Origin of the sequence: Thiorhodovibrio litoralis (assembly GCF_033954455.1) — a bacterium.
GTDB classification, from domain to species: domain Bacteria; phylum Pseudomonadota; class Gammaproteobacteria; order Chromatiales; family Chromatiaceae; genus Thiorhodovibrio; species Thiorhodovibrio litoralis.
Map to the genome: position 1 here is coordinate 2,212,114 of NZ_CP121473.1, position 111,945 is coordinate 2,324,058.

Annotated in this window: 109 protein-coding genes and 1 pseudogene (2 of these 110 cut by a window edge); 63 read left to right on the plus strand and 47 right to left on the minus strand. The window is 62.1% G+C overall.

Features of this window, described 5'->3' with window-relative positions; translation table 11 throughout:
• From Thiosp_RS09825 to Thiosp_RS09895, 15 genes are all read left to right on the plus strand, one after another.
• A protein-coding gene (locus Thiosp_RS09825; RefSeq protein ID WP_323697016.1) for a DDE-type integrase/transposase/recombinase crosses the window boundary here: on the plus strand, window positions 1-764 show its 3' portion. Its footprint begins 694 nt before the window's first position; only the last 764 of its 1,458 coding nucleotides appear in the window; its start codon lies off the left edge, out of view; its stop codon occupies window positions 762-764.
• Window positions 761-1,612 (plus strand): ExeA family protein, encoded by an 852-nt coding sequence (locus Thiosp_RS09830; protein ID WP_323696456.1) that lies wholly within the window; start codon window positions 761-763, stop codon window positions 1,610-1,612. Before Thiosp_RS09825 ends, Thiosp_RS09830 begins: the two co-directional genes overlap by 4 nt.
• Complete coding sequence (locus tag Thiosp_RS09835) at window positions 1,612-2,421, plus strand: DNA-primase RepB domain-containing protein (RefSeq protein ID WP_323696455.1); 810 nt, start codon at window positions 1,612-1,614, stop codon at window positions 2,419-2,421. Before Thiosp_RS09830 ends, Thiosp_RS09835 begins: the two co-directional genes overlap by 1 nt.
• Window positions 2,422-2,606: 185 nt before the next feature.
• Complete coding sequence (locus Thiosp_RS09840) at window positions 2,607-3,803, plus strand: Y-family DNA polymerase (RefSeq protein WP_323697019.1); 1,197 nt, start codon at window positions 2,607-2,609, stop codon at window positions 3,801-3,803.
• A 228-nt stretch (window positions 3,804-4,031) separates the two neighbouring features.
• Window positions 4,032-5,285: a site-specific integrase gene (locus Thiosp_RS09845; protein WP_201067799.1), complete on the plus strand. Its 1,254-nt coding sequence runs from the start codon at window positions 4,032-4,034 to the stop codon at window positions 5,283-5,285.
• On the plus strand, window positions 5,282-6,250 hold the full coding sequence (locus Thiosp_RS09850) for a tyrosine-type recombinase/integrase (RefSeq protein ID WP_201067798.1): 969 nt from the start codon (window positions 5,282-5,284) through the stop codon (window positions 6,248-6,250). The genes Thiosp_RS09845 and Thiosp_RS09850 overlap by 4 nt, the downstream gene beginning before the upstream one ends.
• On the plus strand, window positions 6,243-7,256 hold the full coding sequence (locus Thiosp_RS09855; protein ID WP_201067797.1) for a tyrosine-type recombinase/integrase: 1,014 nt from the start codon (window positions 6,243-6,245) through the stop codon (window positions 7,254-7,256). The genes Thiosp_RS09850 and Thiosp_RS09855 overlap by 8 nt, the downstream gene beginning before the upstream one ends.
• Before the next feature lie 680 nt (window positions 7,257-7,936).
• Window positions 7,937-8,374 carry a hypothetical protein gene (locus Thiosp_RS09860; RefSeq protein WP_201067796.1) on the plus strand — a complete coding sequence of 146 codons (438 nt, stop codon included), beginning with the start codon at window positions 7,937-7,939 and terminating at the stop codon, window positions 8,372-8,374.
• A gap of 285 nt (window positions 8,375-8,659) precedes the next feature.
• Window positions 8,660-9,229 (plus strand): hypothetical protein, encoded by a 570-nt coding sequence (locus Thiosp_RS09865; RefSeq protein WP_323696484.1) that lies wholly within the window; start codon window positions 8,660-8,662, stop codon window positions 9,227-9,229.
• 93 nt (window positions 9,230-9,322) lie between these two features.
• Complete coding sequence (locus Thiosp_RS09870) at window positions 9,323-10,780, plus strand: DDE-type integrase/transposase/recombinase (RefSeq protein WP_323697016.1); 1,458 nt, start codon at window positions 9,323-9,325, stop codon at window positions 10,778-10,780.
• Window positions 10,777-11,628, plus strand: coding sequence for an ExeA family protein (locus tag Thiosp_RS09875; protein ID WP_323696456.1), 852 nt, complete (start codon window positions 10,777-10,779; stop codon window positions 11,626-11,628). Before Thiosp_RS09870 ends, Thiosp_RS09875 begins: the two co-directional genes overlap by 4 nt.
• Window positions 11,628-12,437 (plus strand): DNA-primase RepB domain-containing protein, encoded by an 810-nt coding sequence (locus tag Thiosp_RS09880; protein WP_323696455.1) that lies wholly within the window; start codon window positions 11,628-11,630, stop codon window positions 12,435-12,437. Before Thiosp_RS09875 ends, Thiosp_RS09880 begins: the two co-directional genes overlap by 1 nt.
• Window positions 12,438-12,744: 307 nt before the next feature.
• Window positions 12,745-13,971: an MliC family protein gene (locus Thiosp_RS09885; RefSeq protein WP_201064036.1), complete on the plus strand. Its 1,227-nt coding sequence runs from the start codon at window positions 12,745-12,747 to the stop codon at window positions 13,969-13,971.
• A gap of 148 nt (window positions 13,972-14,119) precedes the next feature.
• Window positions 14,120-14,515, plus strand: coding sequence for a transposase zinc-binding domain-containing protein (locus tag Thiosp_RS09890; protein WP_201064038.1), 396 nt, complete (start codon window positions 14,120-14,122; stop codon window positions 14,513-14,515).
• 82 nt (window positions 14,516-14,597) lie between these two features.
• The gene (locus Thiosp_RS09895; RefSeq protein WP_201064041.1) at window positions 14,598-15,059 is read left to right on the plus strand and encodes a transposase; all 462 of its coding nucleotides are present in this window, start codon (window positions 14,598-14,600) and stop codon (window positions 15,057-15,059) included.
• A gap of 179 nt (window positions 15,060-15,238) precedes the next feature.
• Here the strand turns inward: Thiosp_RS09895 and Thiosp_RS09900 are convergent, their stop codons facing one another.
• From Thiosp_RS09900 to Thiosp_RS09910, 3 genes are all read right to left on the minus strand, one after another.
• Window positions 15,239-15,718, minus strand: a complete 480-nt coding sequence (locus tag Thiosp_RS09900) for a DUF3368 domain-containing protein (protein ID WP_201064043.1) — start codon at window positions 15,716-15,718, stop codon at window positions 15,239-15,241.
• Window positions 15,702-16,109, minus strand: coding sequence for a UPF0175 family protein (locus Thiosp_RS09905; RefSeq protein ID WP_201064045.1), 408 nt, complete (start codon window positions 16,107-16,109; stop codon window positions 15,702-15,704). The genes Thiosp_RS09900 and Thiosp_RS09905 overlap by 17 nt, the downstream gene beginning before the upstream one ends.
• A gap of 149 nt (window positions 16,110-16,258) precedes the next feature.
• Window positions 16,259-16,894, minus strand: coding sequence for a tyrosine-type recombinase/integrase (locus Thiosp_RS09910; RefSeq protein WP_201064047.1), 636 nt, complete (start codon window positions 16,892-16,894; stop codon window positions 16,259-16,261).
• Window positions 16,895-17,525: 631 nt separating this feature from the next.
• Here Thiosp_RS09910 and Thiosp_RS09915 point away from each other — a divergent pair.
• Window positions 17,526-18,407, plus strand: coding sequence for a DUF4338 domain-containing protein (locus Thiosp_RS09915; protein ID WP_323696489.1), 882 nt, complete (start codon window positions 17,526-17,528; stop codon window positions 18,405-18,407).
• A complete protein-coding gene (locus tag Thiosp_RS09920) occupies window positions 18,404-19,774 on the plus strand; it encodes an IS4 family transposase (RefSeq protein WP_323696488.1) in 1,371 nt (456 codons plus the stop codon). Before Thiosp_RS09915 ends, Thiosp_RS09920 begins: the two co-directional genes overlap by 4 nt.
• A gap of 718 nt (window positions 19,775-20,492) precedes the next feature.
• On the opposite strand, the gene Thiosp_RS09925 is transcribed toward Thiosp_RS09920, so the two are convergent.
• A complete protein-coding gene (locus Thiosp_RS09925; RefSeq protein WP_323697020.1) occupies window positions 20,493-20,762 on the minus strand; it encodes a hypothetical protein in 270 nt (89 codons plus the stop codon).
• Between the two features lie 643 nt (window positions 20,763-21,405).
• Between Thiosp_RS09925 and Thiosp_RS09930 the strand changes: the two genes are divergently transcribed.
• From Thiosp_RS09930 to traF, 4 genes are all read left to right on the plus strand, one after another.
• Window positions 21,406-22,950: an HDOD domain-containing protein gene (locus Thiosp_RS09930; protein ID WP_323697021.1), complete on the plus strand. Its 1,545-nt coding sequence runs from the start codon at window positions 21,406-21,408 to the stop codon at window positions 22,948-22,950.
• A gap of 713 nt (window positions 22,951-23,663) precedes the next feature.
• A complete protein-coding gene (locus Thiosp_RS09935; protein ID WP_201067548.1) occupies window positions 23,664-24,095 on the plus strand; it encodes a lipocalin family protein in 432 nt (143 codons plus the stop codon).
• Between the two features lie 144 nt (window positions 24,096-24,239).
• Window positions 24,240-25,169, plus strand: a complete 930-nt coding sequence (locus tag Thiosp_RS09940; protein ID WP_323697022.1) for an alpha/beta fold hydrolase — start codon at window positions 24,240-24,242, stop codon at window positions 25,167-25,169.
• A gap of 383 nt (window positions 25,170-25,552) precedes the next feature.
• Complete coding sequence (traF, locus tag Thiosp_RS09945) at window positions 25,553-26,611, plus strand: conjugal transfer protein TraF (protein WP_201067544.1); 1,059 nt, start codon at window positions 25,553-25,555, stop codon at window positions 26,609-26,611.
• A gap of 235 nt (window positions 26,612-26,846) precedes the next feature.
• Here traF and Thiosp_RS09950 read toward each other — a convergent pair whose 3' ends face one another.
• From Thiosp_RS09950 to Thiosp_RS09965, 4 genes are all read right to left on the minus strand, one after another.
• Complete coding sequence (locus Thiosp_RS09950; protein WP_323696455.1) at window positions 26,847-27,656, minus strand: DNA-primase RepB domain-containing protein; 810 nt, start codon at window positions 27,654-27,656, stop codon at window positions 26,847-26,849.
• Window positions 27,656-28,507 (minus strand): ExeA family protein, encoded by an 852-nt coding sequence (locus Thiosp_RS09955; protein ID WP_323696456.1) that lies wholly within the window; start codon window positions 28,505-28,507, stop codon window positions 27,656-27,658. Before Thiosp_RS09955 ends, Thiosp_RS09950 begins: the two co-directional genes overlap by 1 nt.
• The gene (locus tag Thiosp_RS09960) at window positions 28,504-29,961 is read right to left on the minus strand and encodes a DDE-type integrase/transposase/recombinase (RefSeq protein ID WP_323696457.1); all 1,458 of its coding nucleotides are present in this window, start codon (window positions 29,959-29,961) and stop codon (window positions 28,504-28,506) included. Before Thiosp_RS09960 ends, Thiosp_RS09955 begins: the two co-directional genes overlap by 4 nt.
• Before the next feature lie 93 nt (window positions 29,962-30,054).
• A complete protein-coding gene (locus Thiosp_RS09965; protein WP_323697023.1) occupies window positions 30,055-30,621 on the minus strand; it encodes a hypothetical protein in 567 nt (188 codons plus the stop codon).
• A gap of 160 nt (window positions 30,622-30,781) precedes the next feature.
• Between Thiosp_RS09965 and Thiosp_RS09970 the strand changes: the two genes are divergently transcribed.
• On the plus strand, window positions 30,782-32,107 hold the full coding sequence (locus tag Thiosp_RS09970; protein WP_242518612.1) for a conjugal transfer protein TraH: 1,326 nt from the start codon (window positions 30,782-30,784) through the stop codon (window positions 32,105-32,107).
• Between the two features lie 4 nt (window positions 32,108-32,111).
• On the plus strand, window positions 32,112-35,909 hold the full coding sequence (locus tag Thiosp_RS09975) for a conjugal transfer protein TraG N-terminal domain-containing protein (RefSeq protein WP_242518616.1): 3,798 nt from the start codon (window positions 32,112-32,114) through the stop codon (window positions 35,907-35,909).
• Window positions 35,910-35,912: 3 nt separating this feature from the next.
• On the opposite strand, the gene Thiosp_RS09980 is transcribed toward Thiosp_RS09975, so the two are convergent.
• Together Thiosp_RS09980 and rsgA are read right to left on the minus strand one after the other, a co-directional pair.
• A complete protein-coding gene (locus Thiosp_RS09980) occupies window positions 35,913-36,161 on the minus strand; it encodes a UPF0175 family protein (RefSeq protein WP_201067070.1) in 249 nt (82 codons plus the stop codon).
• Window positions 36,162-36,533: 372 nt separating this feature from the next.
• On the minus strand, window positions 36,534-37,580 hold the full coding sequence (rsgA, locus tag Thiosp_RS09985) for a ribosome small subunit-dependent GTPase A (RefSeq protein WP_201067071.1): 1,047 nt from the start codon (window positions 37,578-37,580) through the stop codon (window positions 36,534-36,536).
• Between the two features lie 276 nt (window positions 37,581-37,856).
• On the opposite strand from rsgA, the gene Thiosp_RS24935 reads away from it, so the two are divergent.
• The 3 genes from Thiosp_RS24935 (at window position 37,857) to Thiosp_RS10000 (ending at window position 41,095) form a co-directional block, all read left to right on the plus strand.
• Window positions 37,857-38,261 carry a hypothetical protein gene (locus tag Thiosp_RS24935; RefSeq protein ID WP_242518618.1) on the plus strand — a complete coding sequence of 135 codons (405 nt, stop codon included), beginning with the start codon at window positions 37,857-37,859 and terminating at the stop codon, window positions 38,259-38,261.
• A 453-nt stretch (window positions 38,262-38,714) separates the two neighbouring features.
• A complete protein-coding gene (locus Thiosp_RS09995) occupies window positions 38,715-40,559 on the plus strand; it encodes a PocR ligand-binding domain-containing protein (RefSeq protein WP_201067072.1) in 1,845 nt (614 codons plus the stop codon).
• A 137-nt stretch (window positions 40,560-40,696) separates the two neighbouring features.
• On the plus strand, window positions 40,697-41,095 hold the full coding sequence (locus Thiosp_RS10000; RefSeq protein ID WP_242518619.1) for a hypothetical protein: 399 nt from the start codon (window positions 40,697-40,699) through the stop codon (window positions 41,093-41,095).
• 74 nt (window positions 41,096-41,169) lie between these two features.
• Here the strand turns inward: Thiosp_RS10000 and Thiosp_RS10005 are convergent, their stop codons facing one another.
• From Thiosp_RS10005 to Thiosp_RS10020, 4 genes are all read right to left on the minus strand, one after another.
• Window positions 41,170-41,802, minus strand: coding sequence for a FlhC family transcriptional regulator (locus Thiosp_RS10005; RefSeq protein ID WP_201067073.1), 633 nt, complete (start codon window positions 41,800-41,802; stop codon window positions 41,170-41,172).
• Window positions 41,799-42,149: a flagellar transcriptional regulator FlhD gene (locus Thiosp_RS10010; RefSeq protein ID WP_201067074.1), complete on the minus strand. Its 351-nt coding sequence runs from the start codon at window positions 42,147-42,149 to the stop codon at window positions 41,799-41,801. The genes Thiosp_RS10005 and Thiosp_RS10010 overlap by 4 nt, the downstream gene beginning before the upstream one ends.
• 158 nt (window positions 42,150-42,307) lie before the next feature.
• Entirely contained in the window at window positions 42,308-42,568 is a 261-nt protein-coding gene (locus tag Thiosp_RS10015; RefSeq protein WP_201067076.1) for a hypothetical protein, read from the minus strand.
• Window positions 42,555-43,541, minus strand: coding sequence for a ParM/StbA family protein (locus Thiosp_RS10020; protein WP_201067079.1), 987 nt, complete (start codon window positions 43,539-43,541; stop codon window positions 42,555-42,557). Before Thiosp_RS10020 ends, Thiosp_RS10015 begins: the two co-directional genes overlap by 14 nt.
• A gap of 738 nt (window positions 43,542-44,279) precedes the next feature.
• Here Thiosp_RS10020 and mobI point away from each other — a divergent pair.
• From mobI to Thiosp_RS10035, 3 genes are read left to right on the plus strand one after another with little or no spacing between them, the layout of a single operon-like run.
• Window positions 44,280-44,720, plus strand: a complete 441-nt coding sequence (mobI, locus tag Thiosp_RS10025) for a conjugative transfer protein MobI(A/C) (protein ID WP_242518620.1) — start codon at window positions 44,280-44,282, stop codon at window positions 44,718-44,720.
• On the plus strand, window positions 44,717-46,801 hold the full coding sequence (mobH, locus tag Thiosp_RS10030; protein ID WP_201067082.1) for a MobH family relaxase: 2,085 nt from the start codon (window positions 44,717-44,719) through the stop codon (window positions 46,799-46,801). Before mobI ends, mobH begins: the two co-directional genes overlap by 4 nt.
• 2 nt (window positions 46,802-46,803) lie before the next feature.
• Window positions 46,804-48,306 carry a helicase HerA domain-containing protein gene (locus Thiosp_RS10035; protein WP_323697024.1) on the plus strand — a complete coding sequence of 501 codons (1,503 nt, stop codon included), beginning with the start codon at window positions 46,804-46,806 and terminating at the stop codon, window positions 48,304-48,306.
• Window positions 48,307-48,494: 188 nt separating this feature from the next.
• On the opposite strand, the gene Thiosp_RS10040 is transcribed toward Thiosp_RS10035, so the two are convergent.
• A complete protein-coding gene (locus Thiosp_RS10040) occupies window positions 48,495-49,706 on the minus strand; it encodes an IS110 family RNA-guided transposase (RefSeq protein WP_323696718.1) in 1,212 nt (403 codons plus the stop codon).
• 102 nt (window positions 49,707-49,808) lie between these two features.
• On the opposite strand from Thiosp_RS10040, the gene Thiosp_RS10045 reads away from it, so the two are divergent.
• Genes Thiosp_RS10045 through Thiosp_RS10060 form a run of 4 tightly spaced genes read left to right on the plus strand, consistent with a single transcriptional unit; the run spans window position 49,809 to window position 52,057 of the window.
• The gene (locus Thiosp_RS10045) at window positions 49,809-50,387 is read left to right on the plus strand and encodes a TraM recognition domain-containing protein (protein ID WP_430738951.1); all 579 of its coding nucleotides are present in this window, start codon (window positions 49,809-49,811) and stop codon (window positions 50,385-50,387) included.
• Window positions 50,377-51,039 carry a DUF4400 domain-containing protein gene (locus Thiosp_RS10050; RefSeq protein ID WP_201067656.1) on the plus strand — a complete coding sequence of 221 codons (663 nt, stop codon included), beginning with the start codon at window positions 50,377-50,379 and terminating at the stop codon, window positions 51,037-51,039. Before Thiosp_RS10045 ends, Thiosp_RS10050 begins: the two co-directional genes overlap by 11 nt.
• Window positions 51,040-51,078: 39 nt before the next feature.
• On the plus strand, window positions 51,079-51,660 hold the full coding sequence (gene thpR / locus Thiosp_RS10055) for an RNA 2',3'-cyclic phosphodiesterase (protein WP_201067655.1): 582 nt from the start codon (window positions 51,079-51,081) through the stop codon (window positions 51,658-51,660).
• Between the two features lie 4 nt (window positions 51,661-51,664).
• Entirely contained in the window at window positions 51,665-52,057 is a 393-nt protein-coding gene (locus Thiosp_RS10060; RefSeq protein WP_201067654.1) for a lysozyme inhibitor LprI family protein, read from the plus strand.
• Window positions 52,058-52,138: 81 nt separating this feature from the next.
• Here Thiosp_RS10060 and Thiosp_RS10065 read toward each other — a convergent pair whose 3' ends face one another.
• From Thiosp_RS10065 to Thiosp_RS10100, 8 genes are all read right to left on the minus strand, one after another.
• Window positions 52,139-52,540 carry a thiol-disulfide oxidoreductase DCC family protein gene (locus Thiosp_RS10065; RefSeq protein ID WP_201067653.1) on the minus strand — a complete coding sequence of 134 codons (402 nt, stop codon included), beginning with the start codon at window positions 52,538-52,540 and terminating at the stop codon, window positions 52,139-52,141.
• 84 nt (window positions 52,541-52,624) lie between these two features.
• Window positions 52,625-53,239 (minus strand): SAM-dependent methyltransferase, encoded by a 615-nt coding sequence (locus Thiosp_RS10070; protein ID WP_201069260.1) that lies wholly within the window; start codon window positions 53,237-53,239, stop codon window positions 52,625-52,627.
• Window positions 53,240-53,327: 88 nt separating this feature from the next.
• Entirely contained in the window at window positions 53,328-53,570 is a 243-nt protein-coding gene (locus Thiosp_RS10075) for a DUF6868 family protein (RefSeq protein WP_201069261.1), read from the minus strand.
• 59 nt (window positions 53,571-53,629) lie between these two features.
• Complete coding sequence (locus Thiosp_RS10080; protein WP_201069262.1) at window positions 53,630-54,343, minus strand: DUF3592 domain-containing protein; 714 nt, start codon at window positions 54,341-54,343, stop codon at window positions 53,630-53,632.
• Entirely contained in the window at window positions 54,340-54,951 is a 612-nt protein-coding gene (locus Thiosp_RS10085) for a hypothetical protein (RefSeq protein ID WP_242519044.1), read from the minus strand. The genes Thiosp_RS10080 and Thiosp_RS10085 overlap by 4 nt, the downstream gene beginning before the upstream one ends.
• A gap of 76 nt (window positions 54,952-55,027) precedes the next feature.
• Window positions 55,028-55,501 (minus strand): hypothetical protein, encoded by a 474-nt coding sequence (locus Thiosp_RS10090; protein ID WP_201069264.1) that lies wholly within the window; start codon window positions 55,499-55,501, stop codon window positions 55,028-55,030.
• A complete protein-coding gene (locus Thiosp_RS10095; RefSeq protein WP_201069265.1) occupies window positions 55,501-56,043 on the minus strand; it encodes an HD domain-containing protein in 543 nt (180 codons plus the stop codon). Before Thiosp_RS10095 ends, Thiosp_RS10090 begins: the two co-directional genes overlap by 1 nt.
• 175 nt (window positions 56,044-56,218) lie before the next feature.
• On the minus strand, window positions 56,219-57,418 hold the full coding sequence (locus Thiosp_RS10100) for a hypothetical protein (RefSeq protein ID WP_201069266.1): 1,200 nt from the start codon (window positions 57,416-57,418) through the stop codon (window positions 56,219-56,221).
• A 186-nt stretch (window positions 57,419-57,604) separates the two neighbouring features.
• Between Thiosp_RS10100 and Thiosp_RS10105 the strand changes: the two genes are divergently transcribed.
• The gene (locus Thiosp_RS10105; protein ID WP_201069267.1) at window positions 57,605-58,003 is read left to right on the plus strand and encodes a hypothetical protein; all 399 of its coding nucleotides are present in this window, start codon (window positions 57,605-57,607) and stop codon (window positions 58,001-58,003) included.
• Window positions 58,004-58,037: 34 nt separating this feature from the next.
• Here the strand turns inward: Thiosp_RS10105 and Thiosp_RS10110 are convergent, their stop codons facing one another.
• From Thiosp_RS10110 to Thiosp_RS10130, 5 genes and pseudogenes are all read right to left on the minus strand, one after another.
• Window positions 58,038-58,523: a hypothetical protein gene (locus Thiosp_RS10110; RefSeq protein WP_242519049.1), complete on the minus strand. Its 486-nt coding sequence runs from the start codon at window positions 58,521-58,523 to the stop codon at window positions 58,038-58,040.
• Window positions 58,524-58,578: 55 nt separating this feature from the next.
• Window positions 58,579-59,124: pseudogene (locus Thiosp_RS10115) on the minus strand (MFS transporter); the annotation flags it as partial.
• A gap of 309 nt (window positions 59,125-59,433) precedes the next feature.
• Window positions 59,434-60,609, minus strand: a complete 1,176-nt coding sequence (locus Thiosp_RS10120; protein WP_323697025.1) for an alpha/beta hydrolase — start codon at window positions 60,607-60,609, stop codon at window positions 59,434-59,436.
• A 70-nt stretch (window positions 60,610-60,679) separates the two neighbouring features.
• A complete protein-coding gene (locus Thiosp_RS10125) occupies window positions 60,680-60,994 on the minus strand; it encodes an antibiotic biosynthesis monooxygenase family protein (protein WP_201069268.1) in 315 nt (104 codons plus the stop codon).
• A 3-nt stretch (window positions 60,995-60,997) separates the two neighbouring features.
• The gene (locus Thiosp_RS10130) at window positions 60,998-62,656 is read right to left on the minus strand and encodes a SagB/ThcOx family dehydrogenase (RefSeq protein ID WP_201069269.1); all 1,659 of its coding nucleotides are present in this window, start codon (window positions 62,654-62,656) and stop codon (window positions 60,998-61,000) included.
• A gap of 619 nt (window positions 62,657-63,275) precedes the next feature.
• Here Thiosp_RS10130 and Thiosp_RS10135 point away from each other — a divergent pair.
• Window positions 63,276-63,689: a GDSL-type esterase/lipase family protein gene (locus tag Thiosp_RS10135; RefSeq protein WP_323697026.1), complete on the plus strand. Its 414-nt coding sequence runs from the start codon at window positions 63,276-63,278 to the stop codon at window positions 63,687-63,689.
• Window positions 63,690-63,926: 237 nt separating this feature from the next.
• Here the strand turns inward: Thiosp_RS10135 and Thiosp_RS10140 are convergent, their stop codons facing one another.
• Genes Thiosp_RS10140 through Thiosp_RS10160 form a run of 5 tightly spaced genes read right to left on the minus strand, consistent with a single transcriptional unit; the run spans window position 63,927 to window position 70,315 of the window.
• Complete coding sequence (locus tag Thiosp_RS10140; RefSeq protein ID WP_201069270.1) at window positions 63,927-65,333, minus strand: AMP-binding protein; 1,407 nt, start codon at window positions 65,331-65,333, stop codon at window positions 63,927-63,929.
• 2 nt (window positions 65,334-65,335) lie between these two features.
• The gene (locus tag Thiosp_RS10145) at window positions 65,336-65,923 is read right to left on the minus strand and encodes a hypothetical protein (RefSeq protein WP_323697027.1); all 588 of its coding nucleotides are present in this window, start codon (window positions 65,921-65,923) and stop codon (window positions 65,336-65,338) included.
• Between the two features lie 11 nt (window positions 65,924-65,934).
• Window positions 65,935-67,698, minus strand: coding sequence for a hypothetical protein (locus Thiosp_RS10150; protein ID WP_201069272.1), 1,764 nt, complete (start codon window positions 67,696-67,698; stop codon window positions 65,935-65,937).
• Window positions 67,698-68,738 carry a hypothetical protein gene (locus tag Thiosp_RS10155; RefSeq protein ID WP_201069273.1) on the minus strand — a complete coding sequence of 347 codons (1,041 nt, stop codon included), beginning with the start codon at window positions 68,736-68,738 and terminating at the stop codon, window positions 67,698-67,700. The genes Thiosp_RS10150 and Thiosp_RS10155 overlap by 1 nt, the downstream gene beginning before the upstream one ends.
• Window positions 68,726-70,315 carry an AAA family ATPase gene (locus Thiosp_RS10160; protein WP_201069274.1) on the minus strand — a complete coding sequence of 530 codons (1,590 nt, stop codon included), beginning with the start codon at window positions 70,313-70,315 and terminating at the stop codon, window positions 68,726-68,728. The genes Thiosp_RS10155 and Thiosp_RS10160 overlap by 13 nt, the downstream gene beginning before the upstream one ends.
• Before the next feature lie 106 nt (window positions 70,316-70,421).
• On the opposite strand from Thiosp_RS10160, the gene pnuC reads away from it, so the two are divergent.
• The 6 genes from pnuC to creD all read left to right on the plus strand — a co-directional run bounded on the left by pnuC (window position 70,422) and on the right by creD (window position 76,461).
• Window positions 70,422-71,003, plus strand: coding sequence for a nicotinamide riboside transporter PnuC (pnuC, locus tag Thiosp_RS10165; RefSeq protein WP_201069275.1), 582 nt, complete (start codon window positions 70,422-70,424; stop codon window positions 71,001-71,003).
• Window positions 71,000-71,986: an AAA family ATPase gene (locus Thiosp_RS10170; RefSeq protein ID WP_201069276.1), complete on the plus strand. Its 987-nt coding sequence runs from the start codon at window positions 71,000-71,002 to the stop codon at window positions 71,984-71,986. Before pnuC ends, Thiosp_RS10170 begins: the two co-directional genes overlap by 4 nt.
• A gap of 87 nt (window positions 71,987-72,073) precedes the next feature.
• Window positions 72,074-72,673, plus strand: coding sequence for a TlpA family protein disulfide reductase (locus Thiosp_RS10175; protein ID WP_201069277.1), 600 nt, complete (start codon window positions 72,074-72,076; stop codon window positions 72,671-72,673).
• Window positions 72,670-73,392 (plus strand): two-component system response regulator CreB, encoded by a 723-nt coding sequence (gene creB, locus Thiosp_RS10180; protein WP_201069278.1) that lies wholly within the window; start codon window positions 72,670-72,672, stop codon window positions 73,390-73,392. The genes Thiosp_RS10175 and creB overlap by 4 nt, the downstream gene beginning before the upstream one ends.
• Complete coding sequence (creC, locus tag Thiosp_RS10185) at window positions 73,389-74,852, plus strand: two-component system sensor histidine kinase CreC (RefSeq protein ID WP_201069279.1); 1,464 nt, start codon at window positions 73,389-73,391, stop codon at window positions 74,850-74,852. The genes creB and creC overlap by 4 nt, the downstream gene beginning before the upstream one ends.
• Window positions 74,853-75,018: 166 nt before the next feature.
• Window positions 75,019-76,461: a cell envelope integrity protein CreD gene (creD, locus tag Thiosp_RS10190; protein WP_201069280.1), complete on the plus strand. Its 1,443-nt coding sequence runs from the start codon at window positions 75,019-75,021 to the stop codon at window positions 76,459-76,461.
• 7 nt (window positions 76,462-76,468) lie between these two features.
• On the opposite strand, the gene Thiosp_RS10195 is transcribed toward creD, so the two are convergent.
• On the minus strand, window positions 76,469-76,606 hold the full coding sequence (locus tag Thiosp_RS10195) for a hypothetical protein (RefSeq protein WP_201069281.1): 138 nt from the start codon (window positions 76,604-76,606) through the stop codon (window positions 76,469-76,471).
• Window positions 76,607-77,040: 434 nt separating this feature from the next.
• On the opposite strand from Thiosp_RS10195, the gene Thiosp_RS10200 reads away from it, so the two are divergent.
• The gene (locus Thiosp_RS10200; protein ID WP_201069282.1) at window positions 77,041-78,126 is read left to right on the plus strand and encodes a TMEM43 family protein; all 1,086 of its coding nucleotides are present in this window, start codon (window positions 77,041-77,043) and stop codon (window positions 78,124-78,126) included.
• 405 nt (window positions 78,127-78,531) lie between these two features.
• Here Thiosp_RS10200 and Thiosp_RS10205 read toward each other — a convergent pair whose 3' ends face one another.
• Window positions 78,532-78,963, minus strand: a complete 432-nt coding sequence (locus tag Thiosp_RS10205; protein WP_201069283.1) for a YybH family protein — start codon at window positions 78,961-78,963, stop codon at window positions 78,532-78,534.
• Between Thiosp_RS10205 and Thiosp_RS10210 the strand changes: the two genes are divergently transcribed.
• Entirely contained in the window at window positions 78,962-80,620 is a 1,659-nt protein-coding gene (locus Thiosp_RS10210; RefSeq protein WP_323697028.1) for a PAS domain-containing protein, read from the plus strand. The genes Thiosp_RS10205 and Thiosp_RS10210 overlap by 2 nt on opposite strands.
• Window positions 80,557-81,348 (plus strand): hybrid sensor histidine kinase/response regulator, encoded by a 792-nt coding sequence (locus tag Thiosp_RS10215; RefSeq protein ID WP_201069285.1) that lies wholly within the window; start codon window positions 80,557-80,559, stop codon window positions 81,346-81,348. The genes Thiosp_RS10210 and Thiosp_RS10215 overlap by 64 nt, the downstream gene beginning before the upstream one ends.
• Before the next feature lie 35 nt (window positions 81,349-81,383).
• Here the strand turns inward: Thiosp_RS10215 and Thiosp_RS10220 are convergent, their stop codons facing one another.
• Window positions 81,384-81,794, minus strand: a complete 411-nt coding sequence (locus Thiosp_RS10220) for a response regulator transcription factor (RefSeq protein WP_201069286.1) — start codon at window positions 81,792-81,794, stop codon at window positions 81,384-81,386.
• A 270-nt stretch (window positions 81,795-82,064) separates the two neighbouring features.
• Here Thiosp_RS10220 and Thiosp_RS10225 point away from each other — a divergent pair, with 270 nt between their 5' ends.
• A complete protein-coding gene (locus Thiosp_RS10225) occupies window positions 82,065-83,402 on the plus strand; it encodes an IS4 family transposase (RefSeq protein WP_201069287.1) in 1,338 nt (445 codons plus the stop codon).
• Here Thiosp_RS10225 and Thiosp_RS10230 read toward each other — a convergent pair.
• A complete protein-coding gene (locus Thiosp_RS10230; protein WP_201069288.1) occupies window positions 83,399-83,653 on the minus strand; it encodes a response regulator transcription factor in 255 nt (84 codons plus the stop codon). The genes Thiosp_RS10225 and Thiosp_RS10230 overlap by 4 nt on opposite strands.
• A gap of 744 nt (window positions 83,654-84,397) precedes the next feature.
• Window positions 84,398-85,894, minus strand: a complete 1,497-nt coding sequence (locus Thiosp_RS10235) for an ISNCY family transposase (protein WP_323696482.1) — start codon at window positions 85,892-85,894, stop codon at window positions 84,398-84,400.
• A 450-nt stretch (window positions 85,895-86,344) separates the two neighbouring features.
• On the opposite strand from Thiosp_RS10235, the gene Thiosp_RS10240 reads away from it, so the two are divergent.
• The 11 genes from Thiosp_RS10240 (at window position 86,345) to Thiosp_RS10290 (ending at window position 96,161) form a co-directional block, all read left to right on the plus strand.
• Window positions 86,345-86,800, plus strand: a complete 456-nt coding sequence (locus Thiosp_RS10240; RefSeq protein WP_242518454.1) for a hypothetical protein — start codon at window positions 86,345-86,347, stop codon at window positions 86,798-86,800.
• 196 nt (window positions 86,801-86,996) lie between these two features.
• Window positions 86,997-87,881 (plus strand): DUF429 domain-containing protein, encoded by an 885-nt coding sequence (locus Thiosp_RS10245; RefSeq protein ID WP_201065802.1) that lies wholly within the window; start codon window positions 86,997-86,999, stop codon window positions 87,879-87,881.
• A gap of 32 nt (window positions 87,882-87,913) precedes the next feature.
• Window positions 87,914-88,882, plus strand: coding sequence for an ADP-ribosylglycohydrolase family protein (locus Thiosp_RS10250; RefSeq protein ID WP_201065803.1), 969 nt, complete (start codon window positions 87,914-87,916; stop codon window positions 88,880-88,882).
• Between the two features lie 33 nt (window positions 88,883-88,915).
• Window positions 88,916-90,109, plus strand: a complete 1,194-nt coding sequence (gene dinB / locus Thiosp_RS10255) for a DNA polymerase IV (protein ID WP_201065805.1) — start codon at window positions 88,916-88,918, stop codon at window positions 90,107-90,109.
• A 26-nt stretch (window positions 90,110-90,135) separates the two neighbouring features.
• Window positions 90,136-90,612 (plus strand): YaiI/YqxD family protein, encoded by a 477-nt coding sequence (locus Thiosp_RS10260; protein WP_201065807.1) that lies wholly within the window; start codon window positions 90,136-90,138, stop codon window positions 90,610-90,612.
• 1,083 nt (window positions 90,613-91,695) lie between these two features.
• Entirely contained in the window at window positions 91,696-91,977 is a 282-nt protein-coding gene (gene traL / locus Thiosp_RS10265) for a type IV conjugative transfer system protein TraL (protein WP_201067373.1), read from the plus strand.
• Window positions 91,978-91,985: 8 nt separating this feature from the next.
• Window positions 91,986-92,561, plus strand: coding sequence for a TraE/TraK family type IV conjugative transfer system protein (locus tag Thiosp_RS10270; protein ID WP_201067371.1), 576 nt, complete (start codon window positions 91,986-91,988; stop codon window positions 92,559-92,561).
• A gap of 11 nt (window positions 92,562-92,572) precedes the next feature.
• Window positions 92,573-93,484 carry a TraK domain-containing protein gene (locus Thiosp_RS10275; RefSeq protein WP_201067369.1) on the plus strand — a complete coding sequence of 304 codons (912 nt, stop codon included), beginning with the start codon at window positions 92,573-92,575 and terminating at the stop codon, window positions 93,482-93,484.
• Complete coding sequence (locus Thiosp_RS10280) at window positions 93,484-94,791, plus strand: TraB/VirB10 family protein (protein ID WP_201067367.1); 1,308 nt, start codon at window positions 93,484-93,486, stop codon at window positions 94,789-94,791. The genes Thiosp_RS10275 and Thiosp_RS10280 overlap by 1 nt, the downstream gene beginning before the upstream one ends.
• 149 nt (window positions 94,792-94,940) lie before the next feature.
• Window positions 94,941-95,594, plus strand: coding sequence for a Rha family transcriptional regulator (locus Thiosp_RS10285; protein WP_201067365.1), 654 nt, complete (start codon window positions 94,941-94,943; stop codon window positions 95,592-95,594).
• A gap of 369 nt (window positions 95,595-95,963) precedes the next feature.
• Complete coding sequence (locus tag Thiosp_RS10290; protein WP_323697029.1) at window positions 95,964-96,161, plus strand: hypothetical protein; 198 nt, start codon at window positions 95,964-95,966, stop codon at window positions 96,159-96,161.
• A gap of 691 nt (window positions 96,162-96,852) precedes the next feature.
• Here the strand turns inward: Thiosp_RS10290 and Thiosp_RS10295 are convergent.
• Entirely contained in the window at window positions 96,853-98,406 is a 1,554-nt protein-coding gene (locus tag Thiosp_RS10295; protein WP_201065147.1) for a peptide MFS transporter, read from the minus strand.
• A 120-nt stretch (window positions 98,407-98,526) separates the two neighbouring features.
• On the opposite strand from Thiosp_RS10295, the gene Thiosp_RS10300 reads away from it, so the two are divergent.
• From Thiosp_RS10300 to Thiosp_RS10310, 3 genes are all read left to right on the plus strand, one after another.
• Complete coding sequence (locus Thiosp_RS10300; RefSeq protein ID WP_323697030.1) at window positions 98,527-99,270, plus strand: DUF3593 domain-containing protein; 744 nt, start codon at window positions 98,527-98,529, stop codon at window positions 99,268-99,270.
• Window positions 99,267-100,772 carry a bifunctional metallophosphatase/5'-nucleotidase gene (locus tag Thiosp_RS10305; protein ID WP_201066346.1) on the plus strand — a complete coding sequence of 502 codons (1,506 nt, stop codon included), beginning with the start codon at window positions 99,267-99,269 and terminating at the stop codon, window positions 100,770-100,772. The genes Thiosp_RS10300 and Thiosp_RS10305 overlap by 4 nt, the downstream gene beginning before the upstream one ends.
• A gap of 547 nt (window positions 100,773-101,319) precedes the next feature.
• A complete protein-coding gene (locus Thiosp_RS10310) occupies window positions 101,320-102,516 on the plus strand; it encodes an RtcB family protein (protein ID WP_201066349.1) in 1,197 nt (398 codons plus the stop codon).
• Window positions 102,517-102,545: 29 nt separating this feature from the next.
• On the opposite strand, the gene Thiosp_RS10315 is transcribed toward Thiosp_RS10310, so the two are convergent.
• The gene (locus Thiosp_RS10315) at window positions 102,546-102,779 is read right to left on the minus strand and encodes a hypothetical protein (protein WP_201066351.1); all 234 of its coding nucleotides are present in this window, start codon (window positions 102,777-102,779) and stop codon (window positions 102,546-102,548) included.
• 71 nt (window positions 102,780-102,850) lie between these two features.
• On the opposite strand from Thiosp_RS10315, the gene Thiosp_RS10320 reads away from it, so the two are divergent.
• Window positions 102,851-103,336: a P-loop NTPase family protein gene (locus Thiosp_RS10320; protein ID WP_201066352.1), complete on the plus strand. Its 486-nt coding sequence runs from the start codon at window positions 102,851-102,853 to the stop codon at window positions 103,334-103,336.
• A gap of 616 nt (window positions 103,337-103,952) precedes the next feature.
• Here the strand turns inward: Thiosp_RS10320 and Thiosp_RS10325 are convergent.
• Entirely contained in the window at window positions 103,953-104,972 is a 1,020-nt protein-coding gene (locus Thiosp_RS10325) for an AraC family transcriptional regulator (RefSeq protein ID WP_201066354.1), read from the minus strand.
• Window positions 104,973-105,144: 172 nt separating this feature from the next.
• On the opposite strand from Thiosp_RS10325, the gene Thiosp_RS10330 reads away from it, so the two are divergent.
• Both Thiosp_RS10330 and Thiosp_RS10335 read left to right on the plus strand, forming a co-directional pair.
• Complete coding sequence (locus tag Thiosp_RS10330) at window positions 105,145-105,999, plus strand: NmrA family NAD(P)-binding protein (RefSeq protein WP_201066356.1); 855 nt, start codon at window positions 105,145-105,147, stop codon at window positions 105,997-105,999.
• A gap of 91 nt (window positions 106,000-106,090) precedes the next feature.
• On the plus strand, window positions 106,091-106,585 hold the full coding sequence (locus Thiosp_RS10335; RefSeq protein ID WP_201066358.1) for an anthrone oxygenase family protein: 495 nt from the start codon (window positions 106,091-106,093) through the stop codon (window positions 106,583-106,585).
• A gap of 65 nt (window positions 106,586-106,650) precedes the next feature.
• Here Thiosp_RS10335 and Thiosp_RS10340 read toward each other — a convergent pair whose 3' ends face one another.
• Together Thiosp_RS10340 and Thiosp_RS10345 are read right to left on the minus strand one after the other, a co-directional pair.
• Entirely contained in the window at window positions 106,651-107,250 is a 600-nt protein-coding gene (locus Thiosp_RS10340) for a P-loop NTPase family protein (protein WP_201066360.1), read from the minus strand.
• A gap of 45 nt (window positions 107,251-107,295) precedes the next feature.
• On the minus strand, window positions 107,296-108,045 hold the full coding sequence (locus Thiosp_RS10345) for an NAD(P)-dependent oxidoreductase (RefSeq protein WP_201066363.1): 750 nt from the start codon (window positions 108,043-108,045) through the stop codon (window positions 107,296-107,298).
• A gap of 69 nt (window positions 108,046-108,114) precedes the next feature.
• Between Thiosp_RS10345 and Thiosp_RS10350 the strand changes: the two genes are divergently transcribed.
• Window positions 108,115-108,303: a hypothetical protein gene (locus Thiosp_RS10350; protein ID WP_323696985.1), complete on the plus strand. Its 189-nt coding sequence runs from the start codon at window positions 108,115-108,117 to the stop codon at window positions 108,301-108,303.
• Between the two features lie 176 nt (window positions 108,304-108,479).
• Here Thiosp_RS10350 and Thiosp_RS10355 read toward each other — a convergent pair whose 3' ends face one another.
• The 4 genes from Thiosp_RS10355 to Thiosp_RS10370 form a co-directional block, all read right to left on the minus strand.
• Window positions 108,480-109,316, minus strand: a complete 837-nt coding sequence (locus Thiosp_RS10355) for a hypothetical protein (RefSeq protein WP_201066365.1) — start codon at window positions 109,314-109,316, stop codon at window positions 108,480-108,482.
• 218 nt (window positions 109,317-109,534) lie between these two features.
• The gene (locus Thiosp_RS10360) at window positions 109,535-110,344 is read right to left on the minus strand and encodes a DNA-primase RepB domain-containing protein (RefSeq protein ID WP_323696455.1); all 810 of its coding nucleotides are present in this window, start codon (window positions 110,342-110,344) and stop codon (window positions 109,535-109,537) included.
• On the minus strand, window positions 110,344-111,195 hold the full coding sequence (locus tag Thiosp_RS10365) for an ExeA family protein (RefSeq protein ID WP_323696456.1): 852 nt from the start codon (window positions 111,193-111,195) through the stop codon (window positions 110,344-110,346). The genes Thiosp_RS10360 and Thiosp_RS10365 overlap by 1 nt, the downstream gene beginning before the upstream one ends.
• Window positions 111,192-111,945: the 3' portion of a DDE-type integrase/transposase/recombinase gene (locus Thiosp_RS10370; RefSeq protein WP_323696457.1), read on the minus strand. Its footprint extends 704 nt past the window's final position; only the last 754 of its 1,458 coding nucleotides appear in the window; its start codon lies beyond the right edge, outside the window; the stop codon is at window positions 111,192-111,194. Before Thiosp_RS10370 ends, Thiosp_RS10365 begins: the two co-directional genes overlap by 4 nt.

Genomic DNA, 111,945 nt, shown 5'->3' on the forward strand with positions numbered 1-111,945 from the left:
CCTTGGTCCATGGCCTGGGGCAGGCGTTGCACAAGCGCGGGCTGCCGCGCGCCTTGATGAGCGATAACGGCGCGGCAATGCAGGCCGAGGAGTTCACCGCCGGATTGCACGCCCTGGGCATCCTCCATGAGCCGACCCTGCCGTACAGCCCGTATCAGAACGCCAAGCAGGAGCGCTTCTGGGCCACGCTGGAAGGCCGCCTGATGGCGATGCTTAAGGGGCTGGAGGAGCTGAGCCTGCAGCGGCTCAACACCCTCACTCAGGCGTGGGTGGAGCAGGAGTACCACCGCAAGGTCCACAGTGAGACCGCCGCCACGCCGCTTGCGCGTCTTCTCGATGCGCCCAACGTGGGGCGCCCCTGTCCGGACAGCGAGCAGGTCCGCGCCGCTTTTCGTTGTCGCGTCCAACGCCGTCAGCGCCGCAGCGATGGGACGCTCAGCCTGGCGGGCAAGCGCTTCGAGGTGCCGGCGCGCTTGCGTCACCTTGAGCAACTGCATATCGCTTATGCCCGCTGGGATCTGAGTGCTGTGGACGTGGTTGATCCCCACTCGGGCGCCATCCTCTGCCGCCTCTATCCCCTCGATAAAGCCGCCAATGCCTCCGGGCAGCGTCGGCGCCTTGAGCCCGCCGGCGCACCGCCACCGCCATCACAACGCGCCACGACGCTGCCACCGTTGCTGCGCGACTTGCTCGCCGAGTATGCCGCCACCGGTCTGCCGCCGGCCTATCTGCCAAAACACGATGACCTGGAATCCAGTCGATGAACAAGACCCTGCTGGCCCTCTATGGACTGAAGTTCAATCCGTTCTCCCCGGAGCTGCCGACGGCGGCACTGCATCGCAGCGCGCCGGTGGAGCAGTTTTGCTGGCGCATCGAGCAGAGCCTGATCCGCGAAGGCGGTTTTGCGCTCATTCAAGGTGATCCGGGTACCGGCAAGAGTGCGGTACTGCGCCTGCTCGATGAGCGTCTGCGCCAGCTGCCCGATATCAGCGTTGGGGCGCTCACGCATCCCAGCTCGAAGGTGGCGGACTTCTACCGCGAGATGGGCGATCTGTTCGCCGTTGACCTCAAGCCCCATAACCGCTGGGGTGGCTTCAAGATCCTGCGCGAGCGCTGGCTGGCGCATCTGGAGACGACGCTGTTGCGCCCGGTGTTGCTCATCGACGAGGCGCAGGAGATGCATCCGACGGTGCTCAATGAGCTGCGTCTGCTGACCTCCATGCAGTTCGATTCGCGCACGTTGTTGAGCGTGATCCTGGCCGGCGATGGCCGCCTGGCGACCAAGCTGCGCCGTGAGGAGTTGCTGCCGCTGGGCAGTCGTATCCGTACGCGCCTGAGTATGGAGTATGCCAGTCGCGAGGCGCTGGTCGCCTGCCTGGAGCATTTACAACACAGTGCCGGCAATGCGAGTCTGATGAGCGCAGGGCTGATGAAGACGCTCGCTGAGCATGCGTTGGGCAATTATCGCGTGCTTACGACCATGGCGGCAGAATTGCTGGCGCAGGCTGCTCGGCTCGAACGCGCGCAGCTCGATGAACAACTCTACCTTGAGGTGTTTGGTTCAGCGGCGGGCAACGCCCGCCAACGCCCGAGTGCCAGGGCGGGCGCCTGATGAGCCGCTTGAGCGCTGAGCGCCCGCACCAGGCCATGACAGCGGCAAGACACACCGCCGTGATGCTTGAGGCATGGCACGACGCTGGCATCGTGCGTGCCGATTTGGCGGTGCGCACCGCCAAGGCGACGATGCTGTGGTTCCATGATCGCTCTTTGGATCAGCTTCCGTTGGGGCTGGCCAGAGCGCGCAATGTCCAACAGGCCGATATTTATATCCGTCCAGCCCGCGGCTATCCCTGGCCAATGGTGTTTCTCGATGATGTCGCACGGCCGATGGCGCAGCGCATCGCTCGGCACTATGCGGCCCTGGTGGTGCAGACTTCGACGCTCGGGGGCTGCCACCTGTGGCTACGGCTGACCCGCGCGCTCGATGAGGCGCAGCGCTGTGATGTGCAGCGTTGGCTGATCCCGCGCGTTGGCGCCGATCCGGGCTCGGTCTCCGGTGAGCACCTCGGTCGGCTCGCCGGGATGAAGAATGCCAAGCGTGGCGGGGAGTGGGTCAATGTCCTTCGGCGACCAAGCCCGCAGGAGCGCGTCTGGGATCCAACTCCGGCCTTGCCAACGATGGCTCCGGCTCCGCCGCCAGTCGTCAACTGCGCTCCACGGGCGCGCTTATCCACCGGGGATCCGTCCGAATCCGCCCGCGAATGGGGCTGGGTCTGCGGCGCTCTTGAGGCGGGCCTTGCACCGACCACGGTCTACCAGCGCTTGCTCGAGCGCGCGTCCCCGCGTCGCGGAGCCGATGCCGAGCGCTATGCCCGCTACACCCTCGCTCGCGCCATTCGCCAGAGCGCTAGAGGCAACTGAACCCGCTGCGTCTCTCCCCCCTCAGGGGGGAAGCGTGGTTCACGATTCCGGCTTCCCGCTGTCGGCCAGTAACGGCCCCCGTGATCCCACACGCATTCCATGTCCTTCAAATGGCTTGGAAATGGGTCCCGCAATTATCGTGATTACGCTCATTCCAGCCGCGGCTGCGGGATCGCGCTGTCGTGGTGCTCTCCAACAACGATGGCTGCGTGGTGGCGCGCTCCAAAGCGGCCAAGGCGCTTGGCATTCGCATGGGCGAACCCTGGTTCCAGGCCCAGCGCCGGCTAAAGGCCGAGGGAAAGCTGGCTGCGGTGACGGCCTTGTCGAGTAACTATGCGCTCTATGCCGATATGAGCAATCGGGTCATGCGCATCCTCGCCCGCTTTGCGCCGCGCCAGGAGGTCTACTCGATCGATGAATGCTTCCTTGATCTGGGCGGACAAGCGCAGCCTCCAGCAGTGATTGGGCAGAGAATTTGCGCCACTGTGCTGGGCTGGACTGGGCTGCCGGTCTGCGTTGGTATCGGACCGACCAAGACCCTGGCCAAGCTGGCCAATCATCTGGCCAAGCACGACCCCGTTTGGTGTGGTGTCTGCGATTTGGACGTGCTGCCAGGTTCAGAGGTCGACCGGCTCCTCGCGGCGATTCCGGTGGCCGAGGTCTGGGGCGTGGGGGCACGCCTGTCCAAGCGCCTGGTTGCGCTTGGCATCACAACAGCCCTCGACCTGCGCCGGGCGCCAACCCGACGGGTTCGCCAGCAGTTCTCTGTGGTGCTTGAGCGCACCGCGCTGGAACTGGGCGGCGTGGCCTGTCTGGAACTGGAGGAGGTCATGCCGGACAAGCAGCAGATTCGCTGTTCGCGCACCTTCGGCGCGACGGTCACCTCGCTTGCGGAATTGACCCAGGCCATCACCACCTTCAACAGTCGCGCGGCGGAGAAGCTGCGGGCGCAGCAGGGTGTGGCAGCCGCGGTAGGGGTGGAGATCCGCACCAGTGTCTTTCGAACAGAAACGACACCTTTTGTCGGCAGCCTTGTCGTGCCCCTGGTTGCACCGAGCGCGGATACCCGCGTGTTGGTGGCTGCGGCGCGCCGCGGACTTCAGCGCATCTATCAACCCGGCCTGGTCTATACCAAAGCCGGGGTGGTGCTGCTTGGGCTTGGCTGCGCCGGGCAGGGCCAGGTGGATTTGTTCTCGGATGGGGCGGCCGACCAGCGCAGTGAGGCGCTCATGGCGACGCTGGATGCAATTAACAGCCGCTTTGGCCGCGGCAGCCTGGTGTTGGCCAACGCCCATCCGGCTCCACGCTGGCGAAGGCGCGAGCAATATCGCTCACCGCGCTATACCACGCGGTTGGAGGAGTTGCCGGTGGCGTATTGTTGATGAGAGGGGGTGTCCGTTGGCAGTCGAGGAAGCTTCGCGCCAACGGGAGTTCGAGCGAGTTTGTGGCTTCTGCTTCCGACCCCTATGTGAAGATGCGAACTATGTGAAGTTCTGGTTCTTCTTCTCGCAAGACTTTGCAACAGCAAAGATAGCGCAGGGCGATTGACGAGGGAACTTCACATAGTTTTCGGTTTTTCTGAAGATTGCCCGTCACTTCAGGAGACCGAAATGAACTCTTCACGCCCACTTCGCGACCGAGCTATTCGTCAGCTGGTTCTCGGCCCATTGGCACCTTACGTCGATACCTTCGAGCGGCATCTGGTTGAGCGCAACTATGCTGCAAAAACCACTGCGACCTATCTTGGTTGCCTAGAACATTTTGGACGATGGATGGAGCATCGCTGCTTCCAGGCCAAGCATCTTGATGAAGACACGGTCGCGGCGTTTCTTGATGGTCATCTGCCCCACTGCGATTGCACTTGTCCGGTCGTTCGCGCGCGTGAAGATCTCAGGGCCGCCCTCGGACATCTGTTGGTCATGCTACGCGCTGCTGCAGCGATACCTGAGCGGGTCGTGCGAAAGACTCCGGTGGACGAGGAGCTATGTCGTTTCGATGAACGGATGGAACGTGCGCAAGGGCTTGCTGCAAAGACGCGTACCCAGTATCTGCGCACAGTCCGACGTCTGCTTGTTGGGCAATTTGGGGTAGAGACGGTTGACTTCACTGCAATCACCCCTGAGCACGTACGACAGTTCATTGACGAGCAGAGCACGCTGTATAGCACTCCGAGCAGTGGTGCCACATTGATTTCGGCGTTGCGCAGCTATTTCCGTTTCCGCGCAAGCGGTGGTGATCGGGTCCATGCGCTGACCGGGGTACTGTGCTATCCGGCCAACTGGGGATTAGCGTCGTTGCCGAAGGGCTTGAGCGATGCCGAGGTTCGGCGCCTCGTCGACTCGCTTGTTTGGGAGGGTCCGTCGGCGCGTCGCGCCGCCGCCATGGTGCGTTGTGCTCTGGATCTCGGCCTGCGCAGCGGGGAGGTCGCCACGCTCGGCTTGGACGATATCGATTGGAAGACCGGCACGATCACCTTGCGCCGGACCAAGAGTCGCCGCGAAGACACCTTGCCGTTACCTCAGACCACTGGATGCGCCATCGTTGATTACCTCCTCCATGAGCGCCCGCCAAGCGCCAGTCGGGCGGTCTTCGTTCGCCGCGTCGCGCCTTGCGACCGTCCACTCGGTGCCGACTGCGTGCGCAAGACCATTCGTCAAGCTTATGCCCGAGCCGGCTTGCCCTATACCCGCGCGCACCTGCTGCGCCACACCATGGCCAGTCGTCTGCTAGCGAGCGGCAGTTCGCTCAAGGAGGTCGCCGATGTCCTGCGTCATCGCTCGCTCAACACCACGTTGATCTACGCCAAGCTCGATAGTCGGAATCTAACCGAAGTCGCTTTGCCATGGCCAGGAGGTGTGGCATGAAGACCGCGACCGCTATGCAAACGTACGTCACGCAATTTCTTGCCGAACGTCGTCGGCTTGGGTTTGCCTCGCGTTCGATGGGATATGCCCTGGGAAACTTTGCCCGCTACATTGATGGTCTAGAAACAGCCGGGCCGCTCACCGTCGAGGTCATGAGTGCGTGGGCGCAATGCCCGAAGAATGGCAGTAACAACCCGCTGACATGGGCGCGACGCTTAAAGATTTTGCGCCCCTTTGCCCGATGGATGCAGCAGTTCCAGCCGAATACCGAGGTACCAGACAACAGCATCTTCGGCAGCGTCGACCGGCGGTTGACGCCTCATATCTACACCGAGCAAGAGATTGCCGACCTGCTGGTCGCCGCAGGGCGTCTGCAACCGTCGTTGCGCGGTGCTACATACGAGACGCTGTTCGGCTTGCTGGCTGTAACTGGGCTGCGTGTGTCCGAGGCACTGCATCTGCTTGAGGCAGATGTCGACCTGCGCTCTGGCGTTCTGACAGTCCGCCAGACCAAATTTGCCAAGTCCCGCCAGGTGCCGTTGCATCCGAGTACGGTGGATGCGCTCAGAGCCTACCATCAGCTGCGCGACCGACAGGTCGCGAGCACCAAGGAGACGCCGTTCTTTGTCGGCACGCACGGCCGGCACCAAGGGTGCGAGTTGAGCCTGCGCCAAGTCAATCGCGTGTTCCGCAGGTTATGCGACCAATTAAAGTGGGCCAACCGTGGCAACCATCACGCACCCCGCATCCACGATCTTCGGCACACGTTTGTCGTGCACCGTATACTGCTCTGGCAGGCACAAGGAATTGATGTCGAACAGCGGATGCTGGCCTTATCGACCTATGTCGGCCATGCAATGATCACCAACACCTATTGGTACATCACGGCGGTGCCTGCGCTCATGGCGCGAGCCGCCGAGCAGTTCGAGCCGCTGCGACCAAGCGCGGAGGCCCGCCATGTCTAACATCAACGCGCCACTCGCACCTTCCTTTTCGGCGCTGGTCCAACACTTCTTCGCCGACTATCTGCTCGCCCAACGCGCGATGAGTTCCAATACTGTCGCTTCCTACCGGGATGCGATGCTGCTGTTTCTGGACTTCGCGCACGAACGCCTGGGTAAGATGCCAACTGAGTTGTGCCTGGCAGACCTCGACCCGGACTTGATTTTGGCCTTCCTCGACCACTTGGAGCAAAAGCGCAGCAACTCGGTCCGCAGCCGTAATCTGCGTCTGACTGCTCTGCGCGCGTTCCTGAAGTTCGCCGGACGGCGCGATGTTGCCTCTTTGTTGACTGTTGAACGGGCGCTCGGCGTGCCGATGAAACGGTTTGATCGTCCGATGTTGGGATTTCTTTCACGCGAGGAGATGCTCGCGGTGATTGGCCAGCCAGGGCCAACCTGGACGTCCCAACGTGACTATCTCTTGCTAACGATGCTTTACAACACCGGGGCACGCGTCTCGGAGATCGTTGCGGTGCAGATCTCTGATGTTGTACTGAACACGTCTACATGTGTTCACCTGCACGGAAAAGGCCGAAAGCAGCGTAGCGTACCCTTGTGGAAATCAACGGTCCAGGATATCCGCACTTGGCAGCGACGCAATCCGCAACTCTTAGCGAATTCGCCGTTGTTACCGAACCGAGATGGCCGAGCCATGACACGCAACAACGTCAACCAACGACTCGCTATCGCCGTGGCCAGTGCCGCTCAAACTTATCCCTCGCTCGCGAAACGGTCTGTTTCGCCGCATACGATACGCCACTCAACAGCGATGCACATGTTGCAATCCGGCGTCACCTTCAGCGTGATTGCACTTTGGATGGGCCACGAGAGCACCACAACAACACATCGATATGTCGAAGCAGACCTGACCATGAAAGAAAAGGAACTCGCGCGGTTGGATGAGCCCGAAGCGGGGGTCCCGCACTATCGCCCGCCCGATAAGCTCAGAGCCTTCCTTGAAGCCCTCTAAACTATGTTAAGACGGCGCTGGCTCCAGCACCTTTTGGTGGCGGAGCCAGACCAACAAACTTCACATAGTTCGCATGTTCACATAGGGGTCGCTATGTGAAGCTTCACATAGCGACCCACAGCTGCCATCGGGCCTTCGAGCAACGACGACGGCAATGCCACCCAGAGCGGACATTGCGAGAAGCCTCATTTTCATCAGTGACGCCGCCGATTTCGCCCGCCCGCGGACCGCCTGCCTGGCATTCTGCGCGGGAGCCGATTCCGGACTGGGACCTCCTCCAGCAGCCCGAGCCCGACTTCGAGTTCGATCAGCGCATCTCCTGGTAGCCGCCGTCTCTGTCACGCAGGAAACGGTGCGGCCCCGCTCGTCTCCCGCCGGCGCGTTGCGGCGCAGGTGCTCACTCCAGCACCCGGAAACGCACGTGCCCGCACGGAGCGCGACGTCCGTCAGCACCGCAGTCGGGCGTTGACGGCGCATCCCACCCCCGCTACGGTTCGTCGTCCGGCCAACCTGGATGCTCAGGGTGGCTTGGATCTCCTATCCGTAACACCGAGCTATGATTCAGATTCGTCTGTCGTGGTATCACCGAGCCTTGAGAGGGTTCTTAGTGCGACTGTGACACAGCCTAACCTGAGCATGAAAAATTGCCTTCAATTAAATCGTTTACTAGAGATGAGGCTATGATAAAAAAAACCGCTGTTATCGCAATGTCTGTAGCCGTCTTATCAGCGACTGCTCTGATGCCTGGCAACGTCGTTGCGTCTATGGAGCCCAAGGGCTGCGCCCGCAATAAGACCAAGCTGCGCCACGCCTTCAATACCGACAGCAAAAGGGAGGGCGGCGGTGTTTGGGTCTATATCGCGCTGCCCGAGGCGGAGTCTGGGGAAACCATCAGAATTGCGTCCGGGTGTAAAGCGCACAGTCACGGAGATGGTTGGCTCGATGCAAAACTCGAGTGTAATCGGGTCTGTTGGAGTGACTTCGTCTATATGTGTCAGAACGGTACCTGGAAAAGGGTTGGAGAAGGGAATATCTTCTCCAACGACATGCTGTGCCACAGCACAGGCAATCACTCCCAGAGATACCTGTATGTCGGCGAAGGTAATGCGCCTTGGTGAGTTGCTCGCCGACGATGAGACGCATGGCAATGATTGTCCGTCCGAATATCCTTCGTGACTGAACTTGGGAGCCTGCTGATGAACGCGAACATGGGATGGAGGGCCTTCCGAGCTTGGCTGAGCGGTGTCGTCGCTGTAGTGAGCCTGAGCAGACTATTTGCGGGAATCGGCCGCGATTCTGAGCAAATTCAGTGAGGGAAAACAAAAAACCCCCTCAAACAACTTGACGCAAGTTGCCCGAGAGGGCTGTCTCCGAATTTCGCCAAAAACCAGGAGACAGTCCCAGTGTGTCACGCCTTTCTTGCCGACACGAACTTTTACCACCTGCTCACCCGGATCGACGAGTCGATTGCCGAGGAAGTCCGCGCGGGCGGCTGTGACTGCGGTGGTGCGTTGCACAGCGCCCGTTATCCGCGTAAGCCCCGAGGTGTTGTGCGTGGCGTCTTGGATGAGAGCTACCAGAGCCGTCTGAGTTTCTGCTGTGCCGCGGACGGGTGCCGGCGGCGCAGCACCCCGCCTTCCGTTCGGTTTCTGGGCCGCAAGGTCTATCTCGGGGTCATCGTCGTGCTGATTTCCGCCCTGCATTGCGGGCTGAGCGCATCGCGTCGCCAGCGCTTGATCAAGACGCTCGGTGTCACCGTCCAAACCCTGCGGCGGTGGCAGCACTGGTGGCGTGAGCAGTTTGTGCAAACCCGCTGCTTTCGATCCTTGGCTGGTCTGTTGATGCCGCCGATCGCCACCGAGCACCTGCCAGGATCCCTGCTGGAAAAATTGAGCGCAAAAGCGTTGTCCGAGCGCGTCGTGCAACTGCTGATATTGATCGCCCCGAGCACGACAGCGACAGGCTCGCTGTAGGGCAACGCCAACCCGCAGAAGACCTCATCGCGCCGCTGGGCGGCGCCTTCTAGACTCCCGGTGATGTGTGAAACAACTGGGAGGTGAAGACGAATGTCCGATGACAACGGCCTCGGTGATCCCGATGGTTGGGCGCGGTTGCGCTTTGCCATTATTGGTCCTTTATTGGCTGATCCTGCGCCGGCGAACGCGCTGGGCGCGCGGCTGAAGGCGCTAGCGGCCAAGTCATGGCGCCATCCGGTGACTGGGCGGGCGGTCAGTTTTAGCTTTGGCACCTTGGAGCGTTGGTATTACCTCGCACGCGATGCCCAAGACCCGGTGGCGGCACTGCGCCCGCGCCGGCGCAGCGATGCCGGGGAGCAGCGCGCGCTGAGTCCGCGCCTGATGGATGCGGTGCAAGCCCAGTACCGCGACTACCCCGGTTGGACGGTGCAGCTGCATTACGACAACCTCGCCGCCTTGTGCGCGGGCGATCAGACCCTGGGGCCGCTGCCCTCCTATGCCACCGTGCGCCGCTTCATGAAGCGCGCGGGCTTGCACCGCCGGCGTGTCCCGGCGCGCAAGACGCCGGGCGCTGAACAGGCCGCGCGGCGCCTGGAGGCCTGCGAGGTGCGCAGCTATGAAGCCCAGTATGTCCATGCCTTGTGGCATCTGGACTTTCATCATGGCTCGCGCAAAGTCCTCACCCGGGGTGGCGTCTGGGTCAAGCCCCTGCTGCTGGCGGTCATTGACGATCACTCCCGCCTGATCTGCCATCTGCAGTGGTACCTCGATGAGACCACCGAGACCTTGGTCCATGGCCTGGGGCAGGCGTTGCACAAGCGCGGGCTGCCGCGCGCCTTGATGAGCGATAACGGCGCGGCAATGCAGGCCGAGGAGTTCACCGCCGGATTGCACGCCCTGGGCATCCTCCATGAGCCGACCCTGCCGTACAGCCCGTATCAGAACGCCAAGCAGGAGCGCTTCTGGGCCACGCTGGAAGGCCGCCTGATGGCGATGCTTAAGGGGCTGGAGGAGCTGAGCCTGCAGCGGCTCAACACCCTCACTCAGGCGTGGGTGGAGCAGGAGTACCACCGCAAGGTCCACAGTGAGACCGCCGCCACGCCGCTTGCGCGTCTTCTCGATGCGCCCAACGTGGGGCGCCCCTGTCCGGACAGCGAGCAGGTCCGCGCCGCTTTTCGTTGTCGCGTCCAACGCCGTCAGCGCCGCAGCGATGGGACGCTCAGCCTGGCGGGCAAGCGCTTCGAGGTGCCGGCGCGCTTGCGTCACCTTGAGCAACTGCATATCGCTTATGCCCGCTGGGATCTGAGTGCTGTGGACGTGGTTGATCCCCACTCGGGCGCCATCCTCTGCCGCCTCTATCCCCTCGATAAAGCCGCCAATGCCTCCGGGCAGCGTCGGCGCCTTGAGCCCGCCGGCGCACCGCCACCGCCATCACAACGCGCCACGACGCTGCCACCGTTGCTGCGCGACTTGCTCGCCGAGTATGCCGCCACCGGTCTGCCGCCGGCCTATCTGCCAAAACACGATGACCTGGAATCCAGTCGATGAACAAGACCCTGCTGGCCCTCTATGGACTGAAGTTCAATCCGTTCTCCCCGGAGCTGCCGACGGCGGCACTGCATCGCAGCGCGCCGGTGGAGCAGTTTTGCTGGCGCATCGAGCAGAGCCTGATCCGCGAAGGCGGTTTTGCGCTCATTCAAGGTGATCCGGGTACCGGCAAGAGTGCGGTACTGCGCCTGCTCGATGAGCGTCTGCGCCAGCTGCCCGATATCAGCGTTGGGGCGCTCACGCATCCCAGCTCGAAGGTGGCGGACTTCTACCGCGAGATGGGCGATCTGTTCGCCGTTGACCTCAAGCCCCATAACCGCTGGGGTGGCTTCAAGATCCTGCGCGAGCGCTGGCTGGCGCATCTGGAGACGACGCTGTTGCGCCCGGTGTTGCTCATCGACGAGGCGCAGGAGATGCATCCGACGGTGCTCAATGAGCTGCGTCTGCTGACCTCCATGCAGTTCGATTCGCGCACGTTGTTGAGCGTGATCCTGGCCGGCGATGGCCGCCTGGCGACCAAGCTGCGCCGTGAGGAGTTGCTGCCGCTGGGCAGTCGTATCCGTACGCGCCTGAGTATGGAGTATGCCAGTCGCGAGGCGCTGGTCGCCTGCCTGGAGCATTTACAACACAGTGCCGGCAATGCGAGTCTGATGAGCGCAGGGCTGATGAAGACGCTCGCTGAGCATGCGTTGGGCAATTATCGCGTGCTTACGACCATGGCGGCAGAATTGCTGGCGCAGGCTGCTCGGCTCGAACGCGCGCAGCTCGATGAACAACTCTACCTTGAGGTGTTTGGTTCAGCGGCGGGCAACGCCCGCCAACGCCCGAGTGCCAGGGCGGGCGCCTGATGAGCCGCTTGAGCGCTGAGCGCCCGCACCAGGCCATGACAGCGGCAAGACACACCGCCGTGATGCTTGAGGCATGGCACGACGCTGGCATCGTGCGTGCCGATTTGGCGGTGCGCACCGCCAAGGCGACGATGCTGTGGTTCCATGATCGCTCTTTGGATCAGCTTCCGTTGGGGCTGGCCAGAGCGCGCAATGTCCAACAGGCCGATATTTATATCCGTCCAGCCCGCGGCTATCCCTGGCCAATGGTGTTTCTCGATGATGTCGCACGGCCGATGGCGCAGCGCATCGCTCGGCACTATGCGGCCCTGGTGGTGCAGACTTCGACGCTCGGGGGCTGCCACCTGTGGCTACGGCTGACCCGCGCGCTCGATGAGGCGCAGCGCTGTGATGTGCAGCGTTGGCTGATCCCGCGCGTTGGCGCCGATCCGGGCTCGGTCTCCGGTGAGCACCTCGGTCGGCTCGCCGGGATGAAGAATGCCAAGCGTGGCGGGGAGTGGGTCAATGTCCTTCGGCGACCAAGCCCGCAGGAGCGCGTCTGGGATCCAACTCCGGCCTTGCCAACGATGGCTCCGGCTCCGCCGCCAGTCGTCAACTGCGCTCCACGGGCGCGCTTATCCACCGGGGATCCGTCCGAATCCGCCCGCGAATGGGGCTGGGTCTGCGGCGCTCTTGAGGCGGGCCTTGCACCGACCACGGTCTACCAGCGCTTGCTCGAGCGCGCGTCCCCGCGTCGCGGAGCCGATGCCGAGCGCTATGCCCGCTACACCCTCGCTCGCGCCATTCGCCAGAGCGCTAGAGGCAACTGAACCCGCTGCGTCTCTCCCCCCTCAGGGGGGGAGCGTGGTTCACGATTCCGGCTTCCCGCTGTCGGCCAGTAACGGCCCCCGTGATCCCACACGCATTCCATGTCCTTCAAATGGCTTGGAAATGGGTCCCGCAATTATCGTGATTACGCTCACTGTAGTAGCTGTCAGCTCGTCGTTCATTGCTGCATCGACAGATCAAGATACGGCTGAGACAGCGAGATCCAGTGGCGTTGCCGAAGCCGGTCAAACCTCTGGGGAGCGCAGCCGAGAGTCGGAATCAGCCGCTGTCGAAACGACTCAACCGGACTTGCAGGACGGCACTTACGATTGGCCGACCAGTCTCGACCAGTATCAGTATGTCTGCGACAGTGGTCTCGTGCTTATCAGCGCCTATGACCCTGAAGAAGACAGCATGTGGGTGGAGTATCGTGGCCAAACGTTCGCGCTCAGGCGGTTGCGGTCTGGCAGCGGCGCCAAGTTCGGAGGCACTGACGTGCCCTGGGGCTGGTGGAACAAGGGCAACGAGGGTCTCGTTTTCGGCTACGCCGACGATGGCAGTGATAGCGAGATCCTGGACAGGTGCAGCGCTGCTGAAGCGAATGATGCGGCGGTGGAGCGCGACCCTGGCCGGCGTTGGTCGCTCGAACTGCATAGTGACTTCATTGCATTGCTCGACTGCATGGATTGCGGGGACGACGTTGGCGCGGTGCTTGAGTGCCGCGGCCAGGGCAAGCCTGCGCGCCTGAGTATTCTTTGGGCGGCCGTTGATACAGACGGTGCGTTAGATGCTGCGTTGGCACTCGAGGTTGGTAATCAGGTTTTCGAGCATACGGCCGAGACGACTTATGCGGGACAGGTCGGCCAATTCCCGCAAATCCGCATTGGCCCAGATGATCCGATGATTGCCGCGCTCAATGCCGGTTCCACCTTGCACGTCAGTTTTGCGGGTGCCGAGACGTCCATTGGCCTCAACGGGTTTGAGGCTGCATTCGCGGAGTTCGATCGGGCTTGTCCCTGGCGTCGTGATCAGTCCGCAGGCGAAACGGAAGGAGACCCAATCCCTGACGGCAGTCCTGTTGGCACTGGCGAAGCAGCTTCCGACCAGCCGCGCTGGATGCTCAACGAACATCGTAAAACCAAATCCGGGGTTGCCGTGACTAGTCTGAGCTTCGGGGTTCCCGAGACTGACGCGTTGGCCTTTCAGGCGACCTGCGCGCCAGGTGGGCCAGAGGCACTGATCGACGCCATCGCGTTGCTGGACGTGGACGTGGATGAGAAAGCCGAAGGGCAGGCCGCTGAGCTGGTGATCGCGACCGCTGACCTCGAGATACGCCTCAAGGGGCAGGTCTCGAAAGGACGCGCGACCTATCCTGGGATTCTGGTCTCCGTTGGACCTCGGCATCCGCTGTGGTCGGTCCTCGAGAGTGGCGATCTCGTCTCGTTGAGCAGCGGTCAAGGGCCCGGAATCAGCTTGCCAGTTACGACCTCCAGCGACCGGATTGCGGAGTTCTTACGGTCGTGTTCCGGATCGTGATGAGCTGCTAAGGCGTGATCGCCGGCATTGCCTGCAACCGCTGCCCGGCTCTCGCGAGCCTCCTGTCTCAGGCATTAACGCACGCTTCATGACCGGCTATGCTGTGTATAAAAACAGCCAATGATCTCGCTGCCACTCGGATACTGACATGGCCGTCGCGTCACCGGGATGCGGACCTGTCCCATACTGCCGCCGCCATCCCGAGCAAACCGCCCTCTACCGAGTCGTCCAGCAGCACCTGGAGACCTATCTCGCACTCGCGGGTGAAGACGACTGGGACGCGCTGCGCCTGCCGGCCTACGTGGAACGGGAGTTCCGCCGTTATCTGGAATGCGGCATCCTCGCCTACGGTTTCGCCCGTGCCAGATGTCCGGACTGCAGGCACGACTTCCTAGTTGACTTCTCGTGTAAGGGTCGCGCGATGTGTCCGTCGTGCAACGCCCGGCGCATGGCGGAGACCGCGGCGCATCTGGTCGATCATGTCTTCCCGCCGCTGCCGGTGCGCCAGTGGGTCCTCTCGGTGCCCAAACGGCTGCGCTGGTAACTGGAGCGCGAGCCGCGGGCGATCAGCGCGGTGCTGCATATCCTGCTGCGCGTTATCGAGGCCCATCTGCGCCGGAGCAGCGATGCCAGCTCACAGGCCCCGCTTTGGGGCGGTGAGCTTCATCCACCGCTTCGGTGCCTCCCTCAACCGCCACGTCCATTACCACTGCTGCGTCATCGACGGGGTCTTCGAGCCGGTCGAGGAGGCCGGAGATATCCCGCAATCCGTGCGCTTTCTCCCCGCCGCTGAGCTGACACCGGAGGCCCTCGCCGCCATCGCCGAGCAGGTGCGCATCCGGGTACTGCGCTGGTTTGCCCGCAGCGGGCTGATCAAGCGTGATGACGTCCGCGAAATGCTCGCCTGGGAGAACAGCGGCTTCTCGCTGGATGCGGCGGTTCGAGTCGGTGCGCACGATCGCGCCGGTCTGAAGCGGGTCCTGCCGCAGTGTGCTCGGCCTCTCAATGTCCGGTGTGCCGACTATTGCTGCCGTTGGCAGCCGAAGGCGCGAAGTCTCTTCCTGGCCGGAAAGCGCCCTGCCAAGTAGGCGCTCCTAATCCGGAAGAATCGCGAGCGCCGCATCTTGCCTCAAGGTACGGTTGCCGACCCATTGCGGTCAGCTGCATTGGAGACGTGCACGTCCGCTGTCGAGGCATCACCAGACAATACTGTCTGGTGTTTCCTTCTGCCACACGTGCAACGAAGTAAGGACCGCGACACGCTGGGTCACTCCCCAGCCAGGACCAGTACGCGCTCGACGACGTCGTTGGCGAGCCAACCTCCATGACGGCGGATACGCTCGACACCCTGGGCCACCGAGTCCAGCTTGCCGCGCCGTTTAGCGTGGAGAAGCACGCCGAGGGAACCCGTCATCGGGATGGAGCTACGGCGGGCAACCCGCCTCGCCTTGAGATCGTCCAGCACCACGGTGGCGCCCGGAAGATCCAGGGCGAGTTGAATCACCGCCGCCTCGCCGAGATCCAACTCGCCAACGAGAAGCGGCGAAATCCCGTTCGCCAGAGCGTACACCTCGATATCGGGTACCATTTGAAGCCGCCGGGCGGTGTCGTCCAGCTGGGCGCCGGCCTCCAACTCCCGGAGCACAGGCTCCGGCACCAAGACCCGGCCGTAGAGCGCCGGTAGGGCATCGAGCCCGCCCAAGGCAACGGTCAGGTGAATGACCGGACTGCTATTGAGGATAATCACTGGCGGCCTCGGCAGCAGCGAGGTCCCCCTCCAACTCGTCAGCGCCCACCTGGATGGTGGATACCCCGAGGCGGCCAAGCTCAGCGAGAAACGCCACCCGCCCCATTCCGACTAGGCCGGCGGCCTGCCCTGAGCTGAGCCGGCCGATCTCGAACAACTTGGCGGCCATGGCCAGGCTTGCCTCACGCTCAAACTCCGCTCGGGACATATGCAGCGCATCGGGGAAGGTTTCTGGGTAATCGACGGACAAGGTGTTGCTCATGGCCCAGTGCTCTTGGGTGCGCAGGTGGGGTGCGCAGGCGTATCCCTCATTTTCGCCGAATTGACCGGGCGAAGCCAGAGGCGCAAGCACCTCCTGGAACAGTTGATGTAATCGCTGGTTCTGGCGCATGTCTGCTGTCCCCGAAGCGATAGACCCCGGGCAGTAATACCCCAATATCCGGTTCTGGCCGGAAAGCGCCCGAGAAAAGGGCGACACCAGACCGGTAACTCCGCCCACCTGCTCGGCCGGAGAGCGGTCAATGCCCCCGGCCGAGACGCTCAGGCTTCGATATGCTCAGCGATCTCCAGAGCATCGTCGACCTCAATGCCAAGATAGCGAACCGTGCTTTCCAACTTCGTGTGCCCAAGCAAGAGCTGAACGGCGCGGAGGTTCTTAGTGCGGCGATAGATCAGCGTCGCCTTGGTTCGGCGCAAGGAATGGGTGCCGTAGTAGGCGGGTTCGAGTCCGATGAGCGCAACCCAGCGTTGCACAATCCGAGCATACTGGCGTGTCGAGAGATGTTGGGATTTACGGCTTCGACTCGGGAACAAGAAGCTCCCGGCAGCAAGGTGCTTCGCGTCGATCCAGGCGCGCACTGCCTCGCGAGTCTGCTCGGTCAACTCGAACCGCACTGGCCGGCAGGTCTTTTGTTGGATAACACTGGCGCGCGGCAGGATTTGGTTTCCATGCGCGATATCTTGAACGCGCAGGCTGACTAGGTCGCACCCGCGCAGCTTGCTGTCAATGGCCAAGTCGAATAAGCCAAGGTCGCGCAACCGCTTGGCCAACTGCAGGCGAATGCGGATCGCCCAGATTTCCTGAAGCTTCAGTGGCGGTTTTTGACCGATCAGTTTGCCTTTGTTCCAAGGCACGTGGCCAGTAGGATGCGTGCTTTCATTATTCGTTGTCGACATCGTCTGTTCCCTCCTGGGAGTTGAGGAAACAGCAGTATCGTCACTTTCCTGGCTGAGTGCGCTTATCGACCCACAGCGGACTAACGCCGCAAATCACCGGCAGCAAAAAGCAGAGCGACGAAGGAGCGGCGCTTTTTGACGTCCGAGTGCATTTGCCTTGTTATGCAATAATTGCACGATACAAGTCACTTGATGGGGGTGTAGGATAGTTCCACATTCTTTAGCCATATTTTGCCGGAGCCCTCCACTGTAAGATTGAGCTTGACGAGATCAGGTGTTTGCCCGGATTTCAGATAGAACGGAACCTCATATGACGCCCAATCGTTCGTCCCCTTCAAGGCATTCTGAAATCCTTTAGAAAAGAACTCTCCACGCCCAGGTATTCGGCACCACATCTCAAGGAAACTTCGACCCTGAACATTTTCTGATTTCAAATTCGCTCGATAAGTTAAAATGCATTCATCAATATTTGCGATCTCTATTTCAAACAATCTAATAGTTTGATTTTCCTCAACATCGATTAGCCCATACCATTACCCATATCTCCCCGCCCCAGCGTCGTCCGGGGCTGGACACAGCTCCCGAGTTCTGCTGAGATGCCCTTTCATCTTCAGCAAGGGGACGGGAGACCATGGACCAAGCGATTCCAAGCCGTTTATGTGGGCGCCCTTTCAACGAGACCGACTTAGCGCGCATTCGCCAGGAGATCGCGCTGGCGCAGCCGCCGCTGCGCGCGGAGATCGCTCGGCGGGTGTGCCGCGCGCTGGAGTGGACCGATATCCAAGGCCGCCCCAAGCTCATGAGTGCCCGGGTGGGACTGCTGCGGTTGCATCGTGCCGGGCTCATTGTGCTGCCGCCACCGACCTGCGGCAATGGCAATGGGCGGCGCTTCGTCCCGCGCCCCGAGTCCCGGCCCGAACCGATCCCAGTGTCCGTCCCGCTGCGCGCGCTCAGCGGCTTGCGCCTGGCGCGCGTTGATGATCGAAGGGCCTCGCAATTATGGAACGGCCTGATCGAGCGCTACCACTACCTCGGCTACAGTCCCCTGCCTGGTGCGCAGCTGCGCTACCTGATCCAGTGGGATGGCGGTCTGCTCGGCGCCATCGGCTTTGGCGCGGCGGCCTGGAAAGTCGCTGCCCGCGACCGCTGGATTGGCTGGACGCCCGCGCAGCGCCAAGCACACCTGGGACGGGTGCTCAACAACGCCCGCTTCCTCATCCTGCCCTGGGTGCAGGTCAAACACCTCGCCTCCAAGGTGCTGTCCTTGGCCGCGCGGCAAGTCAGTGTCGACTTTCCCGCCCGCTATGGCGAGCGTCTGGTGCTGCTGGAGACCTTTGTCGAGACCCCACGCTTTGCCGGGACCTGTTACCGTGCCGCCAACTGGCACGACTTGGGCGAAACCACCGGGCGCGGCAAGTGCGACCGCACCCATCGGGCCGCGCTGCCGCGCAAGGCGATCTATGTCTACCCGCTGGCGGCGGACTTCCGCGCCGCCCTGGGGGTGGTGGCATGATCGCGCTGGCCTCTGAACTGCAGGACATCTCTCTGGGCGACAAGCGCCTGAATCATCGCGCCCAACAGGTGCTTGAAACCCTCGGCGCCAAGCCGACACAAAGTATTCCCGGGGCTTGCAACGGTTGGTATGAGACCCGGGCCGCCTATCGCTTTTTCGATCATCCCACGGTCACCGCCGAGCAGATCCTCGCACCCCATTTTGCTTGTACCGAAGAACGTCTGCGCGAGCATCCGCGGGTGCTGTGTATCCAAGATACCAGCGAGCTGGACTATACAACCAAAAAAGGCATTGTCGGTCTTGGGCCACTGAACTTTGAGAGCCGCTATGGGATGTACATCCATCCCACCTTGGCGGTCACGCCCGAGCGCCTCGCGCTGGGGCTGCTGGATTTGCACACTTTTGTGCGCGAGCCCGGTAGCCTGGGCCAGGACAAAGACTCGCGCCGCCCACTGGAGGAGAAAGAAAGCGTGCGCTGGGTCGATGGCTACGCGCGCGTCAATGCGCTGGCCGAGGAACTGAGCGACACGCGCTTGACCTATGTTGCCGATCGCGAGGGCGACATCTACGACCTGTTTGTTGAAGCGCCCATCCCCGAGAACAGCGCCGATTGGCTGGTACGGGTGCAGCATCGCGACCGCTGCTTGGCCGATGGCAGAAAGCTCAATGAGGCCCTGGACGCCGCCCCGGTGCTCACCGAGATCACCTTCGAGCGTCCCGCCACCAAGGGGGCCAAAGCACGCCAGGTCACGCAGGAGATCAAGGTGGTGCGCGTGACCCTGAAGGCACCCTGGCGCCCGGATCGCACCTTGCCCGATGTCACGGTCACGGCTTTGCTGGCCACCGAGGTCAATCCGCCCGCCGGCGAGGAGCCACTCAACTGGCTGTTGCTGACCAATCTGGCGGTGCAGAGCGCCCAAGAGGCCATCGAGACGCTCTCCTGGTATCTTTGCAGGTGGCAAGTGGAAATTTTTTTCCGGATCTTAAAAAGTGGCTGCCGCATCGAGGAGCTGCAGCTCGAGACGCGCGAGCGCCTGGAGCCGGCGCTCGCTTTGTACATGATCATCGCGTGGCGGGTGCTGTACCTGACCATGCTCGGGCGCGAGTGCCCGGAGTTGCCTTGCGATGCGGTCTTTGCCGAGGAGGAATGGAAGGCGGTCTATCTGGTCACCCAGAAACAAGCGCCACCCGAGCAGCCGCCCTCGCTCGATACCATGGTGCGCATGGTCGCCTCCCTGGGCGGCTTTCTCAACCGCAAATCCGATGGGTTCCCGGGACCGAAGACGCTCTGGATTGGGTTGCAGCGCATCCCCGATTTTGTCATGGCGCTGGAGGCTTACCGCAGCGTCAGGGATAGTTATGGGTAATGGTATGCGATTAGCCACCCCCCTTCACTTGAAGCAACCGCTTCCTGTGAAATTGTATTTTCCGATCCATCAAAAGTCTGAATGACCTTCGGTGGCCCAACAGGTTTCGGTGGTTTAAATAGGCTTTTCATCCACTGCAACATGATGTTTGGCTCCTACTTTCTTTTGCGCATAAACAAGTGATTCTACGGTTTTCTGATAACACCACGGAAGGCGTGTTATCCCGCGAAACGCGAGGTATCTGCCGAGCGACAAGGATCAGTTGGACCCTTGCCTGGGTTCGGCAACAAACGGCGGCCACAAAGGTTGCTCTGCCTCGGGCGTCAGGTCGAATCCTGGCACCGGCGCTCTTCCTGGTCAATGTCCTGTGCTGGCCGGTAAGCGCCCTGCGTAGTAGGCGCCGGTAATCTGGAAAAATCCAGAGCGCTGTCTCTTGCCTCAAGGGACGGTTGCCGACCCAGAGCTGACATCAGCTCCGCAGACGACTGCAGCGGCAATGAAACCCGTGGCCGACGCTGCGAAAGTCGTAACTCTGGTTGCCGAGGCCACCAAGGCCTATTGCACCCGCGTGCGAACCAGCCACTCGGGACCATGCGCAGTTTGTCTTTGAGGGTTTGCAGGCTGTAGCGATGATCATTGGCCCAGTCGCTGTGACGGCGCATCTGGAGCACCAGGCGGTGCTGGTTGGCCAGCGCTTGCACCCGGTCGCAGTCGGCATTCAGACCCAGGCGCAAGGTCCCAAGGACCAGAATGCGCCATTGCGACATGCCCGGAGCCCGGTCAGGTCGCTGACGCACTCCTCGCCGTCGGCGCGCACCGGCAGCACATCGGCGAGGATGGCGAAGACCTCATTGCGCAGAGCGTCGTTGGTGTAGATGTGCTGCAAGCCCCGGAGCAAGCGCGGGATATCGTCGCGGGAGAAGCAGTCGAACTCAATCGCGGCGATGTCACATTCGCCAAGCTGCATCTGGGCACGTGAGGATGTCACGCATGGGAGAAGCTGCTATGAACGAAGTTTGGTGGAAGAAAACCGGTGGTGAGGCTTGACTGATTCAAAGTCAGGTCAGATTTTCTTAATCGATCAATAGCTTACCTCTCTGCGCTTGGGTCTTGCCAGGACCTTTCCTAGTGGGAGGAGCAGGAAAACCATCAAACTTCACCAATGAGCGCGTATTCTAACGCATTGTCTTTCCTTGTGAAAATCACTCTTCGGTCAGGCACTACTTAGAGACCTCTATCCGGACAGCACAAAGCATTTTCCAACCTTTTGTTTATCCATTTTTCGCAGTATTATTGCGGATTGATGCACTCGTCAGACACTCTTACTTGGCAGCAAGACCTGCTGGAGTTGGTCAAGGCCTCCCAGGCGCTTCCCATACCATTCCCTATAAGTCCTGCGGCCATGGTTGCGACGCGGTCCAAGTGGCTGTTTCAGCACGGCCCACCATGATTTCACGCCCAGCGCAGCAGCTTGGTAACCCTCTGAGCGGTCGGACACGAAGGACTTATGGGGAATGACATGGGTGCTTCCTGATCGAGACAGGAGGGCTTTCGGGATCATACATCCAGCTCAGTCGCGGCAAGAAACAGCCAAAACAATAGGCCCGCATCGAGAAAATCGCTTTTTGAGCATGGCACCATTAGATCGCTCGAGCAGTTCCGGGCGCGCACTTCCGGCAACGCTTAACGCCTGGACGAATTTCCTCACCGACACCGAGCTGCCGGCGTTCGCGCGCACGGTCAGTGAAGTCACGCGGATAGCCGGCGACCCGGAAGCCAGCGCCTACAAGCTGGCCAGCGCCATCACCAAGGATGCCGCCATGGCTGCCCGGCTTGTCAAGCTGGCCAACAGTCCGCTGTTTCCGAGCAGCCACGGCAATATACAGACCGTCGACCGCGGTGTTGTGCTGCTCGGCTTCGATGCGGTGCGGGATCTTGCAGTATCACTCAGCGTCATCGAGCAGGTGATTCGTGGACAGAGCCGCGATGCCCTGCTTGAGGAAATGGCGCTGGCGTTTCATACCGCCACACAATCCCAGACCCTTGCCCGTTTGGCGCAGGACAAGGAATCCGCGGAGATCTTCGTGGCCGGTCTTCTCTACAGGATCGGCGTTCTCGCGGTGCTTTCCAGCCCGGACCCGAGAGTCGAGGACTACCTGGCTGAAAAAGCCGATTTTGATCCCAACGAAGCGGTTCAAATCGCGCGCATGGAGAAGCGCGTCTTTGGCTGTGATATGACCCAACTCTCGCGCCGCCTGGCTAAGCACTGGTCGCTCGGTCAGGTTCTGCAAGAAGCACTGGCGCCCGACCCAAGCCAGGCCGGCGAGCGCATAGCCGCGGGTCGGCGCATCGCCGAAGTAGCCATGCGCCGCGGCTGGGAGTCGAAGGAAGCCAATGAGTTGCTGTCGCGAGTCGCGCGCAAAATCGGACTCAAGCTCAGCGACATTCGCGAGAAAGTACACGAGAGTTCCGAGGTCGCACGCGAAATGGCAGCCCAGTTCGGCGCAACCAAAGTCGCCCCACTAATTCCGCAAACCGCGCAGGGGATAGCCAAGAGCAAACAGGCTGAGTCCGCTGCCCGCGATGGCAGGGGAACCGCAGGTAGTGCTAACACCGATGCTGCGGAGACGGAAGGGACTGACGGCCGATTCCTGCGCCCTGACCCGTTGCTGCAACTGCAGATGCTCGGGCGTATGGCGGAGCTCCTTAACGGAAAGCCGGATCTGAACCGCCTAGTCCATACCGCAGTCGAGGGCGTTCATCGCGGCATTGGCATGGACCGGACCGTCTTTGCCCTCCTAACCGGAAAGCAGGATGCGGTTGCCGCCAAGTTTGTACTCACGGAAATTGAGGAGCGTCTGCAGGCAAGCTTTTGCTTCAGTCTGCGACCCGAGGTCAACCCCTTGCTGGCCGCTGTGATCGGGCAGCGCAAGGCGTTCTGGGTGCGCAAGGACTCGCCGCCCGATGAGCGCAAACTGGTTCGCGGCCCTTTTGCTCAATTCGTCGCCAAAGAAGATTTTGTGATCCATCCCGTCTTGTTCGGCGACAAATGCATTGGCTTTCTGTATGCCGATCGTGCTAACTCGCATCGCCCCATCGAATCATCGGACGAAGCCAGCTTTCGGCAGTTCATCCAGCAACTGACTCTCGGTCTGCGCTTGCTTGGAGTGCGTTGAGGCTTCCCGTATCGCGAAGGCACTGCAGGACGAAACTTTTCAAAGACTCCTAATGTGTTCCGGCTGATTGGCGCAGAACAGAGCCAACGCGATGGCATCCTGTTCGTGCGCGAGTGCATGTCACTCCGCGCTTGAACAGCGGATGACCCGAGCGTAATAGACCCGAGTTGATCCTGTTCTCTGAGGTAACGATGGTCGGTGCGACGTCATGTCGAAGTCTGTCAGTGCAATCTGAAGGTGATGTCCTTTTAGACCCGATTGGAGGTCGCAACACCGAACACACTAAGGATTGACCTGCCGGTCGCGGGCTTCCCAAACGCTGCCGAGTTGTCGGCCAATTTTGATAAGGAGGTGCGTTTCCTGCTTATCATCGAACTGTGTTAGTAGTAGTGCCGCATTTCTGCGGATAGTGGGTGATTAGGCTTTCATCGCTGCCGGTGGGAGCCGAAGGGGCAAGGTCTGTTCATGGCCGGATTACGTCACTGATCTTGTCTAGTCAGCATGACTCTGATGGGTCAAGCGGACGCCACCAGAGGTCAAACGAGTTCAATGACTGGCGAACCAGATCGCCAGTTTTTTGGGACTCATCAGACCCCACTTACCAGGGTATGATGAACAAAGCTCGTCGCGCCTTGTACAACTTGCTTCCGACACGTTCCGTTAAGCGTCGTGAGTTGCCGGATACCGTTGCGAAGATTGACCTTGATGGGCTGATGGGGACCTGGTTTGAAGTGGCCAGGTTGCCCAATCTCGAAGCCGACGGTCCAGGACAGTGTAGCGTCAATGTGACTGCAACCTATGCCAAACGCCCCGATGGGCGCATCGCCGTCCAAACAGTCGCCTACAACGCGAAAGCGCGAATGCGCCGCAATGAGGTGCATGGCCTGGTTTATCCTGCCGACGCGAGCGGGGCAAAGCTCATCCTGCGGTTCTTTAAGCTGATTCGGGGCGATCTGTGGGTCATTGGCCTCGACCCGCAATACCGATGGCTGCTCATGGGTACCCCAAGCCGAAGGCGGCTTTGGCTCATTGCCCGTGCGCCTTGCATTTCCCCTGAGGATTATGATCGAGCCATCGCGATTGCCGCGGAGCAAGGCTATGACGCCGCGCGCGTCAGAAGGACCCAGCAACAGATGCTGGAATAAAACAGCAATGGCTGGCTTGTGATCGGTTGTCCTCGTCTTGCCGGTCTGAGGCAAAGTCTCGCTAGGATGTGCCAAATTTCCACTCCTGGGCCGACGCGCTAAACTTGGCCTACAGTTCGAAGCTCGGCATCTTTGGAGGTCCACTTGTCAGACTTCACGCTATCCACCCCAGAACAAGTCACGGCCTGTCTATCAGCACCTGCAAGTACTGCTGAGTTGCCCATGGGACCGATGCAGTTCGCCGACGTCGGTGACGGACCGCCGCTCCTGTGCGTCCACGGTGGCCCTGGCGGTTATGACCAAGGCTTGATTCTGGGTGAAACCTTTCGGGTGAATGGCTTTCGGGTCATTGGTCCGTCCCGACCGGGTTATCTGGAAACGCCGCTGAAAACGGGCACGACATTGACTGAGCAGGCTGACGCCCTCGCGGCACTGCTTGATTATCTCGGCATTGAGCGCTGCGCCGTGGTTGGTGTCTCCGCGGCTGGTGGGGCCATTTATGAACTTGCCGCGCGCCACCCGCGGAAAGTGTCGGCCTTGGTTGCCGTCGACTGCGTGGCGAGCAAATATGAGCCGCCGGTGAGTGACCTGGAGATGAAGCTCTTCGTTTCCACCTTCGGTTTTAAGCTGACCGCGATCATGGCCGACTATCTGACCGGGGCTACCATCAAGGGCCTCATCGCCCAGGAAGGCAAGCTAGACCGGGCTCAGGTCGCCGAGCGTGTGGCGCACATTGAGGCCGATCCCCTCAAGCAAGCGTACTTCATGGCCATGGTGCATTCATTTGGAGATCACGCTGCCAAGCGAGTCCCTGGGGCGCGGAATGACAATGCGCAATTAGGAGCAATCGCCGCGCTGCCTCTGGAGCGGATAATCGCCCCGACCTTGATTATTCATGGCACGGCGGACAATGACGTTTTTCCCTCTCACGCGGAACATGCCCACCGCCACATCGCCGGCTCCGAGCTGCGATGGATCCAGGATGGCACCCACTTCTGCTTCTGGCTGTCCGACACAGCCGAGGCAGACCGCCGATACGCCGTCGACTGGCTTAGGCATAAGGCAAATAGCTGAAACAAGACACGAAGTAGCAGTCTAAGACCGAAGCCGCTTCCCAAACCTCTTGCGGTACCTCAATCGTAGCACCGATCGAGCGTGTCCATGCCTTCAAGAAAGTTGACGGCAAGTTCCTCACCTCCGAAGCTGAGGCCATGCGGCACATCGCCTGGCACCAGTTATCGCAGTCCGGTCACTGTTTCCGCGTTCGCGCTGCGGGCCTGATTCAAGTCGGTGACCGCGTTCAGATCTTATCGCCTGTGAGCAGATCGCAACGCTGAGAACGCGCAAGCGCCCTGTCCAACCATTCTTCACGCGCCCTGTCCTGGCAGCGCGAAAGACGCCCATCCGCCTGAGGTTTCCGGGTCGCTCTGACAACTCGCAGCGATCAGGATGGTGGCATGAACACCATCCCGATCCCCCTGCTCATGCTGTCAGGCGCCCTCGTCCTTGGCAGCACCGTCCATGCCCAGACTGAGCCCACCTCGCCGCGCTTCTACGAGCGTGGCGCCGAGGGCTGGTTCTGGTATGCCGAACAACCGCCCGAACCCGAGCCTGAACCCGAGGAGGAACTCGAACCGCCACCTGATCCGCCCCCACCAACAGAAACCGACAAGGTCGCCGAGCAACCGCTCACGCCCCAGACGCCAACCAACCCCGCCGGCCCCGCGCCCCTCTCCGCCGCCTGGCTGCGCGCGAACCTGGAGCGCTATCGCGATGTTGCCATCGACGACCCCTCGCAGCAGAACGTCTCCCTCTATCTCTACCTGCAACGCCTGGCTATCGACAAAGCCGAGCGCTTCGCCGAGGCAAGCCAGCGCGCGGTCTGGTCCGATCCTTTCCTCGACGAGACCACCCGTCGGCCACTCGCGACCTTCGCCGCCAACCTGGTCAACCGCGAAGCCGCGAACCAACGCGACCAAGCACTGACCAAGACCGCCCAGGTCGCCGGCCTTTGGTTCCTGTACCGCTCCGATTGTCCATACTGCGAAGCCCAGGCCCCGCTGCTTGAGCTGCTGACCAACCGCTACGGCTTCGACGTGCAGGCCATCGCCCTCGATGGCCGACCCTTGCCAAGCGGGTTCTTCCCCAACTTCCGCACCGATAGTGGTCAAGCCCGCGCGCTTGGCGTGGTCTCCACCCCGGCGCTGTTCCTGGTCCGTCCGCCGGACGGGATCAAGCCTTTGTCCCAGGGCGTGCTATCGCTGGCCGAATTGCAGCAGCGCATCGTCCAGACCGCCGCCGATGCCGGCTGGATCGATCCGCAGTGGCTTGAACGCAGCCGCGCGCGGGTGACCGCGCTGCGTTTGGACGCGGGTGCGTTAAGCAATCCCGCCCTGGCCGAAGACCCCGAACGGCTGCTTGATCACCTGCGCGGCCAGCGCCCCACGGCTCCCAACCCCCCGGTCACTGAACCCCTGCTTCCATCCCCCACGACTCATCGCCTCGGAGGTCACTAATGCGCGTTGCGCCCGTCCTTGGTTTATCCCTCACCCTCTGCACCGGGTTGCCCGGCATGGCGCAGGCCGATCTATCGGCCGAGTGAGCGTAATCACGATAATTGCGGGACCCATTTCCAAGCCATTTGAAGGACATGGAATGCGTGTGGGATCACGGGGGCCGTTACTGGCCGACAGCGGGAAGCCGGAATCGTGAACCACGCTCCCCCCCTGAGGGGGGAGAGACGCAGCGGGTTCAGTTGCCTCTAGCGCTCTGGCGAATGGCGCGAGCGAGGGTGTAGCGGGCATAGCGCTCGGCATCGGCTCCGCGACGCGGGGACGCGCGCTCGAGCAAGCGCTGGTAGACCGTGGTCGGTGCAAGGCCCGCCTCAAGAGCGCCGCAGACCCAGCCCCATTCGCGGGCGGATTCGGACGGATCCCCGGTGGATAAGCGCGCCCGTGGAGCGCAGTTGACGACTGGCGGCGGAGCCGGAGCCATCGTTGGCAAGGCCGGAGTTGGATCCCAGACGCGCTCCTGCGGGCTTGGTCGCCGAAGGACATTGACCCACTCCCCGCCACGCTTGGCATTCTTCATCCCGGCGAGCCGACCGAGGTGCTCACCGGAGACCGAGCCCGGATCGGCGCCAACGCGCGGGATCAGCCAACGCTGCACATCACAGCGCTGCGCCTCATCGAGCGCGCGGGTCAGCCGTAGCCACAGGTGGCAGCCCCCGAGCGTCGAAGTCTGCACCACCAGGGCCGCATAGTGCCGAGCGATGCGCTGCGCCATCGGCCGTGCGACATCATCGAGAAACACCATTGGCCAGGGATAGCCGCGGGCTGGACGGATATAAATATCGGCCTGTTGGACATTGCGCGCTCTGGCCAGCCCCAACGGAAGCTGATCCAAAGAGCGATCATGGAACCACAGCATCGTCGCCTTGGCGGTGCGCACCGCCAAATCGGCACGCACGATGCCAGCGTCGTGCCATGCCTCAAGCATCACGGCGGTGTGTCTTGCCGCTGTCATGGCCTGGTGCGGGCGCTCAGCGCTCAAGCGGCTCATCAGGCGCCCGCCCTGGCACTCGGGCGTTGGCGGGCGTTGCCCGCCGCTGAACCAAACACCTCAAGGTAGAGTTGTTCATCGAGCTGCGCGCGTTCGAGCCGAGCAGCCTGCGCCAGCAATTCTGCCGCCATGGTCGTGAGCACGCGATAATTGCCCAACGCATGCTCAGCGAGCGTCTTCATCAGCCCTGCGCTCATCAGACTCGCATTGCCGGCACTGTGTTGTAAATGCTCCAGGCAGGCGACCAGCGCCTCGCGACTGGCATACTCCATACTCAGGCGCGTACGGATACGACTGCCCAGCGGCAGCAACTCCTCACGGCGCAGCTTGGTCGCCAGGCGGCCATCGCCGGCCAGGATCACGCTCAACAACGTGCGCGAATCGAACTGCATGGAGGTCAGCAGACGCAGCTCATTGAGCACCGTCGGATGCATCTCCTGCGCCTCGTCGATGAGCAACACCGGGCGCAACAGCGTCGTCTCCAGATGCGCCAGCCAGCGCTCGCGCAGGATCTTGAAGCCACCCCAGCGGTTATGGGGCTTGAGGTCAACGGCGAACAGATCGCCCATCTCGCGGTAGAAGTCCGCCACCTTCGAGCTGGGATGCGTGAGCGCCCCAACGCTGATATCGGGCAGCTGGCGCAGACGCTCATCGAGCAGGCGCAGTACCGCACTCTTGCCGGTACCCGGATCACCTTGAATGAGCGCAAAACCGCCTTCGCGGATCAGGCTCTGCTCGATGCGCCAGCAAAACTGCTCCACCGGCGCGCTGCGATGCAGTGCCGCCGTCGGCAGCTCCGGGGAGAACGGATTGAACTTCAGTCCATAGAGGGCCAGCAGGGTCTTGTTCATCGACTGGATTCCAGGTCATCGTGTTTTGGCAGATAGGCCGGCGGCAGACCGGTGGCGGCATACTCGGCGAGCAAGTCGCGCAGCAACGGTGGCAGCGTCGTGGCGCGTTGTGATGGCGGTGGCGGTGCGCCGGCGGGCTCAAGGCGCCGACGCTGCCCGGAGGCATTGGCGGCTTTATCGAGGGGATAGAGGCGGCAGAGGATGGCGCCCGAGTGGGGATCAACCACGTCCACAGCACTCAGATCCCAGCGGGCATAAGCGATATGCAGTTGCTCAAGGTGACGCAAGCGCGCCGGCACCTCGAAGCGCTTGCCCGCCAGGCTGAGCGTCCCATCGCTGCGGCGCTGACGGCGTTGGACGCGACAACGAAAAGCGGCGCGGACCTGCTCGCTGTCCGGACAGGGGCGCCCCACGTTGGGCGCATCGAGAAGACGCGCAAGCGGCGTGGCGGCGGTCTCACTGTGGACCTTGCGGTGGTACTCCTGCTCCACCCACGCCTGAGTGAGGGTGTTGAGCCGCTGCAGGCTCAGCTCCTCCAGCCCCTTAAGCATCGCCATCAGGCGGCCTTCCAGCGTGGCCCAGAAGCGCTCCTGCTTGGCGTTCTGATACGGGCTGTACGGCAGGGTCGGCTCGTGGAGGATGCCCAGCGCATGCAATCCGGCGGTGAATTCCTCGGCCTGCATTGCCGCGCCGTTATCGCTCATCAGGGCGCGCGGCAGCCCGCGCTTGTGCAACGCCTGTCCCAGACCATGCACCAAGGTCTCGGTGGTCTCATCGAGGTACCACTGCAGATGGCAGATCAGGCGCGAGTGATCGTCGATGACCGCCAGCAGCAGGGGCTTGACCCAGACGCCACCCCGGGTGAGGACGTTGCGCGAGCCATGATGAAAGTCCAGATGCCACAAGGCATGGACATACTGGGCTTCATAGCTGCGCACCTCGCAGGCCTCCAGGCGCCGCGCGGCCTGCTCGGCCCCGGGTGTCTTGCGCGCCGGGACACGCCGGCGGTGCAGGCCCGCGCGCTTCATGAAGCGGCGCACGGTGGCATAGGAGGGCAGCGGCCCCAGGGTTTCATCGCCCGCGCACAAGGCGGCGAGGTTGTCGTAATGCAGCTGCACCGTCCAACCGGGGTAGTCGCGGTATTGCGCCTGTACGGCCTCCATCAGGCGCGGGCTCAGCGCGCGCTGCTCCCCGGCATCGCTGCGCCGGCGCGGGCGCAGTGCGGTCACCGGGTCTTGGGCATCGCGTGCGAGGTAATACCAACGCTCCAAGGTGCCAAAGCTAAAACTGACCGCCCGCCCAGTCACCGGATGGCGCCATGACTTGGCCGCTAGCGCCTTCAGCCGCGCGCCCAGCGCGTTCGCCGGCGCAGGATCAGCCAATAAAGGACCAATAATGGCAAAGCGCAACCGCGCCCAACCATCGGGATCACCGAGGCCGTTGTCATCGGACATTCGTCTTCACCTCCCAGTTGTTTCACACATCACCGGGAGTCTAGAAGGCGCCGCCCAGCGGCGCGATGAGGTCTTCTGCGGGTTGGCGTTGCCCTACAGCGAGCCTGTCGCTGTCGTGCTCGGGGCGATCAATATCAGCAGTTGCACGACGCGCTCGGACAACGCTTTTGCGCTCAATTTTTCCAGCAGGGATCCTGGCAGGTGCTCGGTGGCGATCGGCGGCATCAACAGACCAGCCAAGGATCGAAAGCAGCGGGTTTGCACAAACTGCTCACGCCACCAGTGCTGCCACCGCCGCAGGGTTTGGACGGTGACACCGAGCGTCTTGATCAAGCGCTGGCGACGCGATGCGCTCAGCCCGCAATGCAGGGCGGAAATCAGCACGACGATGACCCCGAGATAGACCTTGCGGCCCAGAAACCGAACGGAAGGCGGGGTGCTGCGCCGCCGGCACCCGTCCGCGGCGCAGCAGAAACTCAGACGGCTCTGGTAGCTCTCATCCAAGACGCCACGCACACCTCGGGGCTTACGCGGATAACGGGCGCTGTGCAACGCACCACCGCAGTCACAGCCGCCCGCGCGGACTTCCTCGGCAATCGACTCGTCGATCCGGGTGAGCAGGTGGTAAAAGTTCGTGTCGGCAAGAAAGGCGTGACACACTGGGACTGTCTCCTGGTTTTTGGCGAAATTCGGAGACAGCCCTCTCGGGCAACTTGCGTCAAGTTGTTTGAGGGGGTTTTTTGTTTTCCCTCACTGAATTTGCTCAGAATCGCGGCCGATTCCCGCAAATAGTCTGCTCAGGCTCACCGAGCTGGATGCCATGTTTGACAGCCTGGTCAACGTGACTGATCCCACCGCCCACATGGGCCAGCGCCGGGGCGTGCTCTCCGGCGGCTCGGTCTATGCCCGCAACCGGGTGATGACGGTCAATCCCGTGCATATCATCCCGCCGAGCTTCGAGGCCGGCTGCGGCGGTATCGATCTGGTCGCCGGTGGCTTCAGCTATATCTCCCGCGAGCAGCTGACCGAGCTGTTTCGCGCCATTGCCGCCAATGCCGGCAGCTATGCCTTCAAGCTGGCGTTGGACTCTATGTGCCAGAACTGCGGGCAGGTCATGGACTCGTTGCAGAAGAAGATCCAGGCGCTCAATAGCCTGTTTGCCAATTCCTGTCAGCTGGGGCAGGGCGTGGTCAACGATGTGGTCGATGCCTTCGACACCAAACAGAAGATCAAGCACTCCGAAGCCTCGTTGGTTAGAGGATTGGGCGATGTCTTCGAGACCTGGTCCACGGTGACTGGCGAGGACCCCATCACCCAGGTGCAGAACAGCGACCCGGATTATGCCCGCGAGGAACTCCAGGGCAACCTGGTCTGGCGGGCCTTGAAAGACGGCGCCGTCAGCGGCTGGTTCGATGCCGGGGATGACAGCCTGCTCGAAAGCCTGATGTCGGTCACCGGCAGCGTCATCGTCGGACCACCGGAACCGAGTCCGGACGGGCAGGGCAGTAACAACCGCGTCACCCCGCTGCCAGCCGTCTTGTCGCTGCGCGATCTGCTGCACGGCACCACGGACAACCGCGAAGTCCAGGTCTATCGCTGCGCCCCCAGTCGCGATGCCGATGACTGTCTCTCACCCACCGTCCAAGCGCTGACCCTCACCGGCATGATCGAACGGGTCCGCACCCTGCTGATCGGGGATGCGAGTTCACCCGGACTCATCGCCAAGTTCCGCTTCGGCACCAGCGACTTCACCGCCGACGAGAAAGCCTTCATGCAGGTCGCCCCCAATGGCCTGGGCGGTGCCGTGGCCAATCTGGCGCGCATCGATGAAGGCACGGCAGTGCTCTTCGCCGAGCGGGCCGCGCCGGTGATCGCCATCGAGTTGGTGCAGGAGCTGCTGCATGACATGGCCCGCGCGGTCAGCTTGGCGACGGTGGTCGCGGACAACGCCTATGCCGGTCTGCTCAGAGAACAGATCACCGAGTCTCGAGCGGACCTCAGAGCCGAATACGAGGTGGTCAGCGCCCAATACGGCACCGCGCAGGAACAACTCGCCTACTACATGGACCTGCTGCAAGCGGCCAAATCGACACCCTACTGGAGTGTTGAACAAGCCGGCGGCGGCCGCCTGACCCCGGAGGGCTGAGTCGATGTTCGAGATCTACTCCATTGGCGATGCCGCCTTTCTGACCCAAATCCTCAATGCCGTCGCCGCCATGACCGGAACAGGCGATTTTCGCCAACTGGTCGCGGTCGGTTTGGTGGTCGGCATCATCCTCGGCATGTTCCAGGGGCTGGTGAACAATACCCTCTATTTCGGACGTCTGTTCATCGCCATGCTGATCTATCTGCTGGCCTTTGGCACATCCGTATCCGTCACAGTGGAAGATGCCTACACCGGCTCGGTCCGGGTGGTTGATAATGTCCCCATTGGACCCGCTGCTGTCGGCGCGGCCATGTCCAATGTCGGCTATGGCGTGACCCGGCTGATGGAGCAGGCGTTCTCCACGCCGTCCATGACCGGTCAGGGCTTTGCCGATGCGTTGCAGACGCTGGCTGGCGTCCGCAAGGCCACGCTGTCCCGCGCTTCCCTGGGCGCGGCCAATGCCCCGGTGTCCGGCACCGATGTCGAAGGCTCACTGGTCAACTATGTCGCCGACTGCGTGCTGGCGGATGTCGATACCCAGCGCCGCACCCTGGATGACATTCTGACCGCGCCGGATGTGACCACCGCGCTGGCGAGCAGCAACGTCGCCTTCACCACCCTGTATTACGAGGGCGGTGTGCCTCAGACGCTGCGCTGCGATCAGGCCTGGTCGAGAATCAGCAGTTTTCTGCCAGCGTCTTTCCTGCCTGCCGTAAAAGACACCCTGCAAGCGCGCTTCGGCGTCGCGAGCACCGCCGATGTCGAGGCCAAACTGCAAAACGCCGTCGATGCTCTGGCTGGTGCTGGTCGCGATGCGCAGGATTATGTGCTGATGTCCGCGGCCTTGGGCTGGCTGGAGAAAGGCATTGTGCTGACGCACGAGAACCGCCTGCAATGGGCGGCGGCCACCTCGGTGCAGCAGGCCATCGCACAACGCAATGCCCAGTGGGCGGCGGAGCAGGCGCTGTTCATGAACATCGTGCGCCCGATGATGACCTTCTTCGAGGGCTTCATCTACGCGGTCGCGCCCTTGATGGGCTTTGCCGTTGCGCTCGGTCCGATGGGCATTAGCCTGACCGGCAAATGGCTGCTGTTCGCGCTCTGGACCCAACTCTGGCTGCCGGTCCTGGCGGTGACCAATCTCTACCTGATGATGGCCGCCGGACGGGATCTGGATGCGTTGTCGAACGTGGCCCAGTTGGAGCCCTTTTCCTTCTATGGGCTGATGCAGCTCGATTTGATTCTGCAGGACTGGCTGGCCACCGGCGGGATGCTGGCGGCGGCGACGCCAGCCATTGCGCTCATGCTGATCTATGGCAGCGCCATCACAGCCACCCATCTGGCCGGGCGGCTCCGGGGAAGTGACCATATCGATGAAAAAGGGCTCTCGCCCAGTGTCAGCTCAACAGCACCGGCGCTGGCGATCAGCTCGGGGTATCAAAACACCCCCTATGCCGGAACGCTCGCGACCGGGGCCGAGTCCATTTTGCCGCGTTTCGATCTGGGCACCCAGGCCAGCCGCGAGTCAGCCATCACCGAACAAGCGTTGCAGCAATCCTCTCGGCAGTTCCTGTCCAGCCTGGGGCAAACAGCCTCAATGTCAGCGGCGCACAATCGCGAGTCCTTCTCGCAGCGCGCCTTGGGCTTTGACTATGCGGCCAGTGCCAGCGAGACCGACAAGACGCTCCATAGCACCGGCAGCAGTTTGTCGCAGCAGTATGCCCAGACCGGCCTGTCGTCTAACCAGATGACGGGGCTGCTGGCCAGTGGTGTTGGACTGGGCGGCGGTGGGCGCTCAGGCTCCGCCATTGCCGGGGAGTTGTCAGGGCAATTGCGCGATCAATACCAGGTCAGCGACCAACTGGCCGAGCGGGTCGCCGATGACATTGCCACGCGCGTGACCAGCGACACCGGCTTCCAATCCAGCCTGGCCTCGTCCGTCAGCGCCGATGCCCAGCAGGGTCTGCGCAGCGTCTTCACGCAGGGACTCAGTACCCAGGACAGCGCCCAGTTGCAGCAGAGCGCGGCCGATGTGGTGCAGGACAGCCGTTCGCATCAGCGGGCCGAGCGGTTGTCGCAATCCGCGGCGGCCTCGGGCAGTTATGGCGCGGCCGAAGTCGGGCAACGCCTGGCCGGCAACCCGGCGCTCGCCGGTCAAGCGTACAGCGCTATCGACCGCCTGGGTCTGACCGGCGATCACCAGCGGGTCAGCGACTGGTATAGCGCCATGGGCGTCTTCGCCAATCCCGAGCAAGCGCGCGCGGCGGCGGCCATGCACTTGCTGGCCGGCTATGCCAAACCAGACCGGGCGTTGAGCGGCGAGGAGCGCTTGCAGGCACGCGAGACGGCTTTCTCGATTCTGGGCGATGCCTTCCAAGGTCCGGGTGGTACCGGGGCGAATCCAGCCATGGGCGCCAGACTGCATGGGGCGGCCGGCGGCTTTGGCGGTACCCATGATCAGGTGCTCGGCGCGGGACTGCATGACCCGCGTGCGCAGGTGGCCGGACTCGACGGGCGACTGGCCGAGAACTTCCTCGGCAATGCGGCGCTTGGCGGCGGGGAGGCCGTCAATCGCTTTCATCAGAACGCCCAGGGACAGCTGAGCCAGTCACAGGCCCGGCGCGAGGCCATGTTGGCCGAGCAGCGCTCCGATTACTGGGAACGCCAGATTCTCACCGAGGCCAACAGCCATCGTTCCCCGGCGGAAGCCACCACGGATCAGCTCGCCGGCGGCATTGGTCATCTGCTCCAGCGCGGCATCATTCAGGGCGACCGGGCGGTGGCGGCCTTCAATGGGTTGCTCGGCGGCCTGCAAAACGGCGAAGGCTGGTCCGGTGCTGTCGCACAAGCGCGCGAGCAGTATGGCAACGCCATTGATGGGCTGGCGTCCTATCAGCTGCAAAGCTTGCCCGACAATGCCCTGACCGCCACCCAGGAGGCGTTTTACCGCGACCAGGTGGACAACGGGTTGCTGGGCAACTCAGCTTTGGGGCAAGCGCTGCGCTTTGATGGACCAGAACAGCAGGTCCTGCGCGAGCGGCTGGTGGAAGAGCATGGTCCGGATCTGGGACCGGCCATTGCAAATCAGTTGAGCCAGGCCGCCAATAGTCTCGACAACAGCAAGCTAACCGAGGTGATGGCCTACAACCGCGCGGAAGCCGATGCCGCCGAGGCTCAAAAAAAAACTGAGTCGCTAGCGCCCCGCTTGCTGCCAGGGACTGCGCCGGCTGGTCTGATCAATCCAAGCGTCTCCGGCGGTTCCGCTGGCGCGGTGCTGGATCTGATCGCCGAGCCGGAATCGCGTGGCAACTACAACGCGCTCTTCGGCGATGCTGGCCAGCAGCAACTGCGCCTCACGGATATGACCTTGGAACAGGTCCAGCAGGTGCAGCAGCAGTTGGTCGCCGAGCGCGGCGGCTCGCCGGTTGGGCGCTATCAGATGCTCGATGACACCCTGGGCGGCCTGATCGAGCGGATGGGCCTGAGCGGTCAGGAACGCTTCAGCCCGGCCCTGCAGGATCGCATGGCGCTGGTCCTGGCCGGCGATGCGGGCCTGTCCGCCTGGCAGTCCGGCCAGTTGTCGGATGACGCCTTTGCCAGTCGCTTGGCGACCATCTGGGCCGGGTTACCTAAAGACGCGACCAATCTTAGCCATTACGAGGGACAGGCGGGGAATCGGGCGCAGGTGGGCTGGACGTCGGTCCTACAGAACTTGGGAGCGGCGCGTCGCCCCCATGACTCACATGGGGCTTCTGTGGACACGGGCGACCGATCAAGCATGAGTGCAGCGCGCGGTCGGTGAGCATCAGGAGAACTCGTCGGCCAGCTCATCGTCGCGCAGATCGACCACCGGCACGCCGGAGCGACTGGCGGCGAGCAGGAATTCAACCCGCCCGATGCCGCAGAGGCGGCCGGCCTTTCCCGAGGAAATCCGGCCCTGTGCAAACAGTTTGGTGGCGAGCGGGAAACGCGCTTCCTCGGCAAAATTGGCCGGTAACTCGGCAGCGGTTGGCAGGCCCGCGACTGGCAGTTCAATCGTGAGTGTGTTGTGCATGGCGACCTCCAATCGGTTCGATAAGGGTATCACCTTGACATCCAAGGCCGCGCGATCCACGCCTGTTTGACCACCAGAGACAATTTTGTGCAACATCGCCATGACACAGGGGGACTCAGAGAAACCCAAACAGCCGACCGATGGCGTGCGCAACCATCGGTGCCAAGGATACGGGGAAGGAAAGATCCGATGAAAAGCAATCGCCAGCGCCGTGCCGAAATCAAGGCCAAACGCGCCCAACGGGCGATAAAGCGGCAGAAACGCTCGTCGCCGAAGGCTTGGTGGCATGAGCTTGGTGGCATGAGAGAGCGCCCGGCGCGGTCGCTGCGGCTGCGTTTTCCCTCGGCAGCATCGGCGGATGCTCGATGCTGATCAGGATCGCCGCCATGCCTTCCTGTCCTTCATGGTTTGTTTCACCATCTTGCCGAAGGCGCGGTCCTGTGACCGGCGCTCGGCGAGACTGGCGGAGTTGAAGCGGTCCTCCGCGATCAGCTTGCGCCAGCGCCGCAGGCGCGCAGGGTCGAGGTCGCCCCCGTCGATGGCCTCGCGCACGGCGCAGCCGGGCTCGGCCTCATGCTCGCAGTCGGCAAAGCGGCAGTGCGCGGCCAGGGCTTCGATATCCTCGAAGGTCTCGGCGATGCCGCAGGCGGCGTCGGTCAGCTGCAATTCGCGCATGCCCGGCGTGTCGAGCACCAGGCAGCCACCGGGAATGCGATAGAGCGCGCGCCCCGTGGTGGTATGGCGCCCCTTGGCATCGTCCTCGCGGATGGCCTGGGTCGCGATGGACTCAGTGCCGGCCAGGGCGTTGGTCAGGGTGGACTTGCCGACCCCCGAGGAGCCCAGAAAGGCGACCGTCCGCCCGGGTTGGCACCAGGGCGATAGCACCTGGCGCGGTTCATCCCCCCGCGCGTCCAGCGCCACGACCGGCACGCGCGCGGAGACAGCGCCGGCGGCGGCCATCCAAGAATCGGCATCCACCGCCAGATCAGCCTTGGTCAGCACGATGACCGGGGTGATGCCAGCCTCGAAGACCAGCGCGACATAGCGCTCCAGGCGCGCCAGGTTGAAATCCTGATTGCAGGAGCTGACGATGAACACCGTGTCGATGTTCGCCGCGATCAGCTGTTCTTGCCGGTTGGTTCCCGGCGCGCGGCGTTTGATCAGGCTCTTGCGCGACAGGAGCTGGCTGGCGTGCGCTCGGGCGCGATCCAGCAGCAGCCAGTCGCCCACGGTGGCGTCGGCGCGCGGTGGGATGAGCGCATCGATGTCGGGACCAACCACCTCCAGACCGCTGCGATGCACGGCCACGACACGCACCGGCGGAGTGTTGGATAGCGCCTCCAGGCTGAGCTGCTGCGCGAAAAAGGGCTCCCAGCCGAGGGCTGCGAGTGCGTGAAGCGGGGAATTGGCTGTTGTCATCGCAGGCAGGCGATTAGCCCGTGCTCAGGCGGGTGGTAAAGTCCCATGCGCTCGATGGAGTCTGACATCTCGACCGTTGCGGGAACATTGGGCGGTGGTGTTGTCATGGTCGGTGTGCCTGATCGCGTGTCGCGTGAAGAACCATCCCGATATCCGCTTCCGCCTGTCGTCCAAAAACGACCTCAGCTTCGCCGGCAGCAGCTGCCGGGTCAAGCGAGGTTGATGCAAGGACTCAACGCGCCCCTACACCCATCCACTCATTCGCAGGAGCCACCGATGCCCAATGCCCTCATGGTCATTCACCCCTACCGCGACAACGGCGCCTGGGTCTTCGACGATCCGGAGGCTGATCTTGTCAAGGAGCCCTTTGTTTCCGGCATGGATGACATGATCGACCGGATGGTGGCCGATCTACCCGATGCCGAGCTAGGGTTCCATTTGTATTTCTCGGCCGCGCCCTTTTCCGGGCTATCAGCTCGAGCTGATCTGGCAGCGCAAGGAATACGACGGCAACTGGTACCGCAGCGACACCCTCGACATGGAAGGCTGGCTCTGTCCGGCCTTGTTCAAGTATTTCGACAAGGCACCGAAACGGATTTTCGTCCAAGTCAAAGCGCTGTGATTCCAACCGAGATTTCAGCGAGCCGGAATCCCAGGCCGGTCGCGCCATACGCCAAGTAAGGAGGCCAACCAAACGGAGGCAGCCTCCGCTCCATCGCCGAAACCTCGGCACCAGCGGACATCAGAAAAACCGCGCGACGGCAGGCTTGGCGGTCCTTTCGCCGTTCACCCGTCATCATCGGAGCAATATTGTCATTCTAGCGTGTGAGGTCAGGATATGGCTCGAATCGCCCCAATCCATTTGACCGGCGCGAGGCCAAGTATCCTAGTGCGTCCTGGCTAGCCCTGGGTGGGAATGTTCCACGTGTAACATTCGACTATAAGTGTGGTATATACTGTTAGGCCATGAGGTCATCCCTCGCCAGTTTTAAGCCCCAAGTGGCATCATTAACGGATGATGGCTGACTTGCCCGTGCGCGCCCTTGGCACCCAGCCCCGCGATATCGACGCCCTCGGCGCGCCCGTCATGACCCAAAGCCGCCCGCTGGAGTCGGCGGGTCGGATGCTGGCATCATGGCCTTCCAGTCAGGGGACATCCGCATGACCTTCAGCGATCTTGTCGACATCGATGCCGTGCGCGAGCTCTGTCAGAGCTTCACCGCGCTGACCGGCGCCGTCACGGCCATTCTGGATCTCGATGGCACCATCCTGGTGGCCACCGGCTGGCAGCGCGTTTGCACCCAATTCCACCGCGTCAGCCCTCAGACCGCTGCTCGCTGTCGTCAGAGTGATACGGTGCTCGCCGGGCGGCTCAAGAGTGGCGAGTGCTACAACGTCTATCGTTGCCAAAATGGGCTGGTCGATGTCGCCGTCCCCATCCACGTCAGCGGTGAGCATGTCGCCAACTTCTTCACCGGCCAATTTTTCTTCGAGCCACCGGATCTCGACTACTTTCGCCGCCAGGCGCGCGAATTCGGCTTCGATGAAACGGCTTATCTGAAGGCGCTGGCGGAGGCGCCCATTTTCACCGAGACGCAAGTCCATGCGATGATGGACTTCCTCACCCGCCTGGCCCGGCTCATTGGTGAGATGGGCTTGGCGCGGACCCGCTTGGTCGAGGTCAACCGCGAGCTGCAGCAGCATCAAGCGCATCTGGCCGAGCTGGTGCAGGCGCGCACTGCCGAACTCTCCCGGGCCAAGGACGAGGCCGAGTCGGCCGATCGTGCCAAGAGTGCCTTTCTCGCGGTGATGAGCCATGAGTTCAAGACGCCGCTCGAGACCATCACCGAGACGTCCGCGCAGTTGCGCCATACGGATGGAAACGCGCCAGATCGCGCGAACTGGCTTGATGCCATCGACGCGGCCAGCGGTCGCTTGTTCGCCATGGTGGATTCCGTGCTCGATCTCTCCAAGCTCGAGATTGGCAACCTGGCGCTCGACCGCATCGACTTCTGGCTGGAAGATGTCATGGGTCGCCTGGCCAACGATATCGGCCCCAAGGCCGAGGCCAAGGACATCGAGCTGATCTTCGATCTCAGTCCGGACATCCCCACGGCACTCGTGGGCGATCCGCTGCGCTTTGGCCAAATCCTGTTCCACCTGCTCGACAATGCGGTGAAATTCACCGCCCCCGGCGGAGAGGTCGTGGTCCGAGCCGAAGCCTACCGGGTCTACTCGGATGCCGTCGTGGAACTTCACTTTTCAGTGCGCGACACCGGCATCGGCATCGCCGAAGACCAGCAGTCACTTCTATTTCGCCCCTTCGCCCAGGCGGAGATAGCGATGCCGCGCCGTCCTGCAGGGATCGGCCTAGGCCTGGTGATCGCCAAAAAGCTCGTCGAGCTGATGAACGGCGTGATCTGGGTTGAGAGCACGCCGGGTCAGGGCAGCCGCTTCGAGTTCACGGCGCACCTTGGCCGCCAGCCCGCTGATGCGCGCGCACTGGCGCAAGCCATGGCGCGCGTGCTGCTGCCCAGACAGATTCTGATCATCGATGACAATGCCACCGCGGGCCGCAGCCTGCAGCAGACCCTTGAGACCATGGGTTTCGGCATCGAGGTGCGCCCGGGCGGCACGGCCGCCATCGAACGGATGCAGGCGACGCGTGCGCCAGCCTTTGACCTTGCTTTTGTTGATTGGCGGATGCCGGAGATGGATGGCTTGGGGAGCATCCGCGCCATGCGGACTGCCCTCGGCGAAGCCCTGCCAGCCATGGTGATCATGGGCACGGCACCGGATTTGGCCGCGGCCAAACAAGCCATGCAGACGACTGCGACGCCAGGCATCGAGATCGCCGGTTATTTGAACAAGCCGGTCATGCTCTCGCCGCTGCTTGACCTGATGCGCGAGGTGTTGGGGCCGCGACGCGCCGAGCGGCAGGATCTGCCCCATCAAGCACAGCAGACCGCTGAGCCCTAACGCGACGCCGGCCAGCCATCATCACGTCAACAACAGCCGTTCATGCTTTCGGTCACCGCTGCCATCCGCAGCCCGGACACCGAAATGACCGAGCGCTCCAACCGCTCCCCTGGTTCGGTGGGAAAAACGTCAATAAGGTGGCCGCCGCCGTGCAGTTGCGCTTCAAGGTGCTGCATTCACCCTCGTTGCCGGAGGATATCCGTCGGCAGCTGACCCAATTAGCCGGACGGCGCATGGATCGGGAAGGGAATCTGACCTTCGCTGCGCATCGCTTCCACACCCGCGAGCGCAACCGCGAGGACGCGCGCGAACGCCTCGCCGAACTCATTCGAGCGAGGACTAACGGCGATAGACCACAAGGAGCAAGCGCCAAGCCGCTGACGTCAGCGCTTGCGCGGTCGTCAGCGAACTTCCGCCTCCTCGTCGCCTCGCGGCCGCTCGAGCTCGGCGCCAATCTCGATCCAATAGGGTTCGGCCGCGCAAGAACCGCAACCGTCCCAGACAGCGACATCATCGTGCATGGTCCGCACCTTTGATGCCGGAGCGCTGGTCACGGTTGAGTGACGGGGCGTGTCGTGGCGGGGTTGGGTGATCGGCGTTCGGGGCATGGTTATCCTGCTCGGTATTCGAGCACTGGCGAGACCGACGCGCCCTTGCATCGGTGACACATCAGCGCGGGCGACAATAACGATTGTGCGAAGGACTTGCCGGTCTCTTCGGTGGTGATGGCCGGCGCATCATAATAATTTCGATACAGCGAGCAAATCGGACAAGATCCATCAAACCGGCTCTGCTCGGCGGCGAAAAACCGCACCTCGCAGCGCCGGCACTCGAGCAGCTTCGCTGTGCCAATGTACAGATCGCGCGCGATGACCCAGCAGTGGGTGATGTCCAGGCTGTTCTCTATGCCTGCCAGCGTCCGACACAGATCATGGGCCGCGATGATGGTATGGATGTTGGGCTCGTGCACATCCAAGGCTCCATCCGCGGCCGCCCGGCGACAACAGCGCCAATAGGTCACCGCGAACAAGGACGCCTGCACCTGCCGCCGCCGGGAATTGATGCTCGTCCCGCCGATGGTGGGTAACTGCCCCGAGGGTGACGGCACGCCATGCAATTCCCGATACAAGGCCCGCAGGGTATCGCGCGGTATCCCGGTTTCGCGGTGCGCAATGGACACCCTGGCGCGTCGGGCGATCAGCTCCAGCGCCAGGCGCATGCGGGCATGATGTTCCAAAATCATGGCGCCTCTCCCTGCTCGATCCCCGTCGCCGCGCCCAGATTGCGCAGCAGCAAATGCAGCGCCGTGATGTCGCGCTCCGGCGCCTGGGTGCAGACCGCCAGCAGCTTGTCGGTCGTCTCCGGCAAGCGCGGCTGAAACACCGTCCCCGGCGTTGTCGCCAGCCGCTCGATGGCCTCCGGTGTCGCCTCGACCAGCCACCGGGCCAGCGTCGCATCCAGACCGAAGAGGGCCTCGACGACGCTATCCTGCCCCGAGCGGAGTAGATCCCGGGCGGTATGCAAATAGGCCCGGTTGAGCTGATGAATCGAGCCTACAAGCGACTCCGGAATGATCTGTTGTGAATGCATCGGTTATAGCCTCTGTGTCATGAAACCGTTGCGAAGAATAGGGAGCCACCGCCACCTTTCCCGCCCTGACTGGCGCGTTGCGTATCAGATGACACACAAGTATTTCCGCCATTAATGGAAGGGTTTCAGGTGTTACCGATTGCGGGGGGGCAGAACCGTCAATCAGCCAGCTTCAGTCCTTGCAGCAAGCGCGCGCGGGTCGGCGATAGGGCCTCGGCCGCTGGCGGGGTTGGTTCCGCGGGCACGATCGTCGCCGCCTGAGCAACCCCAGCCCGCCCGCCGCTCAATCCCATCAACGCCAACTGCCGCAGCCGTTCCGCGCGCCCCCGAGGCCGTAACCCCGCCACAGCGCCAAACAACTCCGGATGCAAGGCCGGCGACAGATGGACCTGCACCCGCAGTGCCTCAGCGTCCGCCATAGACGAAATACCCGCGCGCATTCGCTGTTACCGGATCACGCGGCATCTCCACCGGTACCGGGTCGAACAGCTCAGTGACCAAGGGCATGAACCAGGCACTGCCCCCACCGGTCACCAGAATCCGATCCACCGCCGTTTGCTCCCGGCGCAAGTCCTGGCGCAAGGCATCCAGCGCCACCCGTGCGGTCTGGGCCGATGCCTGCTGCAACGCCGGTAGCAAATCGACCCGCCGACCTTGGTACAGAATGGTCATTCGCCCCTCCGCCAGCGCGCGCTCGATCACCGCCACCGGCGGCTGACCCGATCTCTCCGCGCCGATCAATCCCGCCGCCGTCTCGAGCACCACGCTCATGGCCTCCAATGAAGTCCCGGTCGCCGTGCGGCGCAGATCACCCTGCACCAGCACCGCCCAATCGACCGAGAAAAAGCCGACATCCAGGATCAGCACCGTCCCCTCGCTGATCACGCCGATGAGCTGGTCATCTCCTTGCACCAGCGCATCGACAAAGGTACCGACCGGCTGAGCAATCACCCGCACCTCGGCGATCTCGACCACGCCGATCCCGGTTTCATGCCGACCCAGAAGCCGCGCCCGCAACGCCTCGCGCTGGCGGGGATCAACGGCCTGAGACACCGGCAAACCCGTCACCAGCCGATCAATGCGCGGAGCATTCACCAGCGTCAGAGCCGCCAGCACCAACGCGCGATAGGCATCGCTGTCGGCATAACGCGCATGCAGCGCCCGTGACCAGCCCGAGATCCGCGTTGGACGCACCCCGGCAATCCACGCCTGACCATCGACCCGCACCGGAATCCCGGTCGGACTGGCCCGGCTGGCGCCTTCCAACTGGACCGCGACATGCTCAACGGGCGCCGCCATCGCCGGCAGCACGCGAATGTCGGGCTGGTTTCCCGCCCGCCCGAAGGCGAGCTTCAAATTGCTGTAACCAATGTCGAGACCGACGACCTGCATGGAGACCTCCTCAAGGTGATAGGAACGACAGCGCAACGACGCGGCCCGGTCGGAGCGGCGTTCAGCCCGGACATTCAGCCCGGCTGACCCAACAAGCCCCTTTTCGCGCTGCGGCGAACGACAGGCCAACGACTGCGCCAATAGCCTCATCCTGCTCCCGGTGATCCCCTCGGAGAAACAACAAAAGCGACGGTAAATCAGACTCTTTCGTGGCTGCGGTTCGGTGACACCCCGGGCTAGGATGCAATCCATCAGCAGCGATAGGTGCGCCCGGACAGGACGCGGATAGGTGCAAAGGGATCGTCAACGGGCGGCGCAAGGTCCTGAGCCAACGACGAAACCGGTAGGTGGTTTGTGGGCTGGACCGATAGATGCGCACACCCGCTTCCGGGGGCCTTCAACGCCCTGGTGCGCACCTCGTTGCGAACCGCATAGATGCGCCGGGGAAACCCTGAGGCATAGATGCGCAGGGGGTCTGGCGACAGACCACAACAGACTGAGATACCGAGGAAATAACCGATGACCACCCCTTCAAGAGAGCGCCAGATGAGCAAAGATCGAGAAAGCACGCAGGTGCCCGCCCCGCCGGGAGCCCCCGATCAAGCCCCCACAACGCTAGGTGCGCCAGGGGGGTGTGCTCACCTAGTTAAGAGGTGGGCGACCCCAGATTCTCCAGAGGACGCAGCTGACCCAGAAACCCCATCGCTCGGCCGCCGCATTGAGTCGTTGCTCGGGTCCATGGACCAAGAGAAGGAAGAACTGCGCGTCACCGCCGAGACCCTCGAGGTCTCCACCATGCTGCGGCTGCGCGCCGAGCGCCGCCGTCGGGGCGTCGCGGCCAGTGCCGCGCGCTTAGGGGTGCGGTTGCGCGCGCCCCGGCGTCCAGGCGGGAACATCACCATTGAATGGTTCCGGGTCCAGCGCCGCGGGCGCACCCAATATCTGCCACGCGGCAAGGGTGACCGCTATCGCCGCTCGGGCTTCTACGGTGCCTTGTCCTGGGAGCGCGAGATCGCCATCGCGGCAGAACAGCGCCTGGGCGGCATTCGCCAGCGCCTGCGCATGATGAAAGAGGCCGAGCTGCGATTGCGCGAGTTGGAAACCGTCCTGGCCGAGCCCCTGGGTGCTGAGGGCTGGGAGGACGACATCGACTTCGGCCAGGAGGAACCCCGCGCATGAATGCCTGGTTACGACGTCTCTCATCCCGCCAACCGGACCCCGCGCCGACCGGCCAGACGGAGCCCAGGCCGCCCAATCCTCTCAGCGACGAGGAGATTCCCCGCTATCCGCCCTTCGTCAAGGGACTGCCCCTGCCACCCTTGCCGCAGCTCATGGCCACACAGTCCGAGTTGATCGCGCGCTTGCGCAAAGAACTCATGCTCGGCGATGACGATGATGGCACCAACCGCTGGGAGTCCTACCTGGTCCCGGTACTCGAACGCTACGCGGCCTTCGTGCATCTGATTCCGGCCAGCGAGGCGCATCACCACCGGGGTGCCGGCGGACTCTACCGCCATGGGCTCGAAGCGGCGTTCCATGCCACCCGCTCCAGCAAGGGGGTGATGATCGGCCTGGATCGCCCGCGCGTTGAGCGCCGCCAACTTGAACCCCGGCTGCGGGTCGCCGCGGCCCTGGGCGGGTTGTTCCATGATGCCGGTAAGGTGATTCACGATGTCACCGCCACCGACCGCGACGGTCGTTCCTCCTGGTCGCCGATTGACCAAGACCTGGACGACTGGGCCAAACAACGGGGCCTGGATCGTTACTTCCTGCATTGGCGCGAGCAACGCGCCCAAGGCGGGCATGAGGCATTCAACCTGATTGCGCTCAAGCGCATTCTGCCAGCACGGGTTGAACGCTGGCTGTCCCATCCGGACCCAAATCTCTACAGCGGCTTCCTGGCGGCTATCACCGGCGTGCCGCACAGCAGCCCGTTGGTTGAACTGGTCCGCAAGGCCGATCGGGTTAGCGTCGAACAGGACTTGCGCGAGCATCGCCTTGAATCCATCGACACCGCCGTTGGTGTGCCGGTGGACCGCTACCTGATCGACGCCATGCGCCGATTGCTGCATGACGGGCGCTGGACGGTCAACGTCCCCGGCGCGCGGGTGTGGCTGTTCGCGGATCTCGGATTACATCTGGTCTGGCCGGCAGCCGCCAAGGATATGAGCGAGCTGCTGGCCAAGGACCGGGTGCCGGGTATTCCGCGTGACCCCGATACCATTGCCGAACTGTTGCTCGAACGCAATCTGGCCGTCCCGCGCATCGACGCCCTCGGTCAGCATCCGACCTGGCGGATGGCGCCGGCGGTCTTATCGGGCGGGAACGAAAAGCCGGTTGAGCTGGCCATGCTGCGACTGAAAGACCCGGGCGTGCTGTTTCCCTTTGGCGCGCCAGGGACGGTGGAGCTGTGGTCGGCGCCGGAGGTGGTGTCACAGCCAGCGCGATCCGAGCCCCGGCGACCGTCTGAACCGTTGGTGGCCTCCCAGGACGCGCCTTCAGGCCAGCCAGCGTCCAAGCCAGCGTCTGTCGGGACAACAGTGCCGCTGGCATCGGAGCCATCGGTGGTATCGGCTGCGGGAAAACCGTCCGAGCCAAGCCCCGCTTTTTCACCAAACCCCTCCGCGGCCGCCATCGAACAAGCCCGCCGCTGGCTCACCGAATCTTCCACCAGTACCGCGCGCTTCGCACAGGCCATCGATTCCCTGGACAGGGATCTTCACACCCATACCCTCTGGCGCGATGGGCTCCTGTGGCTGCGCTACCCCGACTGGTTCGAGACCGCCGGCTGGCCAGCCCCGGAGGCCGCGCAGGCCCTGAGCGAGGACGGCTGGTTGGAGACCGATCCGCAAACGCCCATGCGCCGGGTGCGCGATCATGCCGGTCAGCGCTGGCTGGCGTTGCAGGCCGGCGTCTCTGATCGGCTGCATGTCCTGTTCGGAGAAGCCGCTCAGACCGACATCCATCCGCTGGCAAGCGCGGAATTGCCCCAGGCCTCCAGCCCGCCGCCCCAAACCCAGCCAGACGGCGAATCCGCCCGGGAACCAGCGGAGGACCCACACCTGATCGAAACCGTCATCCGAACCCTGACCCTCAAATACGGTCACGGCGATGGCGCCCAGGAGCAGGTGTTGGACCCGGACACCCTCAAGACCCTGTCCAAGGACACCCAACTCGGCATCTACCATCTGCGCGACCGCCTGCTGACTGATCCGCGTTTCAAGCAGGACCAACAACACCGCCTGATCGTGACGCTCTGACCATGATGGACCGTTACACCAACCCCTGGCGGGCGAACTACGAGGCCATCGCCGTCGCCGTCTGGCTGCTGCTGGCGGCCTTTTCCTTTGCTAGCGCGCCGCATTGGCGGTTGCATACCCCAGCCTTTCATGCCTTCTCCCTTGGCGCAATCGTCATGGCGCTGACCTGGCTGCCCGGGGCGCTCAGAATGCGCACGGCGCGCCGGGCGCTCAATGGCCGACCGTTGGCCTTTGTCACCGCCGAGGAACTGGCCAAGACCATGCACCGGGTCAAAGGCCAGCTGTGGTTGGGCAAAGGCTTCGAGTGGGAGCGTGACCAGGCCCAACTCGCGCATGACTTATTGCGGGTCGGTCCCTCGCGCCTGGCCGAGGTGTCCCTCACCGCCATCGGCGCGCACTGGCTGCATGGCTTGGCGCCCCGGGAGAAAGACCTGGCGGTTCCCCTGTCCACCATGGAAGGGCATTTGCTGGTTGTTGGCACCACCGGCGCCGGCAAGACGCGGTTGTTCGATCTGCTCGTCACTCAGGCCGTCCTGCGCGGGGAAGCCGTGCTGATCATCGATCCCAAGGGCGACCGGGAACTACGCGACAACGCGCGCCGGGCTTGCGCCCTGGCTGGAAGACCACAATCCTTCTCCGCCTTTCATCCCGCCTATCCGGAGCACTCCTGCCGCATTGATCCGATGGCGACCTTCGGGCGCCATACCGAACTGGCCAGCCGCATCGCCGCGCTGTTGCCCTCCGAGACCGGCGCCGATCCCTTCAAAGCCTTCGGCCAGATGGCCATGAGTCATATCATCGCCGGCCTGCTGCTGGTTGCCGAACGGCCAAATCTGCTGAAACTCCGGCACTACCTCGAAGGAGGTGTGGATGCCCTCGTGGAAAGGGCCTTGGTGACCTATTGCCGCCAGGTGAATCCGCGCTTCGATGCGGCAGCGACGATCGGAAAGGCGCGCGACAGCATCGCACGAGTCCAAGCCCTCATCCGACACTACCGACAGCGTGTCGCCCCCCAGCAGCCGTCCTCCGTCATCGACGGCCTGGTCAACATGCACGAGCATGAGCGGGTGCATTTCTCCAAGATGGTCGCGAGCCTGATGCCCGTGCTGGTCATGCTGACCTCGGGCGAACTGGGACCGCTGTTGTCGCCCGACCCGGACAGCGACCGGGATTCCCGCAGTCTGATGCGCATGACGGACCTGATCAATGATCGCTCGGTCGCCTACATCGGTCTGGATTCGCTGTCCGACGGCATGGTCGGCAGCGCCATCGGATCACTCCTGATCGCTGAGCTGATATGTTTTGACCTGTCAATGTTTGGTAGTAACTATTGTTTAACCACCTCTTCTTCTTTGTCTTTTTTCGAAAACGTTGTTCTCGGGCCGGTGATGGCAAACACCTTGGCTCAGGGCACCCAGCGGCAGACTGCGACGGTGGATCATGCTGATATACGTGGATTGGGTACCACCGGACTTCACTGCGTCGCGGAGCTGGCCTTTCTCTAAGAGCAGGGATCGGCACGTGGGATGCCCATGATGGGATTCTCCCGCGCACCACCGGTATAGCCCAAACAAGGGTTCTCCACACCGGCCGCGGATGCCCTGAATCAAGGTGTCTGTTGGGTTCTCCATGGTTGAATCGATTGGGGTTGCGTCAGCGGGTTGTCAGCATTGGCTCAACATGCGGCCACTGATCAGACCGCTTGGGCGTTCACTTGAGGCATCTCCTGGCGCACGATGTCCCAGAGAAAACCGGCCAGCTCCCGGGCAATGGCCACGCACACCAGCTTGGTGTTTTTGCCGGCACCGGTGAGCGTGCGGTAGCGCCCGCACAGGCGCACCTGCGCCTTCCAGGCGATGCGTCTGGCCCCGGCTGAGGCGTTCACGGCCTTGCCTCGGAGATGCTTGGTCTGGCGTGCCGGGAAGCGATAGCTCCAGGCCGATTCGATCAACATGCGCCGGGCGTGGCTGTTGCCGGTGAGCGTAATCGCCCCTTGGCGCCGCCGTCCGCCACTGGAGTGCTCGCTGGGGACCAGTCCGAGGAAGGCCATCAGTTGGCGCGGGGAGTCGAAACGACTGATATCGCCCAGTTCAGCGAGCAGCACGATCGCGGCGAGCTTGTCGATACCGCGCAGCGCCACCAGGGAGTCAACCACGGGGGCAAGTGACCACTCCGGCAATGCGCGCATGAGCTGATCGGTGAGCTGAGCGACGCGCTCACCGGCGGCCCGCTCAGCGTCGATGTAGTTCTGTAGCACCACCTGCTGCCAAGGATCGGCCATTTTCAGTCCGGCCAGCCAGTTCTCATGCGCCGCACCCCAGCGCGTCTTGCCGGTGGGCCAGTGGTGACCGTGACGCAGCAAAAAGGCGTTGAGCTGCTGACGGGCTTTGCGTTCCTGGGCTTTAATATCATCGCGCGCGCGGCTGAGATCGCGCATGCGCTCCTGCTCTTGGTCGGGAACCCAAACCGCGGTGAGATCGCCGCTGCGCAGCAGTCGCGCGAGCTTCAGCGCATCGCGCCGGTCGGTCTTGATGCGCTCGGCGGCTTTCTTGGGAATCAGCGATGGGGCAACGACTTGGCAATCATGGCCGCTGGCGAGAAGCTGGCGATAGAGTCCATACCCGCAGGGACCGGCTTCGTAGCAGAACAACAGCACCGCTCCATCATAGGCTTCGCTCAGACGGGCGATGAGTTGCTCGATCTTCTTGGGCTTGTTAGCAATCTCGCCACGATAAATCGGCTCCTGACGTCCCGGCTCAGCCACCGCCACGGCGATGGTGTCTTTGTGCACATCCAGGCCAATATAGGCGCCGTGCTTGTGTTCCGGCTGGTTACTCCCGTGCAGCAAGGCGGATAGGGACGATGCGCTCTCGATGCGATCGGTTGCTGGGTTAAACTGCTTCATGACCTGCTCTCCTCAAGGTGGCTCTGTGTCGGTGGTTCTCCATCCTCAACATAACCTACATGCGTTGAGGATGGGCAGGTCAAAACATCATGTCTAACCTCCATGGCCGGGGATCGCTACAACTACGGGGTCAAGAATCACTCCGTTAGCGTCTTCATCGACGAGGCCGCCGAGGTGATGAATGATCCCTTTGTGCAATTACTCAACAAAGGTCGTGGCGCGGGGCTGCGGGTCACGGTCGCCACCCAGAGCTTCGCCGACTTCGCCGCGCGCACCGGCAGCCGCGACAAGGCCACCCAGGTGCTGGCGAATCTGAACAACCTCATCGCGCTCAGAGTCCTCGATGCCGAGACCCAGACCTACATCACCGACAGCCTGCCGAAGATCCGGCTCAAGACCATCATGCGCACCCAGGCGAGCAGCACCCAGTCGGACAATCCGTTGCTGTTCAGCGGCAATGCCGGGGAGCGCCTGATCGAGGAGGAGGGCGACCTGCTGCCGCCGGCGCTGCTCGGGCACTTGCCGAATCTGGAATACATCGGTCGGCTCGCTGGTGGGCGGATCATCAAGGGCCGGTTGCCGATTTTGGTCGCCGGCGGGATTGAAGACAACGCTGAGTCTGGGGCTGGCACTGAACTGATCTCCCAGCCAGCGATGAACAGTCAAGCCCATGGCCAGTGAACGCGAAGCCCGCTCGGGCTGGCTGTGGGGCATCACAGTCGCGGTCATCCTCTTCGTCATGGAATTTATCCTGCTCTCTGCACTGGTGCCGACCGAGTGGTCGAGCCGGGTTCAGAAACAGGAAGCCGAATGGATGGAGCAAACCCTCGGTGCCAGGACCGCCCAAGCGATCTTCGAGCAATCAGAAGCCTGGTCCGAACGACTGTTCATCCGCTCCGGACTGATGGCCGGGAGCTATGAGTTGCTCATACCCGATGACGTCAGCGTCGAGCGCGCTCCGGAATTGGGTAAGCTCGCCGAGAGCCCGGTCTGGCCATTGATCAAAGACCGCCTTGATGTGATCTGGCAGTCGCTGGACATCGCCGTGCAGCGCATCATTTTGCTACTCGCCTGGTGGCCCTTTCTCGCCTTTGCCCTGGTCGGGGGTATTCTGGACGGACTGCTGAGACGGCGCATTCGCCAATCCGGGTTTGACTACCCAAGCCCGCTTGCGCATCGGCTGGCCGTTGGAACACTGCTGTGGATTGGCGTGACCTTGTCGCTGGGGCTGTTGCTTCCGGTGCCGATTCCGGTGGTGGTGGTCCCCATGGTCGCCATCAGCATCGCGGCCGCGGTGGGGGCCATGGTGACGCAGACACAGAAACGTCTTTAACTATCGTCAGGCCATATGAACCATGCAAGAATCCAATCCATGCGCCTGTTTGTCGCCGCGCCACTTCCAGGATTTCTGATCGAGGATTTGCAGGTCTTGCGACGGTCCTTGCAGTCCGCGGGGCTCAAAGCGCGCTGGGTGCCGCCAGACAACATGCATTTGACGCTCAAATTCCTGGGTGAGGTCGGCTCACAACAGCTTCCCAGCCTGGGTGATACCATCCACGCGGCAGCGACCGGCATTCCTCCAATCACCCTGGTCGCCAAGGGGATCGGCGGTTTTCCGAATCTGCGCCACTGTCGCGTGCTTTGGGTCGGCCTGGATGGCGAGACCCAGCGATTGACTGCGCTCCAACAACGGTTAAGCGCGCAACTGCAATCCCTCGGGTTTCCGCGGGAGCGCCGGGCCTATCATCCGCATCTCACGTTGGCTCGGACACGAGCACCACTAGACGCTCGGCACTGGGTTGAGCCATTCGCCGACTGGACATCGCAAACCATGACGATCGATCAGCTCGCGCTCTTTGCCAGCGAGCTCAAGCCCACGGGGGCTGAGTACCGGTGCCTGCACCGCGCGACGCTGACCGGCTCAATCCACCCTCGAGGTCACCCAGGAGACTGACAAGATGCGCCTGTTCACTGCTCTCATGATCCTTGTTCTGGTTCCCGCCGCGAGCGGAGCACAGACGCAGGCCGACATCAACCAGACCGCCTGTGGCAAGTTTGAACAAGCCGACCAGACACTCAATCGCGTCTACCAGCAAATCCGCCAGCGCTATCAAGGCGACAACGATTTCCTGAATAAGCTCAAGCGCTCCCAGCGCGCCTGGATTGCCTTTCGCGATGCCGAGTTGGAGGCGCTATACCCTGACGAAAACAAACAAATCAGCTATGGCAGCATCTACCCGATGTGTGTCTGTGGCGAGAAGTCGCGACTGACCCAGAACCGCATCGAGCAGCTAAGACGCTGGTTGGAGGTTGAAGAAGGCGATGGCTGTGCTGGTAGCCGACGGCCTTGATGGGACAATTAGTAGGCATCTAGGATGGAGGAATCGGGTCACCCAGAGGCGGTAGCCGACGCAAATGCCGGGGCGATGTCATCAAATCACCGCGCAACGATCGTCCTGGCAACGCTTCTTCCAGCGGCGCTGGGCAAACCAGGCATAGCCGCGTTCCATCACGGGGATCAAGCGCAGCCCGCGCGCCAAGGCGGCCAGCAGAGACCAACCGGGGAGCGCCGACCAGAGCACGACAAAGGCTTCAGCGCCGGTGTGAATTTGTGAACCCTCAATCACATGAAACCGCGCCATGGCGGACTCGCGGGTGATGTCGAGCGACTCGCACGCGCTTGGGTCGCCATCAATGTCGATCCAGTCCAATGGCCGACGGGGCGTGAGGCGTTGATAGTGGGCGATCTCGCGTCGGCAGAGCGGACAGCCGCCATCGTAGAGGACGCGCAATGGCGAGTTGGAATTCTGCATGGATGTGTCTTGGTTGGGCATTGGCAGAACGCCGTGTCGGGTTTGAGATTCATTCAAGTTTGGGCCAACCGGGCGCGCGTCCAAGGGGAATCGTTCGGGTCTGTCTTACGCTGACGTCGCATCGGCGAGTGGCTTGCGGGCCACTAGGTCGATCAATGCCGCCTGGCCGACATGGCCGGTGCCTTCACGTAACTCACTCTGGTATTCCCCGAGCCGCAGAATCTCAAGCTCGGCGAAGGCGGCGCGCAGGAGTTCTGGCGTGTAGAGCAGCTCGGCACAGGGCGGGCCGCCACTGTGAAAGGCCAGCTGCGCCGGAGTGAAGCCATGCAGCAGGAGCAGGCCACCCGGTGCCAGGGTGCGTTGAATCCCGGCGAAGATCGCGGCTCTGAGCGCGGGCTCGGCGAATTGAATGAAAATTGCCACCACAACATCATAGCGCGCGGGCGCCCATGTCCAATCGCGCAGGTCGGCCTGATGGAAATCCACCGCCACTCCACTCGCCGCCGCGAGCTTGCGTGCCTTGGTTAGGGCCACCCCGGAGCTGTCCATGGCGGTGACCTCGAGCCCGAGCGTAGCGAGATGCACCGCATGGCGCCCCTCGCCATCGGCAACGACCAAAGCTCGCTGTCCGGGGCGCAGGCGCTCCGTCTGGGCCGCGAGAAACTGGCTCGGCTCGGTGCCGTAGAGATAGTCTTCACGGTCGAAGCGTTGGTCCCACATAGATGGTTTCCGGTGGAGGATTTCAGTTCAGGCGAGACGGTGGATTCTTGAGTCGCGAAAGGCGCATCCATGGTGCGACCGGCCGCGATTAGAACACGATTCTCAGCGCCAGATAGGGTGCGATGGTGAATACAATGGTCGCGATCTTGAACTGCGCCAGATACTGGAAGTAAGCGCGGCCCAGGTCCTGTGCATCGAGGCCGAACAACCAGTTGTGAAGGCGCGCGATGGGCTCGCGCAGACTCAGCAATGCGATCGTGGACACCAGCAGAAAGACGATATTGATGATCGCCGCCCAACCGAAAAGCGCCGTGAGTTGTTCAGTGGTCATGGTCTCTGTTCTCCAATCCGAATGCCATGTGTCATTCCTGTCAGAAGGTGGCCCATCTGTCAATTGGCCGGTTCCGGCAGGAAGGACAGGTCCATGGCATACCGATTGGGACGCTCGGGATCGATCAACACCGTCACATGGCTGCGATTGAGGTAATCGGTTGGGTCGAACCAAACGGGCTCGCTGGTAAAGACATGAACCTTGCCAGTGCGCGGGTTCTGCCATTGGGTTGTGATGCGATAGGCATGCCGACCACGGGCGCTGAACCGGCTATCCTGATGGACGTCCGTGACGGTTGTCTGCACCGGCTTGCCGGTATGGTGCAGCCGCGCTCGCCGGCGCCGACTGAGCACCAAGGGTAAGCTGAAGCCGAGTCCGATCAGCAAGAAAAGGCTACCGAGGCCACCGAGCAGGATCTCCGTAAACCACAGCTGTAGCACACTGCGAAGCGTGGCTTTGTGCGGATCATCGGGCGGATACAGCACCTCGACTGTTTCGCCCGGGCGATGACTCGGCGGGTTGCTTCCCACCGATGCGACGAACTCAATGGTCGTCCCTTGGCGATCCTGAAAACGAACCACCGGGCGGTAGGTGCTGCCCCCGCCGGAACTTGAACCGGACTGGCTGGAACGGGTCAGCTCAACCACGGTGCCGGTCGTGGACAGTGCTGTGTCGATGAATCCCGTCGTGCGGTCATAGGCGAATGCCGCGATAGCCAGCAGTACCAAGCCGATGAGCGCAAATAGGATGCTGATCGATCCGAACATTTTCATGGTGGCATCGTCCTCTGGTGCTGATGGTCTAGAAGCGAGCTTGGCGGCGGCAAGATCCCGCAGTCTGGCAGCCCAAAACCCCAGCGCCACGGCAGACCGGTGCAGGGACCCCCGCCCAAGCGCACCGAGCGGTACATCAGATCAGCGATCAGCGCATACAGCTGCTCAACCTGCTCATGCCGCAACCCATAATGCGCCTCCAGTGCGGCTGCTCGCTGCGAGACCGTCTCGATCACACACTCGCGCAGCACCTGATCCGCGCGCAACCGCGCATCAAAACTCGCCTGCGCGCTGGGCTCCTCCAGCCCACCGGCATGATAGGCCCGATCATGCGCGATGCAGCAAGACTCCCATGGCGGGTGATCATCATGGATGGCGCGAAAGGCCGGCAACCACCGCGAGAGCTGTGTCCAAAGCGCGGAGAGGCCACCACTGCAGCCGTCACTGACAAAAGGCTGCAGGTGATCCTGGCGAAACGTCTCGTGCCGTCTGAGACGCTCGTGTTGGGCCAATTCCCAGGCTTGTTCCAGCTTGGACTGGGCGGCATCCAGATCCGAATCGGCCAGCACCCCGGTCGGCCCGTTGGAGGCAAGGACCAAACAGGTCAATAACGCTGCCGCGAGACGACCGCGAGCTGTGCCTCGGCCAGTTCGCATCGCGATCATGACTGAAGCGCCGGGACCTTCAGAACAGTGGTCGATGCGACCGGCGGATCATCAGCCCGCCGAGCAGGGCGCCGGCTGGAATGGTCACCCAGCCAAACAGGAACAAGCTCCAACCGCTGAAGACCGCCGCGCCCGCGAGTGCCTGGAAAGGGTTCATCGGCGGCTCGCCCAGGGAACTGGTGGTGCCGAACCACAGATAATCCAGATTTGCGCTCACGATCATCAGGTACCAGCACAGGTAATGCGCCAGAGTGCCAGCCAGTGCGCCGGTTAGAATGCCGGCGCGGCGGCGCAAGGCTTTCCGACGCTCGATCAGCCAGTACCACAAGCCAAACCCGGTCAGAAAGGCCGCCAAGGCCGCACAAATTGGCAGCCGCTGCCAGCCCTCGCCAATGGCGGAATGCACCGCGTAACCGCCGACCACCAGACCAACGAGCGCGCACAGCAGCCCGAAACGCAGCGCGCCTCGGGTATAGGGTTCAACCGTCGTCATCACGCCTGGGGTTCCAGTGTGTCGCGCGCCTCCGGGAGGGTCGCATCCCAGCAGGCATCGAGCGCGGCGTTGACGCCCCGGCAATTCCGCACAACCTGTTCGGCCCAGTCCAGGTATTCGAGCTTGCGGGTCAGCGGCCAGTCAGCCGGCGGATCGGCGAGAAGATCGCGGAGATTGGCGATCTTGTCGGCGATCTTCAGTTGCTTGGCGGCGTCAGAGGCCAGCGCGGCATGCTCGATTTGCAGCGCCTTGCGCCGTTGTTTCGGCAGCGACTTGTCGTCCGTGACCTCCGCCACCAGTGCGCTGACCGTCGGCCCGAAGGTCTGTTCCAGCTCGGCCAGGCTGGTATCCGTGTCTTCGACCGTGTCGTGCAGTAGGGCTGCGGCAAGCAGTTCGGGGTGCGTCACCCCACCAATCGATGATAGCGTCCAGGCAACCGCCAGGGGGTGGTTGATATAGGGCGAGGCCGCCGCGTCCTTGCGCCGCTGATGGCGGTGCTTGTCTGCGGCGAAGTGCGCGGCGTGAAGGAGTAGGGCGTTCATGTCATGACTCACTCGTGATGCACTGTGTTGGCCTGAAGCACGAGACGCTGCCGCCGGAGCGTTCAAGCCGCGGGCTGAAGTCTCCACGCCATGGCTGATCGGCTTGGACAAGCAGGTCCGTTTGCACGCGGACCCTAATCCCAGGCACCCAGCATGAGGGGTGCTGATGACGCGGCTAGCCCGCCTGCAATTGCTTGCGAACAAAACCATCGGTCCCCGTGCTGGCCGTGAGGTCGTCCAGAAAGGCCCGGACAGGCTCAGACTTCCCGGTGCGCTCGGCCGTTTCGATCGCGAAGCGGCGCGCCTGCCAGACATCGGATGCCGTGAGCTCATAATACCGGCCGGCCGCCATCCAGCGCAGCGCCGCCAGAGCGGCCTGCAAGGCAAAGGTTGGGTTGGCGTCCTGATAATCCCGTGCCGCGCGCAGCAGGGTGCCGATGTCCACTGGCGAGCGTTCCGCCAGTTCGGCGGCCAGCTCCAGGAATCCCAGAGTCTTTGCAGTGGCGAACCAACGACCCGGTTCCGACGGATTGGCGGCAATCAGATCATTCAGAATCATCCGCGGGTCATTGTCGGGGTATTTCTTGATCAGCGCCCGACAGGTCGCGAGGTGAGTCGTGCCCTGATTGGCTTGCAGCGCGAAGCACGCATAGGCTTCCTCGCTTCGACCGGCATCAAGCAACAGGGCCTCGCAGGCCTGCGCGATGGCGATGGGGCTGTTGTTGAGTCCATGGGAAGCCTGGGCGTAGTCAATGGCCGCATCCGTGCGTCCCATCGCCGCCAAGGCCTGCACCCCGAAGCGCCGATATCCCCAGATCAGATAGGGCGCCGTGTCGATCAGCGCCAAGAGTTCCTCATACCGCTGCGCGGTGAGCAGGCAGCTCAGACAGGCTGGCGTCCATTTGCAATAGCCACCTGGCGACTGCCAGCTGCCCCGCACCAGCGACAGGGTTTCATCGGCGAAGCGCGACGCGCGTTCCGGGGTGCGACACAGCTCGCCCCAGCGCTCGGCGACTTCCCACAGGTAGTCCACCCCGTCATCGTCGACCGCCTGCTGCAAGCGCTCCAGCCAATGTTCGTTCTGGATGGCATCGACCGGCGCCGCCAGCACGATATCGATCAGGGCATGGACTGTTTTTCCCGCCGCTGTTCCCAAGGCACCCGATGAGGTGTCGACCTGCGCGAGCGCCGGCCACAGCTTCTCCATCAGCAGAATGGCACCGTCAGCCCCAAGCAACGGGTCCGTGCGCGCCACTTTCTTGATCTCGGTGATCGCCTGCTTAAGCCGCTCGCAGGCGAGCTTCGAGCCCTTCCAGCCGAAAGCATTGGCGCGAAAGCGCGAGCGAAATTGCCAGGGGTGCTTTGGTTTGGACATAGAACCAGGCTCCGATGCGTTGATGATGTCCTCTGTTGATCGATTGGGGACTTTGGCAATGATGGCTTGCCCGATGCCGCCCCGGAAAGAGCGCATTGCGATTCTTTGGTTGATCGCGTCGATGAGATCGAGGGAACGCGAGTGCTACACTCTCGCACAGTCTTGATCCAAGCGCGGAGGGGTTCGATGATCCGACAGACAATTGTGGTTGTATTGATGGCTATGAGTCTTGCCGGCGGCAGCGAGAGGGTTCTGGCCTTCAAATGCATGCCCATCTATGGCAACTGGTGTGGGATCGATTGGCCCCAAGCCGGCCATGTTCCGCCACCGATCGACCCCTTCGACGCGGCCTGCATGCGTCACGATCTTTGCACCGCCGGTTCTGGTTTCGATATTGCCTGCGACCGCGCCTTTGTGGGTGAATTGCATGCGCTGGCGGTGCGGCACGGCGGTCTGCCGCGTCCGCTGCAATGGGCCGAGCTTGTTATCCGCCTCAAGGCCGGTGGATCCCCGTCCGGGATGCCGGTGCCCTCGCCCTGGGATGTCATGGGTTTGGCATCCAGCCTGGCCACCCCCTGCTGGTGAGGGCCTTTGCTCTGCCGGCGGAGACCTGCCTGCCTCACCTCCGCGCACCCAGCCAATAGCAACAACCGCCCAGCAAACCGCTCACCCCCATGCCAACCAAGAGCGGCGTGGCGCTGCCGTTGTGCAACAGACTGATTAGCGAGCCGCTGAGTGCGCCCACTGCGAAGCGAACCGCACCGCCGAAGGCCGAGGCGGTGCCGGCCAGCGCGGCGAAATCTGCCATGAATCCGGCCATGGCATTGCCCATGATCAGTGCTGTCATGCCAAGATAAGCACCGGTCAAGGGCGCGATGAGCCACAGGCTTGGGTCGGGCACTTCAGTTAACCCCAGCATCAGCACGGCAACGAAGACCTGGACGCCAAGCCCAACGCGCAGCAGCCGTTCGGCGCCAAAGCGCGGAATCAGACGGGCGTTTAGGAGCGAGACCACCAGCGCCGCCGCCACATTGGCACCGAACAAGGGGCCGAAGATCTGTGGCGAGATGCCATGCAGCTCGATATAGACGAAGGGTCTCGCCATCCACAAACGCCATCAGCCCCGCGAAGCTGGCCGAGACCGTGCCCAGATAAGCCAGCGCTCGCCGGTGGCCAAGAATGCGCCCATAGTGGCGCAATTGGGCGCCTAGACGTGGCTGCCGCCGTTGCGCTGGAAGGGTTTCAGGAATAACCCGGGTGAATAGCAACGCCGTGGCCAGAGTAATAACAAGGAGGGTTGCGAACACCCAGTGCCAGGAGCCCAGCAAGAGCACCAGCCCGCCGAGACTCGGTGCGATCAGTGGTGCCAGTCCCATGACCAACATCACCAGGGTCATCACCCGAGCATAGTCATCATCCGCGAAGCGGTCTCGAACCAAGGCCGGAATCGTCACGGCAATGGCGGCGCCGCCAATGGCTTGCAGACAGCGCCAGAGCAGCAGCAAGCTGATCGACGGGGCCAGTGCGCAGCCCAGCGCGCCGAGGGCGAAGACCAGCAAACCTCCGCCGATCAGCGGTCGGCGCCCGTGCACATCCGATAACGGCCCAAAGAATAACTGTGCGCTGGCGAAGCACCCAAGATACAGCGTCACACTCAACTGCGCCAGACGGATATCGCTGTCCAGATCGCGCGCAAGCGTCGGCAAGCTCGGCAGGTAAAGATCGATCGCGAAGGGCGTCAGCGCCGCCAGCGTTCGTCATCTCTGCTCTCGCAGTAAAGTTACCCCAGGAACGATGGCTGCTGCGACTTCCTCGCGCTTGACCGGGTATCGGCAAGGACTGATGGGTATTATTGTCGGTGTTGGTCGAATGAACCGGCCCGGCCATTATCACAGAGCGCGCGCTGGCATTGCGCCGCACCCACGGATGATTGGCTGGCTGCGAGGCTGATGGACTCAGGATTAGCTCGAAACCCACCTGGACCGGCCGGCTCTCGCTGAGACTACCTGCTGGTTTCAATGCCGTTCGCATAACTCGCGCAGCGGCTCATGGCTGCTCTCAATCATTCCACCGCCGGTGAGGGCTGTGGGGCCTCTTAGCCAAGTGGCGATATCCGTGATCACGCGCGCGCCTTGAAGATCACGCGTGAGCATGTGCCAGCCATCGGCATAGAGCTGAAGCTGGATGGCCGGTGCATCGCGCGGGACAGCATCGATGAAGCGGCAGAAGGCGCGCGGGGGGATGATGCTGTCGCGCTTTCCGTAGAGGATCAGCGTGGGCGGTTGTCGATCGCGATGCCGCTGCGCGTCGGGCCAGGCGACCGCCTGATCCATCAGATTGGTGATCCCCCAGAGCGCCTCGACCCGTGTCGCCTTGATCACCAGTGGGTCTTTTCCCTTTGCCCTGAGCATGGGTAGATTGTCGGACGGCGTGATCGCGATGCCCTCGCCGGTGAGCCTGAGTCCGGGGACGGTGTTAGCGGCGAGCGCGAGCGCCGCGCGCTGATACCAAGGCATGCTCGCGCGTGACCACACGGCAGGCGCGATCAGAACCAGTCCGTCGATATCCAGTGGCGCCTCGGCATCTGCGCTGAGCGCGACGGCCGCCCCCATGCTTTCGCCAATGAGGATCAGCCGCGCTTGGGGATAGCGGGCGCGCAGCAACCGGATCAGCGTGCGCAAGTCCGCCGTGAGTTGTTCACAGGAATGCCAGCGTCCACGCGCTCTGGTGCGGCCGAAGCCACGCTGGTCGAAGGCGTAGGTCGTGATCCCGTGCTCGGCAAGGTGCGCGCCAAGCGGTTGGAAGGACTGGCTGTAGTCGTTGAAACCATGCAGCCCGAGCACGATAATGCCAGGCTGTTCGGTGTTTCCCCAGCGCCGAAAGGGCAGGGCATAGCCATCGCGCATTCGCGCCTCGAACGGTAGCAGGCGCGGTTCGATGCACCTCTCCGGGTTTGTGATGGAAGAGCAGGCCACCGGCGCGAGCGTCTGGGTGCCGCACGCGCTGAGCATGAGGCTGAGCAATAGCGCGATTTGGATGCCAAGGCTGGCGCGTATCCGCCGCGCTGACATCCGACCTGCCGGGCCGGCCAACCATGCTTCGGGCAGGGCTTCGCGGCCGGCAAAGAGGATCGCTCTGAAACAGGCGCTCGGCGTCGTTATGCCATCGGGGCGCGCGCGGCGGCGGACCATCGGCTGCTCGTGCCCGTTAGGATCGCCTTCGAATACCCACGGCGGGAAAAAACCCCGATTGCCCCCGTCATCAAGAACCGACACCCTCAGCGTCGATGAGGACCTCGAACATCTCGATCCTGCCCTCACCGCTGAAGGCCTCTTTTGGCATCGGGTTGCTGTGGGCGACTTTGAAATCCTCCGAGCCCACCCATGCCTCGAACGCCTGGCGATCATGCCAGGTGGTTTGCACCAGGTAGGGCGTGTCGGGCGTCTGGGGTTTGAGCACCTGCATGCGGATAAAACCCGGTTGTTTGTCGATCTGACCCGCGCGGTGGCGAAACCGGTCCTCGAACATCTCGGCGAAGTCCTCGACGACAGCGACGCGATTGATCACGATGAACATGGGTTAAGCTCCTGTTGGCTGTTGAAAGGCCGGGTAGGGTGGTTCCGTGGCGATGCGCGTATCGACCAGGGCCTTGCCGACGGTGAATTGATACAACACCTGGAAGCCGCGATCGTGCAGGCCGAGCAACTCATGCAGGGCGTCGTCGAAGAAACAGCCGATGCCAGTGCCCTGACGATCACAGGCCTCGGCGCCGAGGTAGAACACCTGGCCGATGAGCCCAGCTTCCATCATCAGTCGACGATAGCCCCGGGAACCTGCCGCCAGCCCCTGCTCGAAGTCACCCAGCATGGCCACGCAGAAGACACCGTCCGCGGCGATGTCCTGGTGGCAGGCGCATCGGGCGGCCAGCTGACGGGTATCAGCGCGCAATAAACACATCAGCGGCAGGCGCTCAGGAGCATCCGTGACGGCTTCCCAGAGGAAGTTGTCGCGCATGGCACCTCGCAGGCGTGGTGCAACCGCAGGATCGCGGGGCAGGGCATACAAGCCGCTTGACAGCCCCTCGACCCGGTGCACGAACAGGATGAGATGCACCTGGGTCGGCGCAGGGCGACCACCCCAGGGTGGTAAAGATGGGCGAGGCACGCAGTGATCGAGGATGGAGAAGAAATCCTCGCGCGACAGCGGCGTCACGCCATCGAAGGCCTGGGCACTGCGGCGGCGCTGGATGATCGTTACACCCGAATCCGCACAACGGAATGGAAGCGGCGCCGGTTGCGCGTTGGCAACACCATCCTCTGGCCGCGTCGACGCTTGCTCTGTCGCACGGATGGCTTCATCGATCAGCGGCCAGTGGTGGCTGTGGTGGGCCGAGAGTTGGTTGGCCTTGCCTAACCACGGGCGCTCTGCCAAGGCCGCAGACAGCCCTGACGGACAGCCTGCCAGACAGCCGAGTGGGATCGACGCCGAGCGTTCCGTGGGTATGACCAGGCAGAGCAATTCAGGATATTCCGGCTCCTCGGGAATGAACTCGTCCGCGCGGTCCAGGCCAAGCAGACAGGCCACATCCTGATCGGCCCATTGATCCAGCACCCGGACCTGCCAGCCGCATAAACGGGCCGCGTAGCGCAGGGCTGCAAGCGCATGTCCCAGATCCAACAGACAATAGCGCCACGCCCGTTCGCCGTATTTCCACGCCTCGCGCCAGGGAATCGAGGACAATCCAAGCAGGAAGCTCCCCGCTGGCGTTTCATTGAACAGGGTGTGCGACACTTCCGTGGAATCGCTGCGCCGTTGCTCCAAGCGATGATCCTGCGGGCGATAGTGATAGAGACCGGCGGGAATCCCGGGGATGTCAGGCATTACCAGGTAGGCTTCGCTCGGATGCAGGTTGCCGCTCGATGGATTGCAGCGCAGGGCCCAGCGCGATGGGCCGTAGCGTTTCCAGGCGGAGATAGCCAGCGAGCAGGACAGAAAGATCCCAAGGGCATCAATGCTCAGCGGCATGGCCGCTGGGTTTACCCCGCCCGCGAGTGCGGCGAAGGGTATTGCGGGGGCCTGGTCGGCGAGTGGCAATGCGATTTGCGGACAGTCACCGTAATCGCGAAAAGCCTCAGGCTGGGTGGCCCAATCCAGCCCCCCGGGGCCGGCTGCGAAACCGTGCAAGTGATGTTTGGTTCGCTCGTGGTATTCCGCTGCATGCATGGTGTCAGCCGCCATGCACATTACCACGGCCGTTGCTTAAACCCTTTTGGGAACCGATCTCGATCCAATACGGCTCGGCCCCGCAAGAGCCGCAACCGTCCCAGACAGCGACGCTCTCATGCATGCTTTGCGCACTCGCATGTGGGACAGGTGTCATCTTTGGCGGCTCGGACCCTGAGTTGTTCTCACGGTCGACCAAGGCCGGATCTGGGGAGGCAGAGCGCTTCATGTGGGGCATTGATCTCGTTCGATGACGCGACTTGCTAGGGCTTGGCCGGGCAGCGCCTCTGACCGAGCAGCATGCACAAGCCAAGCGTTGAGACGCCGACCGCGAGGAATACCCAGCCTAATCCGGAGGCGGCCAGCAGCTTGAACAGGACCCCAAATGCAACCAGCGCCAGCGATAGCACCAAAACAGGTCCGCCACAACAGCGGCGAGAAAAAAGCGTGTTTGCGGGTGTCATCGTACAATCCTCCACGTCTGAATCGACTTGCGAAGTGCATCGCATTGTCGAAGCGTCTTGTGACTCTCGACGTGCGGCATCGACTAGAAGCTTTCAAGTTCATTGAGAGCAGCGTTCGACAGGAATGGTGACCCTGCGTCGGGGCCAAGGATGAGGAAAGCTACCCGGCGGTGCTTACAAACCTCAGCGGTCATCGGGTCATCAACGCCGGGGTCTCCGGTGAGGAGAGCGATGCCGGCCTGGAACGCCTGCCGGCATTGCTCAGCACCTGGCAGCCGGATCTTGTCATCCTGGGCCATGGAGGCAATGATTTTCTGCGCCAACGCGACACCGCCAAGACCCAGGCCAATCTGGCTGACATGATCATCCTGGCGCGCGAGCAAGGCGGGGCGGTGGTGTTGCTGGGCATCCCGAGGCCGGGTTTGCTGGTGCGGGTGCATCCGCTTTTGATGAACTCGCCAATGAGTTGGACGTCCCGCTGCAGGCCGATGCCATTCCTAAGGAACGGTTCAAGAACTAGCGATACAACTTTGCCTTCTGAAGTTAGGCACGTTGCGCTTTGCCCAACCTGCCTGTCTCGGTAATTTTTGAACCGTTACTAAGATTCTCGCCGACAAGGATCTGAAGTCCGACCAGATTCACCCCAACGCCCAAGGCTACCGCCAGTTGGTTGAGGCGATTCAGCGCCTGCTGCAGGAAACCGAGGCGCTGACTGCGCCCCGATTGAGGCTGACAATTTCACCCGTGCAAGCTTCGGAGGATAACGCCCCCTTGATGGACCGCACGCATCCGATTCAGCAGCGTTCCTGTCTGCCACTGGATCAAACTCGCGACAGTTCCGAACGATAGGCCAGCACCTTGCCGCCGGGGCGGTCGCCGCCCAGCTCTGGATCTTCAATGATCTCCAGCGGCTGCTTGCCGAACAGGGCCTCGAAACCTGCGTGCAACGTCGGCCGGTCGATGCGAGTCGCCAGGCCCGGGCGGATCCTTAGGCGCAGGGAGCCGTCGGGCCGTTGCAGCAGTTCGTGCTGAACCCATGCCTGAGTGCGGAGCACGTAGGCGATGTCTAGGGGATGCACCGGCGCGCCGCTCAAGGCGCGGAACAGCACAGGCTGGCGCGCGTGCAGATCGAGCAGGCGCGGCGCCGGATCATCTGGGTTGCCTGCGGGCTCGAGCCGGGCGTAATCACCGGTGCGGTAGCGCAACAGCGGCAGGTAGGGATTGCGACCGCCACTGACGGTAATCTCGCCGAGTTCACCCGGGGGCGCCGGGTCGCCGTCCGGGTCGAGCACCTCCAGGTAGAGATCCGGCGGCAACTGGCTGAAGCCGTCGCCGCCGAGGCCGTCATCAGCGGGCCCGGCATAGGCGATGGGGCCGGTCTCGGTGGTGGAGTAGAAATCGATGACCGGGCAGCCGTAGCGCGCATGCAGCTCCTGCTTGAGCTTTTCGGACAGGCGGGTGGCGGTAGAGACGAAGGCTTTGGGCTGATAATCGATAGCCCAGTCGGCATAGACTGCGAAAGCCACCGGATCGCCGGTCAGGAAATCGGGCTGGACCTCGGCAAAGAAGCGGCTTGCCTGGTCGCGGGTCCAGCTCGCCTCGTGCAGGTTGATCTTGGCGAACCCTGCGTTATTCCAGGCGGCAAAGACAGTGGCGAAGGTGACGGTGCGCGCCTCGGCACCGACATTAACGCAGGCGACGTGCTGGGCATCGAACTGGGGCCGTACGCCATGCCGGGCCAGGGCGAACTCTAGCAGCGGGTGGTTCAGCGCCACCGCCGCCGGATGATTGGGCACGTCGAGGGCATGGCCGGTGCTGGTGCCGTTGGTCTCGTAGACGATCAGTCGCGAAAGCTCGGCATCCTGAGGCACCAGATGCTCGATGCGGCTGGCGATGTCCTCGCGGCAGGTCGTCGGGATATGCACCCAATCGCGGCGCAGGTCAAAGCCCGCCGGCAGGCGCTCGCGCCACAGCGGCACCTGAGGCCGCAGCCGCTCGATCCAGGTCAGCAGCCAGTCGGGCGGACCGGGCTGCCAGCGCGGCCGATCCCGCGCAATCCGTTGGCGATAGGCGTGCAGTGCCGGCAAGTCCTCGGCCTGCAGGCGATCGCCGACCTGGTAGTTCCAGTGCGGTGCCTGTGGGTGCTCGTGCAGACAGCGAAACATCTGCCAGCCGGCGGCGTCGAGCAGTGGGTTGCGTACCTGGCGGGCGGCGAATTCGGCGTCCATGGCTACCACTCCCGGTTGGCCTTGGCGGTGGCCTCACGAGCCTGCCGCGCTTGCATTTGTTTCTTCAGCTTGCGCACCCGCTCCGCTTCCAGGCGGGCGCGGGTATCGCGCAGGACCCGCTCGCGTTCGACACTGTCGAGCGCGCTAAGGCGGTCGGCGGCCTGGTGTTCGGACTCCCCGGCCGGGCGCAGGTCGAGCTGGGACAGCACCCGCCGCACCAGCTCCTCGCGCCGCTCCGGGTCGCTGACGAAGCGCCCGGCATCGATCAGCCCGGCCAACTCGTCCAGCCCCGACTGGAGTAAGGTCGCGATAGGGGCCGCCAGTTCGGACGGCTGCCGAAAGCACTCAGCATGCAGCAGCCAGCAGCAGATCGCGACCAGGCGGGCGCGGTTGCGCTCACCCTTGTCCTTTGGGGTATAGGCGGCGGCTTGTGTTGGTGTCAGCAGGTCGCCGCCGAGCGAGAGCAGCAGGTCGGTGACCAGAGCGGCGACCTCAAGCTGGCCGCGCCGGCCGATGCGCGGCTCAGCCAGGAACACCGTCGGGGTCTCTGCCAGCCTTCGCGTCAAACCGTCCAGCAGGGGGGCTTTCATCCTATCGGAGCTCATGGCCTGCCCTCCCGGTGATAGGTGGCCCGAGCGAAGGTGCGGGCAAAGCTGACCAGTTGCTCCTGGCTGGACACCTGGTGGACCTGCCAACCAATGCCTTCCAGCCGGACCATGGCGCTGTTCTCCTCGCGGTTGTATTGGTAGGGCAGATTGAGCACGGCAGTGGCGCCGCCACCGGCCTTGAGCGCGGCCTGCTCGGCCACCTGCCAGCCGTTGGGATGGTCATCGAGCATCCGAAACAGGTCGGCATCGCTGATGACCAGCAAGTGCACCGGTCGCTTCGGCGGCGGTTGATCCAGGATCGATGCCTGCAAACGCCCGATGCCGAAAGCATAGCCGGTGCCCAGGTAGCCGGTCAGCAGTTTCAGCACCTCAGCCTCGCTGCGCACAAAGCCGTCGGTCTGGTCGAACTTGCCAGGCTCGCCGGACAGACAGGCCATGACCCGGGCGCCGGCGCGCAGCGCGGACAGGGCAACGACGGCGCCCGCCAAAACCGGATAAGAAAGTTGCCGCTCCGGATTGGCCATGGAACCGGAGCAGTCGATGCCCAGGTAGAGATCGAGGGGGACACGCTCCGGCTCGGCCCCGGGTGAGCTGCCGTAGCTGCGCTGCAGGGTGGTCAGGCCGGGCAACACCTGGGGGCTGCGGATCATCGACTCGAGCCAGTCGACGGCGGCCAGGGGCTCGCCCGGATCCCAGGGGTCGAGCCCCTCCGGCAGCGGGTCGCTGGCCTGCTCGACCCGGCGGCTCGGAAAGGGGATCAGGTGGCGGCGCGCAAGTTCGCGGTAGTAGCGCATGATCAGTTCCTTGCGCGGAACCTTAACCCCGGCCGCTTCCATCAGCTCGGTGTAGTCCAACGGACCACGGTAGCGCTGCTTGCGCCCGCCGACCGTCTCGCGCCCGCTCGATGCACCGGGTTCGGCAGCATCGCCAGGCTGATCGACACCGGACAACTCGGGGTCGTTGCGCGGATCGAGGCTGCCGGTCACCTCGGCCTCGTCGATCTCGGCCAAGCCGTCGGGCACCACCTCGCCGCTACCGGCGTCGGTGGCGTCGAGCAGATTGCCAAAGCCGTTTTGCATCTCGGCCTGCTCTGTCGCCAGATAGGGGTAGAGCAGCGAGGCGAAGCGGCCGGCGCCGTCCAGCCAGTCGCGGGCATAGACCCGCACCAGGCGGGCGCCCAGGGCAGCATCGGCGCGCAAGGCCGGGTCGAGCCGGCCCTGGGTCAGAGTGCCGCTCGGCAACGACCAGAGCTGCTCGTAGATGCGCATGTACAGGCTCCACAGCTTGCCCGGTTTGTCCTTCGGCTTAAGGGCCTGATAGAGACCGGCCAAATCCAGTTCGGCGCTGCGAGCCAAGCGGTCGTTGATCAAAAGATCGGTGTAGAGGTTGCCGACGAAAGCGGCGTGCTCTTGCAGCCCCGGCAGCGCAGCACGCAAGCGTGCCAGCAGGCGGCCGTTGTAGGCCAGATCAGCCGGCGCCAGCACATGGTGGCCGACTTCGTGGGCCAGCACCTCGCGGGCGAACCGCTCGAGCCCCAGCTCGGCAACCTGGCGCAAGCTGACCAGCACGGCGTGGTCGTTGAGGCGGATCATGGCAAAGCTGCCACTGAGCCCTTCGGCCTGCTCGGCCGCCTCATCGAGCAGGAAGCGCGGTTCCGGCAGTCGGGTGAAGCGGCTCCAGGCCGTCAGCGCGGCGGGCCAGGCCTGCTGCCAGGCGGGCAGCAGGTCAGCGGCACGATGACGACCCCGTCCCGGCATCAGCGCAACGCCACCAGAAACAGATAGTGACTGTGCGGCAGAGTCACCACCAGGCTATGCTCGGTGGAGGCCGCCGAGCGCCAGCCGGCCAGTTCCGGAAAGCGGGCGCGGTGCTTACCGCAACTGACCCTGCCGTCGGTATCAATATCGAAGTGGGTCGAATCGTCCGGTGCGCCGGCGGGCAGATCGCTGCCCTGCCCTTTCAGCACTTGACCAAAGCGGTCGGCGAACAGCAGCCAGGCCTGCTGGCTGTCCAGCGCATAGATGCGCTCACCGAAGCGGGTCACTTCGGGAGGTTCGATGAAGGGGCCGTCGAAGCCGACGAAACCGCCGACCCGACCGACTCGCTGCAGACGTTTTTCGCCGACACGAGCGGCGGGATCAAACCAGGGATCGGACAGAGCGGCCAGCAGGCGTTCGGCCGCTTTCTCATTCTGGGCCTCGCTCTGGGGCTCGTTCTGAATCTGAGGCTGATCGACCAAGGCGGCCAGCAGGTCAGGTTCCAGCTGGCGAGCCGCCTGCAAGGCACTCTCGCGGTAGTGGGCCATGCCGCAGCGCCAGGCAGCGACCTGGCCGGCCAGCAGCAGGGCGTCCACCGAGGCCAGGCGCGGTGCCAGCGCCACCAGCCGGGCAATCCAGCAGCGCGGGTCAGCCGCCGGTTCCAGCGCCAGGTTGTAGGCAGCATTGCAGAGCGCGACCAAGACCCGCTCGGGTTGCTCGGCGATCAGACCGGCCAGACAGGGAAGCAGCTCGTCGAACAGCTCTGCAAGCACGGGCACACGGGCACCGGGGCCGAGCAGGTCCTGCGCGGTCAGTTGCAGGCAGAGGTCGTACAGAGCCGAAACGATGGTGTCCAGCTCGGCATCACTGCTAGTCCTCTCGGCCAGCCCTTCGGCGACCGGGGCGGCATAGCGGCGCAACACATCCTGGAAATCATCCGGCGCCAGCCGCCGCTGCAGGTACCGGGCGCGCAGAAAGCGCTGGTTGTAGTCGTCCCGCCGGCGCAGCAGGGCCTCGGCCAATGCCGTCAGTTCTGCCACTTCAGCCAGCCCAGGTAGTTGCTGTAGCGCTGATGCAGGTACTTAAGCTTGAGGATGTCGTCATACATGTGACCGTAAAGCTTGCGCCCTCTGGCCCAGTCGCGCAGCACACCCTCGATGCGGGCCAGGCGCTTGCGCACCTCGGCCGCCGTCAGCCCGTCGAGGCCGCGCTCGAACTCAGCCTCCACCTCGGCCACCGGGTCGTCCCGCTCGAGACCGAGCCGGTCGAACTCCTGGCAGGAGCGGTCAAACAGGCCACGAATCCAGCTGATCCGATCGACACGCAGGGTGGTCTGGCTGTCTTGCTCGAAGGCAGGGGCATCCGGGTTTTGGGTCAGCTTGTCGTGCATGACAAAGGGGATCATCTGGCGCATGTCCTCGAAGCTCACCGCGTGATCGCCGCGAAAGTAGGCCATCGCCTTGATAAATTGAATGCAGGTCATCAGCGCCCGCACGGAAAAGCCGTTCAGGGACTGACTACCCAACTCGACCTGGGCGCTCTTGCCGGTCTCCTCGGTGTTCAAGGCGCTAAACTCGAGACCTGAGAGCTTGACCGTGTCCTTGGTCATGTACTCGAACTGGTTGGCGGCGGGCTCAAAGAACTCGAAGTGACTGGCGAAGAACTCCAGCCGGCGGCGCAGCAGGGCCGGGAACTCCACCGCCAGGATCTCGCGCTCGAGCCGGTCGAGTTCCTCGGGGCTGAAGATGATCTGCGCCGGCACCACCTGCTCGGGCTGGATGCCGTCCTCAATGCGCAGCAGCAACTCGTTGAGAAAGCGCGTGTTGAAGTGCAGCGCCTTGACAACAATGTCGATGCGGTCGCGCAGGGCCTCAATGACCTGGTAGGTGCCGCCGCCAGCGTCGTCGTTGGCGGTTAGGTACCAGGCCGCCGGCGGGCACTCGTAGACTTGGTCGTAAAGTTCGGCGTAGTTGTCGGCCATGGTGGTGAGCAGGGCCGACTGAGTGCGGGTGGGAATGCGGTTGTACTCGTCGATGATTTTGACCCGCATCGACAGCCAGCGGCGCCAGGCGATCTTGACCTCGTCCATGGATTGGGCGTTGATAAGAGTCGCCGGCAGCGGGTTGCCGAGCAGATCGGCGATGGTCATCTGCGGTTGGCCGTGCTGGATGGCGCGGCGGATCTCGTGCAAGTTGTAGCCGGCCAGCACGCCCATCAGGATAGCGATGGCGGTCTTGCCGCGACCGGGCCCGCCCACCAGCAGGCAGCGCCGCCGCACCGCCAGGTTCAACAGCGGCGCCAGCGCGTAACTGGAGTAGCTCTGGTCGGTAGGCAAATTGATCGCCACCTTGCGGTCGCCGAAGTCGAAGCGCATTGGGGGCGCGTCGTTGTACTCGATGTCGTAGAAGGGCGAGATGATGGCGTGATTGACGATCCAGAAATAGGCCTGGCGCAATTTCTCGTCGAGCGGCTGCTCATCGACCTGAGCCGTTGCCGGCTCGCTGCTGGCGACCGGGCCGCGGTAGAGGTCAGCGACGTCGAAATCGTGCTGCGGTCGCTCGGCGGCTGGCCGGGTGGGCGACTGGGAAATCTTGGCGTAGCGGTCGCGTTGGCGCATGGGCGGGCTCCAAGAGGACTCTGGCAACTATGGCACAATCCGCAGGTGGCGCGCATCGCTCCAATTCGCATCCGTTGGCGTTCATTTGCGGACTGCAACCAAAATCATGACCGTTATCGAGGCAATCGCGGTAATCTTCGGCTTTCTCTGCGTCTGGCTGATCATTCGCCAGAATATCTGGTGTTGGCCAACCGGGTTGGTGCAGGTGGTGCTCTACCTGTTTATTTTCTCCCAGGTCAAGCTTTACTCGGACATGCTGCTGCACGGCATCTATGTGGTCATGCAGCTGTACGGCTGGCACTGGTGGTTGCACGGCGGGCATGATCGCGACCGCCTGCCGGTGACGCGCCTGTCCGCTGCCGGGCTATCTGCCTGGGCCTTGCTGGCGGCGGCCGCCAGCCTGGGCTGGGGCCACCTGATGGCGACCCAGACCGACGCCGCCTTGCCCTACGCTGACGCCTTCACCACGGTGGCGAGCCTGGTCGCGCAGTGGCTGCTGGCGCGCAAGAAGTTGGAGTCCTGGCTGTTCTGGATCGCCGTCGATCTGGCCGCTATCGTCATCTACTATTCCAAGACGCTTTATCTGACCTCCGGCCTCTACGCGGCTTTTCTGGTGATGGCTGTTTTTGGGCTGCTCGCCTGGCACAGATCCCAGCGCGAGCCGCAGGCGGCGGTGCAACCGGCATGAGCACTGGGTTAGTACTGGGCAAGTTCGCGCCCCTGCATCGAGGCCACCAACTGCTGATCGAGACCGCCCTGGCGGAAAACGATCGGGTGCTGGTCATGATCTACCACGCCCCTGACGTCACCGGCGTAGCCCTCCCGGTGCGGGCAGGCTGGATTCGTGCCATCTACCCACAGGTGGCGGTGATCGAGGCCTGGGATGGTCCGCTAGAGGTCAGCAATGCGCCTGACATCCGGCGCCAGCACGAGACCTACATCCTCGCTCGACTCGGCGGGCGCCGCGTCGATGCCTTCTACTCCAGCGAGTTCTACGGCGAACATGTCAGCTGCGCCCTCGGCGCAATCGACCGTCGCATCGACCCGGAACGCACCCGCGTGCCCATCTCGGCCACCGCAATCCGCGCCGCCCCCTACCAACACCGTGAATTCCTGGACCCCCTGGTTTATCGCGACTTGATCACCCGCGTGGTGTTTCTCGGCGCCCCCAGCACCGGCAAGAGCACCCTGGCTGCGGCCCTGGCCGCGCGCCATCACACCTGCTGGATGCCAGAATATGGCCGAGAATACTGGGAAGCACACCAGCGCCAGCGCCGCCTGAGCCCGGTGCAACTGGTGGAGATAGCCGAAGGGCACCGCCAGCGGGAGGACCGCCTGGCCGAGCAGGCCAACCGCTTCCTGTTCGTCGACACCGACGCCTCAACCACGCGCCATTTCGCCCGCTACTACCACGGCAGGGAGTTGCCGCGACTTGATCAACTGGTCGCGGAATGCGCCCAGCGCTACGACCTGTTCTTCCTGTGCGAGGACGACATTGCCTACGCCGACACTTGGGATCGCTCCGGCCCGGCCAACCGTCGCGAGATGCAAGCCCAGGTCAAAACCGACCTGGCGCTGCGCAAGCTCCCCTACCTGGCCTTGTACGGTCCGCTCGTACAGCGGATGGTCCAGGTCGACCAGGAACTGGCCCGCTCCTTAGAATGCTCTTGAAATCAGCATAGTCCGCGTTATGCTCGGTGGTCAGTTCGTTGGATTCGTTCTTTCTTCACTAACGCTTGGCATTGAGGCGGTAGAGCTATGAAACGGTTGACGACCCCAATATTGCCGCCGGCAGTTGGTGCATGCGCACTGCTGTCAGGCTTGCTGAGCCTGAGCGGATGCAGCGGCGAGAGTGGAAGTGGCAGTGGCGAATACTATACCGACTGGGATATCGCCGGTGGTTGTGCCAGTGACCAAGGCGGCGATACCCGAACCAGCGGCGCCGGAACCGAGGTCGATGTCTGCGATGGCGTGGGGGAGTATTCCTGGATATGGGTGACCTATGCGGCTCCCTGGTGCAGTGCGAGCAAGGCGCAGGCGCCGCAGATTCGGGCATTTAAACACCAGGCCGAATCCGATGTGATCCTCTATGCAGTGCTGACCGCAGGTGACGAGGTTTTTTCCGCCGCCACCGTCGCCGATGCGCGCTCCTGGGCCAGCACCCACGGCTTGCCAGCGACGCAGGTGCTGACCGAACAGTCTTCGCGCACCATCCCGCAGCACTTACTCATTGGCCCGGATGGCCGCACGTTCTACCGCTACGTCGGCTTCCTGGATGCCGCAGAGATGCACCAGTTGCTCGCGGACTTTCGCCACAGCACCCGAGTCCCCGACGTGCGATCACTGCCCCGGCCATGAGCCGACACATTCTCATCGTCGAAGACGAGCCGGCGATTGCCGATACGCTCATCTATGCGCTGCAAAGCGAGGGGTTTCGCACCACCCATTGTCTGCTCGGTCGCCAAGGACTTGAGCTCGCCGCAGCTGACGCGGCTGATCTGATGATCCTCGATATTGGCCTGCCCGATCTCAACGGCTTTGACGTCTGCCGGGAGTTGCGTCGCACCAGCGAACTGCCGGTGCTCTTTCTGACCGCGCGCGGCGATGAGATCGACCGCATTCTGGGGCTTGAGCTTGGCGGCGATGATTATGTCCTCAAGCCCTTCAGTCCGCGCGAAGTCGCTGTGCGGGTTCGCCGCATTCTCCAACGCCAGCAGATGGCCCCGGATCAGACCTCGACCGCGAGCACCAGCCCCTTTGAACATGATCCGACGCGCCGAGCGATTCGCTACCTGGCGCAGCCGCTTGAGCTGACGCGCTACGAATACGACCTGCTGGTGACTCTGATCGGCGCGCCCGGGCGGGTATTCACCCGAGCCCAGCTGATGCAGAAAATTTGGGCGCATCCGGAACATAGCCTGGAGCGCACCGTCGATACCCACATCAAGACAGTGCGCGCCAAGCTGCGCGCCATCCATCCTGACGCCGATCCGATTCGCACCCATCGCGGTATCGGCTATTCCCTTGAGCCGATAGCGAATCCAAAAGGGTATCCAAACGGAGAGCCGAACGGTTGAGACTCTCGCTGCTGGTCGCTGTTGGCTATTTCCTGATCGTCGGCCTGGCGGCCTGGTTCGTGCTGGATGTGTTTGTCGCCGAGGTGAAGCCCGGTGTGCGCAAGACTATGGAGCATACCCTGGTCGATAGCGCGAATCTGGTGGCCGAACTCGTTCGCCCGGCGCTGCTTGGGTTGCCAGTTGATCAGCAAGTGCCCGACCAGCCATCGGCCGCTCAGCGCATCCATGCCGCCCTGGCACGATTTCGCGAGCGCTCAGTCGCGGCGCGCATTTGGGAGCATCAAAAGCACACACTCGATTTGAGCCTTTATGTCACCGATGACAAAGGCCGCGTGCTCTATGCGACTGATCCAGAGCAAATCGGCGCGGATTATTCGCGCTGGAACGATGTCTATCTGACCCTGACCGGACGCTATGGCGCGCGCTCGACGCGCAGCGATCCAGAGGACGAAGCCTCCTCGATCATGCATGTGGCCGCGCCCGTGCTGGCTGATGGGCGCATCATCGGGGTGGTCAGCCTGGCCAAGCAGACCCGCAGTGTCGAGCCGATCGTGGTGGCGAGCAAGGACAAGATTCGCGCGCGCGGATTCCTGCTGCTGCTCATCGCCGCCGCGATTGGCGCCGCGTTCACTTGGAAACTGAGCGACTCCATCGGCCGTCTGGACCGTTACGCCCGCTCGGTGACCGCCGGTGCGCGCGCTCGCCCGCACCGCTCGCGGGTGCGTGAGCTCGACGACCTGGCCGATGCCCTGACCGGGATGCGCGAGCGCCTTGAGGGCAAGCAATACGTCGAGCGCTATCTGCACAGTTTGACCCACGAGCTGAAAAGCCCGCTGGCCGCCATTCGCGGCGCGGCGGAACTGCTTGAAGAAGCCGACATGCCCGCCCCTGAGCGTGAGCGCTTTTTGGCCAACATTCGCGAACAAGCCGAGCGGCTGTCACAGGTGGCCGAACGATTGCTGGAGCTGGCGCGGGTTGAACAGATGCAGATGCTGACTAAGCCGGAACCTCTGGATTTGGCCGAACTGATTACGCAAGCCGCCGACGCACTCGCCCCCATGGCCGCGCAGCGGGGGATTCGCTTTGAGCTCGACTTGACGCGCCCCTGCCGGGTCCGGGGTGATCGCTTTCTGTTGGTCCAGGCGCTGATCAATTTGCTTGACAATGCGGTGGGGTTTTCTCCGCAGGATGCCGTGGTACAGATTCGGCTGCGCGCCAGTGCCCAGCGAGCCGAAGTTTGCATCCTCGACCAGGGGCCAGGCGTTCCCGACTACGCCCGCGAGAAAGTCTTCGAGCGGTTTTTCTCCCTGCCGCGCCCGGACGTGACGCGCAAGGGCACAGGTCTTGGTTTGAGCTTTGTGCGCGAAGTCGCCGACCTGCATGAGGGCCAGATTGCGCTTGAGAACCAGCATCCACAAGGTTTTCTGGCCTGCCTGGCATTGCCCTGTCGCGAGTCCTGATTATTCGGTGTAGATGGCGGGCAAGGCCTGCGCATAGGGTCCGGTCGCCATTGCGGCAGAGCGAGACTTCACCAAGACTTCACACAAGTTCACCGGGACTTGACCTGAGCTTCATCCCGTCGCGCCACACTGTCCTTGGGGTTTAACACAATCGCAGGAGACAGCAATGCACAAGGCACTCGTGATCAAGGTGGCGATCATTCTCGGGCTGACGTTGGGACTGATGGTCCCACTTGGCATGGTCAGTCAGCTCATTGATGAACGCGCCGCGCGGCAAGAGGCGGTGGTGAGTGAAATCGCCGCCAGCTCCGCCGGCGCGCAGCGACTAATCGGCCCGATTCTGGTCTTGCCGTACCAGGAGGAATTTACACAGGAGTATTGGGAGAAAGAAACCATTGATGGTGAACTCAAACGCGTGCGTCGCATCCGGCAGGTGAAGGTCGATGGCCGCGCCCTCATCATGCCGTCAAGTGCGCAGATGCAGTTCGATGGCAGGACCTCGGTCAAACGCCGGGGCCTGTTCAAGGCCTTGGTCTATGAACTCGAGGGTGGCATCCAGGGACGCTTCGTCATTCCGGCGCAGCCAGCGTTGGAGCGCCAGCAGGAAAACTCGCACATCCAATGGGGCCAACCCTATCTGAGTCTTGGTCTGTCCGATACGCGCGGGCTGGCGCGCACACCGCAACTGCAATGGGATGGAACACCGATCGACTTCGCGCAGGGAACACTGCTTGATCCGACCCTGCCGCAGGGGATGCATGTGCCGCTGCCGAGCCTCATCCAAGTTGGGCAGGGCAGGGCGCCGTTCGGTGACGGGTCCTTCGTTGATGGGGCGGACGCTGATGAGGCGGAACAGGCACCACGGGAGATTCCATTCAGCATCACGCTGGCGTTCCGGGGGACGGAGTCGGTCAGCTTCGTGCCATTGGCCGACAGCACCCGCATCGAACTCGCCTCGACCTGGCCGCATCCCAGCTTTCAAGGGCGCTTTCTGCCGAATGCCGATGGGCAGACGATCGACGCCGACGGATTTAGCGCGCTCTGGGAAGTCTCGGCCCTGGCGACAGCGGCCCCGGCCAATCTGTGCGCCGATGTGGCGGCCGGCCGCGACTGCCTGGGTGGCTGCGCCGACTGGCTGGGCGTGCGTTTCATCGAGCCGGTGAATATTTACTCCATGTCCAATCGGGCGGCGAAGTATGGAATCTTGTTTATCGGCCTGACCTTCGCGGCGGTGCTCTTGCTGGAACTGTTGCGCTCACTTAAAGTCCATCCGGCGCAATACCTGCTTGTTGGCCTCGCGCTGGCGTTGTTCTTTCTGCTGCTGCTCAGCCTCTCGGAGCATATCGCTTTCGGGCTCGCCTATGGCTTGGCCACGCTGGGCTGTGTCAGCTTACTTGGGTATTACTTGATCGCAGTGCTCGGCAGCGTCAAGCGCGGAGCCGGCTTCGCGCTGCTGCTTGCGGTGCTGTTCGCAGCGCTCTATGGGCTGCTGATGTCCGAGGATGCCGCGCTCTTAATGGGCTCGCTGCTGCTGTTTGGCCTGCTGGCGCTGACCATGGTCCTGACCCGGCGGCTCGACTGGTATGCGCTGGAGAAATCGGTTGCCTGAACCTTGCTCAGTCGAACGCTGCGGCGCCAATACCGGATTCGAAACCGTGTTGGCGCTTGCGGATGAGCTCAAGGCCGATAAAGCGATTGTAGGCATGGAACCCGGGTATCCGTTCGCGCAGGCCAGCGGCAGTTCCCTGATGCAACAAATTGGCCGCCTAGTTGAGCAGATCAGGCCGCGGCTGTTTGAGTCGCTAACTCGTTGCTTGGGGTTCGTGTTGAGACTTAGAATTGGACGGCCTAATTGTTTCTTTATCTTCTGGCATGGCAGACAATCTCCGTCCCCACCAGAAAGGTCATCCCGATGCGCGCCGGCTATCTCATCGTCGAAACCCGAGTTGATCGACCTGGAGTTGTCAGAATTCACGGCACTGACCATCAACCAAGACTGCCCGCCGGGCCGGCCCAGGAACCCGACCTCCCGGAGATCTGCCATGTTACATCCTTCGCGAGTCTGGATACCGCCCTCATGCACGCCCGTTTCGCCCAGCGCGCGGCATTAAGTGAAGGCCGAAGCATCGGGCCAGGTTGAGCGCGCCAAGGGCACCACCGCCTCTCCCCCTGTAAATGACGGATCGTTATGAGTAACAATAAAGGCTGTTTATTTGCTACCCCGTTAATTGGTGGGTTGTTTATATTGATGATGTTGCCCCTGCTATTTTGGAACGAAGGCCGGGCGATTAACACCTATCGCTCTCTGGTTGAGGGCGTGGGCGCGGTCATCTCCGTTGCCGCAGACAGGGTTCAGGAAGCCAATGAGGGCAAGCTGGTTCATATCGCCGGCCGAGCCACCAACAACAAGCCGGTGCGAGACTTGCTTTTTGGGATTACAGAAGATCATGTCTTGCGCCTCAAACGCACTGTCGAGATGTATCAATGGCACGAGAAGAGTTCGTCAAGACGATCGGGCAGTGAGAGCAGTACGGATTACAGCTACTACAAAGATTGGGCAGATGAGCTGATACAGTCGAGTAGCTTCCATCGAGACGGGTACGATAATCCGCCCATGCCTTATCACGGGGAAATTTTTAATGCTGAAACTGTCACCGTCGGCGCCTTTTTTCTGCCACCCAATATGGTCGAGCAGATGAATGATTTTCAGCAGATTCGGGTCAAACAAGCACCGGAGCTATCACGCCACGTTAAGCTGATCAACAGTGGGTACTTTTATTTGGGTGACAACGAAAAAACGCCCAAAGTCGGCGACGTGAAAATCAGTTTCTCCATCATCCGACCAGGAGAGGTGTCAGTGGTGGCACAACAAAGGGGTAACAGCTTTCAGCCCTACGACACCAGCTACTATCCAGTGGAACTATTTGAGACAGGGACGCACAGCGCCAAAGCCTTGTTCGACAGAGCTCAATCGAAAAATACAGTTCTCACTTGGATGCTCCGTTTCATGGGCTTTATGGGCATCTTCGTCGGACTGATGATGATATTTAAGCCGTTGACCTCGTTACTTGGCTACATTCCCATCTTGGGCAACATGGCGAACTTTGGCATTGGCCTGTTTGCCTTTGGGATTGCTATCGGCCTAGCCTTTGTGATTATTTCTTTAGGGTGGATATTCTATCGCCCGTTGTTCGGGGTTACCTTGCTTGTCGTTGGTCTAGCTGGTTTTTCGGGTACCTGGTTCGCGGTGCAGAAGTTCCAGCAAAAATCATAGCCGCCACATCAGTGAAGCGCCCCGCCCACCAATGATCCCTGTGTCACGCGGATCACCGGTCAGGGACGATGGGCCTGAGTCGGCACCGGACGGAAATCCGCTCACCCAGCCCGAGCCGGATCAAACCTCGTGATAGCTCAGATACGCTTCGGATGCGGCTTTTTTGGAACGACGCTCAGCGACTCGAAATCCGGCTGCTACAGCCGATGCTAAGCGTCCATGGTGATGTCGGCATTTAGAGTTCATGCCGCTCGGCAGTGTCACAGGGAACTGCGGTCCTGGTTGGTGGCGTTGGTGCTCTTGGTCGAAGTGACACGCCAGGTAAGCCGGCAAGTCTCCGCTGATCTTCAGTAAGCGCAGCTTGAGAAGGGCCTCCGTGCGCGCCACGCCGAGGCCCTTAGGGATCTATTTAACCGAAATCACGTGGAAAAAATCACGGATCAATAGGATCTGACCGTCGATCGCTTCCCAAATATGCATGTAGCGACCGGTGATTCGCTGCTCCCCGATCTCTGCCGTCATGTCGGAAATTTCATAGGCGGCGTTCGACCCATAGGTGCGGATATCGATCACCTTGAACTGCAGGTTGTGCACACCCTTTGCAAAGGCTGCCGCATAGTTTTTCGCGATGGCATCGCGACCGAGGATCACAGGTTGGCCGGGCAGAAACAGCGCGGCATCCTCGGCGTAGAAATTCGCCACGGCTTGGGCGTCCTGCAGGTTGTAGGCTTCGGCAAAGGCGTTCATCCGCGCGATAATGGGGTTGTCCGGCTGCGCTGCGACGGCGGAGGCGAACACGAGCAGGATCGCGAAAGCAATCGATACAATTTGTGACATGGAATATGGCCTTTTGAGTCGAATGAATGCCGAGGCAACGTGCCACAGAACAGCGGTTTCGGGCAAGTGGGGATTTGAGGGCGATGCGGAGCCCCACTCGCTCCTGCGCGCAGCGGTGGCCATGCGTTTGCGCTGCTTTTTCCCCCTGGCGGCAGAGGATCAGGGGCGTGCTCTGAGTGCGCTGCGCTGGCCGTTTCGCGATGACGCGTTGCTTGGGGATCTCAAGCATGGTCTGCGCGTTCAGGCGCTGGATGCCCGCGAGATTAGCAGCGCGGATGAACGCTGGTTTCTGCGCCGCGTTCGGCCGTATCGCACCGACGATGACACGGTCCAGGGGATGGTGGTGACCTTCATGGACATCACCTCGCGCAAGCGCACGGAGGTTGCCCTGCGCGAGAGCGAGGAACATCTGCGCCGGATTACCGATGCATTGCCCGTGCTGATTTCCTATGTGGATCGGGATGGGTGCTACCGTTTCAACAACGCCCGTTATCGAGACTGGTTCGGGATTGATCCCAGCGCCGTGCAAGGCCGCCGGGTCAGCGAGGTGATCGGCGAGACGGCCTTCGCGGAAATCCAGCCACTGATGGAGCGGGCGCTCTCTGGCGAGACCGCACACTTCGAAAGTTGGCTGACGACCGAAGCCGCGGGTGGTGCGCGCTGTGTTTCAGCGCAATACATTCCGGACACCGACCAACGTGGGCTGACGCGTGGTTTCTTTGCCTTGGTCACCGATGTCACCGAGAGACGCAAGGCAGAGGAAGGACTGGAGAGATTGCGCCAGGATAACCAGCGTAATCTTGATGAGCTCCAAGCGCTGCTTGATGCCGCACCGATCGGCATCTTTTTCGCGCGCGATCCAGGCTGCCAAGACATGATGATGAATCAGGCCGGGGCAGCGCTGCTGCGCGTGCCGCCGGATGCAAACCCGTCCAAGTCAGGTTCCCACGCCGAGGAGCTGGCCTTTCGCGTCTTCCATGCCGGGCATGAGTTGCCTCCCGAGGAGCTGCCGATGCAGCAGGCCGCCGCGCTTGGACGCACCATCGGCGGGATGGAGTTGGATATTCATTTTCCTGATGGCGCCCAGTTGAGCCTCCTGACTCATGCCGCGCCACTGTTCGATGACACGGGGCAGGTGCGCGGCAGTGTTGGCGCCTTTGTGGATGTGAGCGAACAAAAACGTCTGGAGGCTCGTCTGCGCCAACAGACACGGGATCTGGAAGCCATCAATCAGCGCAAGGATGAATTTCTCGCCATGCTCGGGCATGAATTGCGTAATCCCCTGACGCCAATCCGCTCGGCGGTCTATCTCCTGGGCACGAACCCCTCGCCCGGCGTTGATCTGGCCTGGGCCGGAGAGATGATCGACCGACAAGTCACGCACCTTGAGCGCATGGTTGACGATCTGCTCGATGTGGCGCGGGTGCGGTGCGGGACCCTGAGCCTGGCTTGCGAGGAACATCCCCTGCAAGGGCTGCTGCGGGAATGCGTCGAGGCCATCGCCCCGCAAGCGAGGAAAAGCACTTGGCACTCACCTGCACTCTGCCGGAGGAACCGGTGCGGGTCTTCGGTGACCGTATCCGTTTGGTTCAGGTGTTTACCAACCTGCTCAACAATGCGACGCGTTACACCCCCGAGCATGGACAGATCAATCTGACGCTAGGATTGACGGATGATGATCAAGCCTGCGTCGAGGTGGCGGACAGCGGCAAGGGCATTTCCAGCGATCTCTTGCCACATGTGTTCGACATTTTTGACGGTGCGGTCGCCCACCCGGATCGGGCACACGCCGGGCTGGGGCTCGGTTTGATGTTGGTCAAGCAGATCGTCGGTTTGCACGAAGGACAGGTTGACGCCCGCAGTGCGGGGTTGAATCAGGGTAGCTGTTTCCGCGTGACCCTGCCCTTGATCAGCCGCAATAATGCGCGCGGCGATGGCGGCGATGGCGGCGAGGGTTTTGAAGTTGCGAGTGTTTCGGTGTCCGTGGGCGACCGGGCGACGCAAGGGCTTGACGTGCTGATTGTGGATGACAACCTGGATATTCTGTCGTCCGTTGCTGGATTGCTGCGGCAACTCGGTCACAGGGTCCGGGTGCTGGATGCCGGTTCCCGCGTGCTCGCCATGGTCCGCGACAATCCAGTGGATCTTGTCTTGCTGGATATCGGTCTGCCGGATCTTGACGGCTATCAAGTGGCGCGCTTGCTGGCGCAAGAGCCTAACCGGGCTGATTATGCCGTTGTCGCTATTACCGGCTATGCCAATGCGGCTCCCACCGCCACGGCGCGCGGCGGCGATTTTGACGCTTGGCTGCAAAAACCTTTTCGTTTGGAGCAACTCAAGCCGCATCTGCGAACGCGCGCCGAACGCGAGACTGGCTCTGGCTAGGTGGCCGAGTGCGCGCGCATTTCTCAGGAGCCTGTTTAGGGAATGGACATGCGCACAAGGTCCGCCAGGCTGTTGGCGCCGAGTTTTTCCATCACTTTCGCGTGATGCGCCTCGACCGTGCGAATACTGATCCCAAGATCAATGGCGATCAACTTGTTTGAATCGCCAAGAACCAAGCGCTCGAAGATCGCCCGTTCGCGCTTTGTCAATGCGGGCAAGAGGGCCTTGCCGGCAACAATCCGCTGCTCAAAGCTTGTGTGCTCATCGCCGTTGGACAATTCTTGCTGCACTCGTTCAAGCAAGTCCTGAGCTCGGAAGGGTTTAGTAAGAAAATCCTTGGCGCCCATCTTCATCGCCGCCACCGCCATGTCGATATCACCATGGCCAGAAATCATGATAACGGGCAGTCGCGGATGGTCGGTTCGCAGACGCTCAAGCAAGGTCATGCCGCCCATATCCCATAGCCGTCAGGCTAGTCCTTTTTTTTTCTTAATATCAACATGATAGAGGCAAGCTTCCGAGCGCAAAGATAGGTGGAAGGTGGCTTTCGCCACCTTCCACCATTCGTTTTCATAATCGCTCTCCTAAAAAGCCGATCATATTCATTCATTCAGACAGTTCAAAGAAGTGATCGGCGGCCTTCTTTAAAAAATTGTACCCCTAAATACTCGATTACGAAACTGTCAAAATGTGATATTGATCAACTAATCTCTAAATTGGATGTTGCCATCGCCCCGTTCTTTACCCAACAAGAGCTTGAGGAGTTGGCCAGAAAAACGGGCTTCGTTCAAAGGGAAAGTAAGATCGGCGGTGCCCTGTTTTTGGATCTGATCGTTTTCAATCATGAAAACCTGAAAGAACAGAGCCTGAATGATCTCTGCATCACGCTGAAGGATAAGTTTGATATCCCTATTCGCAAGCAGAGTTTGGATGAGCGGTTCAACGAAACGGCTGTCCTTTTTCTGAAAGCGGCGATCGAGCATCTACTCAACAGCCAACTCGATACGGAATCCTATTTGTGTGACTTGGAAGGGATCAAACGCATTCTGATCAAAGATTCCGTGTGTTTTCAAATCCCAGAGCAACTGATGGACGTGTATCCGGGAAGCGGCGGATCTGGTTCAAAAGCGTCTGTGAGAATCCAGTTTGAGTATGACCTTTTCGTAGGGAAGGTCAACGATCTTTCGCTGCATGCCTTCAACGATCAAGATGCAAGTAATTCTATTAAAACTATGGATTTGCTGAAATCCGGAGATCTGGTTATTCGGGATTTGGCCTACGTGGGTATTCCTGCTTTGAAGGAGATGATCAAGCGTTCCGTCTCCTATCTCTGTCGGCTCGGAACGCAAGTGAAGGTCTATCAGGAGCAAGACGACGAATTGGTCGAACTCTGCTTCGACAAGATACGGCGTGGCATGGAGCAACGCGGTTGGGATCGGATGGAGATGACAGTCTATATCGGCAAGGAAGAAAAGCTCAATACGCGACTGATAATCTACAGGCTACCCGAGAATGAGGTAGCCGAAAGGCTGCGGAAAGCCCGGGCCAATAACAAAAAGAAAGGCCGCAACGCGCTTTCTAAAGAATATATCGCCAGAGCCTATTTGAATCTGTTTATCACCAACACCGACAAGGCGACGATCCCGGCTGAGGTGGTGTGGAATCTTTACCGACTGAGATGGCAAATTGAGCTCGCTTTTAAAATTTGGAAGTCGATTTGTGACATCGAAAAAGTCAAAAAGGTAAAACGACATCGACTGGAATGTTATATCTATGCCAAGCTGATATTGATCCTGCTTGGGTGGCGCGTTGTTTACAAGATTGCAAAAAATCTCTTTGTGCTGGAGAGAAAGGCGCTCAGCTTCTACAAGTCATTCAAAACGTTGATTAGCTCCAAAATCGACGGCTTGCGGGAGGTTTTCCTGACTGGAACTCGGCGAATGGACGAGTTCCTGCGGGATGTTTATCAAGTCAGCAGAATCCATCACTTGCTGGAGAAGAAAAAAGGGAAGCCGACATCGCTGGAATTGCTGCTGAGTTGCTCAAATGCCTAATAAAAAAAGGAATTCTCGGCGGAAAAATAACGCTGGCCACTCTTAGCCTGACGGCTATGGCCCATATCCCCCATTCGTACATCAAGCAGGAGAATCATCCCCCGCTCGCTGACACCTTCGAAGCGCTCCAGAAAACCCAGAGCACTGCCGTAAGCCTCAACCTCGATCGACACCGAGCGCAGCAGCATCGCGATGGCTTCGCGAACGTCAGGTTCGTCATCAATCACATAGGCCAGTGGGGCTGCAGTCACCGCAATCTCCGAATCGCGTTGAACGCCGATGATACTGGCTCGGTGAGGCGCCATCAAACATGGCTCACCCAGTCTGCGCTGAAGCGAACGTTCTTGCGGCGACACTGGCTTGGTCGGTCCCAGAGTGCAGGCGTCCGCGTTATGCGATTGAAACCGCGGACCCATGGTATCGACTGAAGATCGCGCTCCGTAATCAGTGACGGAGAACGCCCCGATGCTCAAGCAGGGCGACAAAGGAGAGCATGACGATGATCGTGACCGAGACCAACAACCATTTGAATTGGAATAGGCGGCGTTCTGTCATGTGGTCTTCCTCATATTGCGTAACCTTCAACTCTTAATAACCAGGCAACTGGCCGCCAGGGGGATTGCTTGTGAATGTCATGGTGACGGGATGGCGGTCGAGTCACCGCCATCCCGGCGCTGCGAATGCGCCGTGCGAAGGCACCGCACCATGATCTTGTTTTCTCCTCCGCCACTCCTCGATTCCTCGGTCGTCAGCATAGGCAACCGCAGCGGCGAGAGGTATTCGGACTTACCGAAGATGTTCTAAGTAGTGCCTGGCCGAAAAGTCGATTTTTTCGCAAGCCATATGCGGCTGCGGCCGAGTTAACCACGTACTGTCGACGGCTTTTTTCGGTGAGAGCGGGACCCGACGTAGCTTATTAATAATGATTCTTAAATGCGAAAAAATTAAGACAAACCGATCCCTCGGGCCGTCTCACGGCACCCGGCGGAATCGCCTTAAGCGGCGCGTTTGAGTTGTCGGCGCCGACGGCGTTCGGCCTCGGCATCAGCGGCGATGAGGATGGCGCCGAGGCGGTGGATGTTGCGCCCAAGCACCGCGAGGGCAACATAGCGCTCGAAGCCGTCCGCGCCATGGTCGGGACAGCGGTCGAGACCATGGCCTTCGAGCGCATTGATGGCTGATTCAACCGCCGAGTGCCGGCGTTTGCGCCGGCGGAATGCGGGATCTTGCTCGCGCTCACGCTCGGCGGCGTTGCACTTGCCTTTCTTGGGCAGCACGGGGAAGTCGATCACCTCGGCGAGTTGCTTTTGGTTGCTGGGGCTGTGAAAGCCTTTGTCGAAACTGAGGCTTTTGATGCGTGGGTAGCAGGCTTTGAGGTGGGTGGCGATGGGCACGGCAACTTGGTCATCGGTTTCACCGAACATCACCCGATGCTGGAGGATGAAACCAAACTGATCCTCGCTGATGGCCACGCGCACGCCAAGCTCGACCGGGGTGCCGGCCTTGCCTTTGCTGACCCACTCGGTATGGGGCTCGAAGATGGAGAAGACCTTCTCGGCATGGGGGATGCGCTCGCCCTGCAAGACACGGCGATCGATCTGTTCGATGAACAGTTCGGCATAGTCGATGTAATCATTGAGCGCGGTGAACTGTTCGGCTGGGACATGATGGAACACCACGAGCTTGTAGCGGGTGTCCCGGGCGCGAGTGAGGAACTGCTCGGCAATGTCGAGGTAAGCGCCGTAAGCGGCATCGATCTCCTCTTCGCGTGCCGCACGCTTGGCTTCATCCTTGGAGGTGGAGCGCTTGAGTTGCTGCACGCGCCGATAGGCTCGTTTCAAGCAACGGATGTTGTAGGCGCTCTGGCGCCAGTCACTCAGACCATGGTCGCTGCAGAAAGCCGCCGAGGTCTCGATGGTCTTGCGCACGGCGTCCTGGAGCAGATTGATGTCGGTGGGGAAGTGCACATCGGTTTCAACGACGAAGGAATCGCAGCGCGCTTCCAGCGGGGAGTCCGGATGCGGTTTCACCAAGTCATGTCCAGCCTTGACCACCACGGCATTGATGCGCGCGAGCAGCTCCGGGGTGAACAGGCGCAGGTTGTCTTTGAGAGTTTGCAGGCTGTAGCGATGCTCGTCGGCCCAGTCGCTGTGGCCGAGCATCTGGCGCACCAGGCGATGCTGGTTGGCGAGTTCTTGCACCCGGTCGTAGTCGGCATTCAACCCCAAGCGCAAGGTGCCCAAGACCAGAATGCGCCATTGCGACATGCCCGGACGCCCGGTCTGGGCACTGACGAACTCCTCGCCGTCGGCGCGCACCGGCAGTACATCGGCGAGGATGGCGAAGACCTCATTGCGCAGCGCCTCGGTGGTGTAGATGTGCTGCAAGCCCCGTAGCAGGCGCGGGATGTCATCGCGGGAGAAGCAGTCGAACTCGATGGCAGCGATGTCGCATTCGCCAAGTTGCATCTGGGCACGAAGGATGTCACGCATGGGAGAAGCTGGTATGAACGAAGTTTGGGTTGTTGGGACAGTGCAGCGCGGCTCGATTGCCCGCCGGCAAAGCCAGTATTCTTAATACATTCAGTTACTTGCGCTTCTTCCTGCCATCGCCACAGGATACGCCGGGGTTAAGGGAGCAAGAAATTGACTAAACTTCACCAATCGCTTCGTATTCTAACGCATTGTCTTTGCATGTGAAAATCACTTTTCGGCCAGGCACTAAGTAGAATTACGGAGACAGCGCCGATAAAGAGCAAGACCAGCCGCGTTGAGGTGTTGGTGGGCACGGTAAAATCCAAGCTCCGGCGGGTTGGTGGATGCCAGTGCCGGAGCCGGGTTTTCTGATCTCGCGGACGGTACCTGGCTGAGCCGACGATCAGTGACCACAAATGGGTCCAATCCTTCCGGCCGATCGGCCAGTTTTCGCACGACCTGTTGCGGGTGAACTTGCGCGATGCCTGCAGCGGGTGCCACAACAAACCCGGAGACAGCCTGCATCGCGGGATTGTTTACAACTGCGGGCAATGTCATTCACAGCAGGCATGGACACCCGCCACCATCGATCACGACCGTTTCTTCCTGCGCGACGGAGATCATCAGGCCGCGTGCGAGACCTGTCACATCAACAACGATGTCAGGCGCTACACCTGTTACGGTTGCCATGAACATTCACGCTCTAAAATCCGTGGCGAGCATGTCGAAGAAGGCATTGATGAATACGAGAATTGCGTTGAATGCCATCGCAGTGGCGAAGAAGACCATGAAGATTGGAGAGAAAGCGGCGACCACGAGAAACGCCGGTGGAAGCTCGGCGATGTGGGCCGATTCATAGACCTGGATGATGGCCAAAGACATTCGCGGGGGTATGAAGACGATGACGATGAGGATGATGACTGAACGCGGCTTTGGCTACGCTAGGTATTTGGTAAAACAGACGATTTTTCAGGCGAACTCCGTTTAGCATGCCCGCCAATCGGTCCGGTTTACAAGCCGCCCGCGACGCCTGGCAGTATCGCGGGCAGCAACGCCCGACCTTCGCGCACGCTCCTGGACCATCTTCGGCTCGCCTCTCACGCCTTGACCAGAACAAAGCATGCAGGTTTTCGGCATCGATTTCACCAGTCGCCCTCGGCGGGGCAAGCCCATCACCTGTCTGCCATGTCGGCTGCAAGGCGATCGACTCGTTGCCGGCTCGCTCGCGTGTTGGTGCGATTTTGCCTCCTTTGAATCCTTCCTGAGGCAGCCCGGCCCCTGGATCGCCGGCCTGGATTTTCCCTTCGGCCAGTCGCGCACCTTTCTCACCAACATCGGCTGGCCCATGACCTGGTGCGGCTACGTGCGTCACGCCGAAACCCTGGGACGCACGGGCTTTCGCCAGGCGCTCGACGCCTACCGCGCCCAACGGCCCGCTGGGGACAAGGAACATCGTCGCGCCACCGATCAGGCCGCCGGGGCCATCAGCCCGCAGAAGCTCCATGGTACCCCGGTCGGACTGATGTTCTTCGAGGGTGCGCCCCGGTTGCTGCGCGCCGGCGTGACAATCCCCGGCATCCATGCCGGCGACCCCGGGCGCCTGTGCGTCGAAGCCTATCCCGGCTTGCTCGCGCGCGCACTGATCGGACGCCGATCCTACAAGCAGGATGATCCCAAGAAACAGAGCCCTGCGCGGGAGCAGGCGCGCCGCGAACTGCTGGCCGCGATCCTGGACGGTGCCACCCGCGCGGCCTATGGTCTGACGATTGAAGCCCCGGGCAGCCTGGCCGATGATCCCACCGGCGATAGCTTGGATGCCTTGCTCTGCGCCATCCAGGCCGCCTGGGCTTGGAGGCAGTGGGCGGATGATGTTGGTCAGCTCACCGTGCCAGAAGCCACGAGGTCCATGTCCATACAAAGGTCCACAATCGACCCGCTCGAAGGCTGGATCGCTGATCCGCACCTGGTGCATGGACCACCACCCTCAAACCCTACCGCGGCTTGACCAGAGGGTCCTTGGGGATCAGGCTTCCGATAATGCCCAACCAAGCCCCAACACCGCCATCCGATCCGCTGGATCGCATCCAGGGCGCCTTGCTCGGCGTGGCCCTAGCCAACGCCTGGGGCGCGCCCCACGAAGGCGGACCACTCGAAGGACTGCTGTGGCGCGTCATCGGCACCCGTCAGGGCCGCCGACGCTGGACCGACGACACCCAGATGACCTTCGACGTCGCCGCGTCTCTGGCCGAGCTTGGCCGCGTCGACCAAGACGATCTGGCGCGGCGTTTCGCGGGCTCCTATCGCTGGTCGCGCGGCTATGGTCCCGGCGCGGCCAAAATCCTCAAGCGCATCCGACGCGGTCAACACTGGACAGCGGCCTGCCGCGCCGTTTATGCCCAGGGCTCCTTCGGCAATGGCGCGGCGATGCGCGCGGTGCCGATTGGACTCTTCTTCGCCGCTCAGGGCAAGGACGCGATCATCCAGGCCGCTCGGTCCAGCGCCGCGATCACGCACGCGCACCCCCAGGGCCAGGAAGGCGCGGTGCTGATCGCCTTGGTGGCGGGCAGGCTGTTGCGCGGACTCAGCCCAACAGCCCTCTGGACGGACATCCAGGCACAGGATTGGACGCCGGCTGTTGCCGCCAAGCTCTCCCTCGCCGCGCAGTGGTTGCGCCACGACGAACCCATCGCGCCCAAGACCGTCGCCCGGCAACTCGGCCACGCGATCACCGCTGCCGACTCTTGTCCGACCGCCGTCTACATCGCCCTGCGTCATCTGTCCAAGCCCTTCATTGACCTGCTTGAGTTCACCCGCCACGTCGGCGGCGATGTCGACACCATCGGCGCCATGGCCGGTGGGGCGCCGCGCGCGGACTGGGCGCCTTGCCGATGGACCATCTGGCCCAGCTCGAAGACGCCGGCTGTCTGCTGCGCGAGGCGGGTGCGTTCGCGGCCGCCGTGGATGGACATCGATCTCGCCAGAGCTACTGAGGCCCCGAGCCACTGAATCAAGTCGATCAGCCGCCACCCAACCAGCGCGATGCCACGTTTGATTCTGCATGTCGACCTCGATGCCTTCTTCGCGGCCATCGAGCAGCGCGACCACCCCGAATGGCGCGGCCGTCCGCTGGTGGTTGGCGCCCAGCCCGGCGGTCGTGGCGTGGTCGCGACCTGCTCTTATGAGGCGCGCCGTTTCGGCGTGCATTCCGCGATGCCGATCACGCAGGCCGCGCGTCGCTTGCCGCCCGAGACCGTCTATGTGCGCCCGCGCATGGCGCACTATGCCCAAGTCTCCGCGCAGATCATGGCGGTGCTTGCCACCATCTCACCGCAGATCGAGCGGGTCTCGATCGACGAAGCCTATCTCGATGTCTCCGGGCTGACCGCCCTGGTCGGACCACCCCGGGTCATCGGCGAACAGGTCAAGGCCGGCATCCGCCAAGCCGGCGGATTAACCGCCTCGGTCGGCATCGGCCCCAACCGGCTCATCGCCAAGCTGGCCTCCGACTATCACAAACCGGATGGTTTGACGGTGGTGCTGGCGGAGCAAGTAGCGGACTTTCTCGCCCCGATGCCCTTCAACGTCCTGCGCGGCATGGGCGCGAAAACCGCCCCGCGCCTGGCCCGGCTTGGGGTCAAAACCGTTGGGGATGTGCGGGCGCTTTCGCTCGAGACCCTGCGCCAGCATTGCGGCGCGCGGGCAGGCACCCAGTTCTATTACCAGGCACGCGGCATCGCCGATGACCAGCTCTACCCGGAGCGGGAGCGCTTGTCGATCTCCAAGGAAACAACCTTCCCCGAGGATGTCACGGACCCGAGGCAACTTGCCGAGACCCTCCACTGGGCCGCGCGCGAAGTCGCCTGGACCGCGCGCCAGACCGGGCACATCGGACGGGTCGTCACCTTGAAGATCCGTTTCTATCCCTTCGAGACCCATACCCGCTCGCGTTCGCTGAAGGTGCCGACGGCGGATGAGCAGGAGTTGTATCAGATCGCCTGGTCACTGCTCGCGACCGAAGCCGCCTGGGTCGGCCGACCCGTGCGACTCATCGGTCTGGGACTCTCCGGCTGGTCGCCACCCAACACGCGCAAACAGCTTGATTTGTTCGAGACGGCCGAGGCAAGAAGCAAACTAGCGGACAACCCCTTGACGGAGACATTGGATGCAATCCGCCATCGCTTTGGTGCCGAGGCCATTCAGCGCGGGCTGAGCACCCCTCACTACGGTGACTGACGCTGTATTCTGGAGCACCCAAACCGATGCACATCTGGGTCGACGCCGATGCCTGCCCCCATGTCATTAAGGACATCTTGTTCCGCGCCGCCGAGCGCTGCCAGATTCCGCTGACCCTGGTGGCGAATCAGCCATTGCCAACGCCGCCATCGCGTTTCATCAAGAGCCTGCAAGTCCGATCAGGCTTCGATGTGGCCGACCAGGCGATTCTGGATAAGATCCAAACGGGCGATCTGGTCATCACCAGCGATATCCCGCTGGCCGCCGACGTCATTGCCCGGGGCGGTCAGGCGCTGAGTCATCGTGGTGAGTTGTTTACCAGTGAGAACGTCCGTGCGCGACTGAATGTTCGCGATTTCATGGAGACGCTCAGAGCCAGCGGGATCAACACAGGCGGACCACCGGCCTTGAGCCAAGGTGATCGCAAGGCATTTGCTGGGCACCTCGACAGGCTACTGGCAAGTATCCGCCGGGGCGGTAATAAAGCAAGCCGATCAGCATAATGCAGAGCCCGCCGGCTCGACCTCGCAACGGCCATGGCACGCGGAGTCAAACGCACCCGAGTCGGTTCGCCAACCCGGCCCCCATCAAGGCACAGAAGTATTGGCCCGGCAGGCTCAGCTCATGGCTGTGAACATCTGCCTGGCGAACCAGGGCACTCTGAGATGGTGAACAAGGTTATTTGCTGGTTAACCGTCAGCCATGGACAGGGAAACGAGATTCTCCGCAATGGTGAACAAGCCGCCCTGGGGTGGTGAACTGTCTTCCCTGACCTAGGGAACTGCGTTCCCTCCTAGGTAGGGAACCCAAGTCCCTAGGGTAGGGAACCAGGTTCCCCATGGGGTAGGGAACCAAAGACCCTAGAGTAGGGAACCCAATTCCCCACACTGGAGAACCAGGTTCCCTAGACTGGGGAACAGAGGACCCTAGTCTTGTCGGCAAAGACCCTGAGAGTCCAGGGTTGTTCCCTACAGCTCTGAGTGATGCGTCGGCGATACGCGTACGCTCTTGTCTGGGTAAATGGCAGCCAGCAAATAACCGAACCCCTGATCAATCCAGCAATCCGCCTCAGAATCCGACTTCGGCCGGGGTTGTTCTGAACGTGGAAGCCAGTGTGGTTCAGCTAGGGAACTCCGTCGCTGGGGAACGCCGTTCCCTAGTCTCCTCGCGCGCCTATCAGCTAGCAAGCAAGCAATAAAAAATTCACAGAGAATTTTTAATGCTGCTTGCTGATCGCTGACGCGCGCGAGGCGCTCGCCGAGCCTGGCCCGCGCATCGACCGACGCCGAGCTGACGCGGGCCGGACCGCGACGGGACGCGCTGGCCCGAAGCCCCGGAGCGAACCGAATGCGGTCGTGCTGAGCGCCGTCTCGAATTCATGCCCCGCCCCAGACCGCCGCCAGCCTCGAGGCGGAGACGACGCTAGCCCGGACCCCTAGCCAACCCGGCAGACGATCCCCTCCCGATTTTCCCTGGACAGGGCAAGCACGAAAGCTCGGCGATTTCCCGAGGACTCGGTGTCGCTGATTCGCGCCTAATCGCGCAGGCTAACCGGCATTCATCCCACCTGCCGGAGGTCTGTCCCCATGCATCCCCTTGCGCTCCCCCATGGCGTCGACGACCCGCCCTCGCTGCTGCTGTGGCGGCTCGATGAACTCATCCCGCTGGTGCTCATGCTGGTCGTCGGCATGCTCAGCGACCGGCTGCTGATCTTCCTCGCCCTGGGACTGGGTCTGTCGCGGCTCTACGGGCGCTTTCGCGACAGCCGCCCGGATGGCTTCGCGCTGCACTGGGGCTACTGGCACGGGCTGGTTCCGCTCAAGGCCCGGCGCTGCCCCAATCCCTTCACGCGCCGCTTTCAGCCTTGAGGTCGCCCATGGATTTTCATACCCTGACGCGCACCTGGCGCGGCCTGAACGCCGAGAACCGCTTCCACCGCCTGGTCCTGGCGGTGCTCCTGCTCACCAACCTGCTGACCCTGCTCGCCCTGGTCCGCGCCGATCGCACCGTGGTGCTGGTGCCGCCGATTCTGGAAGGCGAGGTCAATATCGCTCGCGACAGCGCCAGCCGCTCGGTCAAGGAAGCCTGGGCGGTGCATGTGGCCGGCCTGCTTGGCAATGTCAGTGCCGGTTCGGCGGACTTCATTCGCGAGGCGCTCGAACCCCTGCTGGCACCCCGCCTGCGCCGGGAGATTCTCACCGTCATTGCCGACCAGGTCGCCGCCATCAAGCGCGAGCGGGTGGCCATGCATTTTTCCCCGGACGCGCTGCGCTATGACCCACCCAGCGACACCTTCTTCGTCACCGGCCAGCAGGTCAGTGCTGGTCCCGGTGCCGAGCCGATCCGGAACCAACGCACCTACGAAATCCAGGTCGGCTTCCAGCATTACCGCCCAGTCATTCGCCACCTGGATGTCTACCCCGGCGGTCCGCGCACGACCGAGCAACCTTGAGGAATTCTCAAATGCCTATCCCATCCCGCCGTCTTGCCCTCGCTGTTCAATCCGTCTTGCTCGGATCGGGCCTCGCCCTGATGAGCCTCGGCTGTGAGGCCGAGAGTCCGTTTCTGCGAGCCAGCGCCGAGACCAGCCCGGAGTCTGGTGCAAAAGACGTCCAACTGGCCTTGCGACCGCGCACCGTGACGGTCGACCTCGGCAGCAATGTCATCCTGGAACTAGCGATTGATCATCTCAACCGCATCGTCACGCCGTTCCGGTCGCCCTCGGTGCGCACGGTCGCGAGTCTGTCGACCGAGGTCGATGGGAACGTCCTCTATGTCGCCACCGCCGATGAAACCCCGGCGACTTTGTACATCACCGATGGCGATGATGCCCAGGCCACGGTCGCGCTGACGCTCGCGCCGCGGCGAGTGCCTCCACGGGAGATTCGTCTGGTCGTGCCGGGACTGGACAGCCGCCGTCAGGCCGCCAGCTCGTCGCCGGCAGCAGCGGAATCGCCATCGACACTGGCGGACCTCCCGCCGGTGGCCACCTGGCGCCAGCCGCAGCACTACATCGATGAGCTGACCCAGGGGTTTCGCGCCCTGGCCTTGGGTGAGGTGCCGGATGGTTACCGGAAAGCGCGCTCCGGTTTCGGGGTGGCCATCCGATGCGGTGGCGGTTTCCAGCTGAACCAAGTCAAGGCATTCGACGGCGATTCACTGCGCTTCCTGACCTCCAGGGTGCGGGCCAAGGGTGACCAACCCGTCGTACTCGATGAGAGCCAATGCCAAGCCTCGGGGAAGGGCACCATTGCCGCCGCCGCCCTCTGGCCCAGCGGTCCGCTGCATCCTGGCGCGGAAGCCACCCTGATGGTCGCGATCGATCCGTCGCGCGAGCCGGTCGGGCGAACGGGTCTACCAGGAGGAGCCCACTAATGGTGGAATTCACGGAACACTGGGAACGCCTGTCCCCGCGCCTGCGTCAGTGGATTACCCTGGGAACCGGTGGCGTGATCGTCGGCTCGCTCGCCCTGTTGATTGCCACCGCCCCACAGGATGACCGCGGCAGCGAGGCGCAGCGCCGGCGCCTTGTGAACAATCTGCTCACCGATGTCGATCCCCGCGACCTTGGTATTGATGGCCTGGGCCGACGCTTGCAAACCCTGGAAGGCGACGTGCGCAAGATCGCCCACAACCTGGAACAGCTTGGCCTGGATGCCGTCGACAACGCGGGCAATCGCGCGACCCTGATGCAGACACTGCGCCGGGAACGCCAGGCGGAGCTGGATGGCTTGAAACGCGAACTGGCGGGCGTGCGGGAGGAACTGAAAAGCCAGCGTTCACTTCCCCCTGGACAGGGAGCCGACGTCTGGGTACCACCATCGCCGCCGGATGTTACCGAGACTCTCGCTGATTCTGAGCCAGAGATTCGCCAACCCGAGCCGCCACCACTCGCTCAGCTGTTCGATGCGCCACGCGCCACTGTCTCCGAGCCAGCCGGCAGCGCCAAACCGGCTGGTCCCGCCCTCAGCATCCGTCACGTCCAGGACGATGCGGCCAAAGCCGCCGGCAAGGATAAGAACCCCGAGGACGCCATCCCGGAAGTCCGCATCCCTGCCGGCAGCATCCTGCAAGGCGTGCTGCTCTCTGGCATGGATGCCCCGACCGGTCGCGCTGCGCGCCAGGATCCCTATCCAGCGCTATTGCGGCTGAAAGACAACGCCATCCTGCCCAATCGTTTCCGCGCCGATATCCGCGAGTGCTTTCTGCTGGTCGGCGGCTACGGGGATCTGGGCTCTGAACGGGTCTATCTGCGCGCCGAGTCCATCAACTGCGTGCGTCGCGATGGGCGAACCATCGAGGTCGCCATCGATGGCTATGCCGTCGGCGAGGACGGCAAGGTCGGTGTGCGCGGGCGACTGGTGAATAAGCAAGGGCAGGTCATCGGACGGGCCATGCAGGTGAGTTTCCTGCAGGGCTTCAGTCAGCTGTTCGGCACAGTTCCAGTCGCCTCGGTTGCGACTGGAGGAACCACCATGCCCTACCAGCAAGTCTTCTCCGGACAAGCCCTGCAAGGCGCGGCCATCGCCGGTACCGGCAAGGCGCTGGATCGCCTCGCCGAGTATTACCTGGATCTGGCCGAGACCATCTTCCCCGTGCTTGAAGTCGATGCCGGGCGTGGGGTGGAGGTCATCCTCAATCGTGGCGTGGGGCTGAAGCTTGATTCGCTTGATCAAAAATAACCCGCACTCGACAGGGATCGTCTGTGCGATCAGCCGATTTCTGGAACCGAAGACAACAGCAACAGTCCCGGTTCCGGCCTGCCGCGGGCTTCGCCGGTCCCATTCAATCACGCTATTCAATCGGTATCACAATGGGGGGAGCATTCGTTATGGGGCTGATGGTGTTGAACGCGTCGGACACTTTTCCGTTGGCCATGTCGAGCCGCGAGATCGCGGAACTGACCGGGAAAACGCATGGCCATGTTCTTCGCGATATCCGAAAGATGTTGAAGAATCTTTATCGTCTGGACGATAAACCAAAACTGGATCAACTTCAAATACAGAGTGTTACGATTGAAAAGGATGATCGTGGCTACATTGCCCGGATCGACCTCGACAAGGATCACACCCTCACGTTGCTCACCGGTTACAACGATCAGGCGCGGTTGCGGGTCGTTCGGCGCTGGCAAGCATTGGAGAAGACCCAAGTCCGGCCTCTCTCTCCAGCCGAGTTGATGATCGCGCATGGGCAGGCGCTGCTCGCGGCCGAACGGGATCAAGCCGAACAAGCGGAGCGGATCGCGCGACTCGAACAGCGGGTCGATTTGATGGGTGGCGATACCGGGTATCGCACGATCACCGCCTACATGAAGCAAAACGGGATTCGGTTACCGATCTCCGAATCGCGCCAGAAAGGGATTGCCGCCGCCAAACTCGCGCGGGAGCGCGGTGAAAGAATCGGCAACATTCCAGATGAGCGCTTCGGTTCGGTGAACAGCTATCCGATCGACGTGTTGGATGAAGTGTTCTCTCTTGCGGGCTAACGCCAGCCTGTCAGAATTGTGACAGCGCCGCGCGCAAGCGGCGAGGAAATCGCTCGATCCTGAGTTCGCGCCAGCCGCCAGAGTGACCATCAACTCCGCTGGGTTGCGAATCGACAGTGCCGGAAACATGGCACTCTTTGGCTCCCAGCCGTGGGCCGCGCCGCTTCATCAAAACGTCACTTAGGTTTGGTTACTTGGAAGGATCGCCAAGGACACCCGGGTCGATTGGTCACTCACGCCGACCCCGCATGCGGGGGCGCTTGCGCGCTGATCTGTCGTCGGGCGCGCTTTGATCGAGAGGCGCGAAAGCTGTGCGCCAATTCGCGGCCAAGAAGGCTGTTCTTGCATGGATCTTGCAGGATCAAGACCATGGCTCGTCCCCTTTGGCATTACATGGTCTGGTATCGCTCGGCCGCCACGGTGCGGCCGGACAATCATTTCTTGCCGCTGCCGGTGACCTTCTACGCAGCGGCGCATTCCGCGCCCTTGCCATCTTGCCGGGAACAAGTGGCTTCGCTGGCGACGACTCACGGGGTTGACCAAGAAAAACAAAGCCCCGTGCGTTAAGTCTCGAACGACGCCAGCCTGAGGTTCTTCGCGGACTTCAAGATGATCCAAAAATGAATCATTTTTAAATACAATGCCTTATCGAGATAAGCAACGATAGGGGCTCTGCGCTCGATCTGATGTTTCCAACGTGCGTCACGCTTGTCGCGTGCGGCTAGTTAAAGGGCGCGTCGCCCATCCCCCGGCGATGCCCACGGCGAAATCGTGGCCATCCTTGAGTGCCTTCGTTGCAGACGATAGCTTGGTCCGTTCTCCGAACGGCAGGCTTCCCGACTCCTTCGCCGGCCTGATCGAACCATGGCCGAGGGATTGGGTAGCCATCGACGACCCAGTCACCGTCAGCCTGCAAGTGACATCGGAATGAGCCGTGCCCAGGATTGAGACGCCGAGTTGAAGGGGAACGGCGAAACCGTACCCCTTCGATTCCCGGCCCACGTCAGAGCATCCTTGAGCCGTCCAGTCGGCCTGTTGCAGCCTCGGTATCCACTCGCCAAATGGATGCAGACAGACCGTACATCCCCCAATGGGGGATGTACGAAAGGTTTTCTCCTAGCAATCCTGAACCAGAAAAGAACGCCTAAGTGCAAGATCCTCGGTCACGATCAAGGCGATACGGCTCGTGTGGAACCGTCAGGAGCAAGCGTCCGGCAAGATCAAGCGCTCCACTGACGCCTGCCAGCCCCCTGATTTATCAGCCTCGCACCGCCAACCTTCGCGCCTCCTCGATATCCTGCATCTGCCGCCTGGTCCAGGGAACCAAGGCGAAGAGTACCAGCGCGATACCCAGCGTCAGCACCGCATTGATCAGATAGGATTCCGCCGGCGAGCGCCCATGGGTGAGCTGAATGATCTGCCCGGCCAGTCCTTGCCCAACCGCCGAGGTCAAAAACCACAGACTCATCACCTGGCTGGCGAAATGCGCTGGGGCCAGGGTTGTCGTGGCTGAAAGTCCCACCGGTGAGAGCATCAACTCCGCCACCGTTTGCAGCACAAAGACCCCGGCGAGCATCCAGAAGGCAGCCTTCACCGGCCCATCGGCCGGGTAAGTCGCAAACAGCCAGGACATGATGGCCGCCGAAAGCCCGATCAGCAGCACCGCGCTGGCAAACTTAAATGGCGTCGAAGGAAACCGCCCGGCGCGTCGGGTGAACAACCAGCCAAACAGCGGTGCCAGAATGACGATACTGATCGGATTGACGGTCTGATACCACTCCGGGTCGATGCGGAAAGCACCCACCGACAGTTCAGTGTTGGCCTCGGCAAAGAGGGCCATGTAACCGGCCGCTTGCTCGAACACCATCCAGAACAGACAGGCGCCAATGAACAGTGGCAGATAGGCGCGCACATGGCGCCGGTCACTGGCGCTGGAGCGCGGATGCCTCAGCATGGCGCGGAAATAGACCGCTGAGGCCAACAACGCCAGCGCAAAGACCGCATCATTGACCCGCGCCGGCTGGGCGCTCGCCTCCCAACCGCGCAGCACTCCAGTCAGCAGATAGAGCAACCCAATGCCGCCGAGCAGTCCCACCACCTGCCAGGGTAGCCGCCGGCGCGCGTCCGGGCTGAGCGGATTGGGAACCGCATCGCCCGCGCCATGCAGGGTGCGGGTAAAACCGATATAGACCGACAATGCCACCGCCATCCCAGCCGCCGCGGCGGCAAAGCCGGCATGGAAGCCCCAGCGCTGCTTGAGAAAGGCCACTACGAAAGGCGCCAGTAAAGCCCCAAGGTTGATGGCCAGATAAAACAGCTGAAAGCCGCCGTCGCGACGAGGGTCGGACGGCGCATAAAGCGCACCGACCATGGTCGAAATATTCGGCTTCAGCAGCCCGCTGCCGAGCGCGATCAAGGCGAGTCCCGACCAGGAGAACGCCGGAATGCCCGGCACCGCCATGCATAGATGCCCGGCCATGATGACCATGCCGCCATAGAGCGTCGTGCTACGCGCGCCGAGCAAGCGATCTGCTAGAAAGCCGCCCACCACCGAAAGCAAATAGACGGAGGCGCCATAGGTGGCCACCACCACGGCTGCCGTCGCCTCATGCAGTCCAAGCCCGCCCTCGGCGATGGTGGCATAGAGGTAGTAGGCCAGAATGGCCCGCATGCCGTAGTAGGAAAAGCGCTCCCACAACTCGACATTGAACAGCATCGCCAGCCCGCTCGGATGGCCGAGAAAGCGGCGGTTGTCGCCGGCGGCGAGGGAGCGTTCGGCCGGCGTGGGGGAGGGCGGTTGCAGGTCGGTCATGGAATCAGGCGTGCTCGGATCAAAAGGGTGCCATCCGCCAATCGTATGCTGATGGATCCATCCGGCGTGCTATGCAGGTGCTAGACTGGCGGGTCTGATCCGCGACCATAATGCGCAATCATGCTGCTGTCACTGCCAACAGCCATCATTCATCTGCTAACGGTCAGCGAATGGCTGGCGGCCATTTTGCTTCTGCGTCGGTATGCCGTCGTGGCGGGTTTTCCGCGGCTGAAGGTCTTCGCCCATGCCATGCTGCCGCACCTGGTGGCGGGTCTCTTGGTGCTGAGTTTCCATGCCAGCGGTGACCGCGTCCAGTGGCTGCTGGAAGGATCGCGACTCATGACCTTCCTGGGCAGCCTCTCGCTCCTTTGCGCGACCCTGCTGATGCTGCGCACCCAGCGCGTCTCCCCCCTTTGGTTCGCGGGCGCGCTGCTGGCGTTGGGGCTGGCCTGGGGTTTGAGCCGGCTGTGGGTCGCGGATGGCCTGTCCGCTTTGCTCCCCGGTGCGAATCTGGCGTATCTCGGCTTTCTGGTGTTGCTCTTGGTGGTGCATCACCAAAGTCCCAGTCTGTTCTCGTCTTGGAGCATCGCGGGATTCTGGTTTCTGCTGGTTTTCGTCGCCGGGGCGATTGTCGCCACGTGGGTGGCGACCGTTCAACTTGGCCTGCCGAGCCTCGCCCATGCCGATGCGCTCCATGGCGCGAGTGAAAGCCTGCTGTCCGTCAGTAATTTTCTGATCGCGTTCGGCGCTTATCGGCGTTTGCGGTTGGCAAAACCTCAGTCCGCGATCAAGGCTGGACCGTCCGCGCTTGACGCATCAGCTCCGGTAATTGACCTGCCATCGAATCAGTCCACAATCCCATGACGCGCCCGTTTATTATTGTCCTGGCGGTTGCGATGCTGCTCGCGCCGACACTCTCCCGAGCCGGCGAGGCGCTGCCGCTGACTCTGCTGCACTTCAACGACTTTCACGGTCAGCTCGATCCGGTGGAAGATCAAGGGGACTCGTCGACCAAGGGTCAGCACCTGGGCGGGATCGCCCGACTCGCCGGGCTGGTGGACTCCATCCGCAAAGAAGATCCAACCCGGCCGGTGGTGCTGCTCTTCGGTGGTGATCTCCTTCAGGGCACCGTCACCTCGACGGTTTTTCTTGGCCTCCCGGATATCCAGATTCTGACCGAGATCGGCGTGGATGCCGCTGTGATGGGCAATCATGAGCTGGATTACGGCCAAGCCGTCTTCCGCCAGATTCTCGCCACCGCCGGCTTTCCCATCCTGGCCGCCAACCTTGAGGTCACGCCGATTCCCTTTCCAACGCCGGCGACCCTGATCCTGCATCCGCCGAATGGCCCGCGTATCGGCATCCTCGGCCTGGTCACCGAGGAACTGACCACCACCACCCATCCACGCAACACCAGCGGAATTGCCATGCGATCCGCCGAAGAGATCGCCGCCGGCTGGGTGCCGTGGCTGCGCGCGCGCTCGGATCTCGTCGTGGTCCTGTCGCACCTAGGGCTTGCCGCCGACCACCAACTTGCCCGAACCGTTCCGGGAATCGATCTGATCGTTGGCGGGCATAATCATCGCCTGCTCAAACAGCCGGAAATCGAACAAGGCGTCGCGATCCTCCAAGCCGGCGCGCGCGGACAATATCTGGGGCGTCTCGATCTGGTGGTTCAAGACGGACAGATCGACATCCAGGGCTACCAAGCCATCCCGGTCGACGACCGCGCCCCCGAGGACGCATCCGTCGCCGCGCGGGTTGCCGAGCTGAACGCGCGTCTCGCCGAAGAGATCGAGGTGGTCGTTGGCCACAACGCGCGCCGGCTCGACGCCAGCCGCGCGGTCATCCGCCGCAGCGAAAGCAACTTCGGCGACTGGGTGGGCGATCTGGCCCGCGCCCAGACCGGGGCCGATGTGGCCTTGTTCAACGCCGGCACCTTCCGCGCCAGCTTGCCGGCCGGAGAGGTGCGGCTGCGCGATCTCCACCAGGCCTTTCCATTCGGGAACGAACTGGTCACCGCCACCATCAGCGGAGCCAGGCTCCAGCAGGTGCTGAACCGTTCCGCCGCCCTCGACCCGCGGGATGACCCCGGCGGCTTTCTCCAGGTCTCCGGCGTGCGCCTGGTGATCGCGGACGGCATTGCCCAAGACATCCAGATCGGCGGCAAGCCGCTGGACAGAGACGCCGACTACCGGCTGGTGATGCCGGATTTCCTGGCCGCTGGTGGCGACGGCTATGCCGAACTCAAGGACTTACCGGATGCGACGGAGACCGGGCTTCTCATTTTGGATCTGGTGACCGATGCCTTTCGCCAGCAAGGTCAGGTGGATGTTGGGATCGACGGGCGATTAGTGCGCCGCTGAAGCGCCCCTGGAATGCCTGAGTTCCGTCAAATGTTCCCGATGCTTCGCCGCTTGCGAGGCGAAGGCATCGGGTCTAGACTTTCACATTCGCGGATGCTCCAGGCAACCGTTTCCATCATGCTCCGCTGTCAGGATAACGCCTTGCGTCCCACCATGCTCACCGTCGCGATCACATCCACCGCTGCCGATTCCCAATCAGGCGGCCCGGTGGTTCTGCGCGCGCGTGATTGTGCAGGCGCGTTCCCCGCCCATCAACGCCATACATCACCGCGCCGCTGTCACCTCAACCGCCGACCCTGCGGCAAAACACCAGCGCGCACGTGCTGATCGCCTGACCGGTCACCCCGTCAGTCGATCTGGCGGGGTTGAGCAACACCGGAGTGTCCAGGCTTCCCTCCCGAAACCACCTGTTCGCAACGCCATCCCCGCCGTGGTTTGGCTGCCTTGGCCCATTCATGGTCAATGGCGGTTCGATCATCTCGGCGTCCATCTTGTTCCAAGATGCGCCGGATCAACCAGGCCGCTCACAGGCGGCGAGGAGGACAACATGCCCATTCGGAAGGTCTTCACTGAGGGCGCCAAGCCCGTCAAGGTCTGGACCGACGATATCGATGCGCGCTCACAAGCACAGCTCGTCAATATCTCGACCCTGCCGTTCATCCACAAGCATGTCGCCGCCATGCCTGACGTGCATCTGGGCATTGGCGCTACCATCGGCAGCGTCATCGCGACCGACAAGGCCATTATCCCGGCCGCTGTCGGTGTCGATATCGGCTGCGGCATGGCCGCCGCGCGCACCTCGCTGACCGCCGAGCAGATCGACGAGAAGGCGCTGAAAAAGCTCTTCGACCAGATCAGCCGCGATGTCCCGGTCGGGCGCGCGCAGCACAAGGACGACCGCGCGCTGACCGACGCCGCCGCGCCCTTCGCCGCGCCGCTCAAGGCGATGACCGACAAACACCCGCAATTGCTCAAGGCGTTCGGGCGCTTCTCCAACTGGGTCAACCAGATCGGCACCCTGGGTGGGGGCAATCACTTCATCGAGGTCTGTCTGGACGAGTCCAACCGCGTCTGGGTGATGCTGCATTCTGGCAGTCGCGGGATTGGCAACGCCATCGGCCATTACTTCATCGAGCTGGCCCGCCGCGACATGGAGCGCTGGATGATTCAGCTGCCGGACCGGGACCTGGCCTATCTGCCCGAGGGCACCGAACATTTCGATGACTATGTCGAGGCCGTGTCCTGGGCGCAATCCTATGCGCGGGAGAATCGCGATCAGATGATGCGCCTGGTTTTAGCTGCACTTGCGCGGCATCTGCCGGAGTTCAGCGTCACCGAGGAAGTGGTCAACTGCCACCACAACTATGTGGATCGCGAGAACCACTTCGGCGCCAATGTCTGGGTCACCCGCAAGGGCGCCATCCGCGCCCGCGAAGGTGATCTTGGCATCATCCCCGGCAGCATGGGCGCGAAAAGTTACATCGTGCGCGGCAAGGGCAACCCCGAGAGCTTCTGCTCCTGCGCCCACGGCGCGGGGCGGCGGATGAGCCGGACCGCTGCCGAAAAGCAGTTCAAGCCAGCCGACCTGGTCGCGCAGACCCAGGGTGTGATGTGTCGCAAGGACAAAGGGGTGCTCGATGAAATCCCTGGCGCCTACAAGGACATCGACCAGGTGATGGCCAACCAGAGCGACCTGGTCGAGGTGGTGCATACCTTGAAGCAGCTGGTGTGCGTGAAGGGATGAGCCAAGCAAGGCGGTGAGGTGGATGGGGGTCAATCGCCGCCGCCATCGCCCCCGTCACCACCGCCGTCGAACCAATCCCCACCATCGCCGCCGAATCCGTCGCCAGCTCCCGGCCCCAAGCGGGAGACGAGCTTGACCAGCAGCACAAGGATGGCTATTCCGAACAGAATTGGACAGAGGGCGCCCCTGAGCCAATCACTGGAAAACAGATCCATGCAGTGAAAGGACCAGGCGGCGATGACAAGCCAGAGGATAACCGCCATGATTGCTTCCCGATGTCGACGAGACGCCATCAGCGCCGCTGTCTCGCGGACCTTAGCTGTTGAGGATAAACGTGAAAATCATTCTTCTGGGTAATGCCGGTTCCGGCAAGAGCACCTTCTCTAGGAGGTTGCGCGCCCGCGAGCCGGCCGCTTGTCTGTCGCTCGATACCGTCGCCTTCGCGGATGGCCCGACACGGCGTCCGCTTGCGGACAGCATCGCCGCCGTGCGGCAGTTTATCGCCACGCATGAGAGCTGGATCATCGAAGGCTGCTACTCCGATATTCTCGAGCCGATCCTGGCAGAATGCGAGGAACTGATCTTCCTCAACCCCGACATCGAGGTCTGTGTCGCGCATTGTCGCGCACGCCCGTGGGAACCAGAGAAATTTCCCTCTCCAGAGGCGCAGAACGCGAACCTGGACAACTTGATCGACTGGGTTCGCGCCTATGAGACCCGGGAGGATGAGTATGGACTCGCGCGGCATCGGCAGCTGTACAACAGCTTTCGCGGCAAGAAGCGCGAGTTCCAGAATCCTGCCGACTACGTCGGTGTTTAAGTGCCGCGTGCTTGAGCGCATTCGAGCGACACACCACTGCGTGACCCCAGACCGAGCATCCCAAAATACCAACTGACAGCCTGACCACGCAGTTGAACAGGCGAGGGGAACGGTCTGCGAAAATAGCATCACCGTTTTGCGCTTGAGCGAAGGGTTGAAGACCCGATTGGAGGATTGATCTTTGGCCCTAAAGCAGCCTGCTCGCGTTATCTCCGAGGGGCCTTTCTACTAGGTGGTAGGTCAGTTGCGACCCAAACCGGCCATAACGCAACAAAGAATCCGAACTGAACTGTGGCGAGGCGGATTCAGCGTCCCGGCGTGGAGCAATGATGAGTGTTATCCGTGCCCTGATGCTGAACACTTCAGCGTCGGAGACTCCCGCATCAACATCCGTTCAGGTCAAACCCATCGCGAGTGGTGGCCTGCCAGCTTGGTTGCTGATCATGACGATAGAGCGGCAATAACAGTCGGCCGACGATGATGCCGAGATAGCCTCACACGCGTCTGTTCGAGACTGCTCTTTGCGATCAGAATCATGGGTCACCCGGTTGCGGCCAGGCGCCTATCCTGGTTGCTATGAAGAGACCGCATAGTAACGTCGGTTTCTCCAAATAATTCAGGTCCCTGCGGGAGTCGTGCGCGCGCCGAATCGATAGGAGCGCGGCGTCTGGCCTGCCCAGCGCTTGAACGCCCTGGTGAAACCGCTTTGGTCGGCGAAACCCGTCAGGAAGGCGACTTCGGCAAGACTATAGTCGGTTTCCGCGAGCAACCGTTGGGCAAGATCCTTGCGAGCCATGTCGACCACACCCTGAAACGAATGGCCCTGCTCAGAAAGCCGTCTCTGCAGCGTTCGCGCACTCATCGCGAGTTCCGAGGCGATGGAAGACACTGTGGGCACACCCTCACTGAGTAGATTCGCAACGGCGCGCCGTACCCGAAGTTCGAGGTGACTCTCTTGGGTTAGCGACGCCAGTTGCTGCTCGAGATGGCGATCAAAGAACCCCACGATCGTCTCGTCACCGAGTCGATTTGGCGCATCAAGACTCTCTTTACTGACTAAGAGGGCATCGCGCCTGGATTCAAAGTAAACAGGGCACCCAAAATGTGCTTCATAAACCGAGATATCTCCTCTCGGTACGTGCTTGAAATGGACCGCCAGAGGCACGAAGGCCCTTGAGCTCACTTCTCTGCTAATCGTGTCGACGGCCGACAGGCTCGCTTCGTTCGACAGCAGCATGCCTAGCCGGCCATCGCCAGCCTTATCAAGGTTAAAGAACAGACCGTCGCAGGTGCTCTCAAGCGAGTAGGTCTCTGCAGCCCCAAGAACATGGCCATACCGTTCTGCTCTCACGAAGGAGCCACGCAGATTTGGCGCGGATTTCCAGGCGAGACCAAAGGCGCCGTAATCGTCGCTGCGCATGGCCGCACCGATGCGGAGGGGGAGCGCGAGACCATTTGGATCCCGGTGGGCCAGTGCGGCAAAGAAATCGTAGTACTCAGCCGACGACACCATGCGGGTCGGATCGATCGGTCCCTCAGGGTCAAGGCCAAACTGTTTGACAAGGTCCGCGGTGTCAACACCGGGGCTCGCCTGGCCGACGACCTTGTAGACATAGAGAGAGGTGAGCTGGCTCATTCGAAAACCCCGACGAAGAGAGACAAGAGATTCGTGTCCGACGCTTCAGAACAGATGGCGCAAAATCCGACTTGGCGCACCTGGCCAAAATTTTGGCAGTACCGGCAAAGAACCAAATCCTCTGGTTCAAGATCATGTGCTCTCACGTTCACCAACCTCTGGGAGTAATGACATGAACCTGAAAACCAAGATCACCAACAGCAATGATCTCGTCCTGGTCCTGGGCGCCACCGGCAAAACAGGTCGCCGTATCGTCTCTTCACTGAAGAACCTAGGTGTCCCGGTGCGGCTGGGCTCGCGCTCGGCTTCGCCCGCCTTTGACTGGAACAACGCCGCGAGCTGGGATGACTGTCTCGAGGGCGTCACCAAGATCTACATCAACTATGCACCCGATCTGGCAATGCCTGGCGCGACCGACGCGATCAGCGAACTGGTCAGCCGGGCACGATCCGCTGATGTGAAGCACCTGGTGCTGCTATCGGGTCGTGGCGAAGCGGAAGCCCAGGCCTGCGAGGCAATTATCCGGCACAGCGGAATCGACTGGACCATCGTTCGCGCGAGCTGGTTCAACCAGAACTTCTCGGAAGGGGCATTTGGCGACATGGTGCGGGCCGGGCAGATCACCCTGCCCGACGTATCAACGCCAGAGCCCTTTGTTGATGTTGATGACATCGCAGAAGTCGCGGTTGTTGCATTGACCCAGCCAGGTCACGCTGGCGAGCTCTATGAAGTGACAGGGCCACGGCTGCTGACCCTGGCCGATGTCGCGGAAGAACTGTCGCAGGCGACCGGCCGCACGATCCATTACAGGCCGGTAACGCACGACGCCTTTGTGCAAGGCGTTGGCGATTCTGGTGTGCCCCGGGATGTACTGTGGATGCTCGACTATTTGTTCGCGACCGTGCTGGACGGGCGCAATGCCTACCTGACAGACGGTGTGCAGCGTGCTCTCGGTCGGGAGCCGAAGGACTTTTCTGACTACGCCAGAGAGATCGCCGCAACCGAGACCTGGAAGGCCGCGGCGTGAGACCGGGGCGCGATACAGGGGCAGGTGTTGCAACCGCGCAAAGCCCGAACGTTTTCCAAACCTCAAAACTCATCAGATCGGAGCGTGCATCATGAGTGTACTGGAACTTGCCTTGATCCTGGCGACCCTGTTCTGTGCTTTAACGGCCGGTTTTGCCTTTGCCTTCGCGACAGTGGTGATGCCCGGGCTCGGAAAGCTGGAAGATAAAGCATTTATCCGAGGGTTTCAGGTGATCGACAGCGTCATCCAGGCCGGTCAGCCCGTCTTCGGCCTGGTCTGGATAGGCTCTACTGTGGCTCTGCTGGTTTCGGCGGTGATGGGAACCCTGCAACTTGAAGGCATCGAACGGGTTTTCCTTGTCGCCAGCGCGCTCATCTACGTTGTTGGCGTCCAGATACTCACGTTCAGGATCAATGTGCCGCTGAACAACGCGCTTCAAACGCTGGATGTCGACGCGATGGATGACGATGCACTGGCATCAGCCCGGCGCGACTTCGAAGCCCGCTGGGTCAGATGGAACGCGGTCAGAACCGTCATCGCATCTCTGATCAGTGTGGCATTGCTGTTCGTCTTGCTGTGGCTTTAACCTGACTTGCCCGGTTCTCATGGGACGCTTGGGTACCCGGCCGAGCCGGGCGCAGGAACGCCAGGCTAGGTCACTATTGTTCTGCTGGTGCTCCCCTTATCTGACTGAGACGCAGGGTTTTGACCCATCTCTTGATCAAGGCCAAACTGTTCCAGCCGGACGCCATCGAGAAAAGCTCTGATGGCGCGTGGCGACATCAAGTGATGAACTCTCTTTGATTTCGTGGAGTCGGACGCGAGTTTTCGATATGCGGGAGTCAGCTTTCTATGGCACAGCCAAAGAATACTGTAACTATTCAGTGTCCCTTGTAATATTGGGCTGTTGTCTGGCCAGCCTTCTGGGTTTACAAATAAACCTTTTAGCAAACGCTTTGTCACCCACATGACGTGCGTTGTTAACGGAAGATCAATGTAAACGAGGGTATCTGCAGCAGAAAAGCGTTCCCATGCCGATGGGGCGCAACCAAATCCATCAATGATCCATTCGTCTTGTTTTAAGATGTCAGAATGTATGTTGAGATATGCAGCATGGGGGATCTCTTCGCCTCCCGCCTGATAACGTATTTTATCTACAGAGTACAAAGGCAGGCTAGTGGCGTCGGCCAATTGCTTCGCCAGTGTAGACTTGCCGCCTCCCGCATTACCAAATATTGCTACTTTTTTCATGTTGCTTTCTATGGATCTAGTTAAGACTTCACGGCGCTGCGAACGTCATGATTCTTGCGGAATCAGGTTATAGATGACCGGCATTCGCCCTCGCCACTTGCCCCAAGCTTCGTCATCCATTATCAGGCTGGCCATGAAATGGGCCACGTTGATCCGACTGGTCGACCCCGGATCAAAAATGGCACCGCGTGTTGGTGAAGGATGCAACGAATAGTGACTCACCGTGCTTTCGTCGATCAGCGTGTCAGGGCGGACCGCGACCCATTCAATCACTTCATCGGACTGGCCAATCTTAACCCGTAAAAACTCAGCTGCCTTTTCATTATCCGCATGCGGGGGCACAAATCGGCGCAACAGACTGATGACGATTCTATCTTTCATCGAAACGGGCTCTGGGAGATCCCTGTTGCGGTTAGCCACTGTGTTCATCAAAATCAACCGAATGGGCGTTTTCTGGGGATTCGCCCGAGCAACCTGACACACTCGGCGCACCGCCTCGGTCACCAGACGATGTGGGGGACCAAAGATACCTCTCAAAGTCAAATTGTGGCCAAGACAGGATGCGATGCACCGGCAACCGGCAACGACCTCGGTGAGTTCGGTGTCACTGAGGTCGAGAAGGTTGCCGCGAATAACTGTCAGTCTGCCATTCGCTAGGAGTTCATCGGGCATTTTCTTACTGCTGCGCACGATGACGCGAACGAACTGCTCGTGTTCCAATAGATTGTTGACTAGTAGGCGCCCAGTTGCCCCGCTTGCGCCGAGAACCAGAATTGGAGACGTCTTTTCAGTCATGGTAATTGCCTTAAAAGCTTAGTCGACAGCTTGGTACGTTCAGTCACCGGCGGACGATGGTGATGATTGTTGGTTGCTCCCCTTGACCAACACAGTTTTTTTGACGGCTTCCGATACTTGCGTGTTTGCGGCATCCACGACGGCTTGTCGATTTTCGAAGGCGCCATCGACTTGAAATTCGAAGTCGTCACGACCGTGATCACCTGTGCCGACCTAGCCGGAGATATCGATGGTTTTTGCGACTGGCCTGAACAGTGACAGGGCTGATTCGAAAGGTTGTGCTCATTGGTGCCAGCGCAAAATCAGTCCTCTTCATGATGGTTTCCTTAGCATGATGGACAAACTGGGGTTTCGGTCATGGATTGGGGTTGGGACACAGCAGCGCCGCGTCCCAATCAGAGCGCTTATTCAACCCCTGCTTGCAGCGAATCGACTTACTGCCGCGGGCTTTGCGTGGTGGACACGGCGCCCTCGGCTTTCGGCTGTTCCAGCAAAACGGGAGGCTCCTGCGTAAAGTCGATCCAGGGATTGTCGCCAAGCGTTTCGTCGCCTTGGACGCTCTCATCCTCGTAGCGCATGATGAAGTGTTTCGGACCATGGGCATGGGCCACGACAAGGCCGTGCGGTGCGTCAAAATAGCCGCCATGTGGGACCAGACCGGGATAACTGATTCGCCAGGCTTCGCCGTTTGCGTGGACCTTGCCGAAGCGAAGCTTGCCCACAACGTTGTTCTCGAAGACGAAAAACCAGGTATAGGGACCACCGGACACGATGGTCATGACCTCATCGATGCCGACGCCTGCCTCGGAGCTGTTGACATGCAGCGTGCCGAACTTCCGCTGCAGGAAGGCCGTGGTGTCGTGATCCAGGGCCTGCATGTCGTAAACCTTGGGATATGGCGGCACATTTCGCTCCGAGGTCTGCAGAGAGCCGCCCCGATGCATCGCCGGTTGCCTTCCGGCTTTACGGATTTCCTCGACCAGTTCGCGTCTGCCCAGATGGAAGTGGCGAATCAGCGCTTGCGTCTCGGCCGAGGTCACGGCCCGGTGCACGGATGCTTGCAAGATGGGCTTGGCCTGCGACGGAATCGTCACCTGGCTGACGCGGACGCCCACCGTCATCAGGATGCGGTTGACGGCTTGCAGACCTCGCGCGGGTGGTGTGCCATCGCTGTAGTAAAGGGTGATTGCGTTTTCGTCATCAATGGTGGGCGGTGTCGTCTCTGCAGTCGCGTCAGTCATGCTGGTCACGATCAGCATGGCGGCGGCCATCAAGGCGCCAAGAGGTGAGTATTGTCTTGGTTGCATGGCATTTCTCCGTGATTCGTTGCGGTGTGCTGAGCGTAATCACGATAATTGCGGGACCCATTTCCAAGCCATTTGAAGGACATGGAATGCGTGTGGGATCACGGGGGCCGTTACTGGCCGACAGCGGGAAGCCGGAATCGTGAACCACGCTTCCCCCCTGAGGGGGGAGAGACGCAGCGGGTTCAGTTGCCTCTAGCGCTCTGGCGAATGGCGCGAGCGAGGGTGTAGCGGGCATAGCGCTCGGCATCGGCTCCGCGACGCGGGGACGCGCGCTCGAGCAAGCGTTGGTAGACCGTGGTCGGTGCAAGGCCGGCCTCAAGAGCGCCGCAGACCCAGCCCCATTCGCGGGCAGATTCGGACGGATCACCGGTGGATAAGCGCGCCCGTGGAGCGCAGTTGACGACCGGCGGCGGAGCCGGAGCCATCGTTGGCAAGGCCGGAGTTGGATCCCAGACGCGCTCCTGCGGGCTTGGTCGCCGAAGGACATTGACCCACTCCCCGCCACGCTTGGCATTCTTCATCCCGGCGAGCCGACCGAGGTGCTCACCGGAGACCGAGCCCGGATCGGCGCCAACGCGCGGGATCAGCCAACGCTGCACATCACAGCGCTGCGCCTCATCGAGCGCGCGGGTCAGCCGTAGCCACAGGTGGCAGCCCCCGAGCGTCGAAGTCTGCACCACCAGGGCCGCATAGTGCCGAGCGATGCGCTGCGCCATCGGCCGTGCGACATCATCGAGAAACACCATTGGCCAGGGATAGCCGCGGGCTGGACGGATATAAATATCGGCCTGTTGGACATTGCGCGCTCTGGCCAGCCCCAACGGAAGCTGATCCAAAGAGCGATCATGGAACCACAGCATCGTCGCCTTGGCGGTGCGCACCGCCAAATCGGCACGCACGATGCCAGCGTCGTGCCATGCCTCAAGCATCACGGCGGTGTGTCTTGCCGCTGTCATGGCCTGGTGCGGGCGCTCAGCGCTCAAGCGGCTCATCAGGCGCCCGCCCTGGCACTCGGGCGTTGGCGGGCGTTGCCCGCCGCTGAACCAAACACCTCAAGGTAGAGTTGTTCATCGAGCTGCGCGCGTTCGAGCCGAGCAGCCTGCGCCAGCAATTCTGCCGCCATGGTCGTGAGCACGCGATAATTGCCCAACGCATGCTCAGCGAGCGTCTTCATCAGCCCTGCGCTCATCAGACTCGCATTGCCGGCACTGTGTTGTAAATGCTCCAGGCAGGCGACCAGCGCCTCGCGACTGGCATACTCCATACTCAGGCGCGTACGGATACGACTGCCCAGCGGCAGCAACTCCTCACGGCGCAGCTTGGTCGCCAGGCGGCCATCGCCGGCCAGGATCACGCTCAACAACGTGCGCGAATCGAACTGCATGGAGGTCAGCAGACGCAGCTCATTGAGCACCGTCGGATGCATCTCCTGCGCCTCGTCGATGAGCAACACCGGGCGCAACAGCGTCGTCTCCAGATGCGCCAGCCAGCGCTCGCGCAGGATCTTGAAGCCACCCCAGCGGTTATGGGGCTTGAGGTCAACGGCGAACAGATCGCCCATCTCGCGGTAGAAGTCCGCCACCTTCGAGCTGGGATGCGTGAGCGCCCCAACGCTGATATCGGGCAGCTGGCGCAGACGCTCATCGAGCAGGCGCAGTACCGCACTCTTGCCGGTACCCGGATCACCTTGAATGAGCGCAAAACCGCCTTCGCGGATCAGGCTCTGCTCGATGCGCCAGCAAAACTGCTCCACCGGCGCGCTGCGATGCAGTGCCGCCGTCGGCAGCTCCGGGGAGAACGGATTGAACTTCAGTCCATAGAGGGCCAGCAGGGTCTTGTTCATCGACTGGATTCCAGGTCATCGTGTTTTGGCAGATAGGCCGGCGGCAGACCGGTGGCGGCATACTCGGCGAGCAAGTCGCGCAGCAACGGTGGCAGCGTCGTGGCGCGTTGTGATGGCGGTGGCGGTGCGCCGGCGGGCTCAAGGCGCCGACGCTGCCCGGAGGCATTGGCGGCTTTATCGAGGGGATAGAGGCGGCAGAGGATGGCGCCCGAGTGGGGATCAACCACGTCCACAGCACTCAGATCCCAGCGGGCATAAGCGATATGCAGTTGCTCAAGGTGACGCAAGCGCGCCGGCACCTCGAAGCGCTTGCCCGCCAGGCTGAGCGTCCCATCGCTGCGGCGCTGACGGCGTTGGACGCGACAACGAAAAGCGGCGCGGACCTGCTCGCTGTCCGGACAGGGGCGCCCCACGTTGGGCGCATCGAGAAGACGCGCAAGCGGCGTGGCGGCGGTCTCACTGTGGACCTTGCGGTGGTACTCCTGCTCCACCCACGCCTGAGTGAGGGTGTTGAGCCGCTGCAGGCTCAGCTCCTCCAGCCCCTTAAGCATCGCCATCAGGCGGCCTTCCAGCGTGGCCCAGAAGCGCTCCTGCTTGGCGTTCTGATACGGGCTGTACGGCAGGGTCGGCTCGTGGAGGATGCCCAGCGCATGCAATCCGGCGGTGAATTCCTCGGCCTGCATTGCCGCGCCGTTATCGCTCATCAGGGCGCGCGGCAGCCCGCGCTTGTGCAACGCCTGTCCCAGACCA

Excerpts from the sequence above, each read along its gene's own strand:
- Thiosp_RS09830 (WP_323696456.1), top strand. The coding sequence starts at position 761 with ATGAACAAGACCCTGCTGGCCCTCTATGGACTGAAGTTCAATCCGTTC.
- Thiosp_RS09835 (WP_323696455.1), top strand. The coding sequence starts at position 1,612 with ATGAGCCGCTTGAGCGCTGAGCGCCCGCACCAGGCCATGACAGCGGCA.
- Thiosp_RS09845 (WP_201067799.1), top strand. The coding sequence starts at position 4,032 with ATGAACTCTTCACGCCCACTTCGCGACCGAGCTATTCGTCAGCTGGTT.
- Thiosp_RS09850 (WP_201067798.1), top strand. The coding sequence starts at position 5,282 with ATGAAGACCGCGACCGCTATGCAAACGTACGTCACGCAATTTCTTGCC.
- Thiosp_RS09855 (WP_201067797.1), top strand. The coding sequence starts at position 6,243 with ATGTCTAACATCAACGCGCCACTCGCACCTTCCTTTTCGGCGCTGGTC.
- Thiosp_RS09860 (WP_201067796.1), top strand. The coding sequence starts at position 7,937 with ATGATAAAAAAAACCGCTGTTATCGCAATGTCTGTAGCCGTCTTATCA.
- Thiosp_RS09870 (WP_323697016.1), top strand. The coding sequence starts at position 9,323 with ATGTCCGATGACAACGGCCTCGGTGATCCCGATGGTTGGGCGCGGTTG.
- Thiosp_RS09875 (WP_323696456.1), top strand. The coding sequence starts at position 10,777 with ATGAACAAGACCCTGCTGGCCCTCTATGGACTGAAGTTCAATCCGTTC.
- Thiosp_RS09880 (WP_323696455.1), top strand. The coding sequence starts at position 11,628 with ATGAGCCGCTTGAGCGCTGAGCGCCCGCACCAGGCCATGACAGCGGCA.
- Thiosp_RS09890 (WP_201064038.1), top strand. The coding sequence starts at position 14,120 with ATGGCCGTCGCGTCACCGGGATGCGGACCTGTCCCATACTGCCGCCGC.
- Thiosp_RS09895 (WP_201064041.1), top strand. The coding sequence starts at position 14,598 with ATGCCAGCTCACAGGCCCCGCTTTGGGGCGGTGAGCTTCATCCACCGC.
- Thiosp_RS09905 (WP_201064045.1), bottom strand. The coding sequence starts at position 16,109 with ATGCGCCAGAACCAGCGATTACATCAACTGTTCCAGGAGGTGCTTGCG.
- Thiosp_RS09910 (WP_201064047.1), bottom strand. The coding sequence starts at position 16,894 with ATGTCGACAACGAATAATGAAAGCACGCATCCTACTGGCCACGTGCCT.
- Thiosp_RS09915 (WP_323696489.1), top strand. The coding sequence starts at position 17,526 with ATGGACCAAGCGATTCCAAGCCGTTTATGTGGGCGCCCTTTCAACGAG.
- Thiosp_RS09920 (WP_323696488.1), top strand. The coding sequence starts at position 18,404 with ATGATCGCGCTGGCCTCTGAACTGCAGGACATCTCTCTGGGCGACAAG.
- Thiosp_RS09930 (WP_323697021.1), top strand. The coding sequence starts at position 21,406 with ATGGCACCATTAGATCGCTCGAGCAGTTCCGGGCGCGCACTTCCGGCA.
- Thiosp_RS09935 (WP_201067548.1), top strand. The coding sequence starts at position 23,664 with ATGGGGACCTGGTTTGAAGTGGCCAGGTTGCCCAATCTCGAAGCCGAC.
- traF (WP_201067544.1), top strand. The coding sequence starts at position 25,553 with ATGAACACCATCCCGATCCCCCTGCTCATGCTGTCAGGCGCCCTCGTC.
- Thiosp_RS09950 (WP_323696455.1), bottom strand. The coding sequence starts at position 27,656 with ATGAGCCGCTTGAGCGCTGAGCGCCCGCACCAGGCCATGACAGCGGCA.
- Thiosp_RS09955 (WP_323696456.1), bottom strand. The coding sequence starts at position 28,507 with ATGAACAAGACCCTGCTGGCCCTCTATGGACTGAAGTTCAATCCGTTC.
- Thiosp_RS09960 (WP_323696457.1), bottom strand. The coding sequence starts at position 29,961 with ATGTCCGATGACAACGGCCTCGGTGATCCCGATGGTTGGGCGCGGTTG.
- Thiosp_RS09970 (WP_242518612.1), top strand. The coding sequence starts at position 30,782 with ATGTTTGACAGCCTGGTCAACGTGACTGATCCCACCGCCCACATGGGC.
- Thiosp_RS09975 (WP_242518616.1), top strand. The coding sequence starts at position 32,112 with ATGTTCGAGATCTACTCCATTGGCGATGCCGCCTTTCTGACCCAAATC.
- Thiosp_RS09980 (WP_201067070.1), bottom strand. The coding sequence starts at position 36,161 with ATGCACAACACACTCACGATTGAACTGCCAGTCGCGGGCCTGCCAACC.
- rsgA (WP_201067071.1), bottom strand. The coding sequence starts at position 37,580 with ATGACAACAGCCAATTCCCCGCTTCACGCACTCGCAGCCCTCGGCTGG.
- Thiosp_RS24935 (WP_242518618.1), top strand. The coding sequence starts at position 37,857 with ATGCCCAATGCCCTCATGGTCATTCACCCCTACCGCGACAACGGCGCC.
- Thiosp_RS09995 (WP_201067072.1), top strand. The coding sequence starts at position 38,715 with ATGGCCTTCCAGTCAGGGGACATCCGCATGACCTTCAGCGATCTTGTC.
- Thiosp_RS10005 (WP_201067073.1), bottom strand. The coding sequence starts at position 41,802 with ATGATTTTGGAACATCATGCCCGCATGCGCCTGGCGCTGGAGCTGATC.
- Thiosp_RS10010 (WP_201067074.1), bottom strand. The coding sequence starts at position 42,149 with ATGCATTCACAACAGATCATTCCGGAGTCGCTTGTAGGCTCGATTCAT.
- Thiosp_RS10015 (WP_201067076.1), bottom strand. The coding sequence starts at position 42,568 with ATGGCGGACGCTGAGGCACTGCGGGTGCAGGTCCATCTGTCGCCGGCC.
- Thiosp_RS10020 (WP_201067079.1), bottom strand. The coding sequence starts at position 43,541 with ATGCAGGTCGTCGGTCTCGACATTGGTTACAGCAATTTGAAGCTCGCC.
- mobI (WP_242518620.1), top strand. The coding sequence starts at position 44,280 with ATGGACCAAGAGAAGGAAGAACTGCGCGTCACCGCCGAGACCCTCGAG.
- mobH (WP_201067082.1), top strand. The coding sequence starts at position 44,717 with ATGAATGCCTGGTTACGACGTCTCTCATCCCGCCAACCGGACCCCGCG.
- Thiosp_RS10035 (WP_323697024.1), top strand. The coding sequence starts at position 46,804 with ATGATGGACCGTTACACCAACCCCTGGCGGGCGAACTACGAGGCCATC.
- Thiosp_RS10040 (WP_323696718.1), bottom strand. The coding sequence starts at position 49,706 with ATGAAGCAGTTTAACCCAGCAACCGATCGCATCGAGAGCGCATCGTCC.
- Thiosp_RS10045 (WP_430738951.1), top strand. The coding sequence starts at position 49,809 with ATGGCCGGGGATCGCTACAACTACGGGGTCAAGAATCACTCCGTTAGC.
- Thiosp_RS10050 (WP_201067656.1), top strand. The coding sequence starts at position 50,377 with ATGGCCAGTGAACGCGAAGCCCGCTCGGGCTGGCTGTGGGGCATCACA.
- thpR (WP_201067655.1), top strand. The coding sequence starts at position 51,079 with ATGCGCCTGTTTGTCGCCGCGCCACTTCCAGGATTTCTGATCGAGGAT.
- Thiosp_RS10060 (WP_201067654.1), top strand. The coding sequence starts at position 51,665 with ATGCGCCTGTTCACTGCTCTCATGATCCTTGTTCTGGTTCCCGCCGCG.
- Thiosp_RS10065 (WP_201067653.1), bottom strand. The coding sequence starts at position 52,540 with ATGCCCAACCAAGACACATCCATGCAGAATTCCAACTCGCCATTGCGC.
- Thiosp_RS10070 (WP_201069260.1), bottom strand. The coding sequence starts at position 53,239 with ATGTGGGACCAACGCTTCGACCGTGAAGACTATCTCTACGGCACCGAG.
- Thiosp_RS10075 (WP_201069261.1), bottom strand. The coding sequence starts at position 53,570 with ATGACCACTGAACAACTCACGGCGCTTTTCGGTTGGGCGGCGATCATC.
- Thiosp_RS10080 (WP_201069262.1), bottom strand. The coding sequence starts at position 54,343 with ATGAAAATGTTCGGATCGATCAGCATCCTATTTGCGCTCATCGGCTTG.
- Thiosp_RS10090 (WP_201069264.1), bottom strand. The coding sequence starts at position 55,501 with ATGACGACGGTTGAACCCTATACCCGAGGCGCGCTGCGTTTCGGGCTG.
- Thiosp_RS10095 (WP_201069265.1), bottom strand. The coding sequence starts at position 56,043 with ATGAACGCCCTACTCCTTCACGCCGCGCACTTCGCCGCAGACAAGCAC.
- Thiosp_RS10100 (WP_201069266.1), bottom strand. The coding sequence starts at position 57,418 with ATGTCCAAACCAAAGCACCCCTGGCAATTTCGCTCGCGCTTTCGCGCC.
- Thiosp_RS10105 (WP_201069267.1), top strand. The coding sequence starts at position 57,605 with ATGATCCGACAGACAATTGTGGTTGTATTGATGGCTATGAGTCTTGCC.
- Thiosp_RS10110 (WP_242519049.1), bottom strand. The coding sequence starts at position 58,523 with ATGGCGAGACCCTTCGTCTATATCGAGCTGCATGGCATCTCGCCACAG.
- Thiosp_RS10120 (WP_323697025.1), bottom strand. The coding sequence starts at position 60,609 with ATGGTCCGCCGCCGCGCGCGCCCCGATGGCATAACGACGCCGAGCGCC.
- Thiosp_RS10125 (WP_201069268.1), bottom strand. The coding sequence starts at position 60,994 with ATGTTCATCGTGATCAATCGCGTCGCTGTCGTCGAGGACTTCGCCGAG.
- Thiosp_RS10130 (WP_201069269.1), bottom strand. The coding sequence starts at position 62,656 with ATGGCGGCTGACACCATGCATGCAGCGGAATACCACGAGCGAACCAAA.
- Thiosp_RS10140 (WP_201069270.1), bottom strand. The coding sequence starts at position 65,333 with ATGGACGCCGAATTCGCCGCCCGCCAGGTACGCAACCCACTGCTCGAC.
- Thiosp_RS10145 (WP_323697027.1), bottom strand. The coding sequence starts at position 65,923 with ATGAAAGCCCCCCTGCTGGACGGTTTGACGCGAAGGCTGGCAGAGACC.
- Thiosp_RS10150 (WP_201069272.1), bottom strand. The coding sequence starts at position 67,698 with ATGCCGGGACGGGGTCGTCATCGTGCCGCTGACCTGCTGCCCGCCTGG.
- Thiosp_RS10160 (WP_201069274.1), bottom strand. The coding sequence starts at position 70,315 with ATGCGCCAACGCGACCGCTACGCCAAGATTTCCCAGTCGCCCACCCGG.
- pnuC (WP_201069275.1), top strand. The coding sequence starts at position 70,422 with ATGACCGTTATCGAGGCAATCGCGGTAATCTTCGGCTTTCTCTGCGTC.
- Thiosp_RS10170 (WP_201069276.1), top strand. The coding sequence starts at position 71,000 with ATGAGCACTGGGTTAGTACTGGGCAAGTTCGCGCCCCTGCATCGAGGC.
- Thiosp_RS10175 (WP_201069277.1), top strand. The coding sequence starts at position 72,074 with ATGAAACGGTTGACGACCCCAATATTGCCGCCGGCAGTTGGTGCATGC.
- creB (WP_201069278.1), top strand. The coding sequence starts at position 72,670 with ATGAGCCGACACATTCTCATCGTCGAAGACGAGCCGGCGATTGCCGAT.
- creD (WP_201069280.1), top strand. The coding sequence starts at position 75,019 with ATGCACAAGGCACTCGTGATCAAGGTGGCGATCATTCTCGGGCTGACG.
- Thiosp_RS10200 (WP_201069282.1), top strand. The coding sequence starts at position 77,041 with ATGAGTAACAATAAAGGCTGTTTATTTGCTACCCCGTTAATTGGTGGG.
- Thiosp_RS10210 (WP_323697028.1), top strand. The coding sequence starts at position 78,962 with ATGGAATATGGCCTTTTGAGTCGAATGAATGCCGAGGCAACGTGCCAC.
- Thiosp_RS10205 (WP_201069283.1), bottom strand. The coding sequence starts at position 78,963 with ATGTCACAAATTGTATCGATTGCTTTCGCGATCCTGCTCGTGTTCGCC.
- Thiosp_RS10220 (WP_201069286.1), bottom strand. The coding sequence starts at position 81,794 with ATGACCTTGCTTGAGCGTCTGCGAACCGACCATCCGCGACTGCCCGTT.
- Thiosp_RS10235 (WP_323696482.1), bottom strand. The coding sequence starts at position 85,894 with ATGCGTGACATCCTTCGTGCCCAGATGCAACTTGGCGAATGCGACATC.
- Thiosp_RS10245 (WP_201065802.1), top strand. The coding sequence starts at position 86,997 with ATGCAGGTTTTCGGCATCGATTTCACCAGTCGCCCTCGGCGGGGCAAG.
- Thiosp_RS10250 (WP_201065803.1), top strand. The coding sequence starts at position 87,914 with ATGCCCAACCAAGCCCCAACACCGCCATCCGATCCGCTGGATCGCATC.
- dinB (WP_201065805.1), top strand. The coding sequence starts at position 88,916 with ATGCCACGTTTGATTCTGCATGTCGACCTCGATGCCTTCTTCGCGGCC.
- Thiosp_RS10260 (WP_201065807.1), top strand. The coding sequence starts at position 90,136 with ATGCACATCTGGGTCGACGCCGATGCCTGCCCCCATGTCATTAAGGAC.
- traL (WP_201067373.1), top strand. The coding sequence starts at position 91,696 with ATGCATCCCCTTGCGCTCCCCCATGGCGTCGACGACCCGCCCTCGCTG.
- Thiosp_RS10270 (WP_201067371.1), top strand. The coding sequence starts at position 91,986 with ATGGATTTTCATACCCTGACGCGCACCTGGCGCGGCCTGAACGCCGAG.
- Thiosp_RS10275 (WP_201067369.1), top strand. The coding sequence starts at position 92,573 with ATGCCTATCCCATCCCGCCGTCTTGCCCTCGCTGTTCAATCCGTCTTG.
- Thiosp_RS10280 (WP_201067367.1), top strand. The coding sequence starts at position 93,484 with ATGGTGGAATTCACGGAACACTGGGAACGCCTGTCCCCGCGCCTGCGT.
- Thiosp_RS10285 (WP_201067365.1), top strand. The coding sequence starts at position 94,941 with ATGGGGCTGATGGTGTTGAACGCGTCGGACACTTTTCCGTTGGCCATG.
- Thiosp_RS10290 (WP_323697029.1), top strand. The coding sequence starts at position 95,964 with ATGGCTCGTCCCCTTTGGCATTACATGGTCTGGTATCGCTCGGCCGCC.
- Thiosp_RS10295 (WP_201065147.1), bottom strand. The coding sequence starts at position 98,406 with ATGACCGACCTGCAACCGCCCTCCCCCACGCCGGCCGAACGCTCCCTC.
- Thiosp_RS10300 (WP_323697030.1), top strand. The coding sequence starts at position 98,527 with ATGCTGCTGTCACTGCCAACAGCCATCATTCATCTGCTAACGGTCAGC.
- Thiosp_RS10305 (WP_201066346.1), top strand. The coding sequence starts at position 99,267 with ATGACGCGCCCGTTTATTATTGTCCTGGCGGTTGCGATGCTGCTCGCG.
- Thiosp_RS10310 (WP_201066349.1), top strand. The coding sequence starts at position 101,320 with ATGCCCATTCGGAAGGTCTTCACTGAGGGCGCCAAGCCCGTCAAGGTC.
- Thiosp_RS10315 (WP_201066351.1), bottom strand. The coding sequence starts at position 102,779 with ATGGCGGTTATCCTCTGGCTTGTCATCGCCGCCTGGTCCTTTCACTGC.
- Thiosp_RS10325 (WP_201066354.1), bottom strand. The coding sequence starts at position 104,972 with ATGAGCCAGCTCACCTCTCTCTATGTCTACAAGGTCGTCGGCCAGGCG.
- Thiosp_RS10330 (WP_201066356.1), top strand. The coding sequence starts at position 105,145 with ATGAACCTGAAAACCAAGATCACCAACAGCAATGATCTCGTCCTGGTC.
- Thiosp_RS10335 (WP_201066358.1), top strand. The coding sequence starts at position 106,091 with ATGAGTGTACTGGAACTTGCCTTGATCCTGGCGACCCTGTTCTGTGCT.
- Thiosp_RS10340 (WP_201066360.1), bottom strand. The coding sequence starts at position 107,250 with ATGAAAAAAGTAGCAATATTTGGTAATGCGGGAGGCGGCAAGTCTACA.
- Thiosp_RS10345 (WP_201066363.1), bottom strand. The coding sequence starts at position 108,045 with ATGACTGAAAAGACGTCTCCAATTCTGGTTCTCGGCGCAAGCGGGGCA.
- Thiosp_RS10355 (WP_201066365.1), bottom strand. The coding sequence starts at position 109,316 with ATGGCCGCCGCCATGCTGATCGTGACCAGCATGACTGACGCGACTGCA.
- Thiosp_RS10360 (WP_323696455.1), bottom strand. The coding sequence starts at position 110,344 with ATGAGCCGCTTGAGCGCTGAGCGCCCGCACCAGGCCATGACAGCGGCA.
- Thiosp_RS10365 (WP_323696456.1), bottom strand. The coding sequence starts at position 111,195 with ATGAACAAGACCCTGCTGGCCCTCTATGGACTGAAGTTCAATCCGTTC.